The 115343-nt window shown below is 57.8% G+C and carries 95 protein-coding genes (2 of these 95 cut by a window edge); 39 read left to right on the forward strand and 56 right to left on the reverse strand.

Annotation, left to right across the window (positions count from 1 at the left end; translation table 11 throughout):
* The 5 genes from nadD to FMF02_RS12495 all read left to right on the forward strand — a co-directional run.
* Positions 1-255: the 3' portion of a nicotinate (nicotinamide) nucleotide adenylyltransferase gene (gene nadD, locus FMF02_RS12475; protein ID WP_141413372.1), read on the forward strand. 558 nt of this gene lie to the left of the window's left edge; only the last 255 of its 813 coding nucleotides appear in the window; the start codon falls outside the window, past its left edge; its stop codon occupies positions 253-255.
* A gap of 8 nt (positions 256-263) precedes the next feature.
* Positions 264-1256 carry a D-alanine--D-alanine ligase gene (locus FMF02_RS12480; protein ID WP_026074701.1) on the forward strand — a complete coding sequence of 331 codons (993 nt, stop codon included), beginning with the start codon at positions 264-266 and terminating at the stop codon, positions 1254-1256.
* Positions 1253-1831 (forward strand): DUF3109 family protein, encoded by a 579-nt coding sequence (locus FMF02_RS12485; protein WP_141413373.1) that lies wholly within the window; start codon positions 1253-1255, stop codon positions 1829-1831. Before FMF02_RS12480 ends, FMF02_RS12485 begins: the two co-directional genes overlap by 4 nt.
* A 38-nt stretch (positions 1832-1869) precedes the next feature.
* Positions 1870-2949: a LysM peptidoglycan-binding domain-containing M23 family metallopeptidase gene (locus FMF02_RS12490; protein ID WP_141413374.1), complete on the forward strand. Its 1080-nt coding sequence runs from the start codon at positions 1870-1872 to the stop codon at positions 2947-2949.
* A gap of 355 nt (positions 2950-3304) precedes the next feature.
* Entirely contained in the window at positions 3305-3823 is a 519-nt protein-coding gene (locus FMF02_RS12495; protein ID WP_141413375.1) for a hypothetical protein, read from the forward strand.
* A 151-nt stretch (positions 3824-3974) separates the two neighbouring features.
* Here the strand turns inward: FMF02_RS12495 and FMF02_RS12500 are convergent, their stop codons facing one another.
* From FMF02_RS12500 to FMF02_RS12520, 5 genes are all read right to left on the reverse strand, one after another.
* On the reverse strand, positions 3975-5009 hold the full coding sequence (locus FMF02_RS12500; protein ID WP_019129417.1) for a DUF4857 domain-containing protein: 1035 nt from the start codon (positions 5007-5009) through the stop codon (positions 3975-3977).
* Positions 5010-5028: 19 nt separating this feature from the next.
* Complete coding sequence (locus tag FMF02_RS12505) at positions 5029-5700, reverse strand: hypothetical protein (protein ID WP_141413376.1); 672 nt, start codon at positions 5698-5700, stop codon at positions 5029-5031.
* A 6-nt stretch (positions 5701-5706) separates the two neighbouring features.
* Positions 5707-6594 carry an ABC transporter ATP-binding protein gene (locus FMF02_RS12510; protein WP_141413377.1) on the reverse strand — a complete coding sequence of 296 codons (888 nt, stop codon included), beginning with the start codon at positions 6592-6594 and terminating at the stop codon, positions 5707-5709.
* 79 nt (positions 6595-6673) lie between these two features.
* The gene (locus FMF02_RS12515; RefSeq protein ID WP_162502313.1) at positions 6674-7243 is read right to left on the reverse strand and encodes a PepSY-associated TM helix domain-containing protein; all 570 of its coding nucleotides are present in this window, start codon (positions 7241-7243) and stop codon (positions 6674-6676) included.
* A complete protein-coding gene (locus tag FMF02_RS12520; RefSeq protein WP_141413378.1) occupies positions 7227-7820 on the reverse strand; it encodes a hypothetical protein in 594 nt (197 codons plus the stop codon). The genes FMF02_RS12515 and FMF02_RS12520 overlap by 17 nt, the downstream gene beginning before the upstream one ends.
* A 178-nt stretch (positions 7821-7998) precedes the next feature.
* Here FMF02_RS12520 and FMF02_RS12525 point away from each other — a divergent pair, with 178 nt between their 5' ends.
* From FMF02_RS12525 to FMF02_RS12540, 4 genes are read left to right on the forward strand one after another with little or no spacing between them, the layout of a single operon-like run.
* Positions 7999-10788, forward strand: a complete 2790-nt coding sequence (locus FMF02_RS12525) for a TonB-dependent receptor plug domain-containing protein (protein WP_244611580.1) — start codon at positions 7999-8001, stop codon at positions 10786-10788.
* 10 nt (positions 10789-10798) lie between these two features.
* Entirely contained in the window at positions 10799-11185 is a 387-nt protein-coding gene (locus FMF02_RS12530; protein WP_141413379.1) for a hypothetical protein, read from the forward strand.
* A 2-nt stretch (positions 11186-11187) separates the two neighbouring features.
* Positions 11188-12714 carry a DUF6850 family outer membrane beta-barrel protein gene (locus FMF02_RS12535; protein WP_141413380.1) on the forward strand — a complete coding sequence of 509 codons (1527 nt, stop codon included), beginning with the start codon at positions 11188-11190 and terminating at the stop codon, positions 12712-12714.
* Between the two features lie 37 nt (positions 12715-12751).
* A complete protein-coding gene (locus tag FMF02_RS12540; RefSeq protein WP_141413381.1) occupies positions 12752-13969 on the forward strand; it encodes a DUF4876 domain-containing protein in 1218 nt (405 codons plus the stop codon).
* A gap of 66 nt (positions 13970-14035) precedes the next feature.
* On the opposite strand, the gene FMF02_RS12545 is transcribed toward FMF02_RS12540, so the two are convergent.
* Both FMF02_RS12545 and truA read right to left on the reverse strand, forming a co-directional pair.
* Positions 14036-14221 carry a hypothetical protein gene (locus FMF02_RS12545; RefSeq protein ID WP_019129408.1) on the reverse strand — a complete coding sequence of 62 codons (186 nt, stop codon included), beginning with the start codon at positions 14219-14221 and terminating at the stop codon, positions 14036-14038.
* 14 nt (positions 14222-14235) lie between these two features.
* Complete coding sequence (gene truA, locus FMF02_RS12550; protein WP_141413382.1) at positions 14236-15018, reverse strand: tRNA pseudouridine(38-40) synthase TruA; 783 nt, start codon at positions 15016-15018, stop codon at positions 14236-14238.
* Positions 15019-15229: 211 nt separating this feature from the next.
* Between truA and dapB the strand changes: the two genes are divergently transcribed.
* The 8 genes from dapB to FMF02_RS12590 all read left to right on the forward strand — a co-directional run bounded on the left by dapB (position 15230) and on the right by FMF02_RS12590 (position 26606).
* Positions 15230-15943: a 4-hydroxy-tetrahydrodipicolinate reductase gene (gene dapB, locus FMF02_RS12555; RefSeq protein WP_141413383.1), complete on the forward strand. Its 714-nt coding sequence runs from the start codon at positions 15230-15232 to the stop codon at positions 15941-15943.
* 97 nt (positions 15944-16040) lie between these two features.
* Positions 16041-17402, forward strand: a complete 1362-nt coding sequence (gene lepB, locus FMF02_RS12560; RefSeq protein ID WP_141413384.1) for a signal peptidase I — start codon at positions 16041-16043, stop codon at positions 17400-17402.
* A complete protein-coding gene (locus FMF02_RS12565) occupies positions 17399-18007 on the forward strand; it encodes an IMPACT family protein (RefSeq protein WP_141413385.1) in 609 nt (202 codons plus the stop codon). The genes lepB and FMF02_RS12565 overlap by 4 nt, the downstream gene beginning before the upstream one ends.
* A complete protein-coding gene (gene uvrA, locus FMF02_RS12570; protein ID WP_141413386.1) occupies positions 18004-20793 on the forward strand; it encodes an excinuclease ABC subunit UvrA in 2790 nt (929 codons plus the stop codon). Before FMF02_RS12565 ends, uvrA begins: the two co-directional genes overlap by 4 nt.
* A 5-nt stretch (positions 20794-20798) precedes the next feature.
* Positions 20799-22016, forward strand: coding sequence for a M16 family metallopeptidase (locus FMF02_RS12575; RefSeq protein WP_019129401.1), 1218 nt, complete (start codon positions 20799-20801; stop codon positions 22014-22016).
* Complete coding sequence (locus tag FMF02_RS12580; RefSeq protein WP_141413662.1) at positions 22016-22663, forward strand: O-methyltransferase; 648 nt, start codon at positions 22016-22018, stop codon at positions 22661-22663. The genes FMF02_RS12575 and FMF02_RS12580 overlap by 1 nt, the downstream gene beginning before the upstream one ends.
* Positions 22664-22751: 88 nt before the next feature.
* A complete protein-coding gene (locus FMF02_RS12585) occupies positions 22752-24707 on the forward strand; it encodes a DUF3858 domain-containing protein (protein ID WP_141413387.1) in 1956 nt (651 codons plus the stop codon).
* Between the two features lie 3 nt (positions 24708-24710).
* Positions 24711-26606 carry a DUF3858 domain-containing protein gene (locus FMF02_RS12590; protein WP_141413388.1) on the forward strand — a complete coding sequence of 632 codons (1896 nt, stop codon included), beginning with the start codon at positions 24711-24713 and terminating at the stop codon, positions 26604-26606.
* A gap of 81 nt (positions 26607-26687) precedes the next feature.
* On the opposite strand, the gene FMF02_RS12595 is transcribed toward FMF02_RS12590, so the two are convergent.
* Together FMF02_RS12595 and FMF02_RS12600 are read right to left on the reverse strand one after the other, a co-directional pair.
* Positions 26688-27008 carry a nucleotide pyrophosphohydrolase gene (locus FMF02_RS12595; protein ID WP_141413389.1) on the reverse strand — a complete coding sequence of 107 codons (321 nt, stop codon included), beginning with the start codon at positions 27006-27008 and terminating at the stop codon, positions 26688-26690.
* 193 nt (positions 27009-27201) lie between these two features.
* On the reverse strand, positions 27202-28944 hold the full coding sequence (locus FMF02_RS12600) for a phospho-sugar mutase (protein ID WP_141413390.1): 1743 nt from the start codon (positions 28942-28944) through the stop codon (positions 27202-27204).
* Between the two features lie 275 nt (positions 28945-29219).
* Here FMF02_RS12600 and dnaA point away from each other — a divergent pair, with 275 nt between their 5' ends.
* The 11 genes from dnaA (at position 29220) to FMF02_RS12660 (ending at position 41459) form a co-directional block, all read left to right on the forward strand.
* On the forward strand, positions 29220-30623 hold the full coding sequence (gene dnaA / locus FMF02_RS12605) for a chromosomal replication initiator protein DnaA (RefSeq protein WP_019129395.1): 1404 nt from the start codon (positions 29220-29222) through the stop codon (positions 30621-30623).
* 74 nt (positions 30624-30697) lie between these two features.
* Complete coding sequence (locus FMF02_RS12610) at positions 30698-31606, forward strand: helix-turn-helix transcriptional regulator (RefSeq protein ID WP_019129394.1); 909 nt, start codon at positions 30698-30700, stop codon at positions 31604-31606.
* 142 nt (positions 31607-31748) lie between these two features.
* Positions 31749-31964: a hypothetical protein gene (locus FMF02_RS12615; protein ID WP_019129393.1), complete on the forward strand. Its 216-nt coding sequence runs from the start codon at positions 31749-31751 to the stop codon at positions 31962-31964.
* Positions 31965-32149: 185 nt separating this feature from the next.
* A complete protein-coding gene (gene bcp / locus FMF02_RS12620) occupies positions 32150-32620 on the forward strand; it encodes a thioredoxin-dependent thiol peroxidase (protein ID WP_019129392.1) in 471 nt (156 codons plus the stop codon).
* A gap of 11 nt (positions 32621-32631) precedes the next feature.
* Positions 32632-33648 carry a recombinase RecA gene (gene recA, locus FMF02_RS12625; protein WP_019129391.1) on the forward strand — a complete coding sequence of 339 codons (1017 nt, stop codon included), beginning with the start codon at positions 32632-32634 and terminating at the stop codon, positions 33646-33648.
* A gap of 78 nt (positions 33649-33726) precedes the next feature.
* A complete protein-coding gene (locus FMF02_RS12630; protein ID WP_141413391.1) occupies positions 33727-35934 on the forward strand; it encodes a RelA/SpoT family protein in 2208 nt (735 codons plus the stop codon).
* A 12-nt stretch (positions 35935-35946) separates the two neighbouring features.
* Positions 35947-36393: a hypothetical protein gene (locus tag FMF02_RS12635; RefSeq protein WP_141413392.1), complete on the forward strand. Its 447-nt coding sequence runs from the start codon at positions 35947-35949 to the stop codon at positions 36391-36393.
* Positions 36394-36406: 13 nt separating this feature from the next.
* Positions 36407-36793 (forward strand): HIT family protein, encoded by a 387-nt coding sequence (locus tag FMF02_RS12640; protein WP_019129388.1) that lies wholly within the window; start codon positions 36407-36409, stop codon positions 36791-36793.
* Positions 36794-38682: 1889 nt separating this feature from the next.
* A complete protein-coding gene (locus FMF02_RS12650) occupies positions 38683-39141 on the forward strand; it encodes a helix-turn-helix domain-containing protein (protein WP_141413394.1) in 459 nt (152 codons plus the stop codon).
* Between the two features lie 685 nt (positions 39142-39826).
* Positions 39827-40717: a metal ABC transporter solute-binding protein, Zn/Mn family gene (locus tag FMF02_RS12655; protein WP_019129386.1), complete on the forward strand. Its 891-nt coding sequence runs from the start codon at positions 39827-39829 to the stop codon at positions 40715-40717.
* Positions 40710-41459 (forward strand): metal ABC transporter ATP-binding protein, encoded by a 750-nt coding sequence (locus FMF02_RS12660; protein ID WP_141413395.1) that lies wholly within the window; start codon positions 40710-40712, stop codon positions 41457-41459. The genes FMF02_RS12655 and FMF02_RS12660 overlap by 8 nt, the downstream gene beginning before the upstream one ends.
* Here the strand turns inward: FMF02_RS12660 and FMF02_RS12665 are convergent.
* The 5 genes from FMF02_RS12665 to FMF02_RS12685 all read right to left on the reverse strand — a co-directional run bounded on the left by FMF02_RS12665 (position 41456) and on the right by FMF02_RS12685 (position 46586).
* Complete coding sequence (locus FMF02_RS12665) at positions 41456-42829, reverse strand: aldehyde dehydrogenase family protein (protein ID WP_141413396.1); 1374 nt, start codon at positions 42827-42829, stop codon at positions 41456-41458. The genes FMF02_RS12660 and FMF02_RS12665 overlap by 4 nt on opposite strands.
* A gap of 181 nt (positions 42830-43010) precedes the next feature.
* Positions 43011-43301 (reverse strand): hypothetical protein, encoded by a 291-nt coding sequence (locus tag FMF02_RS12670; protein WP_019129383.1) that lies wholly within the window; start codon positions 43299-43301, stop codon positions 43011-43013.
* A gap of 184 nt (positions 43302-43485) precedes the next feature.
* Entirely contained in the window at positions 43486-44289 is an 804-nt protein-coding gene (locus FMF02_RS12675) for an OmpA family protein (RefSeq protein ID WP_141413397.1), read from the reverse strand.
* Positions 44290-44436: 147 nt separating this feature from the next.
* Positions 44437-46215: an arginine--tRNA ligase gene (gene argS, locus FMF02_RS12680; protein ID WP_141413398.1), complete on the reverse strand. Its 1779-nt coding sequence runs from the start codon at positions 46213-46215 to the stop codon at positions 44437-44439.
* The gene (locus tag FMF02_RS12685) at positions 46212-46586 is read right to left on the reverse strand and encodes a hypothetical protein (protein ID WP_141413399.1); all 375 of its coding nucleotides are present in this window, start codon (positions 46584-46586) and stop codon (positions 46212-46214) included. Before FMF02_RS12685 ends, argS begins: the two co-directional genes overlap by 4 nt.
* 16 nt (positions 46587-46602) lie before the next feature.
* On the opposite strand from FMF02_RS12685, the gene FMF02_RS12690 reads away from it, so the two are divergent.
* Positions 46603-47889: a hemolysin family protein gene (locus FMF02_RS12690; RefSeq protein WP_141413400.1), complete on the forward strand. Its 1287-nt coding sequence runs from the start codon at positions 46603-46605 to the stop codon at positions 47887-47889.
* The gene (gene dusB, locus FMF02_RS12695) at positions 47876-48901 is read left to right on the forward strand and encodes a tRNA dihydrouridine synthase DusB (protein WP_141413401.1); all 1026 of its coding nucleotides are present in this window, start codon (positions 47876-47878) and stop codon (positions 48899-48901) included. The genes FMF02_RS12690 and dusB overlap by 14 nt, the downstream gene beginning before the upstream one ends.
* Before the next feature lie 5 nt (positions 48902-48906).
* On the opposite strand, the gene FMF02_RS12700 is transcribed toward dusB, so the two are convergent.
* From FMF02_RS12700 to FMF02_RS12725, 6 genes are all read right to left on the reverse strand, one after another.
* A complete protein-coding gene (locus FMF02_RS12700) occupies positions 48907-49965 on the reverse strand; it encodes a winged helix DNA-binding domain-containing protein (protein ID WP_141413402.1) in 1059 nt (352 codons plus the stop codon).
* A gap of 10 nt (positions 49966-49975) precedes the next feature.
* Positions 49976-51118, reverse strand: a complete 1143-nt coding sequence (locus FMF02_RS12705) for an aldose epimerase family protein (RefSeq protein ID WP_141413403.1) — start codon at positions 51116-51118, stop codon at positions 49976-49978.
* A gap of 336 nt (positions 51119-51454) precedes the next feature.
* The gene (locus FMF02_RS12710; RefSeq protein WP_026074695.1) at positions 51455-51925 is read right to left on the reverse strand and encodes a methylglyoxal synthase; all 471 of its coding nucleotides are present in this window, start codon (positions 51923-51925) and stop codon (positions 51455-51457) included.
* Between the two features lie 270 nt (positions 51926-52195).
* Positions 52196-52603: a DUF5606 family protein gene (locus tag FMF02_RS12715; protein WP_026074694.1), complete on the reverse strand. Its 408-nt coding sequence runs from the start codon at positions 52601-52603 to the stop codon at positions 52196-52198.
* Between the two features lie 84 nt (positions 52604-52687).
* Complete coding sequence (locus FMF02_RS12720; protein WP_141413404.1) at positions 52688-53170, reverse strand: hypothetical protein; 483 nt, start codon at positions 53168-53170, stop codon at positions 52688-52690.
* A 16-nt stretch (positions 53171-53186) separates the two neighbouring features.
* Entirely contained in the window at positions 53187-54101 is a 915-nt protein-coding gene (locus tag FMF02_RS12725; RefSeq protein ID WP_019129373.1) for a mechanosensitive ion channel family protein, read from the reverse strand.
* Positions 54102-54187: 86 nt separating this feature from the next.
* On the opposite strand from FMF02_RS12725, the gene serB reads away from it, so the two are divergent.
* From serB to FMF02_RS12740, 3 genes are read left to right on the forward strand one after another with little or no spacing between them, the layout of a single operon-like run.
* On the forward strand, positions 54188-55411 hold the full coding sequence (gene serB, locus FMF02_RS12730; RefSeq protein ID WP_019129372.1) for a phosphoserine phosphatase SerB: 1224 nt from the start codon (positions 54188-54190) through the stop codon (positions 55409-55411).
* A gap of 4 nt (positions 55412-55415) precedes the next feature.
* Positions 55416-56192, forward strand: a complete 777-nt coding sequence (locus tag FMF02_RS12735) for a DUF5689 domain-containing protein (protein ID WP_141413405.1) — start codon at positions 55416-55418, stop codon at positions 56190-56192.
* Positions 56170-56970, forward strand: a complete 801-nt coding sequence (locus tag FMF02_RS12740) for a DUF5689 domain-containing protein (protein ID WP_141413406.1) — start codon at positions 56170-56172, stop codon at positions 56968-56970. Before FMF02_RS12735 ends, FMF02_RS12740 begins: the two co-directional genes overlap by 23 nt.
* 53 nt (positions 56971-57023) lie before the next feature.
* On the opposite strand, the gene lpdA is transcribed toward FMF02_RS12740, so the two are convergent.
* A complete protein-coding gene (gene lpdA, locus FMF02_RS12745) occupies positions 57024-58391 on the reverse strand; it encodes a dihydrolipoyl dehydrogenase (RefSeq protein ID WP_141413407.1) in 1368 nt (455 codons plus the stop codon).
* Positions 58392-58443: 52 nt separating this feature from the next.
* Positions 58444-60126, reverse strand: a complete 1683-nt coding sequence (locus tag FMF02_RS12750; protein WP_244611581.1) for a C69 family dipeptidase — start codon at positions 60124-60126, stop codon at positions 58444-58446.
* 79 nt (positions 60127-60205) lie between these two features.
* On the opposite strand from FMF02_RS12750, the gene FMF02_RS12755 reads away from it, so the two are divergent.
* Positions 60206-60892 (forward strand): YggS family pyridoxal phosphate-dependent enzyme, encoded by a 687-nt coding sequence (locus FMF02_RS12755; RefSeq protein WP_019129367.1) that lies wholly within the window; start codon positions 60206-60208, stop codon positions 60890-60892.
* A 201-nt stretch (positions 60893-61093) separates the two neighbouring features.
* Here the strand turns inward: FMF02_RS12755 and FMF02_RS12760 are convergent, their stop codons facing one another.
* From FMF02_RS12760 to FMF02_RS12780, 5 genes are all read right to left on the reverse strand, one after another.
* Positions 61094-61396: an MGMT family protein gene (locus FMF02_RS12760; RefSeq protein ID WP_141413408.1), complete on the reverse strand. Its 303-nt coding sequence runs from the start codon at positions 61394-61396 to the stop codon at positions 61094-61096.
* The gene (obgE, locus tag FMF02_RS12765; RefSeq protein WP_019129365.1) at positions 61396-62409 is read right to left on the reverse strand and encodes a GTPase ObgE; all 1014 of its coding nucleotides are present in this window, start codon (positions 62407-62409) and stop codon (positions 61396-61398) included. Before obgE ends, FMF02_RS12760 begins: the two co-directional genes overlap by 1 nt.
* Before the next feature lie 186 nt (positions 62410-62595).
* On the reverse strand, positions 62596-63225 hold the full coding sequence (locus tag FMF02_RS12770) for an HAD family hydrolase (protein WP_019129364.1): 630 nt from the start codon (positions 63223-63225) through the stop codon (positions 62596-62598).
* Positions 63226-63408: 183 nt separating this feature from the next.
* Positions 63409-64515, reverse strand: a complete 1107-nt coding sequence (gene ald / locus FMF02_RS12775; protein WP_141413409.1) for an alanine dehydrogenase — start codon at positions 64513-64515, stop codon at positions 63409-63411.
* A 64-nt stretch (positions 64516-64579) separates the two neighbouring features.
* Entirely contained in the window at positions 64580-66991 is a 2412-nt protein-coding gene (locus tag FMF02_RS12780; protein ID WP_141413410.1) for a TonB-dependent receptor, read from the reverse strand.
* A gap of 210 nt (positions 66992-67201) precedes the next feature.
* Between FMF02_RS12780 and FMF02_RS12785 the strand changes: the two genes are divergently transcribed.
* Complete coding sequence (locus FMF02_RS12785) at positions 67202-69637, forward strand: TonB-dependent receptor (RefSeq protein WP_141413411.1); 2436 nt, start codon at positions 67202-67204, stop codon at positions 69635-69637.
* A 115-nt stretch (positions 69638-69752) separates the two neighbouring features.
* Here the strand turns inward: FMF02_RS12785 and FMF02_RS12790 are convergent, their stop codons facing one another.
* Positions 69753-71198 (reverse strand): aminoacyl-histidine dipeptidase, encoded by a 1446-nt coding sequence (locus tag FMF02_RS12790; protein WP_141413412.1) that lies wholly within the window; start codon positions 71196-71198, stop codon positions 69753-69755.
* A 90-nt stretch (positions 71199-71288) separates the two neighbouring features.
* On the opposite strand from FMF02_RS12790, the gene FMF02_RS12795 reads away from it, so the two are divergent.
* The 4 genes from FMF02_RS12795 (at position 71289) to FMF02_RS12805 (ending at position 74998) form a co-directional block, all read left to right on the forward strand.
* Positions 71289-72221, forward strand: a complete 933-nt coding sequence (locus FMF02_RS12795) for a restriction endonuclease (RefSeq protein ID WP_019129359.1) — start codon at positions 71289-71291, stop codon at positions 72219-72221.
* Positions 72222-72226: 5 nt separating this feature from the next.
* Positions 72227-72706, forward strand: a complete 480-nt coding sequence (ispF, locus tag FMF02_RS12800) for a 2-C-methyl-D-erythritol 2,4-cyclodiphosphate synthase (RefSeq protein WP_026074690.1) — start codon at positions 72227-72229, stop codon at positions 72704-72706.
* Between the two features lie 538 nt (positions 72707-73244).
* On the forward strand, positions 73245-73379 hold the full coding sequence (locus FMF02_RS13970) for a hypothetical protein (protein ID WP_257006519.1): 135 nt from the start codon (positions 73245-73247) through the stop codon (positions 73377-73379).
* Positions 73380-73735: 356 nt separating this feature from the next.
* Entirely contained in the window at positions 73736-74998 is a 1263-nt protein-coding gene (locus FMF02_RS12805) for a site-specific integrase (RefSeq protein ID WP_141413413.1), read from the forward strand.
* Between the two features lie 42 nt (positions 74999-75040).
* Here the strand turns inward: FMF02_RS12805 and FMF02_RS12810 are convergent, their stop codons facing one another.
* The 28 genes from FMF02_RS12810 to FMF02_RS12945 all read right to left on the reverse strand — a co-directional run.
* Positions 75041-75343 (reverse strand): helix-turn-helix domain-containing protein, encoded by a 303-nt coding sequence (locus tag FMF02_RS12810; RefSeq protein WP_141413414.1) that lies wholly within the window; start codon positions 75341-75343, stop codon positions 75041-75043.
* A 1-nt stretch (position 75344) separates the two neighbouring features.
* Positions 75345-75458, reverse strand: a complete 114-nt coding sequence (locus FMF02_RS13800) for a hypothetical protein (RefSeq protein ID WP_019150770.1) — start codon at positions 75456-75458, stop codon at positions 75345-75347.
* 194 nt (positions 75459-75652) lie between these two features.
* Entirely contained in the window at positions 75653-76012 is a 360-nt protein-coding gene (locus FMF02_RS12820; RefSeq protein WP_141413415.1) for a hypothetical protein, read from the reverse strand.
* Positions 76013-76134: 122 nt separating this feature from the next.
* A complete protein-coding gene (locus FMF02_RS12825) occupies positions 76135-77385 on the reverse strand; it encodes a DUF6047 family protein (RefSeq protein WP_244611582.1) in 1251 nt (416 codons plus the stop codon).
* 48 nt (positions 77386-77433) lie between these two features.
* Positions 77434-79374, reverse strand: coding sequence for a DUF4906 domain-containing protein (locus FMF02_RS12830; RefSeq protein WP_141413416.1), 1941 nt, complete (start codon positions 79372-79374; stop codon positions 77434-77436).
* An 11-nt stretch (positions 79375-79385) separates the two neighbouring features.
* Positions 79386-79583, reverse strand: a complete 198-nt coding sequence (locus FMF02_RS12835; protein WP_015547821.1) for a hypothetical protein — start codon at positions 79581-79583, stop codon at positions 79386-79388.
* 11 nt (positions 79584-79594) lie between these two features.
* Entirely contained in the window at positions 79595-80485 is an 891-nt protein-coding gene (locus FMF02_RS12840; protein WP_141413417.1) for a radical SAM protein, read from the reverse strand.
* Between the two features lie 2 nt (positions 80486-80487).
* Positions 80488-82146: an OmpA family protein gene (locus FMF02_RS12845; protein ID WP_141413418.1), complete on the reverse strand. Its 1659-nt coding sequence runs from the start codon at positions 82144-82146 to the stop codon at positions 80488-80490.
* 2 nt (positions 82147-82148) lie between these two features.
* Complete coding sequence (locus FMF02_RS12850) at positions 82149-82703, reverse strand: DUF3575 domain-containing protein (RefSeq protein WP_141413419.1); 555 nt, start codon at positions 82701-82703, stop codon at positions 82149-82151.
* Positions 82704-82717: 14 nt separating this feature from the next.
* Positions 82718-85189, reverse strand: coding sequence for a DUF4906 domain-containing protein (locus tag FMF02_RS12855; RefSeq protein ID WP_244611583.1), 2472 nt, complete (start codon positions 85187-85189; stop codon positions 82718-82720).
* A 149-nt stretch (positions 85190-85338) separates the two neighbouring features.
* Positions 85339-86169 (reverse strand): DUF4906 domain-containing protein, encoded by an 831-nt coding sequence (locus FMF02_RS12860; RefSeq protein WP_141413420.1) that lies wholly within the window; start codon positions 86167-86169, stop codon positions 85339-85341.
* 9 nt (positions 86170-86178) lie between these two features.
* A complete protein-coding gene (locus FMF02_RS12865) occupies positions 86179-86358 on the reverse strand; it encodes a hypothetical protein (protein ID WP_141413421.1) in 180 nt (59 codons plus the stop codon).
* A 224-nt stretch (positions 86359-86582) separates the two neighbouring features.
* Positions 86583-87182, reverse strand: coding sequence for an RteC domain-containing protein (locus tag FMF02_RS12870; protein ID WP_141413422.1), 600 nt, complete (start codon positions 87180-87182; stop codon positions 86583-86585).
* Positions 87183-87409: 227 nt separating this feature from the next.
* Positions 87410-90523: a glycoside hydrolase family 2 TIM barrel-domain containing protein gene (locus tag FMF02_RS12875; RefSeq protein WP_141413423.1), complete on the reverse strand. Its 3114-nt coding sequence runs from the start codon at positions 90521-90523 to the stop codon at positions 87410-87412.
* 111 nt (positions 90524-90634) lie between these two features.
* Positions 90635-92347, reverse strand: a complete 1713-nt coding sequence (locus tag FMF02_RS12880; RefSeq protein ID WP_141413424.1) for a glycoside hydrolase family 16 protein — start codon at positions 92345-92347, stop codon at positions 90635-90637.
* Positions 92348-92495: 148 nt separating this feature from the next.
* Complete coding sequence (locus FMF02_RS12885; protein WP_179952766.1) at positions 92496-94970, reverse strand: beta-glucosidase; 2475 nt, start codon at positions 94968-94970, stop codon at positions 92496-92498.
* Complete coding sequence (locus tag FMF02_RS12890; protein WP_141413425.1) at positions 94970-97015, reverse strand: hypothetical protein; 2046 nt, start codon at positions 97013-97015, stop codon at positions 94970-94972. Before FMF02_RS12890 ends, FMF02_RS12885 begins: the two co-directional genes overlap by 1 nt.
* 6 nt (positions 97016-97021) lie before the next feature.
* Positions 97022-98173, reverse strand: coding sequence for a metallophosphoesterase (locus FMF02_RS12895; protein ID WP_141413426.1), 1152 nt, complete (start codon positions 98171-98173; stop codon positions 97022-97024).
* An 18-nt stretch (positions 98174-98191) separates the two neighbouring features.
* Positions 98192-99160, reverse strand: a complete 969-nt coding sequence (locus FMF02_RS12900; protein ID WP_141413427.1) for a DUF6528 family protein — start codon at positions 99158-99160, stop codon at positions 98192-98194.
* Between the two features lie 29 nt (positions 99161-99189).
* The gene (locus FMF02_RS12905) at positions 99190-100809 is read right to left on the reverse strand and encodes a beta-N-acetylhexosaminidase (protein ID WP_244611584.1); all 1620 of its coding nucleotides are present in this window, start codon (positions 100807-100809) and stop codon (positions 99190-99192) included.
* A gap of 15 nt (positions 100810-100824) precedes the next feature.
* Positions 100825-101658 (reverse strand): glycoside hydrolase family 16 protein, encoded by an 834-nt coding sequence (locus FMF02_RS12910; protein ID WP_162502314.1) that lies wholly within the window; start codon positions 101656-101658, stop codon positions 100825-100827.
* Positions 101659-101663: 5 nt separating this feature from the next.
* Positions 101664-102743 carry a DUF4971 domain-containing protein gene (locus FMF02_RS12915; RefSeq protein ID WP_162502315.1) on the reverse strand — a complete coding sequence of 360 codons (1080 nt, stop codon included), beginning with the start codon at positions 102741-102743 and terminating at the stop codon, positions 101664-101666.
* A 17-nt stretch (positions 102744-102760) separates the two neighbouring features.
* On the reverse strand, positions 102761-104248 hold the full coding sequence (locus FMF02_RS12920) for a BACON domain-containing protein (RefSeq protein ID WP_141413430.1): 1488 nt from the start codon (positions 104246-104248) through the stop codon (positions 102761-102763).
* Positions 104249-104260: 12 nt separating this feature from the next.
* The gene (locus FMF02_RS12925; protein ID WP_162502316.1) at positions 104261-105781 is read right to left on the reverse strand and encodes a BACON domain-containing protein; all 1521 of its coding nucleotides are present in this window, start codon (positions 105779-105781) and stop codon (positions 104261-104263) included.
* 50 nt (positions 105782-105831) lie between these two features.
* Positions 105832-107520 (reverse strand): RagB/SusD family nutrient uptake outer membrane protein, encoded by a 1689-nt coding sequence (locus FMF02_RS12930; RefSeq protein WP_141413432.1) that lies wholly within the window; start codon positions 107518-107520, stop codon positions 105832-105834.
* Positions 107521-107532: 12 nt separating this feature from the next.
* Complete coding sequence (locus tag FMF02_RS12935) at positions 107533-110307, reverse strand: SusC/RagA family TonB-linked outer membrane protein (protein WP_162852322.1); 2775 nt, start codon at positions 110305-110307, stop codon at positions 107533-107535.
* A 29-nt stretch (positions 110308-110336) separates the two neighbouring features.
* On the reverse strand, positions 110337-112103 hold the full coding sequence (locus FMF02_RS12940; protein ID WP_141413433.1) for a RagB/SusD family nutrient uptake outer membrane protein: 1767 nt from the start codon (positions 112101-112103) through the stop codon (positions 110337-110339).
* Between the two features lie 12 nt (positions 112104-112115).
* Positions 112116-115343 carry the 3' portion of a TonB-dependent receptor gene (locus FMF02_RS12945; protein ID WP_244611585.1) on the reverse strand. 243 nt of this gene lie beyond the right edge of the window, so 3228 of the gene's 3471 nt are visible here — the last part of the coding sequence; the start codon falls outside the window, past its right edge; it ends in the stop codon at positions 112116-112118.

The following is a 115343-nucleotide window of genomic DNA, read 5'->3' on the forward strand; positions in this document are numbered from 1 at the left end:
ATCCGCGAGAAACGGCTCTGGGACCCCGTCCGCTACGCCGAACGGCTCACCGAACGCATCGGCGAGGAGCCGTGCAACGCCGCACTGCTCGTCGAACGCGGACGGTGGTACTACCGCCGCCAGGAGTGGGGCAAGGCGCTCAACGATTTCAACCGCGCGCTCGGAATCGATCCCGCACGCGACGAAGCGCGCCAATACGCCGAACAGATCGAGGAAATCCTCGCCTTCCGTTACAAAGACATCTACAACCCGTAACTTACGATATGAACAGATTGAAGATAGCGTTTCTGGCCGGAGGTGACTCTTCGGAACGGGAAATCGCATTGCAGAGCGCAGCCCAGATCGAAGCGGCGCTCGACCCTGGAAAATACGACGTGACGGTGATCGACGTCCGCGGCCGCGACTGGCACTACACGGCCCCCGACGGACGCCGGTGGCAGCTCGACCGCAACGACTTCTCGCTCACGGTAGACGGATGCCGCCGCGAATTCGACTACGCCCTGATTCTCATCCACGGCACGCCGGGCGAGGACGGCAAGTTGCAGGGCTACCTCGACATCATGGGCATTCCCTATTCGTCGTGCTCAATGACCTCGTCGGTCATCACCTTCGACAAGATCTCGACCAAGCGCGCCGTCGCCGCCACGGGCGTGGGGCTGGCGCGCGAACGGTTCATCCGCCGCGGCGACGCCGTCGATCCCGACGCACTCGCGGCCGAACTGGGACTGCCGCTCTTCGTCAAGCCCAACGCCTCGGGCAGCAGCTTCGGCGTGACGCGCGTCGAACGAGCCGGCGAAATTCCCGCCGCCGTCGAACGCGCCTTCGCCGAGAGCGACGAAGTGCTCGTCGAGGAGTGCATCCGCGGCCGCGAAATGGGCTGCGGCGTACTGATCGCCGGCGGCAGGGAATACCTGCTCCCGATCACGGAGATCCGGCCGAAAAAGGAGTTCTTCGATTTCCAGGCCAAATACGAGGCGGGCTATTCGGACGAGATCACGCCGGCCGAGATCGCACCGCAGACCGCGGCCGAACTCCACCGTCTCGCGCTGGCGGCCTACAAGGCCTGCCGCTGCCGGGGCATCGTGCGCGTGGATTTCATCGTCACGCCCGAAGGCCGTCCCTACCTGATCGAGATCAACACCATTCCCGGCATGAGCGCCGGCAGCATCGTACCCAAGCAGGTGCGCGCCGCCGGCATGACGCTGGGCGAACTCTACGACCTCATCATCGCCGACACGTGCGGCCGCAAGCCATGATCGAAATCGACGACAAGATCGTAAGCCTCGACCTGCTGCGCGAGTGCTTCGCCTGCGATCTGAGCCGCTGCAAGGGCATCTGCTGCGTCGAAGGCAACGCCGGCGCACCGCTCGAAATCGAGGAGGTCGCAACGCTCGAAGCCCAGTACGAGACCTACAAGCCCTACATGCCCCCCGAGGGCATCGCCGCCGTCGAGCGGCAGGGCTTCATGGTCGTGGACGACGAGGGCGACTACACCACGCCGCTGGTCGGCGACGCCGAGTGCGCCTACTCCTACACCGAAAACGGCGTGACGCTCTGCGCCGTCGAACGGGCCTTCCGCGAAGGACGGTGCTCGTTCCGCAAGCCGATCTCGTGCCACCTCTATCCGATCCGCGTCGTGCGCTTCTCGAACGGTACGCTGGGCCTCAACTATCACCGCTGGGAGGTTTGCCGGCCCGCGGTGGAGTGCGGCCGCCGGCTGGGCATCCCCGTCTACAAGGCCCTTCGGGAGCCGATCGTGCGGCGTTTCGGCGAAGAGTTCTACCGGGCGCTCGAAGCGGCCGAAGAGTTCCTGCACGAACAGGAGCGATGACCTTAATTTTGATTCAGCGAAACTAAAACACACACTCGATGAAATTGCGTTATCTTTTCACCGCCCTTCTTTTCACCGGCGCGGCCGCGCCCCTGCAAGCCCAGAGCATCGACCACATGCGCAAACTCCTGCAAGAGATCCAGCAGGAGATCGACTGCCTCGAAAAGGAGCAGGCCGAGACGCTCAAACCGCAGAAAGAGCCGCAGCCGGTCGAATCGACCGAATACGTCGACGGGGTGATCGCCGTCGACACGCTCCCTTCGGGCAACGACGCAGTGATGATCGTCCTGTTCAACGACAACACATGGAAATACCTCCGCAACCGCGACTACGTCAAGGACAGCGAAATCTACACCCGCTGCTGGGACACGACCAAACTCTTTCCCTACCGCGACGTGGTGAAGCTCGCCGACCTGCCGCGTTCGGTGGACATCGAGCTGGTCGACTCGCTCAAATGCTACCACTATCCCTACAAGGCCGCCATCCGTTCGAAGTTCGGTATGCGCCGCCGGCGCAAGCATCAGGGCGTAGACCTGCCGCTGAAAACGGGCGACCCGATCTACGCCACCTTCAACGGCAAGGTGCGCATCTCGATCCCGTCGTCCAAATCCGGCGGCTACGGCAACCTGATCGTCATCCGCCACGACAACGGACTGGAAACTTTCTACGGCCACCTCTCGGAGCGGATCGTCCACGCCGACGAATGGGTCGAGGCGGGGCAGATCATCGGCTACGGCGGCAGCACGGGACGCAGCACCGGCCCGCATCTCCACTTCGAGACGCGCTACTGCGGACAGTCGTTCGACCCCGAACGACTGATCGACTTCCAGAGCGGCAACCTGCGGCGCGAAACCTTCCTGCTCAAAAAGAGCTATCTGGATATCCATTCGAGCGCCTCGCAGGACTTCGAAGACGAGGAGGCCGAAGCCAACGACGAAAAGAGAGCCGAGGAGGCGCGCAAAGCGCTCGCTTCGGCGCAATACCACAGGATCCGTTCGGGCGACACGCTGGGCGGCATCGCGGTGCGTTACGGCACGACCGTTTCGCGGCTCTGCCAGCTCAACGGCATTTCGCGCACCACGACGCTGCGCATCGGCCGCTCGCTGCGCGTACGGTAGCCACGGTCCGACGATAAAAGGCGAACGCCTGCTTCCTTATCGGAAGCAGGCGTTCGTTCCTTGGCAATGATACCAAAAGGGAGAACGCTTCGGTTTTTCAAATACCGGAATATTTTTCTCTTGCACGCTGCAAACCAACGACGTATTACAGAATTGCGAACACATCCTTTCGACATCGCTACCTTTTCAGTCTGCATCATTTTTTTCGCAAAAATCATTGAATAGACGGCTGAATTCAATAACTTTGTATTGAAACGATGAAACGTTTTTAAACATTCCGGTTTTCTGTATCATAATTCACAAGATTCACGGAAAAACATCCGACGATTCATTTCAAACCTAAAACCATCACGACATGAAATCCAACGTTCTGATTCTGAAAGCAGTCCTGCTCCTGCTGGGCGGAAACCTCGTTGCGTGCGACGACTCGAAAGAACCCGAAGTCGTCGGCACGCCTCCCGTCGCCGCCTCCGAGGAGGTAACGGCTTTTTTCACGACGCATCTGCCGGAGAGTTCCTACAACTGCTCCGAAGTAAAATTTAACTTCTCCGAAATCGATTTCGGTGAAACGGAATGTTTCCTGATCAACAGCACGGAAGAGTTCGAGGCCGTTGCGCCGCCTTCGGTTGTCCTGCCGGTCATCGACTTCGAAAAATACACGCTCATCATCGGACAACATCTGTTGGGCGACCCCGGATACTCTTTCGAGAAGCAGGCTGTCGACACCGACACCGAATCCGGTAAAATGACCTTAAATCTGGTATACAGTAGAATGGGAGGAGCCTCTCCGACGGTCATAACTACGTTTTACATTTGGGGACTATACTCCAAACTTCCCGGAAGCGCGATCGACGTTAAGATAACCATCATTTAGATACCGAGAATCATGAAATGACCGCCATGCGACACGGCATCGCCTCTTCGCTCCAATCGGAATAAGAGACCAAAAATCGGCAGGATAATCGAATCGATTATCCTGCCGATGAATATAATTGGATCAGTCCTCTTTCACAAAGGGCGCCGCACTACTCGAAACGGGGTTTCACATAGCCGTCGTCATACGACGTGAAGACCAGCCCGGGCAGGGGAGTCCGCTCCGACCCGTAGACCATCGAATCGATCAGCCGGTACTCCCGCCGGGCGTCGACCGCATAGTAGCGGTCGGCTCCGGCACCCGTGACCCGCACCGTCCAGTCGAACATATTCCCGATGACGGTCAGCGACTCGCTCTCGGGGTTCCAGCCCGGAATCCCCACGCGGACGATCTCGTAGGAGGGTTTCGACAATACATGGAACCCGTTCTCCGTATCGGTCAGGAATCCCAGCGTACGACGCGACGGGAACTCCGTCACGAAGAGATGTTCGGGCTGCACCCCTTCGGGCAGATCGATCGCACGGACATAGGGACGCCCCTTGACCTGTTTGAGGTGGAACAACTGCCGCGAAGCGTCGAGCAGCAGATAGCCTTCGTCGTACTCCTTGCGCGTCGACGGATTGCCCGCCACCGCAAGCGCCGGAAAGCGGAAGCCCTTGCGGGTCATCGCCTCGGTGAAACGGTCGCTCTTTCCGCGGTCGATGCGATTGGTCGCCATGACGACGAACTCGATACCCGAGGACGTGATGCGGAAGACGTCGTCGGGCATCTCCAGATCGACGCGCCCCGACATCGATTCCAACAGCGGATAGAGCCCCGTACGGGGTTTGTTGATCTCCGCCGGCGTCGAGCGGAACATGAAGTTCTCGCTTTGCAGCAGGCGGGGCGTGACGGCCACGCCGCACAGCGAATCGGGAAACCGCTCGTCGTTGAGCAGCTGACGCGCATAGAAGGTCGGCAGGATGCTGTCGAACTCCCGGTCGGTGTAGGTGCGGCCGCCGCGGTCGCGGCGCACGATCCCGTCGCCCGCGAAATCGACCACGGCGAAATCGCCGACTACGCAGCTCCACAGCGTGAAGGGCGTCCGTTCGGGTTTGTAGAAGGCGAAATTATAGGCCCACGGCAGCAGCCACAGAAGCAGCACGAACACGGTGAAGCCGAAAAATAGTTTGCTGAAACGTATCATATATCCACACTGTTATTCGTTAATCCTGCCGTCCCTCCTTGAACCGAACGACCGACCACCACGACCAGGAGGCGGTGCACAGGGTGCAGAGCGTCAACCACGGCAGGAAGCCGTCGTAAGCTTCGGGAGCAGGCGCCAGAAAGAAGAGCCTCAGCACGCACGCCGCGACCGCACCGTAGAGCAGCCGGCGCCGCCACGTCGGTTCCAGACAGATCCACGCCGCGAGCAGATAGGCGGCGATCCCCGCCGCATACCACGGTGCGGCCGTCAGCAGGATATGCCGTACCAGTTCGGGCGCCAGCACCGCCCGAAAGGCGACGAACAGCACGCCGAGCGACACGGCGAACAGCACCCCCAGCAGCAGCCCGCCGTAGAGCAGCATCGCACCGATCATCCTTAATTCCGGACAGGGCAGGTGAAGCGTCAGTTTCAGGCACTTGCGCTGCATTTCGGGCACGAACTGCACCACGGCGAAAAGCAGCCCCACGACCAGCGGCACGAATTGCAGCAGGTCGACGAACACCGCGTCGCGCAACAGCATCACCTCCCACAGGTGGGCGATGCCCTTCAATCCCGCCGCACGGAAGAAATTCAACAGCACATAACCGACAAAACTGAGCGAGAGAAGCACGGCGACCAGATAGTACCAGCGCGTTTTCAGCCACTCCTTATAAAAAATAGCACGTAACATAATTCATCAATATTTTCCGGTCAGACCGATAAAGGCGTCTTCGAGCGACGTCACCTGTTCGGAGGTAAATTCGCCGTAAGGCACCTGCAACCGCCGCAGCGTCCGCTCGACCTCGGCGGGCGGCAGGAACGAAAAGAGTTCGGCCCGGTTGCGGATCACCGACGGGTGGTAAAACTCCTTCGCGTCGGGAATCTCGTAGCCCTCGGGCACGGTGAAGCCGTAACGCCGCACTTCGGCCAGCAGCTCCGCGACGGGGCGCTGCGTCAGGATGCTGCCGTAGTCCATGATGATACAGTCGTCGACCAGGCGCTCCATATCCTGAATGATATGCGAGGTCAGAAAGACGGTTTTCGACTCGGCGCGGGCATATTCGCGCAGGTAGTCGACGAAGAGCCGGCGATAGCCCGGATCGAGCCCCAGCGAGAAGTCGTCGAGCACGAGCAGTTCGGGATTCTGCGCCAGAATCAGCCCCAGCGCCACCTGCGAACGCTGGCCGCACGACATGCGCGAAATCCGCTGCCCGGGTGCGACTTTCAGCTTGCGCATCAACTCGTAGTAGGCGTCGCGGCACCAGGCGGGGTAGAAGACCGAGTAGAACTTCTCGATCTGTTCGATGGTCATGAACTGGTACTGCACGTGTCCCTCGATCAGCAGGCCGATATTGCGCCGCAGCACGGGATCGAGGTTCTGCACCTCCTGCCCGAAGATGCGGCATTCGCCGCTGCGGGGTTTCAGGTAGCCGCTCAGGATGTTGATGGTCGTGGTCTTGCCCGTACCGTTCTTCCCCAGCAGCCCCAGAATCCGCCCCTGCGGCACGTCGAAGCTCAGGTCGCGGTAGATCAGACGCCGCCCGTAATAATGTGTCAGATTGCGACACTCGATGATTGCACTCATACGTTGAATCTCATTCTTCGTTCTCTCGCCTCGGCATAGCTTGCACAAGCGCAGCCTGCACCCGGCTTATCGAAAACATTTAAAAGAAAATCAGGAACAACAATGGAACGGCGATACCGGCGGCCAGTTCCATGCCTCCGCGTCCCCGAAGCCCCTTCGGCCCCTTGAGCAGCAACAAGCCGCTTGCGACGATCGCCACGAGTCCCACGGCGAACAGATCCGAGAACCACGTCCACCATCGCCCGGGATTGTAATGCAGGCGCGTCATGGCCCCCAGCACGGGACGGCGCGTCAGCTTCTCGTAGAACGCCTCGCCGTCCGATAGCCGTACGGTGAGGCTCGAACCGCCTTTGAGGAAGACTTTGAGCACGTCCGATTCCGGAAAATAGTGTTTGGTGTAGTTGTCGGCCTCGTCCAGCGGCGCGAGCAGACGGACGACGTCGTCGCGCGTCAGCCGATCCCGTGCGGGAAGCGGCTCCCCGACGACGTAGCGCCGCTGCTCGACCGAATAGTTGGGATTGATCGTATCGCGGTGGTTCATCACCAGCCCCGAAACGGCGTAGATAAGCAGCATTCCCGAAAAGAAGAACGACAGCTCGCGGTGCACGTTCCGGCTCCAGCGACGCAGCCGGTTAGCGGTCGAATTCATACGACTGCGCCTCTACGAAATAGAACGACAGATAGGGTTTCCCCTCGGCCGCATTCCGTTCGGCAATCTTACGGCGGAAGTCGGCGATACGGCCCTCGACGGTCGCAGCCGTTTCGCCGCGGGCCTTCTTCTCCGAATCGCAGCCGGCCGCAGTCGTTCCGTGCTGTTCACCCGCCTGCGTGCGAACCTGCTCCTCCCAGCTGTGCAGATAGTCTTCATCCACACGCTGTTCGCGCAGGATTCCCTTCACGCGGACGATGCTGCCCACGCACTGCGGATCGAATTTTCCCAGCTTGCCGCTCTCGACGCGAATCGTCTGCGTATCGTCGCTGCCCATGAGGAAGATCTTGCGTGCGCCGTGCTTGCAGGCATGGGTGCATACCCCCTCGATCCACACCTCTTTTCCGGCCAGCGAATCGGCCCCGGCCAGCAGGTCGTCGATCTGCAACGCCTCGCCGACCGCGGCCTCTGCGGCAGCGGCGGTCGATTCCGCCTTCGTCGTACGATTGCCGCACCCGACACCTGCCAGAAGCAACAGGAAAGCGGTCGCCGACATCATCAATTTGTTCGTTTTCATCACTTTGCGAATTTTAGTCATTTGTACGGGCAAAGGTAGGGCAAATCCGCCGACACCCCCATACCGAAAATCAGGTATTTAAGCAACGGGGAAACCCCAATAAAACGGTATTGCCCGCCCGACGGATGCAGGTTACTTTTGTTGCGTAAATAAATCAAAGAGGACGTACGCGAAACGCATGAAACCATATACTCTTCTGTTGCTGGGACTCCTTCTCGCTTCCGCCGCCGAGGCACAGACTACGGACGAAGCGCGACTGGAAGTAACCGTGACCGACGCCGCTTCGGGCGAAGCGTTGGGATACGCCGTCTGTTCGCTCCGTCCGAAGGAAGGAACCGGGAAGGAACGGGCCGCGGCGGCCGACGCCCGGGGCGTATGTCTGCTGGAAGGGCTGAAACCGGGACGTTTCGAACTCCGTCTATTATACATGGGACACGTATTTCTGCAAGGCGAACTGCAACTTCCCGCCGGACTGACCCGCCGCCGAATCCGGCTCGACATCGATCCGGTGGCCATCGGCGAGGTGCTGGTGACGGCCGCCGAATCCAAAGGGCCCACGTCGTCGTCGAAGATCGGCCGCGAAGCCATCGCCCACATCCAGCCGTCGAGCATCGCCGACCTCATGGAGCTGATCCCCGGCGGCCGCGCCACCGACCCCTCGTTCGGAGCGCCGCAGGAGATCCGCCTGCGCGAAGCCGACCCTTCGAGCTCCGCCAATTACGCTACGTCGGCATTGGGTACCCAGATTCAGGTAGACGGCATCCCCATAAGTAATGATGCCAACCTGCAATATTCGACCTCCTACGGGTCGATCCAAGAGTACGCCAACGTCAATCGCGGCGTCGATACACGTGCGATCTCGACCGACGACATCGAATCGGTCGAAATCGTGCGGGGCATCCCTTCGGTCGAATACGGCGACCTGACGAGCGGACTGGTCAAGGTCAAGCGCCGCGAGGGCGGCCGCGACCTCACCGCCCGCTTCAAGGCCGACATGAGCAGCAAACTCTTCTCCGTCGGAAAGGGATTCGAACGGAAGGGGGGGGGTGACGCAGAACGCACGACGCTGAATATCAACGCCGACTACCTGACGGCCGCCTCCGATCCCCGCAATCCGCGTCAGAGCTACCAACGACTGACCGGTTCCGTCCGCTTCGGCCGCCACTGGCAGGGTAGCGCCTACCGCTACTCAGCGGGCGGCAGTCTCGACTATACGGGTTCGTTCGACAACAAGAAATCCGACCAGGACCTCGACAACGGTCTGGGAGGCCCCGTCGAGCGCTACAAGTCGAATTACAACCGCACGCAGTTCGCCGCGACGTTCGCCGTAGAGGCGCGGCATCGGCAATTTTTCCACAGTCTCGACCTCACGGCATCGTTCAGCGCCGAATTCGACCGTATCGACCGTTGGAGGTTCGTGGAGACCGGTTCCGATTTCGCCAAGACGTGGGGCACCGAGCCGGGGGAGTACGACGCCGTCATCATCCCCGCCTCCTACGACGCCACGCTGCTCGTCGACGGCAAACCGTTCTACGGCTATGCCAAGGCCGTAGCGACCTTCAACGCCGACACCGAACGTTCGCGCAACACGCTGCGCGTCGGGGCCGACTGGTCGATGGACAAGAACTACGGCCGCGGGCTGGTCTTCGACGTCGCCCGGCCGTTCAGCCCGCAGATGGATTCGCGGCCCCGCGCCTACGACGCGATCCCCGCCCTGCACAAACTCTCGTTTTTCCTCGAAGACGCCACGACGCTCGCTCTCGGAGACTTCCGCGTGGAGGCTACGGGAGGCGTGCGCGCCGCCTCGATGTTCAATCTGGGACGCCGCTATACGATTCAGGGGAAATTCTATTTCGATCCGCGCGCCAACGTCGTCGTCGCACTGCCGCGATTCCATGTCGCCGGCCGGAATCTCACCCTGCGATTGGGCGGAGGTGTCGGCTGGCACACCAAATTCCCGACGATGGACAGCCTCTATCCCGACACGGAGTATTTCGATTTCACCCAGCTCAACTACTGGCCTGCGAATCCCGCACTCCGACGGATCAACCTGCGACTCTACACGCTCGATCCGACGAATTACGACCTGCGTGCCGCACGCAATTTCAAATGGGAGGTTCGCCTCGACGCCGACTGGAACGACAACCAGCTGTCGGTGACCTATTTCCGCGAAGACATGACGTCGGGATTCCGCACGACGTCGGACTATCGGAGCTTCACCTTCCGGGATTACGACGAAACGGCGATCGACATGGAACAGTTGGACGGTCCCCCGTCGCTCGACGGCATCCCCTATACGGAAGAGACGCGGTTGGGCGGGTACTCCCGCTCGACCAACGGCAGCCGCACGGAAAAGTCGGGCATCGAATTCGCCTTCACCTCGCAGCGCATCCGCGCGATCGCCACGCGAGTTACCGTCACGGGCGCCTATTTCCGGACGAACTACTCCAACATGCACCCCGAGTACCTGCTGCCGACCTCCGCCCCCGGAGGACAGACCTATCCTTACGTCGGGTACTACTTTTCGACGGACGGTTACCTGCGCGAAATGTGCAATACCAATTTTCTGCTCGACACGCAGATTCCCCGCCTGAAACTCATTCTCTCCACATCGTTCCAGTGCATGTGGTTCCTCGGAAGCCGCAATACGCCGGTTTCGGCCTGGCCGATTTCGTATCTCGACGAGGATCTCGTCTCGCACCCGTTCACGGCCGAATCGGCTGCCGACGGTCTGCTGTCGGCACTCGTACGCGACAGCGACCCCACGCTGTGGCGCTATGTAACCACCCCGTTCAGCATGAATGTCAACCTCAAAATCACGAAAAAGCTCTATCGCGACAAGATGGCCGTGGCTCTGTTCGTCAACAAACTGCTCGATTACACCCCCGATTATCACACATCCGACGGCCGCCATATCCGCCGCGAAGTCACGCCTTACTTCGGCATGGAGCTGAATATTAAGCTATAACGACCCCGACATGCGACGTCTTCTACTCTTGTTTCCGCTCCTGAGCCTCTGCTCGACCGCCTGCGAATCGGACGGCCGGGAGTTGTTCACGCAACTTTCCGTCCGCTTCATCCTGCCCGACGACCGTCCGGTCGAACGAATCGAGCTCCTCTCCGACATCTCCTATTGCGAGAACATCAACACGAAGGAACGGGTCTTCTTCACCGTCCTCGACGGACGGTCGGCGACCCTCACGCTGCAAAAGGGGGTCTACACCCTCATCGTCGAGGCCAACCTGCACTACACCGACGGAACGGTGCAATACGTCCGCAACGCCGACCACAACACCCCGTCCGAAGCGCTCGCCTGGATGGACGACCGGAGTTCGATCGTATTGTTGTTAAAATACGTCAACTGACCATGAAACCGCTGCGCCTCCTGTTGTTCTGTCTGTTGCCGCTGCCTTTGTGGAGCGAAGCGCAAACCGCAGCCGCGTGCGACTCGCTCGGCATACTCCGCCGTGCGGAGTTCCACAACGCCCCGCTCGCGACGCTGGATGCTTCGGCCTACGAAAGTTCTCCCGCAGCGATGCTCTACCGCTATCCGGTCTCGTACTCCACGCTGAGATTGCAGGGCGACCTGCGCAGCGAGAGCCGGCCGATCCTGCAACCCGAGGGCGACGGCGTACTCGTCGGGACGTTCCGCGCCGACTCCTATCTGCGACTCGACGAGCAGTCGGTCGTCACGGCCGGCGCCTCCTACGAACGGGGACGCACGGACAACGTTCGCTGGAACTCCACAGCCGACTACCGTCTGCTGCGCCCCTTCGTCCTGGCCGATTCGGTGGGCGGCGACCTTTCGACCGAAGAGTACGCCTTTCGAGGCGCATACGTGCGCCGCGACGGACGGATCAATTACGGGATCGGCATCAATTACCGCGCCCGCCACGAATTCCGCCAGATCGATCCCCGTCCCCACAACATCGTCAACGATCTGACGGGCACGATCGGCGCCGGATTCTCGACGGATCGATCCCTCATCGCCCTGACTGCGCGCGGACGCATTTACAAACAGTCGCAGGAGGTCGGATTCTTCGACGAACGGGGCGCCAATACCGTCGAATTCCTCATGACGGGACTGGGCAACTATTTCGCACGTTACGTCGGAAGCGAAGACCAGTCCCTCTTCTACAAAGGCAAGGGATACGCGCTTTCGCTGACAGCAGTCCCGAGCCGCACCTGCGGCTGGTCGGCCCTCCTGCAATACGAGCGTTTCTCCAATCGCAACATTTTCAGCGAACTCAATTACGCTCCGGCAGGCCGACTCGTGACGCAAACCTTGTCGGGCAGCGTCGCACGCCGCTACGAGCGGGGAGGTTTCGCAGTGGAGGGCTCCTACGAATTGAGGCAGGGATTCGAAAACGTCGTCGACAACGGCGAGACGGCGGACTACCGGATATTGGGCGAGTTCGCAATGTACCGCAACCGCACGCTGCGACTCGCTGCCGGGGGAATGGTGACCTGGAATCGCCCGCAGACGGACTACACGCTCGCACCGTCGGTCGGGTACTTCCGCACGTCGGCCGATTATCCCTACCCGAAGCGGGAAATCGCCCTGTCGACGGCCGGCGCCGGCTGCGACCTGCATCTGACCCGTCACGGACAGCGCGGTACGCTGCGCGCGACGGTCGGCGGCCGCTACGCGGTCAACCTGACCCGCCACACGCTGTTGACCGACAGCCGTCTCGATCCCGATATCGGCGCCATGCTCTTCGACAGCGTCGACCGCATGACGGCCGACGTCGTCGAACTCACGGCAGCCTTGCGCGCCGAACGGGAGCTGCGCCGTTCGCTGGCGCTCTTCGTCGACGCCTCGTGGCGCCCGGGCATCTACATGGACGGCGTGCGTGTCCACTTGGCCACGATCGCCTGCGGAATCTGTTTTTGAAACGATATTTATGTTTAATTTCTAATACTGTAAAACGATGAGAAAACTCTTTGCAATGCTGACGGTCGTCGCGCTGGCGACCGGCATGACCGCCTGCTCCGACGACGACGGAACGGAGACACCGAAAGATCCCACCACGACGAACTTCAACCTCCGCGCACGCGGCGGCAACGTGATGGTCACGCTGACGACTTCGGACTACACGATCGACATTCCCGCCGCCGACGCGGACTGGATCGGCCTGAGCGAACAGAGCCAGGGCGAGGTAGTCGTCCTCTCGGTAAAACCCAACACGACGGGCGCCGAACGTTCGACGACCGTCACACTCGCGGAGAAAACGACCGGTACGACGCTGGCCTACATGAATATCAAGCAGTCCGAGAACAGCCTTTACAGCGGCGATTTCCTGATCGAAGAGTCGTTCTTCACCTCCTGTCCCCTCCCCGCCACGGGCAAGGTCGACAAGGCTCACGGCGACCAATACATCAAGATCCGCAACAACACCGACCAGGATCTCTACGCCGACGGGCTGCTGATTATCACGTCGTCGAAGATCACCTCCGTCCAGAACATCTCGTTCAACGAGGGCGAAGATCCCCGGCCGAATTACTGCATCGTCGACGAGATTCTCTGCATTCCGGGCGACGGCGACGACGTCCTGGTCAAGGCCGGCGAGTCGCTCCTGATCTGCAACAACGCCCAGAACCACAAGGCGACCAATCCCAACTCCTTCGATCTGACCTCGGCCGATTTCGAGTGGTACAACGAGTCGACAGTCGAATCCATGCTCGATATCGACAACCCCAAAGTGGACAATCTCGACATCTGGTACACCTACACCAAGAGCGTCATCATGCTCGACGCTGCGGGTAAACGCTCTTGCGCACTGGCTATCCCTCCCATCGGAATGACCCGAGACAGGTTCCTCGCCGATTACGCTTTCACGGGCAGCTATATCTTCCATTCGCCCAACGGAAAGGACTACGACATGACCTTCAAGAACTGCTTCAAGGTACCCAATTCGTGGATCGTCGACGCCGTCAATCTGGGCGTTTCGTCCGAGTATCTGACGAATCCGTGGGATACCGAGCTCGACGCCGGTTACACCTATGCCTGCGAGACGAGCTCCGACCAGACGAGCTACGGTCTGAGCGTACGCCGCAAGGTCGCAGCCGACGGCAAGCTGGTCGACACGAACAATTCGACCAACGACTTCACGCCCCGCGCCACACCGTCGCTCTCGGAAATCCAATAGGGTAGGCTTCCCGACGAAACGGGCCGGTGCGATGCACCGGCCCGTTTCCATTTTTCGTCGAACCGCCTACTTGAACCACTCTTCGAGATGATCCTTCGCGTAGAAATAGTAAACCAGCAGCCCCACCCAGCTCGTCAGCAATACGAGCACCGAGGCGATCACCTTGCCGACGGTCGAAATGTTTTTCTTGAAGATGTCGAGCACCGCCAGTACGGCGCAGACCAAACCCACCAGATAGAGAATCGTTCCCATAGTTCGGAATATTTTTAGTTAAACAACAGGTTTCGCGTCCGTTCCCCGCGCCGGAACACTCCGGCAGGGTAGGCGACGTCCCACAGATAAAGTCCTTCGGCCGGCGCGCCGCCGCTCGCGCGCGACAAGTCGCGGCTCTCGACGATCGAGCGGAACTCCTCCACATCGTAACGCCCGCGCCCCACGTCGACCAGCGTCCCCACCAGCGCCCGCACCATATTGCGCAGAAAACGGTCGGCACGGATCGTAAAGCGGTACACTCCTTCGGGCGACTCCTCCCAACCGGCCCGCACGATGCGGCAGATATTGGTCTTGTTGTTGGAGTTCAGTTTGGCAAAGGAGGTAAAATCATCGTACTCCAAAAGCGATGCCGCAGCGCGATCCATCCGCTCCACATCCAGCGGCCGGTAATAGTGCCACGCGGCCCTGCGGGTAAAGGGGTTCTTGCGCGACTCGATGAAATAGCGGTACTCGCGCTCCGCCGCACTGAAACGGGCGTGCGCATCGTCCGCGACCGGTGCCACGCCGAAGACGGCGACGTCGTCAGGCAGCAGGCAATTGAGTTTGTAGGCCGTATGCTCCGGATCGGTCAGCGGCGCCGCTACGTCGAAATGCGCCACGGCATAGGCGGCGTGCACGCCCGTGTCGGTACGGCCTGCGCCGGTCACCTCAACAGGCTCGCGCAGCAGCGTCGAAAGCGCCCGTTCGAGCGTCTCCTGCACCGAAGCGGCGTCACGCTGACGCTGCCAGCCGCAATAACGGCCTCCGTTGTAACTCAGTTCGACAAAATAACGCATCGCAACATACCAATCTAGCGCGTGTTTACGTTTTCAGACGGATACAAAAAGATAGCAAGACAAAGGTACGAAAAAATCCGGAACACCCTCCGCACTCATCGAGGATTTCGTATCTTTGGCTGACGCCTTAGATACTCCGCCTCGGCAATTGCAAATAAATTTGCATTGCTCTCGGCTTAATCGTATCTTTGTCCAAATATTTTTTCGCACTATGAACGCAGCTATCATCGGATACGGGAAAATGGGACGCGAGATCGAACGTCTCCTCGTCGAACGGGGGCACGGCGTGGGACTGATCGTCGACGCCGACAACCGCGGCGACCTCGACGCGGCGCATCTGCGCGGCATCGACGTGGCGCTCGAATTCACGACGCCCGCAACGGCCTACGACAACATCCGCGCCTGCATCGACGCCGGTACGCCGGTCGTAAGCGGCACGACGGGCTGGACGGATCGCCTCGACGAACTGAAAACCCGCTGCAAAGAGCGGGGCGGGGCCTTTTTCTACGCCTCGAACTACTCGCTGGGGGTCAACCTGCTGTTCCGGCTCAACCGGCAGCTGGCCGAAATGGTCGGCCGTGTCGGCGGTTACGACGTCCGCATCGAGGAGGTGCACCACACGCAGAAGAAGGATGCACCGAGCGGCACGGCCATCACGCTGGCCGAAGAGATCATCGACCGCATCGGCACGAAGGAGCGCTGGGTGAACCGCCCTGCGGCCGATCCCTCGGAGCTGGCGATCGCATCGATCCGCGAAGGGACGGTGCCGGGTATCCACACCGTCACCTATACCTCGGCGGACGACGTGCTGACGCTGCGGCACGAGATACTCAACCGCCGCACGCTGGCGCTGGGGGCCGTCATCGCGGCAGAATTCCTGAACGGCAAGCGGGGCGTCTACACGATGGACGACCTGTTGAAATAGGCGGCGAAGCGAGACGATTCCGATGAAAAAGTCTCCGACCATCGCCGCACTCCTGATAGAATAGCGTCGCTGCCGACACAAACCGAACAACTCCGACATGGAAAAAATCAAGGCAATCCTGCGTAACAAATGGTTCGGCTTCATCTTCTGGAGCCTCCTCTATATCCTGTGGTTCGTCATCTGGACGGGCAACCTGTGGCTGCTGCTGGGCGAACTGGTCATCGTCGACCTCTACTTCACGCATTTCCTCTCGCGGCTCATCGGCCGGCGCAACCGCGAATGGTGCCGCCGCAGTCCGACCTACAAATTCATCTACGAGTGGGTCAACGCAATCGTTTTCGCAACGGTCGTCGCCTCGCTCATCCACATCTTCGTCTTCCAGATGTACGTCATCCCGTCGTCGTCGATGGAGTCGTCGCTTCTCATCGGCGACTACCTCTACGTGAGCAAGGTGGCCTACGGCCCCCAGATGCCCAACACGCCGGTGTCGTTCCCCTTCGTACACCATACGATGCCCTTCTCACAGACGAAGAAATCCTTCTCGGAGTGCATCCGATGGCCGTACCACCGGCTCAAAGGATTGCGCAGCATCGAGCGCAACGACGTGGTGGTCTTCAACTTCCCCGCCGGCGACACGGTGCTGCTCCAGCGGCAGGACGCCACCTACTACGACGTGCTGCGCGAATACCAGCGCACGCTGGGCGCCAGGGCGGGCCGCGAGAAACTGTTCCGCGACTACACGGTCATCACCCGTCCGGTCGACAAGCGCGAGAACTACATCAAACGCTGCGTGGCCATCGCCGGCGACTCGCTCAAAATCGTGGGCGGCGAAGTCTACGTCAACGACGAGCCGCAGGCTCCCGTCGCGGGCAAGCAGTACATGTATACGGTGATGACCTCGTCGCCGCTGTCGAAATACGCGATCGACAAGCTCGGCATCACCGAGTGGAGCGGCGGCAACGGCTCGAACTACTACATGCTGCTCGACGACGAGCGGGCCGAGGAGTTGCGCCGCATGGGCAACGTGCTGGCCGTCGAACGTTTCATCTACGAGGAGCCCAACCGCGAAGTCTATCCCCACGACCTGACGCTGGGATGGAATCAGGACAATTACGGCCCGATCTGGATTCCGGCCCGCGGGGCGACGATCCCGCTCACACCCGAGAACATGCGGCTCTACCGCCGCTGCATCGAAGTCTACGAAGGCAACCGCGTGGAAGAGCTGCCCGACGGCAGGGTACTGCTCAACGGCCAGCCGGCCGCGGACTACACCTTCCGCATGAACTACTACTGGATGATGGGCGACAACCGCCACAACTCGGCCGACTCGCGTTTCTGGGGCTTCGTGCCCGAAGACCACATCGTGGGGCGCGCCTCGTTCATCTGGCTGTCGCTCGACGCACAGAAATCGTTCCCGTCGAACATCCGGTGGAACCGGCTCTTCACCAAAGTGAAATGACGACGCCTGCCGACGATACCTATCTGACCATCGAAGCGCCGGCCGAGGCGATCTACAAGGAAAAGAGCAGCAAATTTCTCGCTTTCGCCTATCCCGTCGCCGACGAAGAGGAGATCCGCAGCCGGCTCGAAGCGTTGCGCAAACGTTACTACGACGCCACGCACCATTGTTACGCCTGGCGGCTGGGGCCGCACGGCGAGGCGTTCCGCGCCAACGACGACGGCGAACCTTCGTCGACGGCCGGCCGGCCGATTCTGGGGCAGCTGCTCTCGCACGAAACGACCGACTGCCTGATCGTCGTCGTGCGTTATTTCGGCGGGACGAAACTGGGCGTGCCGGGCCTTATCGCCGCATACAAGGAGTCGGCGGCGGAGGTACTGGCGGCGGCACGCATCGTGCAGCGAACGGTCGACCGCCGCATCGCGGTGACCTTCTCCTACGCGGCGATGAACGACATCATGCGCATCGTCAAGGAGGAGCAGCCCGCCGTCGAGTCGCAGCGGTTCGACAATCTCTCGTCGATCGTGCTGCGTATCCGCGCCAGCCGCGCCGAACGATTAACCGAACGACTCCGCAAGGTCGAAGGAGCGACCATCGAAACATGAACGAACCGAAAAGCATCCATATCAAGGGAGCGCGGGTACACAACCTCCGAAACATCGAGGTGGAAATCCCGCACGACACGCTCACCGTCATCACGGGCCTCTCCGGCTCGGGCAAATCGACCCTGGCCTTCGACACGATCTTCGCCGAGGGGCAGCGCCGCTACGTGGAGAGCCTGTCGGCCTACGCCCGGCAGTTTCTGGGCAAGATCGACAAGCCCGACGTCGACCTCATCACGGGGATCGCGCCGGCCATCGCCATCGAACAGAAGGTCAACACGCGCAATCCGCGTTCGACGGTCGGCACCACCACCGAGATCTACGACTACCTCAAACTGCTCTTCGCCCGCATCGGCCGCACCTTCTCGCCCGTATCGGGCCGCGAGGTGAAGTGCTACGACGTCGACGACGTGGCCCAATACGTCCTCGCGCTCGGTCAGGGAGCGAAAGCGCTCGTCGCAGCGCCGCTGGTCGCCGCCGAGGGGCAGGGCGTCATCGAGAAGCTGACGCTGCTCATGGGCGACGGCATCCAGCGCGTGCAGTACGACGGCCGCACACGTTTCATCGAGGAGCTGCTGCCGGAACTCGATCCCGCCGTCCGGCCCGACGAGCTGTCGGTGATCGTCGACCGCCTGCGCGTCGCCTCCGACGAGGAGTTCGCCACGCGCCTGCGCGACTCCGTGGCCCGCGCGTTCGCCTACGGCGACGGCGTGTGCCGCATCCTGACCGACGAGAGAGCCGAGGAGTTTTCGTCGCGCTTCGAGGCCGACGGAATCGCCTTCGAACAGCCCACCGAACACCTGTTCAGCTTCAACAACCCGCTGGGTGCCTGTCCCCGCTGCGAGGGCTACGGCAAGATCATCGGCATCGACGAGGATCTGGTCATCCCCGACAAGAGCAAGACGATCTACGAAGGCGCCATCGCCTGCTGGCGCGGCGAGACGATGCGCCTGTGGAAGGAGAAGCTGGTGGAGAACGCCGGCAAGTTCGACTTCCCGATCCACACGCCCTACCACGAACTGACGCCCGAACAGAAGCGCCTGCTGTGGACGGGCAACGAATACTTCTACGGTCTGGACAGCTTCTTCGAATACATCGACAGCGAACGGCGCAAGATTCAGTTCCGCGTGATGAAGGCGCGCTACACGGGCAAGACGCGCTGCCCCGAATGCGGCGGCAGCCGCCTGCGCAAGGAAGCGCTCTACGTGCGCGTGGGCGACCGCACGATCGCCGATCTGGTGACGATGAACGTCGACGCGCTGCTGGTGTTCTTCAAGGAATTGCAGCTCGACGCACACGATACGACCACCGCACGGCGCATCCTCACCGAAATCGTCAACCGGTTGCAATACCTCGCCGACGTGGGACTGGGCTATCTGACGCTCGACCGCCTGAGCTCGACGCTTTCGGGCGGCGAGTCGCAGCGCATCAACCTGGCCACGTCGCTGGGCAGCAACCTCGTCGGTTCGCTCTACATTCTCGACGAACCCTCGATCGGCCTGCATCCGCGCGACACGAACCGGCTGGTGGGCGTGCTCAAACAATTGCGCGACATCGGCAACACCGTCATCGTGGTCGAACACGAGGAGGAGGTGATCCGTGCAGCCGACTGGATCGTCGACGTCGGCCCCGAAGCGGGCTACAACGGCGGAGAGATCGTTTTCTGCGGCCCCGCGAAAAAACTTTCCGCCTGCCGGAAAAGCCTCACGGCCGACTACCTGGCCGGACGGCGGCGGATCGAACCGCCCTCGACGCCGCGCGGGTGGAGCCATTCGATCGTCGTCAAAGGGGCGCGGGAGAACAACCTGCAAAACATCGACGTGCGCTTTCCGCTGGGAGCCATGACCTGCGTCACGGGCGTCAGCGGCTCGGGCAAGTCGTCGCTCGTCAAGGGAATCCTCTACCCGGCACTGCGGCGCACGCTCTTCGACACGGGAATCAAACCGGGCGACTTCGACGCGCTGGAAGGCGACGTACAACTGCTCAAATCGGTCGAAATGGTCGACCAGAACCCGATCGGAAAGTCGACGCGCTCGAATCCCGTCACCTACATCAAAGCTTACGATGAAATACGCAAACTCTTTGCCGACCAGCCCTATGCGCAGCACAACGGCATGACGCCGTCGCACTTCTCGTTCAACATCGCCGGCGGCCGCTGCGAGGAGTGCCAGGGCGAGGGCGTCATCAAGGTCTCGATGCAGTTCATGGCCGACATCGAACTCAAATGCGAGGCGTGCGGCGGCCGGCGCTTCAAGGAGGAGGTACTCGAAGTGAAATACCGCGGCCGTTCGATCTACGACGTACTGGAAATGACCGTCGACGATGCCGTGGCCTTCTTCGGCGAAGCCAAGGCCAACGCCGTATGCCGGCGCATCGTCGACCGGCTGCTGCCGTTGCAGGAGGTGGGACTGGGTTACATCAAGCTGGGACAATCCTCCTCGACGCTCTCGGGCGGCGAGTCGCAGCGCGTGAAACTCGCGTCGTTCCTCGCCAAGGACGCCGTGCAGGGCAACGTGCTGTTCCTCTTCGACGAACCCACCACGGGGCTGCATTTCCACGACATCAACAAACTGCTGGCGGCCTTCGACGCGCTGATCCGCAAGGGACACACCATCGTCGTCGTCGAACACAACATGGACGTCATCAAGTGCGCCGACTGGGTGATCGACCTCGGCCCCGAAGCGGGCGACCGGGGCGGCAGGGTAGTCTTCGAGGGGACGCCCGCCCAGCTCGAAACGTGTGCGGAGAGTTACACGGGACAATTCCTGAAACTCCGCACCAAACTGTAAAATCCATGAAGGAATTCCATACCTATACGCTTCCCAACGGTATCCGCGGCATCCACCGTCAGGTACGCGGCAACGTGGCCCACTGCGCGCTCGTCGTGGGCGCCGGCACGCGCGACGAGCTGAAATCGGAGTACGGGCTGGCGCACTTCGCCGAACACGCCTTCTTCAAGGGTACCCAGCGGCGACGCGCCTACCAGGTCAACTGCCGGCTGGAAAACCTCGGCGGCGAACTGAATGCCTACACCACCAAGGAGGACACGACGCTGCACGCCACCGTGCTGCGCGGCGACTTCGCCAAAGCCGTCGAACTGCTCGCCGACGTGGCGTTCCGTTCGACCTTTCCCGAACGGGAACTGGAACGCGAACGCGAGGTGATCTTCGACGAGATCAACACCTACAAGGATTCGCCCGCCGACCGCATCTACGACGATTTCGAAGACCTGCTCTTCGCCGGATCGGCACTGGGACACAACATTTTGGGCACGAAGGCGGCACTGGCCCGCTACCGCTCGGAGCACATCCACGCCTTCGTGCGGCGCACGCACACCACCGATCAGATGGTCTTCTCGTCGATCGGCAACATCGCGCCCCGGCGCATCGAGGCGATCGCCGCGCGGTACTTCGCCGACATGCCCGCCACCGTGCGGTCGTTCTGCCGGACGGCGCCCGCGCCCGTCGCCCCCTTCGAACGAAGCATCGCGCGGCACACGCACCAGTCGCACTGCATCGTCGGAGCACGGGCTTACGGCATCCTCGACCCGAAGCGGCTGCCGCTGGCGCTGCTCGTCAACATGCTGGGCGGCCCGAGCGCCAACTCGATGCTCAACGTCACCGTGCGCGAGAAACACGGACTGTCGTACAGCATCGAAGGCAGCTACACGCCCTACGGCGACGCCGGCATCGTGGCAATCTACTTCAGCTCCGACCACGACAACTGCGACCGCTGCCTGGAACTGGTGCGGGGGCAGATCGACTCCCTGCGCACCCGGCGGCTTTCGACACGGCGGCTGGCGCTGGCCAAGAAACAGTTCGTCGCACAGCTGGCGATCTCGATGGAGAGCAACGAGGGCTACATGCTCGGTGCCGGCAAGAGCTATCTGGTACACAGCGAGGTGGACACGATGGAGGAGGTCTACCGCAAAATCAGCGACTTGCAGGCCGGGGAGCTGTTGGAGGTCGCCAACGAAGTGCTCGCCTCGCCTTCGCTACTCGTTTACAGATGATGGACGCACTCGAAAAATACGTCGACAGCCTCTCCACACCCGAATCGGAACTGCTGCGGGCGCTCGATCACGAGACTCACATGCAGACGATCCAGCCGCGGATGCTCTCGGGACACATCCAGGGAAAACTGCTCGAAATGTTCGTGCGGATGCTCCGTCCGCACAGCATCCTCGAAATCGGCACCTTCACGGGTTACTCGGCGCTCTCGATGGCCGCCGGACTCGGCGAGGAGGCCACGCTCGACACGATCGAGGTGGACGACGAACTGGAAGAGCTGGCGCAGCGTTTCTTCGACCGCTCGCCCTGCGGCGGGAAGATCCGGCTCCACATCGGTTCGGCGCTCGACATCGCCCCGACGCTGGGCGGTCCGTTCGATCTGGTCTTCATCGACGGCGACAAACGCGAATATCCCGCCTACTACCGGATGCTCATGGGCGACGACACGGGGCGGCCGCTCGTGGAAAGCGGCGCTTTCCTGCTGGCGGACAACATCCTCTGGTCGGGCAAGGTGGTAGCGCCCGTCGCCCGCAACGACCTGCACACGCAGCGCATCCTCGAATTCAACCGCACGGTGGCCGATGACCCGCGCGTGGAGAACGTGATCGTGCCGCTGCGCGACGGCCTGAATCTGATACGAGTGAAATAAACATCCGAAGGAAACGATAAAAATCGGCCTTTTTGTTGCATTTTCGGGTTTTAGTTTCTAACTTTACTCGAACCTAAAACCCTCAACCATGAAAACCTACCCGTTTCTGGCAGTTTTCATCTGCCTCTGCGTGAACACCGCGGCGCAGGAGTACAGTTTCAAGTACGGAAAAATCACGCCCGACGAACTCCGCATGACCCTCTACGAACCCGAACCCGATGCCCCGGCCGTCTTCATCTACGACGATACGGACATCCACTACTCCTTCGGCAATTCGATCCAGCTGCTGTGTTATCGTACGGTCAAGATCAAGGTATTCAAGGACGAAGGCGTGAAGTGGGGCGACGTGGCGATCGACTTCGGCAACTACCAGCTGTCGAAAGAGGTCGTCTCCCGCATCGACGCCGCAGCCTACAATCTCGTGGACGGCAAAACGGTCAAGACGCAGCTCAAACGGCAGAATATCTTCGAGGAGGTGCTCGACGAACACACGAAACGGCTGAAATTCTCGATCCCCGAAGTCAGGGCCGGAACGGTAATCGAATACCGCTACCTGCTCACGTCGGACTTCATCGGGCAGATTCCGGACGTCGACGTCCAGCACGCAATACCGGTCGTACGCAGCACGGCGCAGATCTCGATCCCCGAATATTTCACCCACCATATCCACACGCGGGGGTATCTGACGCTGCCGGTCAAAAAGGAGCTGGAAAACGGCGGTGCGGCCGGCTTCTCCGGATTCAGCTATACCAATACCAAATACATCTGCAACATCGATCGGGTGCCCTCGCTCCGCAAAGAGCCGTACGTCTGGCATCTGGACGACTTCCGCGCAGGGCTCGAATTCGAGATCAACGGCCTCGAAATCCCCGGCAGCCTCTACAAGAGCTTCACCCGAACGTGGGCCGACGTCTACGAATCGCTCGACCGGTCGGAGTTCGGGCGTTACGCCGACATCCGCAATCCCTTCAAGGACGAAGTGGCGGCCATCGTGGCACGAAACGCCGACGACGAGCGCCGGCAGCTGCACGAAATCCTCAAATTCGTACAGTCCCGCATCGCATGGGACGGAACCTACCGGCTGACACCCGAGAGTTCGCCCCATGCGGCCGTCGACAAGGGACGCGGCGACAGCGGGTCGATCAACTTCATCCTCGCCGCCGCCCTGCGCGACGCCGGATTCAAACCGGAAATCATCCTGCTCAATCCCCGCTCCGCAGGACGGCTTCCGCTGACCCACGCCACCGACCGCATCCGCACCTTCGTATTGCGGACGAAGCTCAAAAGCGGGGAGACGGTCTACCTCGATGCCACCGACCTCCACTCGGACGTCAACGTCCTGCCCACGCAGCTGCTCGTCGACCACGCCAGACTTTACAGTCCGGAACATCCTTTCGAAAACTGGATCAACCTCTCCTCGCCGGCGCAGAGCGTCGTCCTGTCGCAGATCACGGCCCGTCTGACGGAAGAGGGGGAGTTGGAATGCACCGAAACGGACACCGAAACCAATCAGGCGGCCTACGACCTGAGCCGCCGTTACAGCCGCAGCGAAAATCACGACACGTTCGTACAGGAATACGAGCAGCGGGCCGGCATCACGATCTCGGAGCTGACGGTCGATGGGCTCAATTCGGCCAAAGCACGCATGAAGCTGAACTTCCGCAAGCCGGTCGATTCGGGCGGCGACTTCCTCTATATCTGTCCCACGATCGTCCCCTTCATCGAGAAGAACCCCTTCACCAGTCAGAAGCGCCAGCTGCCCGTGGAGTTCTCGTATCCATACCGCTACCGCATCATCGTTTCGCTGATGCTGCCCGAAGGCTACACCGTGGAGGAACTGCCCAAATCGCAACGCCTGTCCGCCTGCGACGAAGGCATCGCCTGCACGATGCAGTTGCAGCAACAGGGAGCGCTGATGCAATGCCTGTTCGAATTCGACCTGTCGCGCATCATCTTCCCCGCCACCGAATACACCGACCTGAGCGCATTCTACGGATTCGTCATGGACATGTGCAACAGCCGGATCGTCCTTAAAAAGTCATAGCCCATGCGCAGCCGTTTATTACCGTGTCTTCTGCTCACACTGGGCAGCACGGCCGCCGGCACGGCGCAGGAGTACTCCGTCGCAACGCTCGCCGACTCGCTGCGGCAAAACGCTCAGGCAGTCGTCCGGCTCTACGAAACCGATTTCCAATACAATTCGCCCTCCTCGGCGACGGCACGGCACGACATCGTCGTCACGCTGCTGGACCGCAGGGGAGCCAGACATGCCGACCTGGTCTGCTACGTGGACATGTTCAGTTCGCTGAAAAGCTTCTCCGCAGAGATCTGCGACGCCTCCGGCCGCGTGATCCGCAAACTCGGCAAAGGCGACCTGAACTATACCGAATATTCCCAGCATCTGGCCGACGATGCGGCTTACTACTGGCTCGAACCGCCGTTATCGGTCTTCCCATGTACCGTCCGCTACCGTTACGAGACGGCGCACAAGAACGGCATGTTCGGCACGCTGCGTTTCGTCCCGCTGTCGACCGACATCGGCGTAGCACTGGAAAAGGCGCGTTTCCGGCTGTCGACCCCTGCCGGCTATGCGTTCAACTGCCGATGCACGCCCTTCCCTGTCGAACCCGTGCGGCATACGGATCGCGGCCGCGACAACTACGAATGGACATTCCCGTCCCGCACGGCCGTGCTCGACGAACCGCTGATTCCGCCCGCCCGCGAACGGCTGCCGATCCTCTACTTCGCGCCGTCGGAGTTCACCTACGACAAAACGCAGGGGAATATGCAGGACTGGCCCCGTTTCGGCGTCTGGATGGACGGACTGCTCGCAGGCCGCGGGCAGTTGCCGCTCGCGTTGCAGACCGAGGTGCACGCCCTGACCGACACGATCCCCGACAAACGGGAAAAAATCGAGGCGCTCTACCACTATCTGGGACGTACGACCCGCTACGTGAGCATCCAGCTGGGTATCGGGGGCTGGCAGCCGATGGACGCCGCAACGGTCTATGCGAATAAATTCGGCGACTGCAAGGCGCTCTCCAACTACCTGCACGCGATGCTGGCCGCCTGCGACATCGAGTCGTTCTACACCATCATCCACACGCAGAACAAGCATATCCCGCGCGATTTCGCCACACCGGCCATCGCCAACCACGCCATTCTGGGCGTGCCGTGCCAGCGGGACACGCTGTGGCTGGAATGCACCAATACCGACGTTCCCTTCGGCTATGTACATCAGTCGATCGCCGGTCACGACGCCGTGATCTGCCACGACGGCAAGGCCGAAGTCGTCACGCTGCCCGCCTACGCCGACTCGCTCAACACCGAATGCCAGCGCATCGACGTCCGGCTCGACGAGGCGGGCAATGCCAGCCTCTCGCTGTCGAGCGTCAGTCGGGCGCGGCAATACGAGTGGACTCGGCCGATACTGGATCTGGCGCGCGACAAGCAAGCCGATTTCCTGCGCAGGTCGTTCCAACTGCCGCTGGCGCAGGTCGATTCGCTGCGCTGCGAGGAGGTGCTGGACATGCCGCTTCCCGAGATGCACATCCGCGCCTCGATCACCGCGCTGCGCTATGCCAACAAGACCGGCTCGCGCCTGTTCGTCCCCGTAGCACCGCTGCGTTCGGGGCCGGGCCGCTTTACGGCCGAACGCAGGCACGACCTGTGGATCGACAAGGGGTATTGCGATACCGATTCGCTTACGCTGCATCTGCCGGAGGGGTATGTCGTCGAAGCGCTTCCGAAATCCGTAACGATAGAAAACCGCTTCGGAAAGGTCGCATTCGAGGCCTTGTGCAGCGGCGACAGGTTGCACATCCGCATCCGCCTGCTGCGCCGTTCGGGCCGTTACCCGCAAAGCGAGTATGCAGCCTTCCGCGAATTCATGCAGGCCGTCGACCGCGTCTATTCGGCCAAAATCGTCCTGCGCAAGGTATAAACGATCGGTCGGCGACACCCGAAAGGGTAGTCGCCGACCGACTGAAAGGAGCGGCCGAAACCAGCCGCCGTATCCCGAAGCCTACAATTTCGGGTTGTTCCGATGACGCTCCGCGTCGCGGGCGCTCTTCTTGGCGAAATTCGCTTCGACGGCCCGGGTCAGATCGACCCCCGTCTGGTTGGCCAGACAAACCAGCACCCACAGGATGTCGGCCATTTCGTCGGCGAGATTCTCCTTCTCGCCGGCCTTGAACGACTGGTCGCCGTACTTGCGCGCCATGACGCGCGCCAACTCCCCGACCTCCTCCGTAAGAACCGCCATATTGGTCAGTTCGCTGAAATAACGCACGCCGTACTCCTTGATCCACGTATCGACGCGCTGCTGCAATTCACTCAACTCCATATCCGTACAGAAAAAAGGGTATTTCCGGCAGGCGCGGATTTCCGAACGTTTCCGTCAAACCGGCAGGGCAGAGCCGCACCGGCGCAGGAGATTCCCTGACGGGAAGACGAACGCCGGAATCAGACGGTTTCACCCCGCCGCACGGTGCGGCAAGGACGAAATCCGGCTCCGGAGACCCGTCGGTCCGCCCGTATCAAACGAGCTTCAATTCCTTTTTAATCGTCTCGATCTTGGCATCCAGCCCGGCCTCCACACGGTCGAAATCGGCCACCGATTCCAACTCGGCGCGCACGCCGAAGTAGAACTTGATCTTCGGCTCGGTTCCCGACGGACGCACCGAAACCACCGTCCCGTCAGCGGCGAACCACTGCAACACGTTGGACGCCTCCTCCTCGATCGGGGTTTTGGCCCCCGTCCTGACATCGGTCGATTCGAGCAGTTTGAAGTCGTTGATCTTCACCACGGGCGAACCTGCAATCTCCCTGGGGGGATCGGCGCGGTAGTCGACCATCATCTGCTGAATCTCGGCAGCGCCCTCCATGCCCTTGCGGACGACCGACACGAGCCCTTCGCGGAAGAAACCGAACTCCACGTAGAGCTTCTGCAACCACTCGTAGAGCGTCAATCCCATCGTATCCCTCGTCCACGCAGCGGCTTCGGCCACCAACGAGCAGGCCGATACAGCGTCCTTGTCGCGCACGAAATCGCCGGCCAGATAGCCGAACGACTCCTCGCCGCCGCCGATGTAGGTGGCCTTGCCTTCGTTGTTGCGGATAATGCGGGCGATGTATTTGAAGCCCGTGAGACAGTCGTAGCACTTCACGCCGAAATGCGCCGCCATGACGTTGGGCATCTGCGAGGTGACGATCGTCTTGACCACGAACTCCTTGCCGTCGAGGCGCCCCAGCTCCGACCAGCGCGTCAACTGATAGGCCATGATGAGCGACAAGGTCTGGTTGCCGTTCAGCAGAACGTATTCTCCCTTGGCATTGCGCAGCGCGACGCCGATACGATCCGAATCGGGATCGGTGGCCAGCACCAGATCGGCGCCCAGCCGCGAACCCAGCTCGATGGCCTTGGCCATCGTCTTGCGCTCTTCGGGATTGGGGGATTCGACGGTGGGGAAGTTGCCGTCGATGACCGCCTGCTCCTCGACCAGCGAGACGTTCGTGAAGCCCCACTTGCGCAGCGACGCCGGCACGAGCCGCACGCCGGCGCCGTGCAGCGGCGTATAGGCGATCTTCATGTCGTGGAACTTGCCGACGCTTTCGGGCGAGAGCGACAGCGTATGCACCTTATTTAAGTAGATCTCGTCGAACTCCTCGCCCAGCAGCGTGATGTTGCCCGGATTGGCACCCGTGAGGATCTGGTCGATCGAGGTGATCTTCTCCACCTCGGCGATGATGTTGCGGTCGTGCGGGGCCGTTACCTGCGAACCGTCCGTCCAATAGGCCTTGTAGCCGTTGTACTCCTTGGGATTGTGCGAAGCGGTGACCACGACCCCCGAATGGCATTTCAGTTCGCGGATGGCGAAACTCAACTCGGGAGTGGGGCGCAGCTTGTCGAACAGAAAGACCGTAAATCCGTTCGAAGCGAAGATGTCGGCCACACGCTCGGCGAACATCCGCGAATTGTTGCGCGAATCGTGGCCGATCGCCACGCGGATCCGCTCGCCCGCGAAATTCTTTTTCAAGTAGTTGGCGAGCCCCTGCGTGGCCATGCCCACCGTATAGACGTTCATGCGGTTGGTACCCACGCCCATGATGCCGCGCAGGCCGCCCGTACCGAATTCCAAATCCTTGTAAAAGCTCTCGGTCAACTCCTTCCTATCGTGATCCATCAGATAGCGCACCTGCTTTTTGGTCGCTTCGTCGTAGTCGCCGTCGAGCCATTTCTGCGCTTTCGACAGGACCAGCTGCTCTAATTCGTTTGCCATAAATTATTAGTTTTATTTATAAAAAAACAACGATTCATCATTTTAATACTATACGCAAATATACACAAAAAATTCCGAATATTCACTATCAACCAGTTAAAAAACGAGGCTCCGAAAACCCTTATTTTGCTATATATAAAAAATCCGAAAAAGCAACCGAAAACAGAAGATATTTTCACAAATTTATTCACACCTTTGTAAGGCCAAAAAGTACGGGTCTCCGATTCGTTCCTCAGGCAAAAATTCAATCAGACAAAAAAGACTCGCATTGGCGCATGTTCAATAACTCGCAGACATACAGCGATATATGGCAGCTTTGCCTGAACCGGATCAAGGAGCAGACCTCCGCCGAGGAGTTCGCCAAATGGTTCCAGCCCATCGTCCCGCTCGAATTCGACGGAACGACGCTGCGTCTGCGCGTGCCCAACGCCAGCTACGTCTACCAGATCGAGAAAAACTACATCCCGTTCCTGCGTCCGATCATCTCGCAGCTCTACGGCCAGCAGACGCGGCTCCACTACGCCGTGCCCAAAGCCGAGGCGCCGAAACTGGACACTGAAACCGATTCGACGGCCATCTCGCGCTTCGCTACGCAGAACGACACGGCAAATATAAAAAATCCTTTCATCATTCCCGGCCTCAAAAGGGTGCGAATCGACCCGCAGCTCAATCCGAACTACACCTTCTCGACCTTCATCGAGGGGGAGTGCAACCGGCTGGCGCGGTCGGCCGGCATGTCGGTGGCGGTGAATCCCGGCACGACGCCGTTCAACCCCTTGTATATATACGGCGATTCGGGATTGGGAAAGACCCACATCGCACAATCGATCGGCCACGAAGTGTTGCAGCGTCATCCCGAGCTGCAAGTGCTCTACGTGTCGATGAACAAATTCCAGGCCCAGTTCCAGACGGCGCACAAACGCGGCGAAATTCCCGATTTCATCCACTTCTATCAGATGATCGACGTGCTCATCATCGACGACATCCAGGAGCTGACCGGAAAGCCGGGTACGCAGAACGTCTTCTTCAACATCTTCAACCACCTGCACCTGTCGGGCAAGCAGCTGATCCTCACGTCGGATAAGCCGCCCGTCGAATTGAAGGACATCGAGGACCGTCTGCTGACGCGTTTCAAGTGGGGGCTTTCCACCCAGCTCAACCAGCCCGACCACGACACGAAGGTGAAGATCATCCGCGCCAAGGCGCAGAAGATGGGCGCGCAGATCTCGGAAGAGATCGTGCAGTTCCTCGCCGACAACATCTCGGCCAACGTGCGCGAGATCGAAGGCGCGCTGTCGTCGCTGGTGGCCAACGCGTCGTTCCTCGGACGGAAAATCACCACGTCGCTGGCCAAAGAGATTCTCAAAGCCTACGTGCAGCTCTATCAGAAGGAGATTACGATCGAACACATCATCGAGGTGGTATGCGGCTACCTGGCCCTCGATCCCGAACGGTTCAACTCTCCGGAGCGGACGCGCGAGATCGCGCAGGCGCGGCAGATCGCCATGTATCTGGCCAAGCAGCACACCAAGGCACCGCTGGCCACGATCGGCGCGGCCATCGGCGGCCGCAACCACGCCACCGTACTCCACTCGTGCAAGGCGGTGTCGAACCTGCTCGAAACCGACAAGGCGTTCCGCCGGCAGGTCGAGGAGATCGAAAAGCAGGTGTTGGCATAACGCCCGCCCGACATATTATGCTACGGAAAACGCGACCTCGGGTCACGTTTTCCCGTTTCAGTTCCCGAACAAGCATGGACCAACCCAAACTCGAACGGCTGCTGCGGCTGATGAAGATGCTCACGGCCAACACCGAATACACGATCGACGACCTGGCTGAGCGGCTCATGATGTCGCGCCGCACCGTCTACCGCTATATCGACACCTTCCGCGAAGCGGGTTTCGTCATCAAGAAGAGCGGCGAACACATCCGGCTGGACAAGGAGTCGCCGCACTTCAAGGACATTTCGCAACTGATCCATTTCACCGAGGAGGAGGCCGTGATCCTCAAAAGCGCCATCGAAAACATCGACGACGACAACCTACTGAAACAGAACCTCAAACGCAAACTCTACTCGGTCTACGACAACCGCACGCTGGCCGACACGATCGTCAAGGGCCGGTTGTCGGGCATCGTTCACAATCTGGTCGGAGCGATCGCCGAAAAACGGCAGGTAGTACTGCAAGCCTACCGTTCGGCACGCGGAGCCGCCGTACGCGACCGCAGGGTAGAGCCGTTCGCCTTCACCACCAACTACGTCAACATCTGGTGCTACGACACGGAAGACGGCCTCTGCAAGCTCTTCAAAACCTCGCGCATCGGCGCCGTACTGCCGCTCGGCGACGAATGGGCACACGAAGCGGAACACCGCGAAGGTTTCATGGACGTCTTCCGCATGAACGGCCACGACCGGCACCGCATCCGCCTGCGGCTGGGGATGCTGGCGCACAACCTGCTCGTCGAGGAGTATCCGCTCGCCGAACGCGACCTCGCGCCCGACGGCGAGAGCCACTGGCTGCTGGAGACCGAAGTGGCGGGATTCGCCGGCGTCGCCCGTTTCGTCGCGGGATTGCTCGACGACGTGGAGATCGTCGACTCGCCCGAGCTGAAACGCTACGTGGCCGATTATTTCCGGCGCAACGCGGCGGTGATCGCCGACTGAATCCCTCCCCGAACAGCCCCTCCCGACAACATCAAAACGGACAATTCCGTAAAATGATTCCGATATTTTTCTCTTGTGTCAAAACCTGACACGAAGGTTTCGTTCCTTTGCAGTATCGAAAAACCGAAAAACTCAGAAAAGCATGGGAACAGCCTACAAAATCAAGTGCAAGCACTGCGGAACGGAGTTCCAGCACAGTGCATCGGCCTGCTACGGCCTCTATCAGGAGTGCGTCGGATGCGGTTCGTCGGTCGTCGAAACCGACATTCCGATCCGCTGCCCTTCGTGCCTGCACGTGCTCAACCGCACCGAGCAGGAGTTCAACGAACAGGTGGAAGTCGTCATGATGTGGGACTGACCTTCCCGAAAACGTCCCGAAAAGGCCCGAATCCGGCGCCGAACGCGCATTTTCCGAAAAATTTCACTATCTTTGACTTCGTCTTAGATACTCCGTCCCGGCATAACCAAGCTGACGCTTGCTTCTGCGCTCGACTTTCCGTATCTTTGACATCGTCTTGAACAATTAATTCGCATTACGAAAAAATGACGACGCTCCGAGTGGGGGATACGGCCCCCGATTTCACCTCCGTGACGCAGGACGGCCAGCCCTTTACGAAGGCCGACCTCATGGGACAACGCACGATACTCTATTTCTATCCCAAGGACAACACTTCGGGATGCACGCTCGAAGCCAAGAGCCTGCGCGACGGCAAGGCCGAACTGGCGGCCATGGGGTTCCGGATCGTCGGCGTCAGCCCCGACAGCGAACGTTCGCACCGGAATTTCTGCGCCAAACACGAACTGAACTTCACGCTGCTGGCCGACACCGACCACAGCGTTTGCGAAGCGTTCGGCGTCTGGGCCGAAAAGTCGATGTACGGCCGCAAGTACATGGGCGTGCTGCGCACGACCTTCGTCATCGACGCCGAGGGGCGCATCGAAAAGATTTTCACCAAGGTGGACACCAAGAATCACTATCGGCAGATCGCCGATGCTTACAAACAAGCAGAATAACAACGAACGATATGGCAGAAAAACCACAGGCAAACGCGGACAAGCTCAAAGTGCTTAGCGCGGTCATGGACAAAATCGAAAAGGATTTCGGCAAAGGGTCGATCATGCGCATGAACAGCAGCGAGATCGTCGACGTGCCGGTCATTCCCACGGGGTCGATCACGCTCGACATGGCGCTCGGCGTGGGCGGCTATCCCAAAGGACGTGTCATCGAGATCTACGGTCCCGAATCGTCGGGCAAGACGACGCTGGCGATCCATGCGATCGCCGAGGCGCAGAAGGCGGGCGGCATCGCAGCCTTCATCGACGCCGAGCACGCATTCGACAGTTTCTACGCACAGAAACTCGGCGTGGACGTCGACAACCTGCTCATCTCGCAGCCCGACAACGGCGAGCAGGCACTCGAAATCGCCGACTCGCTGATCCGTTCGAGTGCGATCGACATCATCGTCATCGACTCGGTGGCGGCACTCACCCCCAAGGCCGAGATCGAAGGCGACATGGGCGACTCGAAAATGGGCCTGCAAGCGCGGCTCATGTCGCAGGCGCTGCGCAAGCTGACGGCCAGCATATCGAAGACCAAGACCGTCTGCATCTTCATCAACCAGCTGCGCGACAAGATCGGCGTGGTCTACGGCAATCCCGAAACCACGACCGGCGGCAACGCGCTGAAATTCTATGCCAGCGTGCGTATCGACATCCGCCGCATGTCGGTCATCAAGGACGGCGAGGAGCAGCTCGGAACCCGCACCAAAGTCAAGGTAGTGAAGAACAAGGTGGCACCCCCCTTCAAGAAGGCCGAGTTCGACATCATGTTCGGCGAGGGAATCTCCAAGATCGGCGAGATCATCGACCTCGGCGTGGATTACGGAGTCATCAAGAAGAGCGGTTCGTGGTTCTCCTACGGCGACCGCAAACTCGGACAGGGCCGCGACGCGGTCAAGGAGCTCTTCAAGACCGATACGGCGCTCGCCGACGAAATCGAGACGAAAGTGCGCGAGGCGATGAAAGCGCCGCAGCAGAAGTAGCCCACCCGCCCGTCCGAAGCACTCCGGCTGGCGGCCGGAGCGCTTCGACATACGGAGCGCAAACCGAAAACGAGGGATATGGATTACACGGCCGAAGACGAAAAAATCATCGAGGAGCGATGGGAAGACCTGCTCCGTTCCTGTACCAAAATTTGCAGGAAAGATGAGGATTGGGACTTCATCAAGCGCGCCTTTTTCCTTGCGAAAGAGGCGCACGCCGGTGTGCGCCGCCGTTCGGGAGAACCCTATCTGCTGCACCCGATCGCCGTGGCGAAAATCGTCATCGAGGAGATCGGACTGGGAGTCAAATCGGTCGTCGCATCGCTGCTGCACGACGTGGTGGAAGACACAGAATACACGGTCGAAGACATGGAGCGCATCTTCGGCCCGAAGATCGCCTCGATGGTCGACGGACTGACCAAGATGTCGGGCGTCTTCAACGCCGACACGTCGGAGCAGGCCGAATATTTCCGCAAGGTGCTGCTCACGCTCTCGGACGACGTGCGGGTAATCCTCATCAAGATCGCCGACCGGCTGCACAACATGCGCACGCTGGGCGCCATGCCCCTGAACAAGCAGATCAAGATCACCAGCGAGACGATCTACCTCTTCGCGCCGCTGGCGTACAGACTGGGGCTTTTCGCCATCAAAACCGAACTGGAAGACCTCTGCATGAAGTACCGTTTTCCGGAGCAGTACGAGGAGATCAGCCGCAAACTGGACGAGACGGAGGCGTCGCGCCAAGAGTTCATCGCACGCTTCAACGCTCCGATCGTCGAAGCGCTGCGGCACGACGGCATCAATTTCGAGATTTCGGCCCGTGTCAAGAGCATCTACTCGATCTGGATGAAGATGCAGCGCAAACAGATTCCTTTCGAAGAGGTCTACGATCTGTTCGCCATCCGCATCGTCTTCAAACCGCTGCCCTTCCCGTCGGAAAAGACGCAGTGTTACCAGATCTATGCCACGATCACGGACATCTACACGCCCAAGCCCGACCGCCTGCGCGACTGGATCAACACCCCGAAAGCCAACGGTTACGAGGCGCTGCACTCGACGGTGACGAGCCCCGACGGCGTATGGGTAGAGGTGCAGATCCGCACGCAGCGCATGGACGACATCGCCGAAAGGGGAGTGGCCGCCCACTGGAAGTACAAGCAGGAGACCATTTCGCAGAACGAGGACGAGCTGGACAAGTGGCTCAAAAAGATCCGCGATGCGCTCAACTCGCCGACGGAAAACGCCGTCGACTTTCTGGATAACTTCAAGCTGTCGCTCTACACCTCCGAAATCGTCGTCTTCACACCGAAAGGCGAGCCTCGCCGGCTGCCCTTCGGCGCCACGGCGCTCGATTTCGCCTACGACATCCACACCAACGTCGGCAACAAGGCGATCGGCGCGAAGATCAACCATAAGCTCGAACCCGTCACGACGCAGATTTCGAGCGGCGATCAGATCGAGATCATCACGGCCGACAACGCACGTCCCAAAGCCGAATGGCTCGACCTGGTGACGACGAGCAAGGCCAAGCAATCGATCAAGAACTTCCTCAAACGCGAACAGCAGAACAACATCGAACGGGGTATGGCGACGCTCACCGAGCGGCTCGCCAAACTCAATATCAACCTTTCGGGACGTGTACTGCGCAAGTTGGTTCCGGCATACGAATGTGCGACCAAGGAGGAGTTTTACAGCAAAATCGGTGCAGGCATCATCCGGCTGGACGATATAGAGAAGCATCTGAAAGTCAACTCGGCGAGCAAGATCCTGAAATTCTGGACGCTGTTCATCCCCAAAAAGGCGAGGCCGGAGAGCGAGGACGACGAAACGCCGGCGATCGACGAGGCGGCGGACGACACGTCGCCGGAATTCGTCGTCGCCGAGTGCTGCAAACCCATTCCGGGCGACAAGGTCGTGGGATTCCGCGATCCGCAGTCGGGCAAGATCATCGTCCACAAGGCCACCTGCGAGGAGCTGAACCGGCTCGCATCGCAGTTCGGACGCAACATCATCAAGGACGAGATCAAGTGGTCGCAGCACAAGGCCGTCTCCTACCTTTCGACCATCGAGTTGCGCGGCATCGACCGCACGGGCATTCTGCTGGATCTGGCCAATGTCATCAGCCGCGATTTCAGCATCAACATCCGCGAAATAGGCATCCAGAGCCACGACGGCATTTTCGAAGGAACCCTGAGCCTCTACGTCAAAAATGCGGAGAGCCTGAGTGTCGTCCTCGAAAATCTCCGCAAAATAAAGGGCATGGAGAGTGTGAAACGAAACTTATAAGGAGGGAAAATCATGGATATTACCGTTTTAATCTGGGTGGCCATTATCATTCTCTGGAGCGTGAAAACGGCTTCGGATCAGAAGAAGCGTACACAACGGCAGGAGCGGCAGGCCGACGATACGGCCGAAAGGGTAGCGCCCCCAGTCGAGATGGAGCCCCGTCCTGCACGACATGCGAGGCGTCCGGCCGAACAGGAGGCCCGGCGCGACGCGAGGGTAGAGGAAGCTGCCTCCGAACCGCTCGTCGTCGAGGCGGTATCGCTCGAAACGTTCGACGACGAAGCATCCGCCGCCGACACGATTCCCGCCCCAATCGCAACGCACGACGTCAGGCAGGAGACACCCGAAGAGAAGCGTCCGACATGCCCCGCGGCAACGGACGGCCCGCTCGGAGAGCCATTCGATCTGCGGCGTGCGGTCATCTATTCCGAAATACTGAAACCCAAATTCGAAGAATAAAAACATCTGCATCATGGCATCGATTTTTTCACGCATCATCGCCGGAGAGATTCCGTCGTACAAAGTCGCCGAAGATGCGAATTACTACGCATTTCTCGACATCAACCCCCTGACCGAAGGACATACGCTCGTCGTGCCCAAGAAAGAGGTCGATTACATTTTCGATCTGGACGATCAAACGCTCGCCGGCATGATGCTCTTCGCCAAGAAAATCGCCCGCAGGATCGAACGGCAGATCGACTGCAAACGGGTGGCGGTCGTCGTGCTGGGATTGGAGGTTCCCCATGCGCACATCCATCTGATCCCGATCAAAAGCGAAAGCGACGTCGACTTCCGGCGTGAGAAACTCTCCCTGACGCCCGAAGAGTTTCAGGCGATCGCCGCCAAATTGAACCGATAGGAAATCGCGGCATACTTCATAAAGGCGCCGGTCTTGACCGAAAAACTTCCTTTCCCAGGAACGTTTTCGTTAAGCCAATCGCCCCCTCCCCGGTCCTGATCGAATCGTTGGGAACTGTTCGGCTTTTCCCCGCGACGGCACACCGTCACCCGTACACCCCGGCGCAGGAGCCTCGCACAGAGCACCTTCGTCTTGAAATATCACGTAAACCGACGGTTTCCGCCATGCACGACCTGCATCGGACGACACGATACCGAAAAATTCCGAAGCGGATTTTCGTTTTTTCAGCAAAACAGGGATTTGCTCTTTTCCGAAGATAGGCGGCCCCAAGCTCCACGACATCGACTGAAACCGCTTGCGTGTCCACCGCACAAACAGCACGAAACCGAGCGCAGCGAACGCAAAGCCTCCCGGCACCTCCGACCGGAGAACAGCAAAGAATCCAACAGCGCGATCATCTCGATATTCCGCTTTTGCGACACAAACAAATGCGCCGGATCGGGCAGTCCGATAAAGCCAGTAAGCAGCATCCACACCCACACCCACACCCACACCCACACCCACACCCACACCCACACCCACACCCACACCCACACACCCGCACCCGCACCCGCACCCGCACCCGCACCCACGCACCCGCACTGCCTACGTTCGCACAATCGTTCCGGGCGTTTCATCCTCCCATGCCTGCTCTGTTTCCCTCTACGACAATACGGAGTTACCGTTGCCCGCAACCAATATTCGAAAATAAACGGATTCGGCCGGCCGGTCGGAAACATCCGGAGAATCGAACAGCAACGTAGCATTTACACGCTATCAAATATGTAAATTTTGACACTCCTGTTTTTCCTGTATCCGGCACATCCGAGCATCCCCGCAACGAACCGAATCCGGCGGCGTCAAACCAATAGGGTATTTTCCCAGAATCGAACTTCGCGCGAACAAACCTTCCCGAAGAAATCAACAGCGCACTTTACCTTCAATCGACACGCTTCGCATTCCGGAGATTCCCCAAAACCGTCGGTCGAACTACGTCAAAAAAGGGTAACTCCGAATATCGCTCCATTTTTTCGCATCCAGCGGGAATTCGATCGGAGCAGGCAGGATTTCGCTGCCGGAAACCGACTTTTCAAGAATCAAAATAGGAGCAAACCGCCTGTTCTCTCCGCCTCAAACACCCGAATCAACGCTGAACGATCGAAAAATCATACGAGCTGAAAAGGTCATGAATGCCTCGGATTACAAAAATATAGATACCTTATAAATAAATAGATAAGTGGATATGAAAGAATTATCAACAATCTGTTTTTAACATAATGTATATAATCGGAAAGGTATGGTAATTTTTAGAGAAGACAAGAGGCGAGAAATCATATTTTTCATTGAAAATAGTCACGAAAGGGTAGTGTATTTACTTTTGTAAATGATCCTGAGTAAATTCAACGCCTTCTTTGTTTACTTTTGTAAACATAAATCGGAAAACCAGGTGTTCATAATTCATAATCTGTAAAACACCACCAAAATGTATTCACGATTGACTAGCCCTCGGATTTCACTAGGTGCAAATATTGAATATACGAATTCATATTACAGAATATCAAATAATTATATGATTTATATACACTATAAGATTTTATATATCGGAGTAAAACCAGCGTACGATGAAGGATCCTCATTACAGAAGATTATATAAGTATAAAATTGCAGAAAATCATATATTTGCTATATTCTATCTAAACATAATTAGTAAGTGAAAAGAGAATCGTGTTTTTACAGTTTTAATTTGTTTACAATTGTAAATAAATTCTTCCGTTGTTAATTATTTACATTTTTGAATCTCGCTTGTTTTACAAAATAAAAATGTTTATATTTGTAAAAAATCAGGGAATATGGGAGAAAAATTGTTGAGACTGATGAAAAGCGAAGGATTGACTTCAAGCCGCCTTGCGGAAATTCTGGGGACAGGCGCTTCCAATATCTCCCATATCATCTCCGGACGCAGCAAACCGGGATACGATCTGCTGCGAAAAATTCTGCTCAGTTTCCCGCAGATCAACCCTGATTGGTTGCTGCTCGACGACGAAACAATGTACCGCTCGGATGAAACTCCGATCAGGGAACAACCCGTTTCGCCCGACCTTTTTACGGCAGAATCCGCAACTTCCGAACATCCTTCCGGTTCCCCTTACGAAACCGATATCGCCGGAAATACGGATACCGTCGACGCGGTCGATCCGCATCGGATCGCTTCCGGAGGTTTTAGAAATATGACATCTTCTACCGTGCAACGAATCATCATCGTTTATTCCGATCGGACCTTCGAAAGTTTTACGCCGAAACAGGAATAAGAAACCTGACCGCAGCTCCGTTCTCAAATTTGCCGGACACGGATAATCCGGACTTCAACCGGCGTTCCCATTCGATCATACGTCATCGGATCGGACGTCTATACCTATCGAAGCAACGAATCCCGTCCGACACTTCGGACGCAGCCCCATTTCCCTGCCAACGAGCCACGATTCGTTTTTGCCAACTATCTTTTCCTCCCGTAAAATACGGTAGACGGAACCTTACCGGAATTAACATAATATAGACTCCAAAAAACAGGTTCTTAGGAGTATTTTCGGTACCCCGGAATTTCTCCAAATTCCTTGGTCGCAATTATTTCTTAATAATGCATCGGCACGGCCAAAAAGAGTCGGCAAATCGCCAGACCTCCGACGACTTCAAAACAGACCTATAGTGGTCCAGAGAAATATTATAATCCCGCATTTTATAAAACAACAAATAATGGATTAATATTTATATTATGTTAAATTAAATATCGATCCGGCCAAAAGGACCATTCGAACGGTCGGATACAGCTACCCCGACGGCGTATCAATCACTGAAATATCCCACCTTGTAATCCGAAAATGCACGATTCCATCGATTTCCCCACAGGAAAATGCGCAGTGAACCGGATTTTTCGCTACATTTGTTCTTATTCACCGGAGCGGTTTTGCCGTCCGGAAACGACGATACATAACGACTATGAGAACCGCATATCTATATTTATTATTCCTGTCGCTTTTCGCAACAGGTTGTACGTCAAGCACCCGCCAGACAGACAAGGAGCGACTTTACGTCTCGATCCTGCCGCTGCGCTCGCTCGTCGAGCAGATCGTCGGAGACGACTTCAAAGTCGACGTATTGGTTCCGGCAGGCGCCAGTCCCGAAAGTTTCGAACCGACACCGCGCCAGTACGTTGCGCTGAACCGGTCGAAACTGGTCTTCAACGTCGGGCTTATCGACTTCGAACAAAATCTGTTACGCGATTTTCCCGATCGGGAGAAACTGGTCAACCTGAGCCGGGGCATTCGGCTGCTCGAAGGGAGTTGCGCACACGGACATACACACGAACCGACCGAAAAAGCACGCGCGTCCGAAGGGCACGCACACGGCATCGACCCTCACATCTGGACCTCGCCGCGCGCACTGAAACAGATGGCCGCCAACGCTTACGACGCGCTTCGCACATCGTTTCCCGACTCGGTTCGTTATACGGAAAATTACGAAAAACTGCTCGTCCGCCTCGACTCGCTCGATACGGCCTGTGCCGAAGCGCTGCGGCAGGCGGACGTACACACGATCGTGATCTACCACCCCGCCCTCACTTACTATGCGGCGGATTACGGACTGGAACAGCTCGCCGTCGAACACGACGGAAAGGAGCCGTCGGCCCGTCACCTGGCGCGGCTGATCGAGGAGGCACGCAGGAAAAAGGTACGGCGCGTCTTCTATCAGGCGCAATACCCCGCGTCGACGGTCAAAGTCATCGCCGAAGATATAGGCGCCCGCAGCGTGAAGATCGATCCGCTGCGTGAAGATGTCATCGAAAACATCGGGGAAATCACCCGACAACTTACCTCCGGCAATGAGTAACGTATTGATCTCGGTGAGAGACCTCTCGGTCGCATACGAGGGGACGACGGCGCTGGATGAGGTGTCACTGGATATTTTCGAGGACGATTTCCTGGGGGTCATCGGCCCCAACGGCGGCGGGAAGACATCGCTCGTACGTGCGATTCTGGGCAACATTCCCTACCGCGGAACGGTGAACTACGCTGCCGAACTTTTCCGCGGCAAAGAGCGTCTGATCGGGTATCTGCCCCAACAGAACGTTTTCGACAGGGCTTTCCCCATATCGGTTACGGAGACGGTCCTGTCGGGCTTGCAGGGACACAAGCGATTCCGGTCGCGCTACACCGCCGAAGACCGCCGACGGGCGCTGGAACTGCTCGAACGCACCGGCATCGCCGAAGTCGCCGGCCGAGCCATCGGCGAAATATCGGGAGGGCAGATGCAGCGGGCGCTTCTGTGCCGGGCGATCATCTCCGAGCCGCGGCTGCTGATCCTCGACGAACCGGCCAACTTCGTCGACAACCAGTTCGAAAATGAACTATACCGCATTCTCCAGGAGTTGAACCGCCGCATGGCCATCGTCATGGTGTCGCACGACGTGGGGACGATCTCCTCGGTGGTGAAGAGCATCGTCTGCGTCAACCGTCATGTTCACCGGCACGATTCGAACGTCATCGACGAGGAACAACTGCGCAACTACGGCTGCCCGATCCAGCTCATCTCGCACGGCGACGTACCGCACACCGTGTTGAGCCGCCACTAATCCATCAGCCGCCGCAGCCAGCCGAGCAGCCGCTTGGGATAAGGCGCATAACGCAGCGGCAGGTCGAAGCGTTTCGACCCCAGAAAATAGGAGCGGCAGTTGGAGAAGCACTCGAACGACGCCTCGCCGTGATAGCGTCCCATTCCGCTCGCACCGACCCCGCCGAAGGGCAGGCGACGACTCGACACCTGCATCACCACATCGTTGAACGCCACCCCGCCCGACGGCACCCGCTCGCACAGACGGCGGCCTTCGCGTTCGTCGCCGAAATAATAGAGTGCCAGCGGCCGGTCGGCGGCGAGCAGCGCATCGGCCGCCTCCGACAACTCCGCGAAGGTCAGCACGGGCAGCACCGGCGCAAAAATCTCTTCGCGCATAAGACGGCTCTGCGGGTCGGGATTCAGAACGATCGTCGGTGCGACATAGCGCTCCTCTTCGAGCACCTCGCCGCCGCAGACCGTCTCGCCTCCCGCCGTGGAGAGCAACTCCGCCACACGACGCGCATGGGCGCCGTCGACCATTCGGGGATAGTCGACCGCAAAGCGCGGATCGCTCCCCCATTGCCGCTCGACGGCCCGCTGCAACTCCACCAGCAGCCGGTCGCAAACCGATTCGTGCACCAGCAGGAAATCGGGGGCCACGCAGGTCTGACCGGCATTGAGGGTCTTCCCCCACACGATGCGCCGCGCAGCCAGCTTCAAATCGGCCTCCGCTCCCACGACGCAAGGACTTTTCCCGCCCAGTTCGAGCGTGACGGGCGTCAGGCGTTCGGCCGCACGCACCATGATCTCGCGGCCGAAAGTCCCTCCGCCCGTGTAGAAGATATGGTCGAACCGCTGCGTCAGCAACTCTTCCACAGCCTGCGGTGCGTGCGGCACCAGAGCGACCAGCTCCTCCGGAAAGCACTCGCCGACGATCTCCGACAGAACGGCCGCCGTGGCCGGAGCGCCCGGCGAAGGTTTCAGCACCACGCAGTTCCCTGCGGCCAACGCCCCGACGAGCGGCAGCAGCGTCAGTTGCAGCGGGTAATTCCACGGCGCGACGACGAGCACCACGCCCAGCGGTTCGTAGCGCACACGGCTTCGCGCCGGCCAGGCGAAGAGCGGCGTCGGGACGCGGCGAGGCCGCATCCAGCGTTTCAGGTTACGCAATGCGAAACGGATTTCGCCCGCGACGATACCGATTTCGGTCATGTAACTCTCGACAGCCGATTTGCCCAGATCGGCGCGCAACGCACTGCACAGCACCTCTTCGTGCCGCCGCACCGACGCCTGCAACGCTTGCAGCGCCCGACGCCGCACCGCGATGTCGTGCGTGGCGCCCGTCTCGAAATAGGCCCGCTGGGCGGCTATCAACTTCGGAATATCCATAACAGTGTGGGATTATCGATTTTCAACCGACTCGATGCCGAGGCCGGCGATACACGAAAATACGCCCCCTCGATTGCAAGCGGCACGCCCCGGCGCACCGCGGAGGGATCGGCAGGGATACGAACGGGAGGAGACAGTCGCCTGTCGCCTCCCGCAAAATTTACCGAAAAAGGGCACTCCCCTACTTCTTCGCCTCGTTGATCTTGCTCAGCTCCTCGAACAATGCCTCGAACGACCGGACGATATCGGCACGCAGCGCAGCATAGTATTTGCGGACCAGCGATTTGTTGTGCGGTTCGGTGGGATTGCTGACCTTTGCGATCAACTCGTTGCGAAGGGCGACGGCCTTCTGCATCAGCTCGAAAATTTCCTGCTCCTTCGACGGCTGGAAGGCAATGGCCATATCGCAGTCGAAAACCACCTCTTCCAGACGATAGTCGATCTCCTTCTTCAGCTCTCTTAAATTTGCCATAATAATCCTGATAGTTTGATATTTGGCGTAAAGATAATAAAAACCTCCGACAATCGCCACTTCGCCCGATGATTTTTCCGCACGAAACCGCCGGATCCGCCCGCAGGCGATCCGGCGACTCCGTCCGATCGGAGGCTCGGCGTCGACGAGCAAGGGCGGAAAACGCCCGCCTGAAACGGACGGACTACATCGTGCAGGTGCAATCGAACTCGTCCATATCGATAATCAGACCGTCGGGCTGATCGTCGACAAGGATGTAGGTCGCATGGATGACCGGCTCCACTTCGGGCAGCGGAATGGGCGTGCGCTCGGTGACGACGCTGCTCTTGTCGTAGGTGAAGGCCATCTCTACATGGCGCATCGGCGGCAGGATATGCTGGCGCATGTAATTCCACGCCGCAGGGAGCCGTTTGAGCCGCATCTCCTTGACCGTCGCCTTGTCGCTGCCGTTCAGGATTTGCAGCACCTCCTGCTTGGAGGGTATCGACGAAGCCTCCACGGCCGGAACCGCCGCCCGCCACTCGTCGACTACGGCCGATACGGTGACCGGATAGCTGGCCGAAAGGCGGTAGCGGGAATCGACGTAGTTCCGGAAATCGGTCGCGCGTTTGCGCGCCAGCCGCTCGTTGGGAGCATAGGGTCCGTCGGGCGAAGCGTAGCCGGTGATCGTCACGCCCGTCACCCGCAACGACTTATCCTGCGAAACCTTGTCGATAAAAGCCTGCAAATCGTCCAGCTGCCGCGCATTTCCGGCCAGCGTCGACGAGAGCTGCGCCACATCGACCTGATAACGCACCGCATAGTCGGAGTTGCGGTCGGCGTGCTGTTTCACCAGATACTTGCGCACCAGATAGGTACCGTCGACATCGGCCGACAGCAAAACGGTATCGGCCTGCGGACACGATGCCGGAGCCCCGCTTCGCTGCTGGGCATCGGCCGCAGCGCATACCGCAAAGGCACATACGAAAGTGGTAAAGATCCTTTTCACGTCATTAACGATTTATGAGTGGATAGTATGATTTCGCACCAATCCATTCAACAATCGCGCCGAAACGACGAAAAACGGCCCCTGAGCAGAGTCGAGGGCCGTCGATACGTTCTTTGCCGGCTGCACAGGCAGGCTGTCCGCCGCAAGCTACATCCGTTCGGGAACGTCGATCCCTAACAGGCGCATCGCCAGCCGGATCACGCGCGCCACCTGCTCCGACAAACGCAGCCGCATGGCACGCACCGCAGCGTCTTCCTCGCGCAGGATCGAGTGATCGTGGTAGTAGGCGTTGTATTGTTTGGCCAACTCATAGGCGTATGCCGCGACGATCGAAGGAGCGAAATTCTCGGCAGCGGCCTTCACCACGTTGGGATAGTCCGCCAACTGCTTGACGAGCGCCACCTCTTCGGGCAGATAGGCCGCGGCCGACGCTTCGCCGCAGGCGATCCCCGCCTCCTGCGCCTTGCGCAGCACCGAACGGATGCGGGCGTGCGTATACTGGATGAAGGGACCGGTATTGCCGTTGAAATCGATCGATTCGCGCGGATCGAAGAGCATCGTCTTTTTAGGATCGACTTTGAGAATGAAATATTTGAGTGCACCCAGACCGACCATCCGCGAAATCGCAGCCGCCTCGTCCTCCGTGCAGTCGTCCAGCTTGCCCAGTTCGTCCGACATTTCGCGTGCCGTGCGCACCATGTCGTCGATCAGGTCGTCGGCATCGACGACCGTCCCCTCGCGCGACTTCATCTTGCCGTTGGGCAACTCCACCATCCCGTAGGAGAGGTGGGTGATATGGTCGCTCCAATCGTATCCCAGCTTTTTGAGCACCAGTTTCAAAACCTGGAAATGGTAGTTCTGTTCGTTGCCCACCACGTAGATCATGTCGTCGAGATCGTTCTCCTCGAAACGGCGGTAGGCCGTCCCCAGATCCTGCGTCATGTAGACCGACGTTCCATCGCCGCGCAGCAACAATTTCTGATCCAGGCCGTCGGCCGTAAGATCGATCCAGACCGAACCGTCCTCGCGGCGGTAGAAAATCCCCATGTCCAGCCCCTTCTGCACGATGTCCTTGCCCAGCAGGTAGGTCTGCGACTCGTAGTAGACCTTGTCGAAATCGACGCCCAGCGCCTTGTAGGTAACGTCGAAACCGCCGTACACCCAGCCGTTCATCATCTCCCACAGTCCGTAGACCTCGGGATCCCTGGCCTCCCAGCGGCGCAGCATCTCCTGCGCTTCGAGCATCAGCGGCGCCCGCTTCTTCGCCTCCTCCTCCGACATGCCCGAGGCCGTCAGCTCCTTGACCTGGGCCTTGTAGTGCTTGTCGAACTCGACGTAGTATTTACCGACCAGATGGTCGCCCTTCATTCCCGACGAAGCGGGCGTTTCGCCTCCGCCGTAGCGCTTCCACGCCAGCATCGACTTGCAGATGTGGATGCCTCGGTCGTTGACCAGGTTGACCTTGATGACGTTATGGCCGACGGCACGCAATATCTGCGCGACCGAATAGCCCAGCAGGTTGTTGCGGATATGCCCCAGATGGAGCGGCTTGTTGGTATTGGGCGACGAATACTCGATCATCACGTTGCGGCCCGTCGCAGGAGCCTGCCCGAACGCTCCGTCGGCTGCGATTTCGGCGAAACGGTCGGCCCAGAAGCCGTCCGAAAGAGCGAGGTTCAGGAATCCCTTGATGACGTTGAACGACTTCACCTCCGGCATATGCGCCGTAAGGTGCTCCCCTATCTCGGCGGCCGTCGCTTCGGGCGACTTGCGGCTTCGTCGCAGCAGCGGGAAAACGACCAGCGTATAATCGCCGTCGAACTCCTTGCGTGTCTTCTGAATCTGCAACTGCTCCTCCCCCAGCGGCCCGTAGAGCGCCTCGACCGAGCGGCTCACCGCCTCCGAAATAAAGTGATCGATATTCATTTTCCTCCGATGATTTGTTGATTTAGCCCTGCAAATTTAGCTTTTTTCGGTGAATAATCAATCGCCGGCAACAGATTCCGTACAATTCTCCCCCGCAGCATTTCCCGCCATCCGAAATATTCATCTCCGGCCGACGTCTTCGATACTCCGTCCCGGCAGAATCGAACATGCGTTTGCTTCTGCGCTCGACTTTTCGTACTTTGGCTGCGCCTTAGATACTCCGTCTCGGCAGAATCAAACATGCGTTTGCTTCTGCGCTCGACTTTTCGTATCTTTGCAAAATGATACGCTTCCGCACCGGACGGCCGACGCACCGGCGCAGGCGCATGAACCCGCCCGCGCATCCGGACAACGGCCGACGTACGGAACATACCGCATACATTCAATATGGAAATCGTCATCATCATCCTGCTGATCCTGCTCAACGGCATCTTCGCCATGTCGGAAATCGCACTGATCTCGGCCCGCCGTTCCAACCTCGAACTGCGTGCCCGGCAGGGAAACGCCGGCGCGCGGCGCGCGCTCCGGATCATCGAAGACCCCGACAAGTTCCTCTCGACCATTCAGATCGGCATCACGCTCATCGGCATCCTCACGGGTATCTACTCCGGCGATGCGCTGGCTGCGAAATTCGGCCGCGAACTCGCTCTGCTGGGTATTCCCCTGCGCACGGCGACGATCGCGGCCCAAGTGACGATCGTCGTCATCGTCACCTACCTGACGCTCATCTTCGGCGAACTCGTTCCCAAGCGTATCGGCATGAACACGGCCGAGAAGATCGCCTGCGCCGTCGCGCGGCCGATGCGTGCACTCTCGGTGGCGGCCTCGCCGTTCGTATGGCTGCTTTCGCGCAGCACCGCGGCGATCACTCGACTGCTGGGCCTCAAAGAGTCGGACAACAAGGTGACCGAGGAGGAGATCCGTTCGATCATCCAGGAGAGCGTCGACGACGGCGAAGTGCGCGTGGTCGAACAGCAGATCGTCGGACGCGTCTTTTCGCTCGGCGACCGCGCGGTCGACTCGGTGATGACGCCCCGCAGTGAAATCGTCTGGATCGACATCGCCATGACGACCGACCAGATTCGCGAACGGGTCAACCGCAACCCGCACAGTCTTTACCCCGTCGCCGACGGGGAGCTCGACAAACTCGTCGGCGTGGTCTACCTCAAAGACCTCTTCCAGCACCTCGCAGAACCCGACTTCAACCTCTGCAAAACGCTCCGGCCGGTCAAGTTCTTCCATGAAAGCTGCGAAGTCTACAACGCCATGGACCAGCTGCGCAGCGAACAGCTGGGCTACGGCATCGTCTGCGACGAGTTCGGTGTCACGCGCGGCATCGTCACCCTCAAAGACATCTTCGAAGCCCTCGTCGGCGAAATTCCCGAAGACCTCGACGAACCCGACATCGTGCGGCGCGAAGACGGGAGCTGCCTGGTGGACGGGCAGTGCTCCTTCTACGATTTTCTGGCCTACTTCAACATGGAGGAGGTCATTCCGCACACCGCTTACAAAACGATCAGCGGGCTGATCCTCGACGAACTGGACCACATTCCCCAAACGGGAGAGAAGCTGCACTGGAACCGCTTCACGCTGGAAATCGTCGACATGGACGGCGCACGCATCGACAAAATACTCGTCACACCCGATACAATACCCGCCGATGAAAATAGCTGATCTGGAACTGGGCGACAAGCCGCTGTTTCTGGCGCCGATGGAGGATGTCACCGATCCATCGTTCCGCTCGATGTGCAAGGAGTTCGGCGCCGATGTGGTCTACACCGAATTCATCTCGTCGGACGGCCTGATCCGCGACGCGGCCAAGTCGCTCAAAAAACTCGAAATAACGGAGGCCGAACGCCCCGTCGGCATCCAGATCTACGGCCACCTGATCGAACCGATGGTCGAAGCAGCGCGCATGGCCGAGGCCGCCGGCCCCGACATCATCGACATCAACTTCGGATGCCCGATGAAGAAGATCGCCGGCCGCGGCGCCGGTTCGGGCATGATGCGCGACGTGCCGCTCATGGTCGAAATGACGCGCCGCATCGTCCAGGCGGTCGACCACACCCCCGTGACGGTCAAGACCCGTCTGGGCTGGGACGACGAAAACAAGAATATCGAAGAGATCGCCCTGCGGTTGCAGGACGTGGGGATCGCAGCACTCACGATCCACGGCCGCACCCGCGCCCAGATCTACCGGGGCGAAGCCGACTGGACGCTCATCGGTCGCGTGAAGAACAATCCCGCGATCCGTATCCCGATCATCGGCAACGGCGACGTGGATTCGGGCCCCCGAGCCGCCGCGATGTTCGACCGCTACGGAGTCGACGGCGTGATGATCGGCCGCGCCACCTACGGCCGGCCGTGGATCTTCCGCGAAGTCAGGCACTACCTGACTACCGGCGAGGTACTCCCCCAGCCTACGGTCGTCGAACGGGTAGAAATCGCCAAGCGTCATCTGCGCAAATCGGTGGAAATCAAAGGAGAATACGTCGGCATACTGGAAATGCGCCGCCACCTCTCGAACTACTTCAAGGGGCTGCCCGATTTCAAACAGACCCGTCTGCAACTCGTCACGCTGACCGACATTCCCGCGCTGATGGCCACGCTCGACTCGATCGCCGAGCGCTGGGGCGACTTCGACACCTCGCAGGTCGTGCCTGCGCCGCTGTCGCACGAACTGTAACGCCCTTACGAAAACGCCTGTCCCTCGCGGAACAGTTTCCAACGTCCCTCCGCCGACCGCAGGAGTCGCGCGGAGGGTTGTTTTTCACTGGCGAACAGCTCCACGCCGACCTGCGTTCCCTTGCGGCCCCACTGCCCCACGATCCGGCCGCCGTGCAGCAGCACCGGCCGGAAAACACCGAAGTCGTTGAATGCCCGCGCACGATGCTCCGGTGCCAGCACGTCCGAACGATCCTTGTAGGCGATCAGGTACTCGTCGAACGCCGGCAACAGGTGCGCGTGCGCCGGCGCCTTTCGGCAGGTCGCCCAACTCTCGTGCAGCAGATACTCCCGCCCGCCGAACGATTCGCGAAGCAACTCCCCGTCCAGCGCCCCGACACCGCGGCGGGCCTGCCCGACGGGCAACCCCGACCACCAGACGAAATCGTCGAACGTCGCCGGAGAATGGCTGCGGAAATAACGAAGCGCCAGCAGGGCCAACGCCTCCTCTTCCGGCAGATCGACCGCCTGCGGCACCCGTTCCGCCAACAGCGCATAGGTAGGTTTTCCCGCCCTGTCGGCACCGCTGCAAACTACGCCGTCCGTTTCGGCGTGCATCATCAGACGATTCAACCGCGGTGCGTCGACGGCCATTCCGGCTCGTTCCAGCTCCCCTGCGATCTGCTGCCGCGTGAGGTGGTTGCCCCCTCCGAGTATCCGTTCCAGCAACCGGCTGCAACGCAGGTAGTCCCCCTCGTCCAACCCGCAGCCGTTGCCTTTGGCGAACGACGCATTGGCGGCGCGGATCCGCCGTGCCGACAGGTGCAGCATCCACCGCACGTCCTCCGCCGCGATGAAATGCCACGTCGGCCGCATGATGTGCATACGCAGGATGCGACCTTCGCGCAACGCCTCCTCCACGGGCGCCGCTGCGAGCGTGCGCAGCCGCAACGCAACGGCCCATTTGGCCGAACCGTACTCCTGCGCCTGCACCATGCCCATCCAGCGGATCAGTTCGACCGGATCGTCGAACTGCGGCGCGACGAGTTGCTGCGCGTGCAGACGGATGTCGGTCAGGCGGTTCATCGGAACAACCCTACTTGTCGACCGAGAAACGATAGATGCAACGACTGTGGTAGGTCTCTCCCGGACGCAGCACCACCGACGGCCACTGCGGTTTGTTGGGTGAATCGGGATAGTGCTGCGTTTCGAGGCAGACGGCCGTACGGTGTGCATAGGGAATGCCGTGTTTCCCGCGGACAGTCCCGTCGAGGAAGTTGCCGACATAGACCTGGATGCCCGGTTCGTCGGTGAAGACCTCCAATGCGATACCCGACACGGGCGAGACGAGCCGTGCGGCCGGACGCGACAGATCGCCCGCCGTGGCCAGCACCCAGTTGTGGTCGTAACCGTGGCCGTTGCGCAGCTGCTCGTCGTCGGAGTCGATTTCGGCGCCGATGGCCTTCGGCCTCCGGAAATCGAAGGGCGTACCTCCGACCGAATCGATCCGTCCGAGTGTCAGGAAGGTCGAATCGACAGGCGTATAGCCGTCGGCGGCGATCGTCAGCAGGTTGTCGAGAATCGGATGCGTAGGATCGCCCGACAGGTTGAAATAGGAGTGGTTCGTCAGGTTGACGACCGTCGGCCGGTCGGCGGTCGCCTCATAGGTGATGTCGATGGCGTTGTCCTCCGTCAGGCGGTAGACTACCTTCGCAGTCACAGCGCCGGGGAATCCCGCATCGCCGTCGGGCGAATGCAATGTCAGGGCGAGCGACTGCGGGTCGGGCTGGTGTGCCTCGTAAACGCGATACTGCCACCCGTCGGGGCCGCCGTGCAGGCAGTGCCCGTAGTTATTCACGGGCAGGCGCACCGTATCGCCGTCGAGGACGAACCGCCCGTGACCGATGCGGTTGGCATACCGCCCGATCGACGCACCGAAATCCGACGGAATCCGCACGTAATCGGCGATATTGTCGAATCCGAGCACCACGTCGCGCAGCGTTCCCGTGCGGTCGGGCACCATGACCGATACGATCCGGCCGCCGAAATTGGTGATGCAAACCTCCATTCCCGCGGCGTTGGTCAGCGTGTAGAGGTCGGTCGGCCGGCCGTTCACCTCGGAGCGGAACCGTTCGCGGTCGAGCCCCGACAAACTTTTATCGCCCGCAGCGCCGCCGCAGGCCGGAATCACGGCCGCGGCACCGAGGGCCGCCAGCCAGCAAAGTAACGTTTTCTTCATGTTCAGGTTCTTAGATCGGATAAAGATACGAATAAGCAAGGGCAATGTCAAATTTATTTGAACATTGCCGAGGCGGAGTATCTAAGACACAGTCAAAGATAGTGAAAAAATACGGTTATACGCAAGCACCCCTTCTCCGAATTGCAGGCAGTTCGCCTCCGGTAGCACGACAGGCACAAGCGGATGCGATCCGCGCATGGAACGGCGGCGGACTGCCGACAGCACCCGCGCTGTCGAGCGAAGCGCTTCGGAAAACGAACTCGGTGGTTCGCCCCCTCGCTGCAAACGAAAAAGAGGGTCTGTCGACCCCCTTTTGCATCGGCGTTCCATGCACCGCTATTTCAACACCCGCTCGATGTAGGAGGTGTAGTCCTTCACCACGGGCCGGTAGTCGTCGTGCTCGAAGAGCGGCGACGAGATCAGGAAATCGGCCGACGAGCGGTTGATCGCCGTCGGGACGTTGTAGAGCGTCGCAATGCGCAGCAGGGCCTTCACGTCCACGTCGTGGGGCTGCGCCGACATCGGATCCCAAAAGAAGATCAGAGCGCTGATCTCCCCGTCGGCGATCATCGAACCGAGCTGCTGGTCGCCGCCCAGCGGGCCGGATTTGAGCAGCGTGATGTCGAAATGCGAGATCTCCTCGGCACCGCCCCGCTCCGTCAGCGTCCGCGTCACCATCTTACCCGTCGTTCCGGTACAAACCAGGTGGTGCCGGAGCAGAATCTCCCAATTCCAGTCGACCCACTCCGCCAGATCGCGTTTCATGTTGTCGTGGGCCACCAGTGCAACTTTCTTCTTCTCTTTCATCGTCATTTATTTTCAATCATCGCTTCCCGCGCTCGGAAGGATTCCCCGCTTGCGGGAAGCGTCGTTTCCGACAGACGTTCCGGTATCGCGGCTCCGCCCCCTCCCGCCCCGATAAAACAGGGGAATCGGGCATCGGCGCATCGCAACCGGAGACAAAAATAATACAAAAAACGAATCGGCAAAACGGCCGCCCCCGAATTTTACATTTTGATAACAAAAAGCCGCCCGCATCGCGGCGGACGGCAGGTACGGACTGCGAACAGGGAGGGCTTATTCCTCCTCCGTCTCGGGCAGTTTGAATTCGGTGAATCCCGCGCCGAGCAGGATGTTGTACCACATGAAGACCTTCTTCATGTCCGACACATGCACGCGATCGCGGTCGTAGTCGGGCAATACCTCCGCGAAAGCGGCCTTCAACTTCTCGGGAGCCTCCTTGTGGCTGATCGCCTCCTTGCCGCCCGTGTGGTTATAAATATTGGTGAACACGTCGGCCAACGGCAGGTCGTCGCCCTCGGTGAAGATCGAGATCTCCGTCAGGGCACTCACCTTCGACGACGCCGAAGCATTCATCCGCTTCCCGTCGAGCAGCGATTCGACGATCACGCCGTTCGTCGACTGCGCCACATACTTATACAACCCGGGCTGTCCCGATATTGCCAAAATCTCCTTCAATTCCATAAACCTTCAAGAATTAAGTTCGTACAAAATAATAAATTCTCATTAACCTTCCGCCGCGAACGGCGCACGAGCGTCTACACCCCGCTATTTTTCCGAACCGTCGCTCTCGCCGGAATCGCCCGGCTGGTCGGGATCGGGTTCGATCGGACCGGGCACGACATACTCCTCGAAATCAGAAGAGACATAGAGGCGATGCTGCGTCGTCACTTCGATCATAAAACGCACCTTGCGACCGGTCAGCTTCGTGGCGGGAATCTTGGCCATGAAGTCGTAGGTCTCGCCCGCCACGGTCGAATAGACGGGATCGGTCGAGCGATAGCTCTCCGTCGTATTGCCCCACGTACCCGTAATCGAATCCACCTGGTAGGTCACACAGGCCTGGAACGGACAATGTTCGTTGCGTATCCTGGCCGTCACGGTCACCTCTTCGCTCTTCGACGGATTTTTCGGCGAGTAGTTCACCTCCGAAATCACGGGCGTCGAACATCCCTCGCCCTCATCGTCTCCACACGACGGCAGCACCGCAACCGCAGCGGACAACACCGCCCATACAATCAGCTTCTTCATCGTTCGTTTTCCGTATTTATTTGTCGAGATGCACATCCAGCTGCGGGAAGGGGAAATGCAACCCCTGCTGCGGCAATTCGTTGTAGAACCGCTCGTTCATATCGAAAAAGAGATCCCAGTAATCGCCGTTGAGCGTCCACGTCCGCGCCACCACGACGATCGCGCTGTCGGCCAGTTCCGACAGGGCCACGAACGGATCGGCCGGCGCATCCGGCGTATGGAGCACCCGTTTGTCGGACTCCAGCATGGCGAGCATCGTGCGTTTGGCCACCGCCACGTCGTCGCCGTAGGCGAGCGAGACTTTCCATTCGACACGGCGCATCGTCTCCGACGAATAGTTGTTGACGATGGCGTTCGAAATCGAAGAGTTGGGAATGTAGATCCGTTTGTTGTCGGTCGTGGTGACCACCGTCGAGAAGAGACGTATCTCCTTGACCGTACCTGCCTGCCCCTGCGCCTCGATGTAGTCGCCGATGCGGTAGGGATGCATGAACATGACCATTATGCCTCCGGCGAAGTTCTGTAATGTTCCGCTCAACGCCATACCGATACCGAAACCCGACGCCGCGAGCAGCGCGACGAGCGACGTGGTATTGAAGCCCAACAGCTGAACGATAATCAGCAGCAGAATGGTATAGGCCGCACCTTTGACCAGGCTGCGCAGGAACGAGCGCAGCGACTTGTCCACCTGCCTGCGGTCGAACGACGCGTCCATCAGGTGCACCAGCCGGTTGATGATCCACCGCCCGGCGGCATAGATTGCGAAGGCCACGGCGATCTTCAACGCCACCCAGATCACCTGTCCCGTAAAGTCACGCAGGAAAGTCTCGGCGTCGAGCGAAGTGAACCGTTCGACGATCTGTTTCCACTGCGCCTTCTGCACGCTGTCGGGCAGAATCAGCGTCTCCGCTTCCAGAAAAAATCCCAGCATAAGCAAATTCTTATCGTTTAAGTTACAAAAGTACTATTTATATCCGAAAAAACCACTAATTTTGTCTGCACATTTAACATCCTATCATGGAATCTCAGGTAGAAATCATCCAGATCAACATAGCCGGAAAGGACCAGCCCGGCCTCACGTCGTCGCTCACGGACATCCTGGCGCGCTACGACGCCTTCATTCTCGACATCGGCCAGGCCAATATCCATCAGTCGCTTACGCTGGGAATCCTGATCAAGACGACCTCCGACAAATCGGGTGCCATCATGAAGGAGCTGCTCTTCAAATCTTCGGAGCTGGGCATCAACATCCGCTTTACGCCCATCAGCGAGGAGCGCTACACGGCATGGGTGGGTATGCAGGGCAAGAACCGCTACATCATCACGCTGCTGGGGCGTCAGCTCACGGCGCGCCACATCGCCGACGTGGCGGGCGTGATCTCGCGGCAGGGGCTCAACATCGACGCGATCAAGCGCATGACGGGCCGCGTTCCGCTGCACGAAGACGAACGGGCGCCCAAGTCGTGCATCGAATTCTCGGTGCGCGGATCGCTCACCGAGGAGGCCACGACGGCCATTCAGGAGCAGTTCATGTCCTTCTCGAACAACGGGGTGGACATCTCGTTCCAGCGCGACGACATCTTCCGCCGCAGCCGGAGGCTGATCTGTTTCGACATGGATTCGACGCTCATCGAGACCGAAGTGATCGACGAACTGGCCGAACGGGCGGGCGTCGGCGCGCAAGTGCGCGCCATCACCGAACGCGCGATGCGGGGCGAGATCGACTTCCGCGAGAGTTTCACCGAGCGCGTGGCGCTGCTCAAAGGGCTCGACGTCTCGGTCATGGAGGAGATCGCGCAACAGCTGCCCATTACCGAAGGACTCGAACGCATGATGACCATTCTCAAACGCGTGGGCTACAAGACGGCGATCCTTTCGGGCGGCTTCACCTATTTCGGCAACTACCTGCGGCAGCGGTTCGGCTTCGACTACGTCTATGCCAATGAATTGGAGATCGTCGACGGCCGTCTCACGGGACGCTACGCGGGCGAGATCGTCGACGGCCGCCGCAAGGCCGAACTGCTGCGGCTTCTGTGCCAGTTCGAGAACATCAATATCGCCCAGTCGATCGCCGTGGGCGACGGCGCCAACGACCTGCCGATGCTCTCGCTCGCGGGACTCGGCATCGCCTTCCACGCCAAACCGAAGGTGAAGGCCACCGCCGGCCAATCGATCTCCACGATCGGCCTCGACGGCATCCTCTATTTCCTGGGATTGAAAGATTCGTGGATCGAACGATGAGGGAATGAAACGGCCGGTCGTCATCGCGTTGCTCGCCCTGTGCGGCTTGTCGTGCGGATGCCGCGACCGTTTCGACGTGCCCGATACGCCGGCCGACGCTCCGGCGGCGAACATCACGATCGCCTCGCTGCACGCATTTCTCCATGCGGAAACCGTCGTCGTCCGCGAGGAATTGACCGTCGGCGGTACGGTCGTGTCGAGCGACGAAGCGGGTAACTTCTACCGCACGCTGGTGCTCGACGACGGCACGGGCGGAGCCGAACTGCGTATCGCCGAATACAATCTCTACACGATCTGTCCGCCGGGCTGCCGCCTGACCGTTTCGCTGCGGGGTTGTGCGCTCGGCGAGCGGAACGGCGTATTACAGATCGGACTGCCGCCCGATGCGTACAGCCCCTACCCGACCGGCTACATCTCCTCGCGCGTACTGCTCGAACGGCTGCTGCATCCTACGGGCGAACGGCAGGAACCCCTCGCTACACCGTGCGAAATCGCACGACTCGGCACGGCGTCGTGCGGCCGTCTGGTTCGTATCGACGCCCTGCGGTTCCGCCCCGACGCGGAACAGGCCGTCCCGCAAACGTGGGAGGGCTACCGGCTTTTCGAAGACGCCGCGGGGCGGACGATCGCCGTCTATACGAGTGCTTACGCCCGTTTCGCCGATCGGGAGATTCCGGCGGGAGAGTGCTCGCTGACGGGTGTGCTCGAATACGGCACGGCCGGCAGTTACGGCAAACAATTCATCCTCCAAATGCGCGATGAGAACGACTGCACGCATTAGCCTCTGCGCACTGGCACTCCTTGCCGCCGGCATCGCAGGATGCCGCGACGACGACCGGCTGTCGTACGAAAAGGATGCGCAGGAGGGTGACGTTCCGCCGATCGGTGTCCAGAGCATCAGCGTCCTCAAATCGCTCTACCACGACCGCACGACCCGCATCACGCAGGAAATATCGATTCAGGGACACATCGTGGCCAACGACACCGCGGGCGAATTCTACAAGGAGATCGTCGTGGAGGACGACACGGGCGGCATCGTCCTCTCGATCGACGACGAACGGCTCTACCGCACCTGCCGTCTGTTCGACTTCGTCACGATCAACTGTCAGGGATTGGCGCTCGGCAGCGAGGGCGGCACGCTGCTGCTGGGAACGTTCCCCACGGGCGACTATTGCGTCGACCGTATCCCCGCGGCCGACGTGGCGCGCTACCTCGCCGTGACACCGGCCGCTACGCGCCGGCAACCGCTGACGCTCGGTTTCGAGGAGGTCGCACCCCGCCACATCAGCCGCTACGTGCGCTTCGACCGGGTGCGTTTGGCCGAGGAGGCGACGACATGGTGCGACTTCGACCCCGAAACCGGCGACCCCGTCACGACCGACCGCACGCTTCTCGATACGGCCAGCCGGCAATTCGTCGTCCGCACCGACCGCCGCTGCGACTATGCCCGCAAACCGCTGCCCGCAGGCGAAGGAACGCTCTGCGGCATCGTCGAGTATTTCAACGGCCGCTACCGCCTTCGCATCACCAACCACGAAATCCTCTTCGACCGACAATAAATCGGGGTGCAACCGTCAAGATCGCACCCCGCCTTTTTCTCCCGCCGCGCCGATCAGCGCTCCGGCACCGCCGCCGCGGCTTCCATCACCCCTTCGTTCATCGTCGGGTGGGCATGGATCGTACGGGCGATCTGCCGCGCCGTGGCCCCCAGACGGCAGGCCAGCGCAGGCTCGGCGAGCATCTCGGTCACGCTGGCTCCTACCAGATGCGCCCCGATCAGCTTGCGGTCGGCGTCGAAAAGCAGTTTCACGAAGCCGTCGCGTTCGCCGGCGGCCGCAGCCTTGCCCGAGGCCATGAACGAATAGCGCCCCACCGTATAGGGAATCTCCCGGGCCAGCGCCTCGCGCTCGGTCAGGCCGACCGACGCCACCTCGGGCGAAGTGAAGACGCACGACGGGATGACCGAGTAATCCACCGGATCCGATTCGACGCCGCAGATATGTTCCACGCAGTGCAGCGCTTCGGCCGACGCGACGTGGGCCAATGCCGGTCCGGGCACGATGTCGCCCACGGCATAGACCCCCTCGACATTGGTGCGATAATGTTCGTCCACCGCGATCTTGTCGCGTTCGACACGCACGCCCAGCTCCTCCAGCCCGAGTCCTTCGATGTTGGATTTGATGCCGACGGCCGAAAGCACCTTGTCGGCCGTAAGCTCCTCCTCGCCCTTCTTGCCTTCGATGCGCACGCGGCACCGGCCCTCGCCGTCGACCGTCACGGACTTGACCGTCGTGGAGGTCATCACCGCGATACGCTGTTTGCGGAAAGCCCGCTCCATCGTCCGCGCCACCTCCTCGTCTTCGAGCGGCATCAACTGCGGCAGGTACTCGACCACGGTCACCCGCACGCCGAGCGCAGCGTAGAACGATGCGAACTCGCAGCCGATGGCACCCGATCCGACGACGACCATCGATTCGGGCAATTCGTCGAGCACCAACGCGTCGCGCGACGAGAGGACATGCTCGTGGTCGATCGGCATGAAGGGCATTTCGCGCGGCCGCGCCCCCGTCGCCAGAATGATATGGTCGGCCGAAACCGTTTCGTCGGCCACGATCACACGGCCTTCGCCCGCAAGACGGGCCTCGCCGCGCAACACATCGACCTTGTTCTTCTCCAGCAGGAACCCGACGCCCTTGCGCATCGTCTCCGAGACGCCGCGCGAACGGGCGACGATACGCGCCATATCGGGCTTCGCCTCGCCGCCGAGCGTCACGCCGAAAGCATCGGCCGTGCGGCAATAGTGGTAGACCTGCGCGCTTTTGAGCAGTGCCTTGGTGGGGATACACCCCCAGTTGAGGCAGACGCCTCCCAGCTCGGCGCGTTCGACGAGCGCCGTCTTGCGCCCCAGTTCCGCGGCTCGGAGCGCAGCACCCATACCGCCCGGGCCGCCGCCGATCACCAGAATATCGTAATGGTTCATAACGTATGTATTTTCAACGGGACGGATTGTCCTTTACACAACCCGTCACCCCTTAATTTTTAATTACTTTCAACGTCTCGCCGTTGTCGGCCGCCACGGCGCGCTGCCACTTCTCGTCGTAACCCGGGAAAAGTATTTCGCCCGGGATATCGCGGCCGTTGCCGTTATCCTTGAATTTGCCGGGTTCGGTCTCGCCCTTCACATTGCCGTCGATGTACTTCACCAGCAAATATTCGTCCATCTGCTTCCACAGATCGAACAAGGTCTGGGCCATCATCACCGAATAGTCGGTCACGTACTTCACGCGCGCCTCCCCTTCGAGCTTCCGCGCCTCGGCCGTGACCTCGCGCACCTCGCCGAGCACCCGATTCTCCCACCGATCGGCTACCGCCTGCAAATCCTTCGACATGCGGTCGTAGCGCAGGTAGGCGAAATTCGTGACGCGGTTGAAGAGCCAGAACATCGACGTGGGGGAATACTTCAACATCGACCCGTTGTTTTCGCTCAGACATTCGGGCACGCGATCGATCGAGCAATAGATCGGCGTAAGACACGACGTGGCGGCATCGTCGACGCCGAACCACAGAATCCCCAGATCGTCGCCCGCCGCACGGTTCGCCTGCGCCACCAGCCAGAAACCGGTCTGCTGCGTGGCCGTGGCGCGTTCGTTGACGTACTCCGTACCGTCGACTTCGAACGACATCGGCCGCCAGCGATACGGCAGCCCGCAGCCGCCGGCACCCAGATCCCTGGTCATGTCCATCGGCGTCCCCTCGTAGTGGTCACGCATGGCATCGAATACCTCCTTGGGAGAGACCTTTTTCGAAGGTTTCACCCACAGCGGCATCCGGTTGGCGGGATTGTGCCCCATCGCGTAGTCGGTATAGGTGTCCATTCCGTCGGCCACGCGACGGAAAAAACTCCACACGCGGGCTTCGCAGGCACGCAGCGCCGAGAAATCGGCCGGCGCATAAGCGTCGCAGAAACTGAACTCCGCATCCGGTCCCTCGTAGTACCCCATCTCGCGGGCGAACGAGATCACGTCGGGCGAATAGAGGCAGTTATCGGGATCGTCGAGCGGGAAGGTCGTGATGCGCGCCTGATTGGCATGGCCCGACACATAACCGTCGGGAATGCGGCGCGCCACCCACACGATTCCCTTGCGGGCGTTGCCGCCCTTGCCGTCCGGTTCGAAACCCTTGCCGATCACCTCCATGATCCACGCCTCGTCCGCATCGGCGATCGAAAACGACTCGCCTTCCGACGCATAGCCGTAGGTATCGGCCAAATCGGCCATCACGCGGATCGCCTCGCGCGCCGTGCGGGCGCGTTGCAGCGTGATGTAGATCATCGAACCGTAGTCCATGCGTCCCGTCGAATCGGCCAGTTCGCCGCGGCCGCCGTAGGTCGTTTCGGTGATGATGAGCGAATGTTCATTCATGTTCCCCACCGTGGAATAGGGATGTTCCACCTGCGGGATGTCGCCCAGATAACGCCCCGTGTCCCACTCGTAGACGGAGAGCATTTCGCCCGGACGGAACCCGCCCTTCGGTGCGTTGAACTTATAGAGGCAGCCGTACAGCGCATGCGAATCGGCGGAATAGCTCACCAGCGTCGTCGAATCGGTCGAAGCGCCGCGCGTGACGATGAAGTTGGTACACGCTCCGGCAGGAGTGCTTTCGAGCAAAAGGAACGGCGTCAAGACCGTCAGCAGACAAAATAAAGGCTTCTTCATAAACAAAATCGGGTTTGCGGTCAAAAATACGAAAAAATTATCTAATTTTACCCGAGCGTTAACCGAAAAAAGAGAGAGTATGTCGATCAGAAGTCAATTATCGGACGTGCGGGAGACACTGCCCGAAGGCGTCACGCTGGTGGCCGTATCCAAAACGCACGCCCCGGCCCTCATCGAAGAGGCTTACGCCGCAGGACAACGCATCTTCGGCGAGAGCCGGCCGCAGGAGCTGGCCGCAAAATACGAAGCGTTGCCCAAGGACATCGAATGGCACATGATCGGGCACCTGCAAACCAACAAGGTAAAGCTCATCGCCCCCTTCGTCGCGCTGATCCATTCGGCCGACAGCGAACGGCTCATCCGGGTAATCAACGACGAGGCGATCCGCAACGGCCGCGTAATCGACATTCTGCTCGAAATCCACGTCGCGGACGAGGAGACCAAGTCGGGATGGACCTACGACGCGCTGCTGAAATACGTCAAAAGCGGTGCACTGGCAGCCATGAAAGGCGTCCGCGTGCGCGGCGTCATGGGTATCGCCACCTACACCTCCAACGAATTCCGCGTACGGCTCGACTTCGAACTGCTGCAACAATATAAAAAGGAGCTGGAAGCGTATTTCGACTCCTCGTTCGACACGCTCTCGATGGGCATGTCGGACGACTATCCGCTGGCGCTGGACTACGGAACGACGATGGTACGCATCGGGTCGCTCATCTTCGGCAAACGCGACTACGCGGCCGCTGAAAAAGAGGCGACGGTCTGACCTCCGGCCGAATCCCGCCGCCGATACTGAAAATCCGCCCCTGCCGCAACGATCGCGACAGGGGCGGATTCGTTATGCTTATTTTCAACGAACATTCCGAATTTTCGTCCGCTGCCGGCACCGTTCGCGATGCCGAAATATAAGATACCGAACACGAATGGATTGTTACAAAGAAGCTTTTCCCTCTCCCTGCCGCACGGCTCATGCAATCGGTGCGATTTCCTCCCACAGGTGTTTCGAAAGATCGACACAGCCGTTGCGGCGAAACGTCACGCCCTCGCGCTCCAACAACTCCCGCTGAGCCGGCCATCCGGGCGCAAGCCTTCCGCTGCTGTTCACGACGCGGTGACAGGGCAATCCTTCGGGAGCATTCGCCAGCGCCCGTCCCGCCCGCCGCGCCCAACGGGGACGCTGCGCGAGCCGCGCCAACTGTCCGTAAGTCACGACCCTGCCCGGCGGTATCTGGCGGACGATATCGTAAATTTCGGCGTCGAACTCCCCCATTACTTATGCAGCGCCTCCCACAGCAGATCCTTCAACTGCGGAATGTTGTATCCCGTCACCGATGAGATGAAAAGCGCCGGAATCCCTTCGGGCAGGTGCGTCCGCATCTCGGCGATCAACTGCTCGTCGAGCATGTCGCTCTTCGTCACGGCCAGTAACCGCTGCTTGTCCAGCAACTCCGGATTGTACTGCGTCAACTCGCCCAGCAGGATTTCGTACTCGCGGCGAATATCGTCGGCATCGGCCGGCACCATGAACAACAGCACCGAATTACGCTCGATATGGCGCAGGAAGCGCAGCCCCAGTCCGCGCCCCTCGTGCGCCCCCTCGATGATGCCCGGGATGTCGGCCATGACGAACGACTTGCCGTCACGACACTCGACGATACCTAGATTGGGTTCGAGCGTCGTGAAGGCGTAGTTGGCGATCTTGGGCTTGGCTGCCGACACGACCGACAGCAGCGTCGACTTGCCGGCATTCGGGAATCCGACCAGCCCGACGTCGGCGAGCACCTTCAACTCCAATACGAAAGCCCCTTCGTCGCCCTCCTCGCCCGGCTGCGCATAACGCGGCGCCTGATTCGTCGCACTCTTGAAGTGCCAGTTGCCCAGTCCTCCGCGGCCGCCTTTGAGCAGTACCAGCCGCTCGCCGTCGGCCGTCACCTCGCCCACGGGCACCAACTCCGTCTCGCCCTGCTCGTTCTCCACGACACGCTTGGCCACCGTGCCCAGCGGCACGGGGATGACGATGTCGCGCGCATCTTTGCCCGACGAACGGGCACCCGACCCGCCCTCGCCGTCCTCGGCGAACTGGTGGCGCTGGTATTTGAGGTGGATGAGCGTCCAATACTGACTGTCGCCCTGCAAAACGATGCTGCCGCCCCGTCCGCCGTCGCCGCCATCGGGGCCGCCGAAGGCGACGAACTTCTCCCGACGGAAATGCGCCGAACCGGCACCGCCGTGCCCCGAACGGGCGAAAATCTTCACGTAGTCTACAAAGTTCGAACCAGCCATATTACGTCGATTTAAGGGGACAAAGATACGAATAAGCGAGGGCAATGTCAAATTTATTTGAACATTGCCGAGCGGGAGTATCTTCGGCGTCAGCCAAAGTACGATTAAGCGAGGGCAAAAGCAAACTCGTTTGCATTTTGCCGATCCTCTGCTGCGAAAAGCGGAAGCGGAAATCCCCGTCGCGGTTCAGACGCCGGCTCCGAGTATCCGCCGGACCTCCTCCCGCCAGTCGGAATTGCTGCGCGGGCAGAAGGTCCGATAACCCAACGCCGCGCCGGCGGCGGCATTGGCCGCGCTGTCGTCGATGAAGAGCGTCTCGGCAGGAACGAGCGGGGCCTCGGCCGCCATGCGGTCGAAAATCGCCCGATCGGGTTTCATGCACTTCATCTCGTAGGAGAGGAACAACTTGTCGAAATAGGCGTCGAGCGGCTTTCCGGCAGGCGAAAATTCGCTGCTGCGCGCCCAGTCCATCACGAAGGGATTGGTGTTGCTCAGCACATAGAGCCGGTAGTCGCGGCGCAACTCCTCCAAACAGGCCAGTCGTTCGAGCGAAACCGGCAGCAGGAAGAACCCCAGCCACGCCTCGCGCGCCTCGGCATAACTCACCTCCCGACCGGCGCACTCGCCCAGCCGCCGGACGAATTCGTCGGCCCCGATCCGGCCGCTTTCGAGTTCGCGGAAGAACCCGCGCTGGTGATAGCTGTCCAGATATTCCGCCGGATTTTTCAGTCCGACGCGTTCGAACGCCGCCAGCGCCCGCGAAAACTCGAAGTCGGCGATGATCCCCCCGAAGTCGAAAACAAGATTCTTGATCATAATCCGCTTTTTAGAGAGGCGAATATAGGCAAATTCGGGCAAATACGCAAACGCTCCCCCGCACGCCGGCGCATGTTCCGACGCCCGCACGATCGGGGCCGGCCGCCGAACCCGAAAAGCATCCGGTCTCCGCAAACGGATCCGGCCGCCTACGGGCGGCCGGATCGTCCGACACGGTGCGGATCAACTTTGCAGCGGCTCGTAGGGAAGCCCCCACGCTTCGGCCACCGAGCGGTAGACGACCTTCCCTTCGACGATGTTCAGACCGAGCCGCAGCTCTTCGTTCTCGGCGCAGGCGCGCCGCCACCCCTTGTCGGCCAGTTGCAAGGCATAGGGCAGCGTGGCATTGGTCAGCGCGAGCGTCGACGTATAGGGCACCGCACCGGGGATGTTGGCCACGCAGTAGTGCAGGATGCCGTCGACATAGTAGACCGGATCTTCGTGCGTCGTGGGCCGCGACGTCTCGAAGCAGCCGCCCTGATCGATCGCTACGTCGACCATGACCGTACCCGGCTCCATCAGTTTCAACATGTCGCGCGTCACCAGCTTCGGCGCCTTGGCACCCGGAATCAGCACCGACCCGACCACCAGATCGGCGTGTTTGAGCTCCTCGCGGATGTTGTACTCGGACGACATGAGCGTCTTGACATTCCGGGGCATCACGTCCGCCAGATAGGTAAGCCGCCGCAGCGAGACGTCGCAGATCGTGACGTCGGCACCCGTTCCGGCCGCCGTGCGCGCCGCTGCCGTACCGACCACGCCCGCGCCGATGACGAAGACCTTGGCCGGCTTCACGCCCGGCACGCCGCCCAGCAGGATTCCCTTGCCGCCGCGCGGCTTTTCGAGGAAGTAGCGTCCCTCCTGCGCGGCCATGCGGCCCGCGACCTCCGACATGGGGATCAGCAGCGGCAGCGAACGGTCGCTGCGTTCGACCGTCTCGTAGGCGCAGCACACGGCGCCCGACGCGATCATGGCCCGCGTGAGCGCCTCGCTGCTGGCGAAATGGAAATAGGTGAAAAGCAGCTGTCCCGGACGAACCAGCCCGTACTCCGGTGCGATCGGCTCCTTGACCTTGATAATCATCTCGGCCGTTGCGTAGACCTCCTCGATCGAGGGCAGCAGTTTCGCCCCCACGGCCTGATACTCCTTGTCCGCGAATCCGCTGTCGACGCCCGCTCCGCTCTGGATGTAGACCGTATGCCCCCGCCGAACGAGCTCCATGGCTCCGGCCGGCGTAAGCGATACGCGATACTCGTTGTTCTTAATTTCCTTTGGAATTCCGACGATCATAACGATATGTTTTAATTTTACGAGAGCAATTTAGCGAAATTAAAAACGAATTCCAACGATTTTATTAGAATTTATAACTCACGGTCAACGTCGCGCTGCGGCCGTAGGCATAGAGCAGGCTCGTAGCGAACGGACGGTAAAAGGACTCGGCACCGCTGCGCAGGCGCCGCACCCGATCGGACTCGTAGGCGGAGTAGACCGTGCGACGGTCGTCGAGCAGGTTGCGTACCGACAGCGTGACCGACAGTCTCGACGCGCCCAGCCGCCACATTCTCCCCGCCGAGACATCGGCCGTAAAGGAGTCGTCCAGCCGCTCCTGCTCCATGAAAAGAGCGAATGTTTCGGGCGAATCGGAGGCCTGGTTCGCCACACGCGAAGTCCGGTAATGGAACGACGGCGCGACCCATCGTCCGGCGACCAGCGACGCATCGGCAGAGAAATACCACCCCGAACGGCCGAAATAATGCACGCCTGCCGTCGCGGCCAGCGAGGCCGTGCCGCCGGGCCGAAGACCGCTCATGTAACTCGTGACGCCGTCGGCGCGGAGCTCGTTGCCCGCATCGGTGTAGAGCCATACCGAAGGATTCGTCGCATAGGTGTGGCTGCCCGCACCGACGGCGGCCGACAGGCTCCAATTCCACGTAAGGCGCAGTCGGGCCGCCGCCTCGGCGCCGTAATCGAGCCGGCCGATGCCGCGCACCGTCATATCGCAGTATTCGTAGGAGAGGTCGTCGAAAAAACGGGTAGTGCGGATTCCATCCCGCGTCGCCGCGAGGTAGCCCGTCACCCGCAGCTCGAAGGCCCCGCCCGTGCGGACGAAACCCAGTTCGGCACCGTAGCGGCGCGACAGGGACGGATCGTCCACCGTCCGGTTGTTGTAGAGCGGCTGCAAAAACAGATCCTCCACGTCGGGCACCGCGGCCGACGCCGACGCCGAGATTTCGAGATAGCTGCGCGATGAAAAGGCATAGCCGGCGCTGGCCCGCAACGCGTAGGGTGTGAACCGCAACCGCGAAGAACCGCCGTAGGAGCCGGCGCCCGGAAACAACTCCTTCTCATAGAATCCGCGCCGCCGGACGACGCAGCGCCCCACGCTTGCGCCGAACTCCGCCGTCCACCGGTCCGAACGGTAGCGCACCACACCGTCGGCCGCGACCTCGCAGCGGACGGTGCGGTAGTCGTAGCCGAAACGGTCGCCTTCGCCCACCGTCCGGTCGGGGTGGCGCAGGTCGTTCTGCAAACGGTTGGAGTAGGTCGCGTCGTCGAGCAGGAAATGATCGATGTCGGTCAGACGGCCGGCACCCAGCAGGTCGCGCAACTGTTTATACCGGCGCGGCGCATCGTAATCGACCCTGAGCGCGCAGGCGACGGTCAACTGTGGATCGACCTCGGACTCGATACGAATCGCCGTCTGCATCCGCAGCGGACGTTCCACCCGATCTTCGAGGGCATAGAGCGCCTCGCCGTCAGGCTGCATCCGGTTACGGCGGTAGAGCTCCGCCCAGTCGATCTGCGTATAGCGTTCGTCGCCGGCGCGCCACACGGCGTCGACGGCCTCGAACGCCTCGCCCGTGAAGTAACTGGGCAGGTAATGGTAGTTGTCGGGACGGGGCGTCGAAGCGTCGTACCAGGCCAGCGAACTCTGGCGCCGTATGCCCGTCTCGACTGCGGCGGATGCCCGCAACAGCGTCGACCCGCCGATCCGGCCGCAATAAGCGGCGATACCCAGCGGCAACCCCTCGCGCCGCACCCTGCTGTTACGCACATCGCCCGCCTGACGACCCCATGCGGGATTGTAGTAATTGGAACCCCGCAGCATAAACGCCTCCTCCACCGAAGAGGAACGCAAACCGCGCTCGGCAAACGGCACGACGAACACCGCCGTCCAGTATCCGTCGCCCCTCGTGCGGCGGCCGACGCGCAGGGCGGCCGTCGTCTGCCGCGTATAAACGCCGTCGACGAGCGCATCGCGCCCGAAACGCCCGTCGACAGTCACGGCCAGGTGCCACCTGCGGGGCAGTTCGAACGCCAGCGAGCCTTCGGCACCGGCGCGATAGTTGCGGGTCGCCGCACGCAGGGCCAGCGCCCCGCCCGGCACCGGATCGTATTCGGTGAGCGACACCGCCGTCGCTCCGGTACCGACCGAAAGCCTCCCGACCTGCGGACGTGCACCGGCGACATACCGCGTCTCGGCCTGCAACCGCCGAAGCGCGGTCAGATAACGCCACGACACCTCCGCACCTTCCAGCAAAACGGGCGACAAGGCATAGTCTTCGCCCCGCCGGCGATACGAAACAGCCGAAAAGCGGAATGCCGACACCTCTGCCCAAAGGTCGTCAGCCTGCTGCACGGCACGGTAAAAAAGCAGCGAATCGCTCTCCAATTCGGGCATCCGCTCCTCCTCGTAGGGTGCAAAGGGGTAATAGGGTTCGTCGTCGAACGCCTGCGCAAGCGCGCCCGAACAGCGCAACAACAAAACCGAAAAGAGTATTTCACGAACTATTCGCACGGTTTATAAGCCTGATTATACTACAAATATAGCGATTTTCCCGATTATCCGCACACTGCGGGGGGGGGTATTGCTTTTTCGGAAAAGAATCGATATATTTGTGGACAACAACCTGCAAAATACCTTGCACGACACTTCGCCGGCGCACCGTAACGCGTCGGTTCCAACACCTGACAAATGAAAAAACGAACGCTTCTCCTGCTGCTGTCTCTCCTGCCTCTGAGCATGACCGCACAGCAGAAATTCCTGCTGCGCGGCCAAGTCGTCGACGCAGCGAACGACTCCCCCGTGAGCTTCGCCACGACGGCCCTGCTGCGCGATTCGACGGCCGTCGCCGCCGTCGCCGCCGATGCGCAGGGGCGGTTCGAACTCTCGGCGGAGGCCGCGGGCGATTACCGCCTGCAAATCACCATGGTGGGCTACAATCCCGAAACGCAGCCCGTCACGCTCCGCACTGCCGCGACCGATGCCGGTACGATCCGCTTGCGGCAGGGCGTGGACATCGACCAGGTGACGGTCACCATCCAGAAACCGCTCGTCACGGCCGACGCCGAGAAAACGACCTACTCGGTCGAAGACGATCCGCAGGCCGCATCGTCGACGCTCGAAGAGATCCTGCGCAAAGTGCCGCAGCTGACCATCGACGCCGAGGGCAACGTGAAGCTCAACGGACAGAGCGATTTCAAGGTGCTGGTCAACGGACGGTCGTCGGCGATGTTCAAGAATTTCAAGGACGTGATCCGCAGTATGCCCGCCTCGCAGATCAAGAAGATCGAAGTCATCACCGAACCCTCGATGAAATACGACGCCGAAGGCGCGGGCGGCATCATCAACATCATCACCGCCCGCAAGGAGTTCGACGGCTACAACGGCAGCCTCAACTACAACACGGGACTCGACACCCGCCAGCAATACGGCGGAGCCTCCCTCTCCGTCCAGAAGGGCAAGTTCGCCGCTTCGGTCCAGGCGTTCTTCTTTCAGATGAACCGCAGGAACCGCCCCTACACATCGGAAAGCCGGCGCGAGAATTTCGCCTCCGAACAGCAGCGCTACCACACCTCCGAATCGACCGGCTACGGCAAGGGCCACAACGAATACGTCACGCTGAACCTGAGCTACCAACCCGATACGCTCAACCTCGTCACCCTCGAAGGATCGCTTTGGACAGGCGCATGGAAGAACAGCTCCGACACCCGGATCCGCATGTCCGACGCCGCCGAAACGCCGACCGTCGCCTACGACACGCACGACTACGACAACTACCCCTACACGGGATTTCAGGTCGGCGCCAACTACGAGCGGCGTTTCCGCAAGCCCGAACATACGCTCACTGTTTCGGACATGGTCGAGATCGACCCCGACAAGGGTTACAATCTCGTCACCTACGACGGCGTGCTGAACTACCCCTCTTCGCAACTCTACAAGCGCCATACGAGCCGGAGCTTCACGAACACCTTCCAGCTCGACTACTACAACCCGCTCGCGGAACACCACTACGTCGAAGCCGGCAGCAAATATATCTACCGGATCAACAAAGGCTACCAGAACGAGATCCCGTGGATCGATCCCGTCGGGTTCGATCCGACGAACACGACCAAGTACGACGACCTGCGGCAGCGGCAGCAGATCTTCTCGCTCTATTTCGGCTACGGGTTGAAATTCTCGAAGGTATCGGCGCGTGCCGGCGTGCGCATGGAGCGCACGTGGAACCATGCCGACGCCGACAACAGCCGGGAGGGAATCTACGATTACGGCAACCGCCTGCTGAACTTCATCCCCTACCTCAGCTTCACCTACAAACCGCGCGACGGGCACAACCTCTCGCTCTCGTATACCGAACGGCTGCGCCGTCCCTCGATCTCGATGCTGTCGACCTACCTCGACGACAGCGACCCTTACAATACCTCGCAGGGCAACCCCGATCTGGAAGCATCGACGACACATACGCTGTCGCTCAAATACAACTATTTCTCCCCCAAATGGAGCGGCACCTTCACCCTGTCGGGCCACCTGTCGAACGACGGCATTTCGAGCTGGACGAGCGTCGACGACCAGGGCGTCTCGCACACGACGTACAGCAACAACGTGCGCGAGCGCACGGCCAGCGCACGGCTTTCGGTCAACTACTCCCCCTCGGAGAAGTTCTCCTTCGCGCTGAACGGGCGGGGCGGTTACAGCCACTACCGGCTGCCCCAAGAGGAGATCTCCACCGAGGAGTTCACCTTCGACCAGAACCTCAACATGAACATCGCGCTCTGGAAAGCGGCCACCGTTTCGCTGGGCGAAGGATACAACAGCGGCAGCGCGAACCTGGGCCGCAAGTCGGGCGACTACTTCTACTCCTATGCCACCCTTTCGCAGAAGTTCTTCGACAAGAAGTTGCAGATTTCGGTCAGCTGCTACAACCCCTTCACCAAATACCAGACGTACAGCTCCACGGCGCAAACCCCGACCTATCGCTCGCAGAGCCGCAGCCGCAACCATTCGCGCCAGTTCTCGATCGGCGCCTACTGGCGCTTCGGAAAGCAGAACGTACAGGTCAGGAAAACCCGCAAGTCGATCTCCAACGACGACATGATGGACGGCGGCAACAAGCAGGGCGGCAAACAGTAGATCGCCGGGCAGCCCGTCCGGAACCGGCGAACAGCGGCCGGCACGGAACCGCACCGACCGAAAAAGAGAGGAGCGTCGTTATCCGACGCTCCTCTCTTTTTCAGGTCTCCGACGCTCAGAGACTCCCCACCACGGCGCAGAGCAGATCCCAGAACTTCTGCACGGTGGCGATTTCCAGCCGCTCGTCGGGCGAATGCACGCCGCGCAGCGTCGGGCCGAACGACACCATGTCCAACTCCGGATATTTCTCCAAGAACAGCCCGCACTCCAATCCGGCATGGATGGCCCGTACTTTGGGCTTCACGGCGAAAAGCCGCTCGTAACACTGCTCCGTGACGTGCAGCAGGTACGAATCGGGATCGGGCGACCAGCCGGGATAACCGTCCGAATGGGCGACTTCGGCGCCGGAGAGCCGCAGCACCGCCTCGACGGTCTGTGCGGCATAACGCTTGGCGCTCTCCACCGACGAACGCTGCGACGTAGTGACCACGATCCCCTCGGCACCGAACTTCACCGACGCCAGATTCGACGAGGTCTCGACCAGCCCTTCGACGGCGTGCGACATCGCCAGCACGCCGTTAGGCAGACCGACGAGCGCCCCGACGAGCGACTGCATCGTCACGGGATCGAGCACCCATTCGACCCCCTCGATCTTGTTCAGGGTCATCTGCAAATTGGGTTCGGTGTACTTGAACTCCTCGACGATCTCGACGGCGAACGCACGGCAGCGCTCGCACACGTCGCCGGCCGTCTCGGCGGGAACGCCGAAGACGGCGAACGCCTCGCGCGGAATGGCGTTGCGCAGGTTGCCGCCGTCGAAACGGTTCAGCACCGGCCCGTAGGGCAGCAGTTCGTAAAGCAGCCGCGCCACCAGCTTGTTGGAGTTGGCGCGCCCCTTCTCGATGTCGTCGCCCGAATGGCCGCCGGCCAGCCCCTTGACGTCGATACGGAAATATTCGAACCCGTCGGGCGCCGGCGTCACCATCGGGCTGAATTTGGCCACGGTATCCACGCCGCCGGCGCAGCCGATAAAGAGTTCGCCCTCGTCCTCCGAATCGAGGTTGATGAGGTACTTCCCCGTCAGCATCCCCTCGCCCAACCCGAACGCTCCCGTCAGGCCGGTCTCCTCGTCGACGGTGAAGAGCGCTTCGAGTGCCGGATGCGCGACGGTCGCGGAGGCCAGCATCGCCAGTGCGGCAGCCATGCCGATCCCGTCGTCGGCGCCGAGCGTCGTCCCCTCGGCACGCACCCAGCCGTCGTCGATGCGGGTGCGGATCGCGTCGTGCTCGAAGTCGAACGCCACGTCCGAATTTTTCTCGCAGACCATATCCATATGCGACTGGAGAATCACCGTCGGACGCCCTTCGTAACCGGTCGTCGCCGGTTTGCGAATCACGACGTTGCCCGTCGCGTCGCACCGGTACTCCAATCCGTGCTCCTTCGCCCAGCCTACCAGGTAGTCGCGTATCTTCTCCTCCTTCTTCGAGGGCCGCGGTACGCGCGTGATCGCCTCGAATTCCGTCCACACCTCGCAGGGTGCGAGTTTCGTCAAATCTGTCATCTCTGTTTCGGTTTGAATATGCACAAAATTACAAAAGAATATCCATTTTAAAGAGAAATTACTTAATTTTGTCTGATATAATCGAACACCATGATTCCGGACTACCAAACACTGATGCGGCCTCTGCTGGAATGTATTCAGGACGGACAGGAGCATCTCTTCAAAAACGTCATAGAGCAACTGGCCGACCGATTCGAACTCACACAGGAAGAACGGGAACAGTTAGCTCCCAGCGGCCATAGTGCACTTTTTTCAGGTCGCGTCGGCTGGGCAAAAACCTACTTAAAGAAGGCGGGACTGCTCGAACAGAGAAAAAGAGGGATACTCTCAATCACCTCTCTGGGAATAAAGGCTTTAAAATCCAAAAAGAAAATAGACGTAACCTACCTGACGGGATACCCGAATTTCGTCGATTTCTACGCCCCGTCGTCCCGCAACGACAAGACGCGGGAAAACGAGTGCGCGCCTGCTATCGATCCGGAATGCACGCCTCCCGTCACTCCGGAAGAGACGATCGCCCACGCCTACGAACAGATACACAATAAACTGTCGTCCGAACTGCTGGATGTCGTACTGATGCAGGATTTCGCATTTTTCGAACGGCTCGTCGTCGAGCTTCTGGTCAAGATGGGCTACGGCGGTTCGATTCAGGATGCGGGACAGGCGATCGGACGCACGGGAGACGAAGGAATCGACGGTATCATCAAGGAGGACAAGCTGGGTCTGGACGTCGTCCATATCCAGGCCAAGAAATGGAACAGGAACAATACGGTCGGACGTCCCGAATTGCAAAAATTCGTGGGTGCACTCGCCGGACAGGGAAGTACGAAAGGAATTTTTATCACCACTTCCTCTTTCACCAAAGAGGCGCAATCCTACAAACCCCAGGGAGTCAAACTGGTCAAAATCGACGGAGAGAAACTGACACAGCTCATGATCGAATACGGACTCGGGGTCACGACTGCGTTCTCTTATGAAATCAAACGGATCGACCGAGATTATTTCAACGACTTAGACGATTGATGCCCATGCTTTTCAGAATCGGACACGGATACGACGTACACGCATTGGCCGAAGGGCTGCCCCTCGTGCTGGGCGGCGTCGGGATCGAACACGACAAGGGGTGCGTCGCCCACTCGGACGGCGACGTGGTGATCCACGCCCTCTGCGACGCACTGCTGGGCGCCGCCGCGCTGGGCGACATCGGGCTGCATTTCCCCGACACATCGGACGACTACAAGGGTATCGACTCGAAACTGCTGCTGCACCGCGTCGCGGAGCTGCTCGCCCAAAAAGGCTACCGCATCGGCAACGTCGACTGCACGATCCGGATGCAGCGACCCAAACTGCGTCCCCACATCGACCGGATGCGCCGGACGCTGGCCGACGTCATGGGAATCGGTGTCGACTGCGTTTCAGTCAAGGCCACCACGACCGAGCGGCTCGGCTTCGAGGGCCGCGAAGAGGGCGTCTCGGTCTCGGCCGTAGCGCTCATCTACCGGGAATAACTTTCGGGACTATCCTTCTCTGAATCGCATCGCCGTCCATAGCCGGCGAAGGATGCATGCGAACTCTTGCGAACAGAGCATATCCCTGTGTCGGGTAGCTGCGGACTGCCGTTCTTCGGACAATCAGGGAAAACGTTTTCGCTAAGCCGTGTACAGAGCCGAACTTGTTCAGACTGTGCCGAGGCGAAAAAAATGGAGAAAGAAACGCCATACGCAATCGTCGCAACAACACGAAACGGGATCGGGATAATTCCATACGATTCTTCCGCTGCGGCCGCACCAAAGTGCCAAAATGCCGGTTCAACGTTCCGATGCTGCCAAACCGACACTCGTAAGCCCCCCAAAAAAGGGAATATCTTTCGAATCATGCAACAAACTGATTATCATATACAGTAATATATTTTATTAAATTTTCTGAAAAATTTATTAAAAATATTTACCAACTTACCTTTATTTGTATTATCTTTGCATCGGTTAAGGTTAGAAAACAGATCCGCCGCAGAGGCGACTCGAACGCGGATCGCAATTCAGGTTAAGTATGGTACGAATGATCAAAAACACCGTGGTTGCCTCGCGGACGCTGAAGAGCAACCTCACCAACAAACTGTTGGACATGATGACCTCCGACTGGTTCCTCAAAGTTCTAGAATCGAACAAGTCGAACATCGATTAAGGAAGAGATCACGAAAGAGCGGTCTCTTTCTTTTTTTCAGACAATCCGATCGCAGGCGCAGGCCCCGCTCACAATAAACCCCGGTTCGCAAGGGGATGAGTGTTTTTTAAGAACGGGGAGGTAAAAAGTGTAAAACGCAGATAATCAAGATATATAAAATCTGTCTTTTGCACGAATTTTAGGCAGAAAAGCCTGAAAAAGTAGAATTCGACGGGAGTTTCGTTACCAAATCGTAACCCCGTCGAATTGCTTTATAATAGCATATATGCGACTGAATTACAATTTCTTGCGCAAATATACGTAATTCTTGAGAACTCAACAACCGATACCTTTGTCACATTAAAAATTGTTGAGTTATGAAAAGTACGTTCAAAGTTCTGTTTTATCTAAAAAAGGATAAAATCTCGAAAGACGGGAAAGTTCCGGTCATGGGGCGCATCACGGTCAATGGCACGCAAGCCGGTTTCAGTTGCAAGTTGAATATCGACCCCGCACTATGGGATGAGAAAACCAATTATCTGAAATCGCAACGAAATACGCTTTCGCGCGAAATTCACCAGATGCTTGAAAACATCAAAGCTCAAATCGCCAAACACTATCAGTCGATCAGTGACCGTGATGCGTATGTTACGGCCAATAAGGTCAAGAATGCTTACCACGGTTTCGGCGACCGATATAAAACGCTCATAGCAGCTTTCGACTACCATTTGGACACCATCAAAGCACGAATCGGTCACGACAGAACGCTGCGTACCTACGATAAACTGATGGGAGAACGCCGTTGCCTGATGCGGTATCTGGTTCTGAAAAAACTGGAAGATGTGACTTTGAAGGAGTTGGATGTCACGTTCATAGAAAGATATTACGCATGGATGCTCTCAGACGGACATTGCGGCAAGACAACGGCTTTCAAACGCACCCAGACGTTGAAATGTGTTTTATATGTAGCCGTTGAGCAAGGCTGGATAGACCGTCATCCCTTTCTGGCATTCAAATGTGCTCCGGATTATAAGCCCCGCATGTTCCTGTCCGACGAAGAAATACAACGGCTTATGAATATAGAATTGCGTTATCATCGGCAGCGGGCCGTGCGGGATATGTTTATTTTCTGTTGTTTCACCGGACTGGCTTATATAGATCTGAAGAATCTGACTTACGATCATATCGTAACAACTCCGACGGGAGAACAATATATCTACAATCGCCGTCAGAAGACCGGTACGCCTTATCACATCATGTTGCTGCCCATTGCGCAAGAGCTTATCGAACGATATAGGGGGTATCCGGGTAAAATTGACGAAACGCGGGTCTTTCCCGTGAAAGATCGGAAAAGTATGTGTACAACGATAAAACGGATTGCCCAAAAATGCGGCATTACCAAAAACCTATCGACGCACATCGGTCGGCATACGTTCGGAACGACGGTCACGTTGGAGAAAGGAGTACCTATCGAAACCGTTTCGGAAATGCTCGGACATAAGCAGATTACGACGACTCAGATCTACGCCAAATTAACCGCCAACAAGATGAAGGAAGACGTACGTCTTCTTACGCAGCGCATCGGCAATCTGTATGAACTCACACAGCCTACGACCCGGCTGCTTTCCAAAGAGGCTTAACCCTAAACGAACGGCGACCAGATCAGTCTGGTCGCCGTTCGTTTACTTATTCCAGGGCCGGAAGTCGCGGTAGTTTTTCTTCAGCACCTCGAAGATACCGGATTCGGGATAGAGGATTTTCCCGCCGAGCGTCGTATAGGGAATCGCTTTCGTATCCCGCAAGGTCTGCAACGTCCGTTTGCACACATGGAAGCGTCTGCAAATCTCGTCTCCGGTCAGATAATGCTCCTGACCGATCGTCGGCCGCAAATGTTTCATGGCCGTTTCGATCTCGCGCGTGGTTTGCACCATCCAATCCGTCAGTTCCTTGAACTCTTCGGATCGCGTCGTAATAATGTCCGACATACTATCTGCGGATCAGAGCTTCGCGGATGACGCGTTCGATGTCGGTCTCCCGGTAATAGAATTTGGAACCTATCGTGGAATACGGAATGATTCCCCGGTCGCGGTAATTCTGCAAAGCCCGCTGCGAGATGTGCAGCGCCTCGCATACTTCCTGCGTGCTGAGTCATTTCTCCCGTGTGGGCGGGGCTACTTTACGATACAATTCCGTTACGGCGACCGACAGGCCGCACAGACGCTTTCTCAGTTCCAGATAGGCGTCGTTTTCCATCATGGTTACTTCCATAAGTCGAATGTTTTATGAATCGGTATTTAATAAAATTTGAGTGCTGGCCTCGGAGGTCGTTTCACCTCATTGCGTCGTTTCAAATCCGGTGCACACAGCCGGATTTGCCGCCGTGCCGAATAATAATCTGCTCTATGCATCAGCTTTTCGGCTTCCGGCGTAAAGAGCATTACGCCTTTCATCGCCGCATAATACGCCTCGTCATTCGCCACGATATGACGGGGCTGTAACTTCAGACGAATCAATTCCGGCAATAATTTCCGCATGTATAGTTCATCGGGCCGCTTCGCTTCTTCCGTCGTCGCATGGAAGGATGCTTCCGGAGGCAGATCGTATTGCAGATAGAACAGGTTTTCGAGCGCCCGTCCGGGTGTCGTCTTTTTCAATTCTTCGGAGATGTGATGCCTGAAACCCTCTTCGCCGTTCGTTCCGACAGCGAAACGTACGGCATGCAGCGTTCAGTCGAGCGTCAGGTAAATACTTCTGATTCGGTCTTCCCGCATATCCGTTACATTTTTATTGCGGCACGTTTGCCGCTGGCGGGACGGGAATGCCGCAGCCTGCGTTCCGTTTCCCGCCTTTCGGTTACGGTGCCCGTTCCGGGCAGGGAAACATGCTGTTTCGCATCCGGCGATGACTCTTTGTATTCCGTCAGGAATCTCCCGTTCTGAATGTTGTATTCCGTGCGAAGAATACCCGCTGCAATTTCACGGGCCTGCTGCTGCAAGGCACCGTACCCGAAGTCGTGCGTCGATTGCCGGTTTCCCATACGCGCCCGGTCGCAATCCCGGAGTTTCGACGCCACCTCGGAGAAGAACTCCCGATGTCTGAAACGATGCAACCCGTCGTCGGCTACAGATGCGGCGTACCCGTTTTCCGCGATATACAACAGCGTTGCGAGATCGTGATTGCCTGACGATACCTGTGTCCGGTTCCCGGCAACGAACCTCTCGAAGTCCTCGTAGCACGGTGATATGGAATATGCTGCCGAACATACGCCTTCCGAAAGTACCGATGTCGGAATCCACTTCTCCTCGGTAAAACTGTATCGGGATCTCTCCAGTCCCGGATACTCGCTTTTCAGATCGCTTTTCACGAATTTGTCGATACACTTGTCCGCCATCGCGGCGATTCGGGGCGGCAAATGTTTCAATTCATAGATTTTCAGCGTATCTGCATCAGTCCGCATTCCGAAGAAACGATCCGTCATGTATTGCATATAGCAGTACATGGCCCGCCGGCCCTTGAGCGTATCGCTGAAGAGATAAGTTCCCTGCGAAGAGGTTACAGCCCGATAGAGCGGTGCATCGTCGGGCGCCGTACGGGCACAATGCATCGTAAATCTCCGGTATTCGGGATCGCGCATCAGCTGTTCCCGCCGCCCTGCCGGAGAGAGGGGCGAAAGACCTTTCGAGAGTGCGAAAGCCGCATCCCGGAGCGAAACGGCCGGCTCGGGGTGTATATCCTGCCGGATAAAAGCCGGAGCCAGCTTCCCGTAAAAATATTCGTTCGTCGTACCCCGGCGGGACGGAATCATTCTGCTGTCGGAAAAGGTCAGATGCAGCAGCGTGTGGTCGGGAACGACCGATGAACGGGAGCAGGCGGCAACTTGTTCGCGTACATAATCTTCGAAAGACTGACGTCCGTTTTCTCGGACGGCGATACGCACGGCCTGCATCTGCGGATTCATCGTAACGAAAACACTCGCCGGAATCTTGCGCCTCATGAGGCTGTCTAAAAAATCTGCGATTCGGGACATGAACGGTAAATTTCAGAGGATTTTACAAGACAGAATCGGAAATAATATCTATTCCCTGACACAACGCACCAGCCCTTTGCCTTTTCCGCCTTCGAAATTCGTCCACCCGCTGTTGATCTCGAATTTGAAATAGACGCTCGGATACGGCGTAGCGGATGTCGGTTCGGACGCCGCTCCGGTCAGCGTGACGGCAACGCCGTCACGATCCAGCCAAAAATCGTCGTTCCCGACCGGTACGGGATAAAACGTCCCCTTCGTATCTCCCCTGAAGCGCTGGAACCAATAGCCGTTGTCGAACGCTCCGACCACATAAGGTTCTCCGGGAAAGACGTAATTCTCGAAAGCCGTCCATGTATAACGGCTCGGCAGCCGGTACCCTTCGGGGCAGGGGTCATGCACGCTTTTCGCACTCGCCCAACCGTAAGTGTCCACGGGTGCGGGATCGCCCCAAAGGGCATTGTCGTAATAGGTATAAAGTTTGGCGTACCACCCCGTATAGACATACGTCGTCGGGTGCCGGGTCATATAGGTCAGATCGTATGTTTTGGCTTCGGATTCGTTCGTGGTGTAGATTGTCGGCCAATGGTTTATGAACCGATCCTTACGTCCTGCGGCGTTGTAGACCTCGTTCGACGTAAAGGGATCCTTACGTCCCCATGTATAGACCAGACCGTAGCGGGTTTTCAAATCCGTACCGATGGCTCCCAGATTCCGATCTATGACAAGGAACTGTTCGCCCGCTCGGTTCGTATACCGGTCGTCCTGCGGCCGATCGTTGGGCAGGCACCATATATGCCAGCTCCAGAGAATCGTCCCGCCGGCATCGTACACCGCGACGAGCGCATTGCCCCGCTGACCGTTCGTGCGCACCGTAAGACGGTTGTCCGCAAGCGTGAATCCTGTAATGATCTTGTTGTCCTGCCACAGCAGCCCGGCGGATGCCGGAGCGTATTCATCGCCCGCCTCGATTCCCAGATAGGCGTAATTGCGGCTGCGGGACGTGCGATACGGGGTAACATCGAACGTAACCTGATCGCCGGTGCAGATATGGCAGTTCGCCGTTCCGTAATACAGGCCGTCGTAGACGAGAACCCGGTTGTCGATCTCATTTTCGCCCCTGATAACAAGCTCCAGATTATGCCACGTGTTTCGGCGGACATTGAAATCCGACGTGTTATTTTCACCCGGATAAACGATGTATTCGACAAGGGCTTTATCCGTGCTCCGTTCCGCGAGAATCCGCAGGTAGGTGGCACAGGCCGGAGCATTTTCAGGGCACTTGTCCTTCTGGTCGGTGATCGTGTCTACCGAGCCCTGCAAGTTCTCGAAAAGATACGCTGTACCCGCGGTTCTCCGTTCATTGCCGACAGGCATCGCCTCGCCGTCATAGTAGTTCGCCTCGACCGTCGAAGAAATACTGCCCGAATCGAAGGGACGTATCGTCCGCGGCAGATTGCAGAACTGCACCGAGCGAAGACTGAACGACGGTGCGACGGCGTCGGCGACCTCGATGGTATAGGCGATCTTCGCCGCACTGCGCGTTACGCGAAGCGATGAGGGGGTACACCGGCCAGCGCCATCGACGGCCAATGTTCCCCGATCCGTCATCGGGATAGCGTCCGAAGACTCCATCACGTCCACTGCCGTTTCGTAAAACTGGATTTCGAACGCATTTTTATCCCCCAGATCCTGCCCGGCGTTCGCAATCGCATAGCTCTGATAATTGCCGGGAAGGACGTTGAACACCAGCGGCGAGGAAACGGAGGGGAAATAAAAATGATATTCTGTATCTCCGTACAGGTATAAATTTACATCCCGAATGCAATTTTCGTCCATTGCGCGGGTGGCGGCCTGCTGCTCGGTCGTCAGATGCAGTTCGACCCTGACGGGCGATTGTTTTTCGGGCGCCCAAGCCGGTATCTCTACCGCTTCGGTGCAGGCTGCGAGCATCGAAAGCATGCCCGGGAGCCAAATCAACAGTTTTTTCATCGTGACAGCGGTTAAAATTCGGGGGTTGCGATTTCCTTATCCCAGCCGGGAATGTCGATCGTATCGGCTTCGATCACCGGGCAGCGGATAATTTCCACCTCTTCATGTTCATAGACATGGCAGCCTGCAAATAGAGATGCGATAAGCGCGACCGCCGTTGCTGCAAGAAAGCCGTACGCGACGGCATATTTGATTTTCAATCTGTTCATAAGTTCAATCGTTAAGTTCGTTTTTTTCGGTATTCCTCATAATCCACGGAGTAGAACAGCGGCTTGCGGTTGCACCAGTAGGCCAGCCGCCATTGCTCCCGCGAGGGTTTCCCCTCGTGTTCGAAATCCCGGTACGGCTGCACGAAAGGCTGACATCCCAACGCTTTCAGCTCCCGGATACGTCCGAGCGCATCTTCGGTGTCATCCCTTATCAGCACATAGAAAAATAGTCTCCGGGCCGGAACGCCGTGCTTACGGAGGAGTTCTATGGCTTTATGAACGTCATCCTGCATGGCACGGCTATCGTAGGCCATGCGTAGAAAACGTATCCATTTGACCCGTGCGAGCAGCGCGGCGATCTCCGGCGTGCGGGCGATACGCCGGGCATCGAGTCCCTGGTTGAAATCCACCCGAATACCCATGCGGACGATCTTCTCGATCTGCATAAGTCCCCACTCCGAAGCCAAGACATTGTTGTCGAGCAGTACAGCACGCTTATGCCCGTCGAGGAATTCTTCGATGTCAGCGTGTGCCCGGACTTCACCTTCCTTATGGGGCACGACGCACCACGAACAGCGGTTCACGCATCCGCGCGTCAGAAACCCATAGGCTTCCTTGACCCCATAAAGCGAGTAATCCGGGCATATATGTTCGATCTCTTCGGGAAGAATCGTCGCATAGTCCCTGTAACCCGTCCCGGCACGCACGACCTCGCAATCGTAACGGTCGGTGCAATCCCGAGAAAAGGTAAAGACCTTCGACATATAGACCTTGTCGTAACGGCCCGTTTCGGGATCGGCAAACTCCACCGTATCGCCCCGACGCTTGTGCCATGCCGAGAGCTTCATCAGCGCGAGATTCGGGAAATTGTGCCCGTCCACATCCACCAATCCGATTCGCATGGCTATTGTTTTAAGAGTTCTGTAATTTCCGGATCGAGATTGCCCCGATATTCCATGCGGCCATCCAAGCGGCAGGCTTCGAGGAAGTGACGGCGGCCCTCTTCCTTGCGCCCCAAACGCGAGCAGGCAATGGCCCGCAGGTATTCCGTCACGGCATCCTTCGGCAATGTCGCCAGCAGCTCCAATGCCCGCTCGTTGTGATCCATCGACAGATGGGCCACGACGGTATTACGGTCGTTGTAGTCGTTGAGAATGTACAAGGCTTTGGCGTATTTGCGCTTTTGTAACAGCTCCACGCCGCGGGCATAGACCGTATTGAGCTCCGTGGTATGGATCGTATCCTTTACCATTCCTTTTCGGCGCAGGTTGTAGCGGAAATTCACGGCCCGCAGCTGCGGGTAGATCATCGCATGGATGTAATCATAGTCCTTCGGGAACCGCTGCCGGATGGCCTGTTCCCGCCGGTCGGGATTCTTTTCCTCGGCGATCAGCTCCAGAATAGCGTCACGGTTTACGATCTCCCGGTCTGTTCGGATGCGCGTCATCAGCTCCGGCCAGTCTTCGGCCACCCACTGCACGGTCAGCATCGTGTCGATGCTTCTACCGTATCGGCGGACAAGGTAGCGTTTCAATGCCTCGGCCCGTCCTTGCGAAAGTCGTTCGTTGAAAGCGTAGGCTCCTTCCGGAGACGATGCTGCTGTCAGCGTGATGGTATCGACGTAAAATTCCTGCTGTTCGACGATCCGCCGCATCAGGGAGGTGATCTTGTCCAGCTGCCGTCGATTGTCGCCCAGCGTATCGACCACGCGGGTATCACCCACGAAGAACTGAATGTAGTTACGATCCTCTACGGTCACGAATTTGTCGATGACCTTGATACGGTAACGCGGCATAGTATCGACAAAGGAGATCATCGAGGATACGACATAGCTCAATGTATCCGACGGCGGCAGGCTGTAGGCGCTGTCGTCCACGGCCAAGACCTGCCCCTGAAGCGTTACCAGCATCTTCTTCGAGGTCTCATCGGTCTTAATCGCTTGGGAATAGTAATACGTGACGGTGCTCCGCCCTTCGACCAGCGAGTCGAGCCGGACGTCTTCGGGATAGGGAAACTTCACGAAGCGGTTGAAGGCCGCCTCGCGCCCCACGGTATCGGGGCGGAAGCGTTCGACATAGGTTTCGTACTGCCAGTAGTCGCGCTCTTGCAGCAGCGAGAAGCGTCCGCCGCGGATCACCAGATCTTCGAGCGCCACGGATTCGTCAGGCTTGTGCAACACAGGCGTGATTACGACGCTGCGGCTGCGGCCCAACAGCGCCTTCGGAAGCGTGACGATGAAATCCAGCGTAACGCGGCCGTTGCGTTCAGGAATGGTACGGGCCTTCGCCACGACCGTCACCTGCTCGATCTGAAGCGCCATCACGCGTTCTCCGTCGGCAAGCGTATCCACGGGTGCAAGAAAGAATGTGTTGCTGTCACGCTGGAGTTTTACGACCTGCGGGCGGGAGTCCTGCTGCCGCTCCTGCCGCTCGGCGCGGGTAAGCTGCGCCAAACCTGCCGTCGCCTGCTGCCGCTGAAGCCGTCTGGCTACCGAGCAGCCGAACAGGCTTCCGAGCGCTGCCGACAGCAGACCTATCTGCAATATCTTATTGCATATCTTCATGGCTAAAAGATATAAGAGAATGAGACTTCCAGTTTTGTCGGCGCCAGCGTCCAGCGTCGGTAACGGTAGATGTATTCATCCTCCCAGTCAGAGACGGTCGGGTCGCGGCGTGTGTCTTCGGTATGGAACAGCCCTATGCCGGCTTCGAGGGCGATATTCCAGCGTTTCGAGAGCATCCACGCATATCCGTAACTGACGCCGAGGCCATAGGCATTGCCCTTATATCGTTTTGTCCGGCTTCCGAGGTCGTAACCGACATAGGTAAGATGCTGTCCGAAAAAGTGTCCGACGAAGGATTCGTAGAACCAGTAGCGGCCGCCGAGCTGCACGGCGTGGAAGTTCATCGAGAGGGATGCGGTATTCACCGGATTCCAGTAGCCGGACAGCTCCAGCGACCAGTTGTCCGTCAGGGCCGCTTCGGCCCCGGCGTTCAGCGTTGCGCCGCATGCGGCAAGGGCGTTGGCCCTTACGGCGAAGATCTGCGCCGCAGCCCTGCGGGGCGCTCCCCACAAAGCCGCGGTCAGCAGCATGAACAGAATGATTCCTTGTTTTTTCATTGGAAGACGATTCGTTATTCTTTGATACATCGCACGGGATTGGCCTGACAGCGCAGTTCGCTCGTCGTGCGGCGTGTTCCTGCCAGATAGATCGAGGTGCAGGATACGCCGTCAAAGAACGACGCTCCGTAGTCGAAGTTCCAGAAGTAAGGCGTATTGGTATAGACCTGTCCGTATGTCCCGGCACCGGAGTAGCTGTCGCCGTCGAACGTCCCGCCCGCGGGATAGCGCACTGTTTTCGTCCCGCTGTATACGATATTCACGCAGTACGGAAGCTGTGTTTGCGACATGGCGATCCCTTCGAAGTCGCAGGCGTCGGGAACCCGCCATCCGGGAGGACAGGGATCGTAGATGGTCTTACGGCAGACCTTGCTCACGTCGTATCCCTGTTCGGTGGTGTTTCCCCAAAGGTTGTGATGACTCCGGAAGAGCCAGTCCAAAACATCCTCTTCGGGCTCGTCGACTTCATAGTCGGCCTTATGGATAAAGGTCGTGGGATGCTGTGTCGCCCATTCCACGCTCATAACCTCCCGTGCGTCATAATCTTCGGGACGGATCGTTCCGTATGCGTGGCCGTCATGATAGATGAATGAGGCGGGTCTGGCATTGTTCGTAAACGAGGCCGGATACGGGAACGGGTCCTTGCGGCCCCACTGGTAGTAGAGTCCGCAGGCCGTGACTTTCGTATAGTCGGTTCCGACGGCTCCCAGGTTCCGGTCCATGAAGATGTCTCCGGAGCTGTATTTCTGCGATGACGACTCGGGATTGTAGTCCGTAACCCAGATGTGCCATGACCAAACGCATTCACCCCAGGTGTCGAACAGTCCGATCAGCGCGTTTCCCTGCTGCGTCCCGGTACGGAAACGGATGCGGCTGCCGTCATAGCCCAGCGAGGAGATCACGCTGTTGGCCTGCGTCCCGGTCTCCCAGATCAACCGTGCATAGGCTCCCGAAAGCCGTTGCGGCGCAATGTTGAGCGTCGCGCAGCCGTTGCCCTGCACCGTAGCATCGAACGAATAGTCGCGCAAAAGTTCCGGCGCGATGTAACAGTTGGCGGTATTGAGCACGTCGAGTTGTATTTCGGCGGGCATAAATACGGCGTAGATATGTCGAAGCGGCCCGAGTGGAACGTACTCATAGATCTGCTCGGTCGAAAGCAGATGACCGTACTCCTGCGGACCGTCGTACCAGCCGTCGAACGTATAGCCTGCGTCGGGAACGGCCGTGAGCGTGCAGTTTTCCATGCAGAGCGCCACGATCTGTTCTTCCGGACTTTCGGACTCCGTTTCGACATGGAGCGCCCCCTTGACCCGGACGCTTCCTCCGCCGTCGGTATGAAAGATGGCGGCATTGGCCATGCGGTGCGTAAAGTCGTAGCTTTGCGTGAATCCCAGGGCATCGGTCAGCGTGATGCGGTAAGACAGAAGCGAATTTTCCGGTGTGTAAACCGGCGTGTAATACTCCATTTCGTAGGCGTTCTCGCCGGAGGAATCGAACAGATCGAAATCATGGACGGCACCCTTATCGCCGTAATTGAAAGCAAACCAGTTCAGATCGCCTGAAAGAACCTCCAGCCGTCCTCGGGTCGGGGCCGTGTCATCGGGACTATCCACGTCGATGTAGAGATAGCGCGTGCCGTCCAAAAGACAGTAACCGCCGTAATTGTAATCGTCGAAATCATCCCGGACACGCAGGGTATAGGAAGAGACGCGGGTGTCCACCTCCTTATCGCCTAAAATCGAGATGTTGAGCCGGTAATGAACGTTCGCCCGGACATTGAAATCCGAAGTGTTGTTACCGCCCAAGTAGACGTAATAGGCCAGTACTTTCGCCCCGCGCACGGCGCGGATCAGTAGATACGAAGCATTCGCCGGAGCATTTTCGGGGTTCTTTTGTCGCTGGTCGGTAATCGACGATACCGTACCCTGCATGTTGGGCAGCAGATAACAGTCGCCCTCGGCCTGCCGTCCCGCAAGTTCCACCTCGAGACAATCTTTATAGTCATCAGGATTCTCCGAGGGCGCGGCCGCATCGAACAGGAATGTGGACCGGGGAACCGAGAGCAGTTGTACGGACCGCAGTTCGATATCTGCGGGCTCGACGGCAATCGCATAAGAGACTTTCGCGACGCAGCGCCGGACTTCGACAGTCGGCAGGGTCAGCACACCACCGGGCGAAGGACTTATCGTAACGTCGCTTTCATAGGACATCGGAAGCACATCATACTCGTCGGCATGCGTGACGATGAAATCCTCCGATGCCGGACTATCGCCCAGATCGCGGCCCAGGTTGGCGGCGATACGCATCCGGTAGTCGCCGGGCAGACACTCGAAGCGCAGCGTCGCAGAGGTCTGGTAACGGTGCAGGACGATCTGGCCGTTATCGTCGCAGAGGTAGAAGTTCAGGTCCCGAATCGTTGCTTCGTCCGCACGGGACACGGTAATCATCCGGTCGGGACGAACCGATATTTCGACCCGAATTTTCATCGGGCGGCAGCAATCCGGTTCATCCTCATAGATGCAGCTGCACAGAATGCTCAGCGGGAGCAATAAGCTATAAAGAAATCGCTTCATCTTGTGTCAAGAAAAAGGGTCCCGCCCGAAAGACAGAGCGGAACCCGGTGCAACAATTCGGATTATGCTCCGAGATCGACATTCTGCGTTACGGGAGTCTCCCAGTCGGCGACGGTGATTGTCACGGTGCAATCCTGACCTACGAGACCCGTGATATTGGCCGCGACACGGTAGTAGCCGTTTCGGAGAATCTCGCCCGCGGCCTTGCCCGTCAACTCGACCGAATAGGTCACCTCCGAGCGGTCATCCGTAGTCGAGGTGCTGCCGTCCGAATCGTATGTGGCGTTAATTTCCAGCAGGATGCGGTTGCCGGAGGTCAATGTGCCGTTTTCGAAGATGTAGAACAGGCTGTTCATCTTTCCCGAAGCCGTGGCGGGAGTCTGCGTGTGGCTGAAGGTCATGGCCCCGGGTGTCGGCGTTCCGGCCACGACGAGCGACTGCGAGGCGGCACGCGACAGCTTCACGGAGTTGATCGTAAGCGACCCGGCATACTTGTCGGCAAACGACGGGTCGATGGTCGTCTGAAGAGCTACTTTAGCGACAGTGCGTTTGAGCGTGATGCCGACATTGGTCGTGGAGTTCACGGCGCCGACGGTCTGCGATTTCATGCCCGACATCACGAAGCCGCCCGAACGTTTGGCTGAGGTGGATACCTCGGCGAAGGTGCCGTTATAGTCGGCAGTCGACTTCTCCACGAGGGACGTAAGGGCCGCCCGGGTCTTGGCCGACGAGGCATCGTAGTTCGCTACGGCGTAGAATGAACAGGGGGTGCTGGCAAGAGATTTGGGCAGGGAGAATGTCGCAGATTTCGCGGCCAGCTCGCTGGATGTTAACTCCCGGCGGATAATGAAGTTGTCGGCATTATCGAAGACGAAGATCGACAGTGACGACAACGAAGACTCTCATGCCTCGGCCGAGGCTGTCGAATCGAAGAAGGAGCGGGTGTCGGCATCATTGGTAAGAGTAAGTGCGATACGTGCCCCATCGGTGAAAGAGCTGGGTGAAGATACGACTTCGGTCTCCTTGTTGCAGGAAACGAATGTGGCAGCGAAGACTGCAACAGCAAAAAGGATGTTTTTCATGTTATTTGGATTTTGAATGCAGTGATGCACTATGCATCGCTTTCTGCTGCAAATGTATAATACAAAATCACTGAAAAATACACTTTTCCGGATGCCTCTCGGGAAAAATCAAAAAGTTTTTTATAAAGTATGAAAATATAATCAACTGAAAAATAACCTGTTAAAATTTCGCAAACGGAGAAAAACTTTCTGATTCTCTCGTCCTTGACAGGCCTCCGCACTCTCTATCCCAAGTGTCTTTCAACGACCTGCTCGTAGGCTTTCTTCAATTTATCCAAAAAGGGAGTCACTGCCGTACAGCGGTCGAGCAGCTTGGTTTTCTTTACGTAGACATCGTTGATCGTTATATGGAATATATCGGCCAACGCACGAACAATTTCGATAAAGCGAGCCTTTCGGTCACCGAGCATGATAACCCCGCTTTTATGAATGGCAACAGCAAGTTCCAGCAATTCCTGCTGCGTTCCAATCCATAGCAATTCACCATCCTGGCAGGATAACGGAGACGAGTAGTCATGTCCCGAGGCATATTTCATACTATTACTGACAATATTAATTTCGCAGTCGAGAATATACATAACTTTATAAATAAAGGTCGTCCTTAAGACATTATCTGCATACTGATTGAACATAGGATGAGATAATACGTCAAATTCAATCCGGCCGTAATGCAGTATTCTCAATATTTCATCCCGGTCGTTGCAATTAGCGATCATTTCAGTCATCATCTCTATAAATTCTTTGTAAGCTTGAGTTAATTCTAATAGATTCGATTCATTATGGGATAGCAACGCATATATACGGGTGTCGATAAGCGTTTTCATAATTGAAAAAGTTACAGACTGATTTATAATCGTTGACACTAATTATGAAAATGCCATCGAAATAATATTAAACATGGACTCAAGCCTATAAAGCTACTTTGACAACCAATATAAAAAAGCCCGCATCATAAATGCGGGCTATTAATAACAGAAAAATTATCTCATTTTTGGTTGTTCACAATAGTCCGGAGGAGTATTATTGCAATGAACGCAGATAATATCTTCTTTTATAACGGTCTTATTTTGAATTCGAATTCGTAATTTCCGTAGGGCAGGCGGTATTTCCGGAGTGGGAGTCGTCCCCAGGAATCGACGCACCCCAGACCGTACTGCGCCTTGTCGATGCAGAGCCATACGGCGTCGTCGGGCTCGATCTCCTGCGAGTGTCCCTGCTGCTTGGTCAGCCCTTCGTCCAGCGCCTCCTGCGCATAGTGCAGGGCCGAGGCCGAGAAGGGCTCCGAGGCCGTGATCTCCACGCCGCGGCCTGCGATGTCGTGCTGCCGCCAGCGGCGCACGTCGCTCTTGGTTCCGGTCTCCTGCGGACGGATGTAGGGGTAGAACTGCTCGTCCACGGTCTGCCGGTAGCGGCCCACGAGTGCTCCGTCCTTGCGGTCGGCGTAGTTCTCCCACGGCCCGCGGCCGTAGTAGTCGATGCGGTCGTAGGCGGCGGGCATGCGCATCCGCATGCCGAAGCGCAGCAGGTCGGGTTCGCCCTTGTCCGCAGCGGCGTGCAGCATCTGACGGATCAGGATCTCCCCGGCGTTGTCGATGCGGTATTCGATCTCCAGCCGTCCGGTCACACGTTGGAGGTCGTAGCGGGCCGTGACGACGGCCACGCCGTCCGAGAGCGTGTGGTCGAGCGACACCAGCGTCAGCCCCGGATCGGCCCATGCGCGGTTCTTCTCGTTGAGCTTCGCCCCGAAGTCGTTGTCCGTCGGCGCGCGCCAGAAATTCGGCTCCACGACGGCCCCTGCGTCGAGCAGGCGCATGCCGTTGGCTTCGTAGCGGGTGATGAGCCCGTCGGCGCGGCGGAAGTCGATGCGTGCGGCGGGGCTTTCGACGATCAGGTAGTTGCGGTCGTCGTCGCGGACCGTGAGCGTGCCGATCGGATTGTGGCGGTCGGCCATGCGTTCGGCGACGGCGAGCGGCTCGGGTGCGGCCGCACGCAGCGTGAACTGCTGGTAGGCCATGCGGTGATCGGGTGCGAGCAGCGGTTCGGCGTCTTTGAGCCGGTATTCGACGTTGAGCAGCAGTTCTCCGTCGGCGGGGAGCGTTTCGGGGTCGAGCGGCAGCACGACGGCGGCGGTTTGCTGCGGGGCGACGCGCAGGTCGGTGACGATGCCGCTGCGCACGGGGTCCCCGTCGCGGAGCACCGTCCAGCGCAGGTAGCAGTTGTCGAGCGGTCGGAAGAAGTTTTCATTGAAAACCGTCAGCGTGCGCCGGTCTGCGCCGAGCGTGGTCCACACGGGCTGCTGCCAGTAGCGGGCCTCGTGCATGTGGGGATTCGGAACGCGGTCGGGCGAGATCAGCCCGTTGTCGCAGAAATTCCAATCCGAGGCGTCGTAGGGATTCCAGTCGCCGCCGTAGCCGTAGATCATGGCGCCGTTTTTACCCGTTTTGCGCAGCGACTGGTCCACGAAGTCCCAGATGAATCCGCCCTGATAGTGCGGATATTGGCGGATCAGCGCCCAGTATTCGCCGAATCCGCCCAGCGAATTGCCCATCGCATGCGCGTATTCGCACTGGATCAGCGGCTTCCGGGGATTGTTCCGGAGGTATTTTTCGCACTGGTCGTAGTCCCAGTACATCGGACATACGATGTCCGTGTTGCGGCCGCCGTTGTTGTAGACCGCACGTTCGTAATGGACCGGCCGCGAGGGGTCGTAAGCCTTCACCCAGTCGTAGCAGGCGTCGAAATTGGGGCCGTCGCCCGCTTCGTTGCCCAGCGACCAGATGATGACCGACGGGTGGTTGATGTTGCGCCGCACGTTGCGGATGTTGCGTTCCAGATGCGCCTGGGCGTAGGCGGGATTCTTGGCCAGCGTCTTTTCGTCGTAGCCCATGCCGTGCGATTCGAGGTTGGCCTCGGCCACCAGATAGAGTCCGTAGCGGTCGCAGAGCGCGTACCAGCGGGCGTCGTCCGGGTAGTGGCACGTGCGCACAGCGTTGAAATTGTTCTCCTTGAGGATGCGGATGTCCTCGATCATCCGCTCTTCCGAGACGACATACCCGCCGTCGGGGTCCATTTCGTGGCGGTTGGCGCCTTTGATAAGCACGGGCTGTCCGTTCACCAGCAGCTGTCCGCCCTCGATCTTCACCTCACGGAAACCCGTGTGCAGGGGGATGGCTTCGATCTTCCGGCCGCCCGGCTCGCTGAGCGTCACCAGCACGTCGTAAAGCGCGGGAATCTCCGCCGACCACGGCTGGACCGTCCCGGCGTCGAGCGTCAGACGGGCTGTCGTGTCGGCGATCTTCACCGTTTCGGAAGCTACGGCTTTGCCGTCGGGAGCCGTGAGCGTCACCTCCGCCGTACAGCCTTTGGCCGCCGCAGGCAGTGTCAGTTCCACACCGAGCGTTCCGCGGGTGTAACTCTCCGAGAGGGCCGCATCGAGCCGCACATCGGCGATATGGCGCTTTTCACGGGCATAGAGGTAGCAGTCGCGGCCCACACCCGAGAGGCGGAAGAAATCCTGATCCTCGAGGTAGGTGCCGTCGCACCAGCGGAAGACCTGAAAGGCGAAGAGGTTCTTGCCGGGCTTTACGAAACGTGTGATGTCGAATTCGGCCTCGAGTTTCGAATCCTCGCTGTAACCGACGAACCGTCCGTTGACCCACAGGTAGATGTTCGAGGTGACGGACCCGAAATGGGCGATGACCTGTTTGTCCGACCACGAGGCCGGAATTTCGATCTCGCGGCGGTAGGAGCCGACGTGGTTTTCGGCCGTGGGCACCTCGGGCGGATTGTTTTCAAATTGCTCGCGCCACGGGTAGCCGATATTGAGGTATTGCGGATCGCCGTAGCCGTTCAGCTCCCAGAGCCCCGGAACGGGCATCTCGCCCCATGCGCCGTCGTTGAAGCCGGGACGGAAGAAGTCCGTGGGACGCTCCTCGGCGTTGCGCACCCACGAGAATTTCCACGTCCCGTCGAGGTCGAGGAAGCGTTCGGAGGCGTGCGGGTCGCCCCTCCGGGCGGCGTCTGCGGATTCGTAGGCGAAGAAGGTGGCGTGCATCTGCTGCCGGTTGATCTCGTTGACCGCGGCGTCGTGCCATTCCGTAAAAGTCTGGGCTGAAAGATTTGCGGCAGCTGCAAAAAGTAGAATAAAAAAGATAGCTTTTTTCATTATTTATATAATTAATAAGAAAACAATCAAAGCAGAAAATTACCTTACCTAAAAGAAGGTGACCCTAAAAACACACCTATCCTCGAAGAAACAGTTGAGTTTTCATCCGCATCAGTTGCCGAGTCTGGTCACACGAACCCAATCGACCTCCATAAACGACGGGATATCTGCATCCTGAACCTCACTACGCCCTGCCGCACCTATCGAGAGTATCAGATAATACTGCCCTCGGAAAGGCCACTGCATCAACTCCGACTCGTTCGGAAAATGCTGATTCGCATAACGCATCGTCTCCTTGTCATTCGTGTAGAACACGATCTCTTCATCGGTCAAATCCGCCGAATATACATTGAACGTTCTCTTGTTGTAACCCGCATAAGCAGCTTTCCCGGACGGTGTTTCCTGATGAATATCAATATAATGGGAATGAAGCGTCTGCTGAACATAATCGTTCAGATAACTGTGTTCCATAATATCGATCTCTCCGCCATGAGGCCATCCCGGGTAGATCTGGTACGCAGGCTCCGGCATTAGCCAGATTGCCTGACCTATGCTGCCTGCATCTTCGACAAAACGAGCACAAACCTCGATCCGACAGTTGTTAAACCATTTCTTGCCCTGAGTCTTGATACCGCCCGAAACGACCTGGCCCTCTTTCTTCTCGATGGTAAGAATCAGCTTGCCATCCTTGACATAAGCCTGATCCGGACTGCCCGACATATAAATCTGCCAGGCTGCCGTACCATACGGAACATGTGACCAACTATCGTAATCCAACCCGTCTGCCTGATCGAAATCATCGTAGAAAATAATTTCGTTTTCGGTCTCCGAGGGTATGGAATAATTCCAATAATTAGGATCGGCGACAAACGTATTGCAAGTTATCATGCCAGTACCGGAATCAATACCAAAATCGTATGGTAACCCATCATGAGTCCCTTGCCAAATATCACCTCCATTCCAATCATCAATTACCAATACATCATTGATCCAAATACGCCGTCTAATGCCTTTAGCATAGTTTCCACCCTTTCCATCGTATGGCGTAATCATTAACCGGATTTTTTTAAGATTATTGATAGTCGGATACCCTGCTTGGAAGATCGCTGTATAGAGCGGAAGCCAACCGTTATCATTCCCAAAATAAATTTTTGTCGGGTTGTTGACCATACCATAGGCTGTGTATGCATTTTTGTTGCCGTATGAGAACATAAGATAAGGCTCATTATTAGTATTTATCTTACCGCCGACAATAGACAAATCCCCTTGAGAAATATTCACGTTCGAAAATGTCCATTCGAAATAACCGTATTTATATTTATCAATAGAAAAAAGACGACCAGCCGCATTATTTATCGTGAGTGTTGCCGAACCCGTTTCGCTGTCAAGGCTCCAACCATCACCCCCACTCCAAACGGGAGATCCCCACACGGTGCTGAAAGTTTTCGGGCTCACCTCTGAAATCTCTGTTGAAGGAGAAAGTGTAACCGTAAGTGTCCTTGGCGCACAAGCAATTGATTTGGGCAATTTTACTTTAAATGTCTCATTATCGACGATTGTAATTACGGCTTCCCGGCGATTAGTCGAAACTTTCCACGGAATATTGGCATGGACTTTATATGTTTTTTCCGCTCCACCATAATAGAAACCCTCGGTAAAAGGGGCACCACCATCAGCAAACTCCAGATAATGCATTCCCACGGTTGTCGGATCACCAGTCAAGTCATAACATTGACTTGCAACAAAGTCATCGGACATGACAGTCGGATCCGAACTACAACTTACAATCAATAAAAAAAGCGGAATACCAAAACGTGTTTTCATAATCAATCAACCATTCGGTTAGTACTCGACAAAAAATATCTGCTCAGGACCATCTTCCAAACCCGCAGTAAATCAGATTATGTAAAACTTATTTAATGATAACATTACAAATTCCTGCTGGAGATACAGAAAAGGGTAAGGCTGTCAATCAGTCGATCCGAATCTTTTCGCTCAATCGAATATCCCGCGATGAAGCGCCGACCGAAATCGTGAAATCACCCGGTTCGACCACGAAATCATGGCGGTTCATATCGTAAAAAGCAAAGGCGTCCGGTGACAGACGAATCTCCACACTTTTCGTTTCACCGGGTTCGAGCCGCACCTTTTCATATCCCTTCAACTCTTTTTCAGGGCGAGGAACACTGGCCACCTCATCACCAACATAAAGTTGCGCCACCTCGGAACCAGCGAAACGACCAGTATTCGTCACCTCGAATGATACCACGACATTCCCGTCATCCAGTCGTTCCATCTTCAGATTCGCATAATCGAAAGTCGTATAGGAGAGTCCGTAGCCGAACGGGTACATCGGTTCGGTGCCCGCCCGATCGTATCCTCTGTATCCAACGAAAACGCCTTCGTCATAACTGACTCGCAGCGGGCTGTTGTAAACCTGAGCAACGTTCGCACGATAGCTGTCAAACGTCGGATTATCCTCCGCCCGACGCTCTACCGTAATCGGAAGACGCCCGCTGGGATTGATCCGACCGGTCAGGATCTCGGCAATCGCACGACCGCCTTCTTGTCCCGGATACCAGGCCATAAGCACGGCACGCGCCTTATCGACTATTGGTGTGAAATCAACCCCGCCGCCGGCATTGACCACCACAATCAGATTAGGATTGAGCATCGCCGCTTCGGCAATCTCCTTCAACTGCTGTTGCGGCAGCGAGAACGGACGATCGCAATTCTCGCCTTCGGTCGAAGAGTCGAAGCCGGCACAGTAGATGACGGCATCAGCCGATTCGATCTCCTGCTGCGGTAAAATAGGCGAATGACAAGCGCTGCACATCCGGAGAGTCCCGGAATCCCAGGCATTGTAATATTCCAAACGCACCTTGTAGCTTTTGCCCGCCTCGACATCCACCGATGCGCGCTTCATTGTGATAAAATGGTCGTACCAATCGGCAATAATCTCCCGATCGTCGATATAAAGTCGGTAACCGTCATCACCGCTGATCTGAAAGACTGCCTGCCCCGTAACCGACGGAATGAACGTTCCCGTCCAACGTGCCGAGAACTGCGTAGCAGGCACACCCTCCATCGGAGCATTCTGCCAGAAAAAGTCGATTGCAGTGGCATCGACCGTTCCGACGGCGTTCCCTTCAAGTTTCGGATTGGCGAAAAATTCCCCTCGCAATCCGGGTTTGCCATCCGGCGTAAAGAAACACCCCCGAGCCGTTAAATCCACAGACAGTTCAGGTGCCAATACCTTCATGCGGATGCGCTTATCTGCATTGCGAATCCCCTCTGCCACAGATACGGTTTCAAAGGGCATAACAAATCCGCTGCCTCCGCCCGTAGGGATATTGGTCGCATTGGGCCCCATCACAACCACATTCCGTATCTTTCGAGAGAAAGGCAGCATATCGCCATCGTTTTTAAGCAATACTACGGCTTCGCGCGCCACGGCGAGCGCCGTTTCCGAAGAGACGGGATTTTTTTCGGGGATCGACCAATCCCGCTGCTCCCGATCGAAGAACCCGAAAGCTATGAGCGTCTGCACGATATGACGGCATTTTTCATCGATCGTCTCCTCCGTCACAGTTCCCGTCGCCAAGGCCACACGCAATTTATCCGGATTCATGAACTGGCCCCACGACATCTCAAGGTCCAAACCGTTATTGGCTGCTCCGACAGTTGAATAGGTCGCAGTCCAGTCGGACATGTAGATACCCTTAAAATTCCACTTTTCCCGCAGTACGCCGATAATCAGTTCGCGGCTTTCGGTGGTATGTATGCTGTTAACCGGATTATAGCTCGACATCACAGCGCCGACTCGGGCTTTCTGTACAGCTTTGCGAAACGCCGGCAGGTAGATTTCGTGAAGCGTCCGCTCATCAATATCGGAAGAAACGTTATGACGGTTCCACTCCTGATTATTGCCGCAAAAATGCTTGATCGTCGCCATTACACCGGCCGCCTGCATACCTTCGATATACGCCACGGCCGTTTCGGACGTCAGAAAGGGATCCTCGCCATAATATTCGTAATTGCGTCCACAAAGCGGCGAGCGATAGATATTCACCCCGGGGCCAAGCATGATATGGACACCCCGTGCCCGGGCGTCCTGACCGAGCGAATGGCCGTAAGTCCGGGCCAATTCCCGGTTCCATGTCGCGGCAGCCGCGATACCGCATGGATACATCGTACTGTGAGTGTCGTTGCGAACCCCCTGGGGGCCATCGGCCATGCGTATCTCCGGAATCCCCAACCGGGGAATGGGCCGAATAAAAAAACCGTTGTAGCCACCGATATAGGCAAGTTTTTCTTCGAGTGTCATTTGCGCAACCAACTCAACGGCACGCTTTTCTATTTCGGGTGTAATCGTCTGCCCCATCGCTGCGCATGAGAGGACGAGGGACAATAAACTGAAAATTTTCCTTACAATCATATGAAACATTATTTAAGCGAAATACGAAGTGTCATGCCGGACTTCAGGATATGGATTTGCGGGTTCTTATCCTGCCGGCGAAGCGTGACGCGGAGCCTGTCGGACGCGACACGCTCGATTTCGAGGGCGAAATCGCTCCCGAAAGCCCGTATATGGCGCAAGGCCGCACGATCCCAAGCGGCCGGCAACGAAGGAGTCATCTCAAAAGATCTGAATCCCGTCGGACGAATGCCGAACAATCCTTCGGTAAAAATACGGCAGTAGAGGCCGCTCTCGGCAGAAAGCTGCCGCATCGAACCGGAGCCTTCGGGCCATGCTTCGATAAAATAGGGGACATGATCGCCCGTAAGGCGCCGAGCTGTAAAACGATGCAAAAAATCGCCCGCCTTATCGGCATAGCCTGCCCGGAAAATACCCCGCAGGGCATGGAGCGTCGAGCGATCCCAGAAAACCGAGTCGCCCTGCTCCGTCAGCAGGCCGTCCTCCGTACGGAGTTCGGGACCGAGCAGCGCGGCAACCGTCCCCTCGCGGCGTTCGGAAAGACCGACGACGAGGGGCATGCAGATCCAGGCTCGCAGTTTATCGTTGATTTCCGAATAGCGGTAGGCATGATAACCGGCCACGTCACGGCCGAAAAACCGTTCGATGGCCGCGGCCAGCTCCCGGGCCTGACGCAAATAGGCGTTCGTCTGCGACGGTTTCACTCCGATTTCCCGGCCCAGTGCAGCAGCCGACAACAACGCGTCGTAATAGAGCGAGGAGGTGGCCAGATTGGTCCGGCCGACAGGGAAACGCCCTTCCAGTTCGTCGGAATCCGACGCCACGACCCCGTCGGCGGTCCGGTTGCGACGACAATACTCCAGACACCATTCGACGAACGGCCATAACTCTTCAGCTTCGGTGCGGTCGGCACGCGCAAGGGCGTAACGGGCCGCCCCGTTCGCACACATCGCCGCATCGCCGCGGTCTCCCGCCCCGTTCCAGATGTCCGTACCCTCGGCGATGATCGAACTGGGCAGAGGCCGATAGCCGGCATTCATGAAACGGGCGTAGTGGCGGAATGTGTTGATGGCCGATTTATTGGCCGTCGCATAACCCAGAAAAGGGAAGAACGGAATCACGTATTCGCACTGGTCGTTGGTCCAGACCGCCGCATAGAAAACCTCGCCGCCGGGAGCGTGCATATATCCGCCCCGCGTTCGGATGATGCTTTCGGCGGCCCGGAGCTTGGAAAAGTGGAACGCCGTATTCAGCACCGAATCGGGCGTTTCGAGCACAAGGCTGTGCCCGATGTCCTCCCGTATGAACGCACGGCGCGCAGCCAGCTCCGCGGCGACGTCCGGACGTCGGGGATTTTCACCTTTGCGGTATGCCTGAAACACCGCATCGAAAACCACCGAATCGCCGGGCGCGACCTCGAAACGTCCGCTGCCCGAAATATCGGTCCGCAGGACGTAACTGCCCTCCACGCCTTTCGCAGGATCGGTTTCGAACGTCTGCATATATTCCGGGATATAGATCGTACGCGTGCGGTTCGGGCTGCCGTTGCGCAGCACATAACGCTCGCACGTCAACGGCAGGGTCCGGGAAGGAAAAATAGTCCGGGTCATCGTCACGGCAGGTTCGGAAGCATAGTCCGACACCAATCCCAGTTTCGACCGCCCTGTTCGCCACGCGCTGCGCACCTCCATCACCCCGTCGAACCGCACCTGTTCCACCGTTTCCGACTGCAGGGCGAAGCCGTCCACGCTCAGCAATGACGGTATGTCGGTCGCCATACGGAACACGAGGCTGGCATGCGTATCGTTCGGAACGGTACGCAGCAAGGGAAAGACCAGGGAGCGCTCTTCGCAGAATGCGCCCCGCTCGTCGACACCCCACCGCAAAACGAGGGAAGTCGTCTCGCCGGTCATCTCCACACAGTCCTCATGCGGAAGATCGGCTCCGGGCCGCCAAACGATATGACGCTGATCGGTTCCGATCTGCCAGCGCTGTCCGTATGCCGGTACGACGGCCAGAACGAGCAGACAACATGCTAAAAGTCTACTATTCATCATTTTTTACTTTTTCAAATCGTCGATCCGTATATCGAACCGGTCGTAATCGGCCGTCCGCCAGGCATTCCGCGCCGTGATGCGCGACAGGGCGAACAACGGCGAAAAGGTCCGCACGCCAATCGTCCGTCCGTCGGGCCTGAACTCTAAAATCCGCAGCCAGCAGTCGCCGCCGTTGCCGAACCAGCCGCCGTCGCCGGCCTGCGAGTTGAACATCATCTGGGGAATCCGGCGCCCGTCGGCCGCCCGGTCCACGCGATAGGCCGAAGTCGTCCGGTAATCGATCCCGGCAACTCCGTCGGCACCGCTCTCCATGTCGATCTTCGGAGGAGTCCCCGTATGGCCGCAGAGCACCAGACAAATGTTCTTCGAAGGATAGACCAGTTTCTCCCAAACGGCCTGCGGCCAGTTTCGGGGCGTAAGTTTGTAGCCCTCGCCTTTTTTGCGACTGCCGTCCGTATCGAGAAACGAATGGGTCAGGACGATTACCCGGTGGTTGCGGTATTTTTCCGACTCGATCAGACCGCGCGCCCAGTCGAGCGCCTCGTCGCGGGGCGCGAATTCGAAAGCGATCACCAGCAGATCGCCCCACGCCGCATCATGGAATTCATAGGCGGCATTCTCCAGCGTATGAACATTTTCGTGATTGAGGCCGACAGCGGCCAGATGCGCGACGATCTCGGTATTGCGTTCGGGATAGATGTACTGCGGCATCATCGAAAGGCGATTTTCCGCCGCAACGTAGCCCACGTCGTGATTCCCTTGACAAACGATATAGGGAATCCGGCCGTCCAGCCGTTCCAAGGCCCGTGAAACGGCACTCCATTGCTGCCGCGACGTCTGGTCGCCGTTGTGGAAGTGCGCGGGATCGCCGCCCGTAAGCTGATCGTTCTGTTCCACCATGTCACCGGTGAACAGCGCGGCCCGAATTCGCAGACGATCGATATTTTGAGCGACCCACGCCGTCATCAGTTCGAACAGCGGCTGGTTGGCGGCGAATTTGATCTGGCTCTGCGGGTCGGGTATCAGAATCATGGAGAACGACCCCTCCTCTTCGAGCGTCGGCCGTACGGGAATCTGCGGCTCGCTGTGCCGCACTTGCGCAAAAAGGGTCAGCACCGCCCATCCTGCGATCAGCGACATCATCAATTTTTTCATTCGATGCGGATATTTCGGTTATCGTTTTGCCGGAAGCCGATGATTTTTCGGATAACTGAACGTATTGTCCAACAGCCACCGGCCTTTGTAAATCTTGAAATATTCGGGGCCCGTGTATACGGGAGCTCCGTCAATGGCGACCAGTGCATTGGACCACCACTGTTCGGTCGGCCGCAGCACGATGGTCGGATAGCCGGAAGGGCCCGACGAGGCGCTCTTCAGGTGTCGAAGCTCATCGGCTACGGCGACCTCGTCGAAGCGTTTGCGTTTCGGATCGAACTTATAGAGCCGTTCGGAAGTCGTCAGCCACAATTTACGCTCGCCGTAAGCCGGGAACAGATCGTGCGGATCCGCGCCGCCGTCGGGCAGCGGAAGCGATTCGCGAAGCGTCAGGGCGGGAACTCCCTCCTTCAGTCCGTAGGCATAGGCATTGAGCGTCGTGTAGGCCGTTGCCCACAACACCTTGTTCTTCCGGTCCCAGACGACGTTATGGCCCGACTTGAGCGGATAGACTGCGACGGCCTCGGTTGCCGGGAAACGGTCGTAGTCCACCCGGTAGATCTTGAGTTTGTCGCCCGCCGGCGTGTTGCTGGTGCTGCATGCCACAGCGACGTTGCCGTCGGGCAATACTTCGGCCGAATGCGGAAATCCGCCGCCGCTGGCGGCATACCAGATCATCCGGTGGTCAGCGATGCGGATCAGTCCGATACCGCCGTTCGAGACGACGAGAATACACAACCCGCCGTAGACGGGCTTGATCTCCGTCGGGCAGTTGAACCAGTTCCGGTGTTCGGCAGGGAGTCCGGATTTCGAAACATCCCACGTCCATACGATCCGCTGCGTCGCAGCATCGGCGATCGCCACATAATGCCGGGCCTGCTCGGCCAGAACGATGTACCGCGTCTTTTTATCGGGTGCCGGCCGCCCGACTGCGGTTCCGACCGCAAACAGCAGGCTGACTGCAATTATAAAAATCGATTTATTCATTTTTTCAGTTTGGCTATTAATGATTCATGTCACTGCGGAACGGTATCGGTTCCGTTGAAAAAATAAGGGGCATAACGGTATCCTTCCTGATCGTACAACTCCTTCAGGCGAAACAGCCGACGGGAAAAATCGGGAAAATCACGTCGATCGCAACTCCACGCCACTTCGGCAAGCGCAGCCAAACGGGGCAACAGCATATGCTCGACCTGTCGGAAATCGACCATATATTCCCGCCATATATTTCCCTGCACGCCCAGTATGCACTGTCGCTGACCGCCGTCGAGACCTTCGTAAGGCGAAAATTCGTATGCCCGGCGTACGGTTACGTGCGGAACGTCGTCGGGTCGTCCCGTGGCGACCGTTTCCCGTTCGACCCGTGCCGGATCATGCGTCTGATAGTAATCGAAATAGAAGTAATCGCAGGGAACCATGACGACCCGATTGCCGTGTCGCGCCGCCTCGATGCCGCCACGGGTCCCGCGCCACGACATGACGGTAGCGTCCTGCGATACGCCGCCTTCGAGAATCTCGTCCCAGCCGATCAGACGGCGGCCGCGGTCACGGAGCCATTCCTCGATCCGGCGGACCAGATAACTTTGCAGTTCGGCCTCGTTCCGCAGCCCCTCCCGACGGATACGTTCCTGACAGAACGGACACGATTTCCAGCGTTTGCGCGGCGATTCATCCCCGCCGATGTGAATATATTCCGACGGAAAGAGTTCGAGAACTTCGGTCAGCACATCCTTCAGGAATCCGAGCGTCGACTCTTTGCCGATGCACAGAACGTCCTCGCTCACGCCCCACGTCCGCATCACTTCATAAGGACCTCCGGTGCACCCGAGCCAGGGATAAGCCGCCAATGCCGCCACGGCATGACCGGGCATCTCGATTTCGGGAATCACCATAATACCCCGTTCGGCCGCATAGGCCACGACTTCGCGGATCTCGTCCTGCGTATAGTAGCCGCCGTACGGTTCGTCCGTATACTCGGAAGAGGTCCGATGGTCGCCGACAACCGTCCCGCGGCGTACGGAACCGGTTTGGGTCAGAGCCGGGTAACGGCGAATCTCGATCCGCCAACCCTGATCGTCGGTCAAATGCCAATGAAAGACATTGAGTTTGTGCAAGGCAAGGATGTCGATAAACCGCTTGACCTCGCCAATGGGTGAAAAATGGCGGCAGACGTCGAGCATGGCTCCGCGATAGGCGAAAAACGGTTTGTCGTGAATCCGTACAACGGGAATCGTTCCTCGGTTTTCGAACGCCAGTTGCCGCAAACTTTGCAGTCCGTACAGGACAGCGCTTACGGAACCGCCCCGCAGTTCGATACCCCGACGGGTAACATCAAGCACGTATTCCTCCCTGGCCAGCGAAGAATCGCCCGCAAGCGACAACGCAGGGGCCGCAGCATGGGATTCGAGAGCGAGTTTTCCTCCGAGAATCGGAGCTGCCATTTCCGAAAAAAGCCGGGCGGCCCCGAGCAAAGAGTCGGGGGCCGATACAACGGCTCCGGCTTTCAGCCGAAATACGCCGACACCCCGTTCGACGGAGAGCGGACATGGAACAATGTCGAATGTTCCCGGCCGACCGACGACCGGATACAGACAACAAATGCCAATAAGTGTAATAAATCTTTTTATCAGAGTCATTCGTTCGATATTTGATTATTCCTCGGAAAGTTTAGTCACCCGCACATAGTCCACTTCCATTTCGACCGGCAATTTGGCATCCTCGATTTCTCCGGCCCAACCGCCGAGTGCAAGATTGAGAATCAAATAATAACGAGTCTTAAACGGCCACTGCATTCTTTGCCGTTCATCCAGGAGATGCAGGTTCATATGGCGAAACGTTTCTACGTCGTCGATATAAAACACCAGAGCGTCGTCGGAAATCTCGACCGCATAGCGATGAAACGCCTTGATGTCGATCTTGGGAGTCCGCTGATCGCCGGACGGTCCCGCAGCAGTATGATGATGGATAAAGTGGCTGTGCACGGTCTGATAAACGAAATCATCGCAATTCAGATGTTCCATAATATCAATCTCCCCACAGGCGGGCCACCCCGGATATATCGGTTTTTCCGGCATCAGCCAAATGGCGGGCCAGGCTCCTGGCGCCAGTCGGCCGAACCGTGCTCCGACTTCGATCCGATGTCCCGGACCAAAAGCGATCTTCCCCAAACTCCATATACCGCCGCATCTGTAAATCCCGTTTTTCTTCCGTGCCCGCAGGATCAGTTTTCCCTTCTTGACACTGGCCTCCCTGACACTCTCTGACATATGTTTCTGCCAGGCAGGCGCACCGGCGGGAATAAAACTCCAGTATTCAGAATCAGGGATGCGCGACTTTTGATCGAAATCTTCCGAAAAGACAACGACTTCATCCCGTTCCGCAGACCTCTCTTTCAACGAAGTACAAGCCGGCGTTCCGGCCTGTACTTCCGTCGAAAGTAAAGAAAGCGAATATGCAAGCGCCCCGAAAAACAGTTGAGTTTTCATCCGCATCAGTTGCCGAGTCTGGTCACACGAACCCAATCGATCTCCATAAACGACGGGATATCTGCATCCTGAACCTCACTACGCCCGGCCGCACCTATCGAGAGTATCAGATAATACTGCCCTCGGAAAGGCCACTGCATCAACTCCGACTCGTTCGGAAAATGCTGATTCGCATAACGCATCGTCTCCTTGTCATTCGTGTAGAACACGATCTCTTCATCGGTCAAATCCGCCGAATATACATTGAACGTTCCCTTGTTGTAACCCGCATAAGCAGCTTTCCCGGACGGTGTTTCCTGATGAATATCAATATAATGGGAATGAAGCGTCTGCTGAACATAATCGTTCAGATAACTGTGTTCCATAATATCGATCTCTCCGCCATGAGGCCATCCCGGGTAGATCTGGTACGCAGGCTCCGGCATTAGCCAGATTGCCTGACCTATGCTGCCTGCATCTTCGACAAAACGAGCACAAACCTCGATCCGACAGTTGTTAAACCATTTCTTGCCCTGAGTCTTGATACCGCCCGAAACGACCTTGCCGTCTTTCTTCTCGATGGTAAGAATTAGCTTGCCATCCTTGACATAAGCCTGATCCGGACTGCCCGACATATAAATCTGCCAGGCTGCCGTACCATACGGAACATGTGACCAACTATCGTAATCCAACCCGTCTGCCTGATCGAAATCATCGTAGAAAATAATTTCATTCTCAGCTTCGGGCCATTTGGCGACATAAGCCGAAAGATATACGGTGTAATTCTCGGAACGCCCCTCTTTGGAGACAGCGAACTCCTGACTTTCGGGCCATTCGCCCACAAGCGACTTGGGATCGGGTGCGATAGTGGCCCCTTCGGCCAGCCGGTAATCCACTCCGCTTATCTGTCCGCCGTACTGAATCTCCCCGATACGAGCCGTATGGTCGTCCGGATCGATGTCGGCATGATAATTCAACTCACCGATCGTCAGAACAAACGATTTCAGCAGTGCATCATCCGCCGGCTCTCCGGGACTGTCCGAAGAGCAAGCTGCCGTCAGAACAGACAATGCACCGAGCAATAAAGCATTTATTTTCATATTCATTCTAATTCTTAGGTTCATCAATCATCCCAATCGAAATACTCATAGGGAATCGCATACTCCCACCAATCATAGGTCACCGTTCCGGACGAGCATCCGAGGAATACGGAATATTTACTGCCGAACTTAATCTTGCTCGATCCTCCGTCCGACCCGTCGGCGGCATAGGAATTGAACGCCACTCCGTCGAGCAGCCATTCGTAACGCGTGTATCCGTCAACAGTTTCCGACATCCGCAATCCGATTTCATGAGGCGTGGAAGGGTCGAATGCAATATTTTTATGCACGGCTGTACTATTGGCGTTACGCACCGATATATCCGTTGTTTTCTTTCCGGCATTCAGATGCCAGCGGATTTCAAAATCGCCGTTGCAGAAATAAAGCGTCGACACTGCCGTCGCATCCCATTTCTTGATACGAATCTTGTAATTTCCCGTACAGAACTCATAGCGCAGCAATCGACCCGGCGAGAAAGTAACGTCGCCGTCGGCAAATGAAGCAGTTCCCTGATTCACCGACCATTTGGTCTGTTCCCCGCTGTTGAACTCGTAATGTTCCGGAACGGGATCGTTCGCCTGGCGGAGAACAATGCGCTTTTCGACCTGCGTTACGCCTTCCGCCTTGATTGTCCGGAGGATAATCGTCGCATTGCGGATCGAGGTGTTCGGATTTTCACCGATCGTAATAACCAGTTTATCCGAGCCTTCGAACGAGGTTTTCTCAAACGAGAACCACTCCTGCTGTTCGTCTTCACGTGAAACAGTCCATGAAGCATTGGAAACAACATCAAGACTATATGTTTTCGCCGTATAATCGGTTTTAATTAATGTTTCCGCCGGATCAAGTTGTACGCCGACTTGTGCTACGGTTACTACATGTACCGTTTCGCCGTGGCGGTCGCAAATCACAAGATCAGCATACCTCCGTTCGCCTTTATTTTCACCGGCAGAAAAGGCGATCTCACCATCGCCTGAACCAGCCAAATCCGACGAAACATTCAGCCACGAGGCATTCTCGCCAAGACGCACGCTCCAATCCTGATTCGAACGGATCTTAAAACTACCCGAACTGCCGGTCTGAAGCAATTCGACGTTATCTGCATCTTCCAGATCGAGATAAGCGATTCCTTTCTGTCGGACCTGAATCCATTTACCGATCCAATAATCGCTTCGGATAATCAGCGTATCGATCCGGTCGTCGAGGGCCGAATTGTCCGAATAGCGGACTTCGACATCGAAAATTTCACCGGATGTTCCTTCAGCGGGAGTAATCGTACACCAATCGTCGTGCAGTCCATAGACTCTCCACGGATCGGTCGATTTCACCTGCAATCGGATCGGACTGGGTGCGGTCGCTTCAAGGATGTAGGCATCCTCCGCCTTATAGCGCAAATCGACCCATTTCTGTGATTCGTCGTCCTGACATGCCACTGCGAACAGCATTGTCAGCAAGGCCGGAAGCGCCGCGAAGACGCTCCGACCGTAAGATTTTCGAAATAGGAGTTTCATGCCAGATACATTTTAGAGAGGCTTATACTCGAACGATTCGATCGTCATCGTACCGGTGCCGGACTCGATGCCGAAAAGATAATTGAATCCGGCTTGCGTGCTGCCTTCCTGCCATACATCGCCGACATTAGTACTGTTGTCGAGTACCAGCACGTCATTGATCCAGACCTTTCTCGAAAGAGTCTTGTTCTGCTGGGTGCCGCTTCTTTCGGTCGGTTCGATCCGCAAACGGAGCGACCGGAGCTCCGCGACATCCGTGGGATACGAGCCGTCGGTAAACTGCTTGGTGTCATTCCAAAGTCCGCCCCAACCGTTGTCAAAACCGAAGCAAACCTTTTGTCCGTTAACCGTAAGCTCACCTCCTGCCGACAGCTGATGATCGTTGTTGCCGAAACGCAGCATCAGATACACACTACCGGCCCAATTGTTGATCGAGAAATAACCCGATTCGAGATTTACTTCGGAGAATTTCCAGATAAACTCACCGTACTTGTACTCGCCTTTGCTCTTGACACGCGCATTGCCAGCGGTTGCGGTCAGCGTATTGCCGTCCAATTGCCCGCTTTCAGGGGTAACGGCCGTCTCCTGCGTAACGGTCATGGTCTGTGTCTCAATCGGCGAATTTTCAGCCGCCGCCTTCAGCACAATCGCGATTTCCTCATCCGCAAAAGCCCGGGCAAAAGGAAGTTTCACCGAGAACGACTCCTCGTCGATTTTTTCAACCACGGCATATGCATTCTCCGAAGATACGGTCCACTCGACATTGGCGTCTACATAGTAGGTTTTCGTGTCACCCGCATATCCGAAAAACAGCTCCGTTTCGGGGTTTTCCAATGGGCGGAACTCCATTCTCCATCCCTCTTGTACGACTTCGATAGTTTCGGTTTCGAGATCGGTTCTCACCGTCACCACCGCAGTACGACGCAAACCGTCGCTGACAGAAGCCGTTACAGTTACCGTTATGGGGTCGTCCGACGCAGTACCGGATGACTTGTCCAGCGTCAGCCATTTCTGGTCCGACTCGGCTGTCCAGTCGCGGTTGGAAACCACGGTAAAGGATGCAGAACCGCCATCTTTTGAAATTTCCTCCCGGGGTTGCAGCTCCGAAAGCGTCAGATTGCCCTGACCGGTCTGTCTGACCGTAATAACCGTCGGCTCGGCAATTCCGTCTGCCTCGATCGTAATAGCGGCCGTTCGGCTCTCATAAGTCGGATTGTCTTTCATTTTGATCGTAACCACCTCGACCAGCGAACTTACAGCACTCAACGAAGGCGAAACCGAACACCACGGACGCTCGGCGAAACCCTCGCCGCAATCAACCGTAATTCGCCATGGAGTATTGGAACTGACATTGAAAGTAATGTTCTCGGGCAATGTCGGATCAGCGACATACGTATTTTGGGCGTCCGTAGCGAGTTTCGGCAGGATTTCGCCCTGCGTATCCACCGTATTTTCCTGGCAGGCGACGAACCCTGCCGCAGCTGCGATAACGGTCATTAACCGGAATGACTGCATGAATTTTCGAATTTTCATAATCGTAATAGGTTGTTTGATTTTTTTCGTACTGTTTTGCTTGGGGTCCGTTACCAGCCCGTATTTTGCGGAGCGAGATTCGGATTTTTGTAGAGTTCCGACTGGGGGATCGGATAGAGATACATCCGGTCGGCCCATGTCCGCTGTTCGCAGACTTTCCGACGGAACGTATACTCGCTCCCCGTGCGGGTAATCTCCACGCCGTGGATGCGGCGCTGGGTCGCGTCGCCGATCTTCCAACGGCGAACGTCCCAGAACCGGTGATCCTCGAAAGCGAACTCCACGCGCCACTCGTTGCGGAGCGCGGCAATGAAGTCGGTCTTGCCGGTGACGGTAATATCGGGCATTCCGACATTGGCACGCACCTGATTGATCGCCCACCGGGCCGAATACGGATAGGTTTCATCCGTGTAATCCGGGTCGCCAAACGCCTCGACCATCGACTCGGCATAGGTCAGCAGCGTCTCGGCATAACGGTAAACGATCCAATGGTGTTTGTTGGAAACCGGCGTGTTGGGATTGAGATCCGTGGATTCCTGAATATATTTGCGCAGAAAATACCCCGTGGGCGAACCACCCTCGGCAATCGACGCATAATCACTGCCGCCGACATAAGTTTCGATCATCGAGCCCTTGAACTGACTGCCGTTTGCGAGAATGGTCCGGGCGAAACGAAGATCCCGATTTGCATACGGAGTTTGAGCATTGAACTGCGGGTCGTCGCACTGCCAGCCGTTCACGCCCAAAGTCACCGGATAGCCGTTCTTCGTCTGGAAGGCATCGACCAATTCCTGCGTCGGGAAAGTCCCCGTGGCGGCAGTCGTTCGGCGGCCTTCGGTAAAGCGGATCGGGAAGTTGCGAAGTTCGAACGTGTTGTCATCGCTGTTCATACGCAGCAGGACGACCTCCGGCGAAGTGATGTTATTGCTTTTATCCGCCGGATCGAGTGAATAGAGACCCGTCTCGATCAGATCCAGCGCTGCCTTCGCCGAACGTTTCCAACGCTCGACATCCATCGAAGGATTGTGCAGCTCGCTCGCCGCATAGAGCAGTGCCTTGGATTTGAGTGCGAGTGCGAAGCCCCGGGTGATACGTCCCGTCTCGTTACCCGGCTCGCCGACATACGTATTGGGCAGGTTGCCGTCGGCGGCACATGCATCGCATTCGGCGACAATGAACCCGATCACTTCGTCGAACGACGTCTTGCCGATCGTATTGGCCTCCTCGATGGTCAGCATCCGGGTCGGCATGGCGATGTCGCCATAACGCCGGGCCAGTTCGAAGAAATAGAACGCCCGCAGCATCCGAGCCTCATAGGGGAAATAGCGGAGCTGCCGTTCCCAGTTCGGATAACTCGGTCCGTACTCGAAACGGGAAAAGTCCACATCGGCGATCGAAGCGATGAATTCGTTCGCCGCACGGATGCCGTTATAGAGCGACCAAGCGGTATCGTGCGTTTTGAGCGCCGACCAGTTGCCATTGTTGAAATCCTGCACTCCGCCTCCGGTATTGCCGAATTCGGCATCGTCCGAGGCGCAGTCGCGCATCGCCTCTTCGACCGCCCCGAAATCCTGAGGGATGTACGAATAGACGTTGGTGAGCATTTGCTTAGTATTGTCGAAATACTTATAGATATTGTCGTGCGTATTGAGTCCGTTCGTTTCGTCGAAGTCGAGGTAATTGCACGAAACGAAAACGGCAGCACTCAACAAGGTCGTTATGATTCGATATGTTTTCATCCTGTATACCGGTTAAAAATTGAACTTCACGCCTGCCCAGTACGACCGCACCGAAGGATACGCAGCCCCCAACTGTTCGGGATCAACGGTTTTCAGATTGTCCAGACTGAAGAGGTTCGTACCTTGCAGATAAATCTTCATATCCGCGAAGCGAAGAATCCGTTTGGGCAGCGTATAGGCAACGGTCAGGTTACGCAGTTTGATGAAGGAACCGTCCCGATACCAATACGAATTGTTCCGGTAGTTGTTCGCATTCGACAGGGTTGTCAGTCGCGGCATGGTCGCCTCCGAAGCGCGTTCGGCTGACCACGGGATCTCGTGATCGAGCAGCGTTTGCGAAATGTTGCCGTTGCCGATCAGCGGTTTGTAGAGCGGGCAGTTGAGCAGATTGACCGTGCGCCCCGTCATGCCCTGAAAATCGGCAGACAGTTCGATCCCTTTGTAACCGACATGGAACCCGAAGCCGAAATAGAAACGGGGAACACTCGATCCGTGCATCCGGACCATATCCAGATCGTCGATCCGGTTGTCGCCGTTCTGGTCGCGGTATTTGAAATCGCCGGGACGCACCGTCGAGAACGTCTGTACGGGACTTTCGTTGATCTCCATCTGGCTCTGGAAAATGCCGACGACCTCCAGTCCGTAACTTTGTCCCACCCGGTTGCCCCGGTGGTAGAGATAATCATAGGGCTGATACTCCTGACCGTCAGCGATCACCTCGCTGTCCAGATAGGAGGCGTTGGCGTAAACTCCGTAGGAGAAATCCTTGCGGCGGTCGTTCCAGGCAATCGAGGCGTCGAATCCCCGGTACTCATGCTCGCCGGCCGGTTGCAGCCCAACGCCGATGCCGATGATACCCGACACGGTGGCCCCGGAAGAGATCAGGATATGGCTGCGCCGCTCGAAAAATCCCTCGACGGAAGCCGTGAAACGATTACCGAACGAACGCAGATCGAGCCCCACGGTTACCCGGCGGGACTCCTCGGGGACAAGCCCTTCAGCCGCGAGATTCCCTTCAGCCAAACCGGAATAGGCCGCGACGTTGTTGGAAAAATAGTAACCGTGCGCATTCGTATTCCCGAACGACTGACGCCACAGTTCGTGCGACAGATTCCCGTCCCACCCCGAAATGCCGTAAGAAGCGGATAATTTGAGCAGATCGAGCTGCTTCGCGTTTCGCAGGAAGGGTTCTTCGGAAAGGACCCAGGCGGCGTTTACCGCTGGATAAAAGTGGAATGCATCGCCCTCGGGCAGATAGGCCGAACCCGAATAATTGCCGACGATATTCACCGTATAGCGATTGTCGAACGTGTAGCCGACTGTGGCGAGAGCCGATTGCCGACGAACCGAGTTATTCCGACCGTTGGCCGTGTAGGCCTGCTGGTCGTAAATCAAGGCCGCCTGCACATGATGTCGGCTCCAACAACGGTCATAACCGATTTTAGCCTGCAAATCGGACCGCATGTATAACGAGTAGAAACTCTGACTGTGGCCGACAACTTCCGAATCCTTGCCGTAAACGGCCGGATGGGTGATCAGCGTTCCGTCCGTAGAAACGGAGGCCTGCGCATCCTTATAACGATAAGTCTTCGTCGCCTGATCGAACATGGAGCCGACATTGTCGAAAGCCACCGACACCTCTGCCGAGAGGCCGGGAGTCAGCGCATCAAGATTCTGTCGTAACGACAAATCCCCCAAAAGCATTCCGATGGTCTGCCGGTAATTGCCGCTGTCCATCAACAAAGCTACCGGATTATTGGCCCCGTAAATACTCGTACCGCCGTAAAGGCCGTCGTCATCGTATCGTATGGGAAAAGCAGCCGAAGGCGTGTTATAAAGGATGTTGTAAATATCTCCGTAATTGGCACGGTTTGTCTCAGCGATCTTGCCCATCACGTTCAGCCGCATCCGCGTCGAACGGGTTATGTCCACATCGATGTTGGCCCGAATGTTCAAGCGAACATCCGTCGGATCGGTTTTGTACCGGGATTCGTTTTCATTGCTGCGAAAAAAGCCCCGGTCGTGCATATAATCCACGGCCGTATAATAACGAAACTTGCGCGACCCTCCATCGAATGTAAGATTGAGGCGATGATTCGACGCTGTGGTGTTGTAGACTTCATTCCACCAATCAACATTCGGATAATACGACGGATATTTTCCGCTGCGGAACGCATTCAGTTCGTGGGCATTGTAACGAAGCGAAAGGCCGTCATTCGTAAGCGCCTCGTTGAGCGAACGGGCATAGGTAAAGGCATCGGCAAATTCCGGTGCGCGAAATTGCGTGCTGACGCCGTACTGATAGCCGACACCCACTTTCAGCTTGCCGGGCGTTCCCCGCCGCGTGGAGACCATCACGACCCCGTTCGCACCGCGCACACCGTAGAGTGCAACCGCTGCGGCGTCCTTCAGCACGACGACCGATTCGATCTCCTGTACCGTAAGATTCTTAAGATCCCGCGGGAAACCATCGACAAGTACCAGCGGAGCCTGTCCGTGAATCGACAGCGAAGCGATGTTATCGGCCGTCGTGCCGACTCCCTGATAAACATTCAGTCCGGCGATTCGTCCGTAAAGGGCTTTGGCCGCATCAATCTGCGGCGCATTGTCCAGCACTTCGCGGCCCACTCCCGCCTGTGTCCAGGCGCTCCGATCCCGGTCGACACCGATCCCGTAGCCGAGACTTATGGTATCGGGAGCACCTGCGACCGGAAAACCTTCGTTCTGCCGGGCGGAGGCAGATAACAGACACCCCGCAAACAGCAATATTATAATGGTATTTTTCATATTCTGTAATTATTTAGAGACCCCACATGCTACCAGCCCGGATTCTGGGTCATGCCATATCCCTTGTTTATCTCCGTAAGAGGGACAGGTGCCAGATACCATTTGGTATCCCAGGTGTTTCTCCATGTCCGGTCATCCAACACAAAGGGTTTGAAAGAGAAAGCCGTAGGGTTTTGAGAATTGTTTCCGGTCGATGTCAGCCCATAGAGCTGTTTACGGAAATCCGCTTCGCGGCCCCAGCGGATGAGATCGAACCAGCGAACCTCCTCGAACCCGAATTCGAGCGCCCGTTCGCGCAGCACGGCCTCCCGGAACTCGTCCTTCCCCATTTTCTCATGGAGCGCAGACAATCCGACACGTTCTCGAACTTCATTGACACAATCATAGGCCATCGTATTGGGCATGCCGACATACTCGTTGATCGCTTCGGCATAGCTCAACAATACTTCCGACAGACGCAAATAAGGCCAATGTGCCGGTTGACCGTTGCGGTCATTGAAATCTCTCAAAATGAATTTCATCTGAAAGAATCCGCTGCTGGGGCTGACATAATTCAAATGGTTGGTATACAAAGGAGCCAATGTCCCGTCGTAATAGGTGTCACCCGGCACGACGCAGGTTTCATAAAGACGCGGGTCTCTCGTAGGTGTGCCGTCCAATGCGAAAAACGGTTGTTTCGAAGGACGCTCCCAGTCGAAATCTTCCGGGAACTCCGCGCCGTCGGCCCAAGGGAACATATTGACGTAATTGAGCGTCGGGCCGGAGCGTACGCGCTCTTTATAAAAATCCGCATGAATCGAATTGTCATATCCCCGACGGGTCGAAATAAGAATTTCCGGACTGCTGCGTTCGAAATATCCGGATCGGTATGCTTGTCGACGATCTTCAGGCTTCTCCGTTACGGGTCGGACCAATTCATATTGCCTGTTTTTATCCAACTCGTCGAAAAAAGCCTTGCCCGCTTCAACCGCCTTGCCCCAACGTTCCCGATCGTAATTCCCGTAACAGGAATATGCATCGGCTTTGGCATGGTACGGCGTCGCCGAATTGAAAGTCGGGGACGCGGCGAACAACAATACCCTTAACTTGAGAGCCATAGCCCCGGCCTTCGTCATACGGCCTGCATCCGTATCAGATGCTTTCCACTCCAAAGCTGGAGCCGCCTCATCGAGCAGCTGCACGATATAATCAACCGTTTCTGCGAAAGTATTGCGCGGATAATGCATCTCTTCATTGGCCGCAACCGAATGTTTTAACAATGGCACGCCGCCCATATAACGCAACATTTCGGCATAAGCAAGCGCAATGATCATCTTCGCCTCGGCCACGCGTTCCCTGCGGGCCGAGGAGGTAATATCCGGAATCCGGTCCGCATTCTCGATATAGATCCATGCATAACGGATCGCGTTGTATTCCGGTTCCGAACCGAAGCGATAGGCTTCGCGTCCTTGAAGATCGCTCGTGCCGATATTGGAACTCAACGCACCGTTATAATAAAGGTTGACCGGACCATCACTCATATTGTTGCGAAAACTGTAATGAAGATCCGTAATAGCTTCAAGAATATTCACCCCTAATTTGTCATAAGGACGATCTCCTGTCGGCAAACCATAAGGCAAATAAGTATACGCTTTGGTCAGGACTCGGTCTGCATTGACCGCCGAACTGAACATTTCGTCGAGTGTAGCTCCCGAACTTTCGGGATGGTCGCCGAGAAAATCATCTCCGAAACGGATATCCGAACACGACGCTAACAACAGGCAGACTATCGCTGCCCATATGTGGATTTGTTTCATAATCAGAAAGATTTAAAAGGTGACATTCAGACCGACACTATACACTTTGACCAGTGGATAAGCTCCATTATTGTTAGTCAGGGATTCCGGATCGATGAAATCAAGTGGAGTGAATGTCAACAGGTTGTATCCAGTCAACGAAATGCCCAGTTTTTTGATTCCTACCGAAGCGAGGCGTTTGCTGTTCGAGAACGTATAACCGACCGACAATGTTTTCAGACGCAGATAGCGGGCATTGCGTAGCCAAAGCGTAGAAGCGGAAGAATTCCAAACCTCCGATTTTTCAGCAGCACGCGGTAACGTTCCGGTCTGATGCTCGGGTGTCCAGCAATCATCATAAAAATATTGGAGTAACCCGCGGCCTCCCGCATTCGTATAGGGAATACGGTACTCGATTTCCATCATCTTGTTGACGTGCGTCGCTCCCGTCCACTGCATTGAGAAGTTAAGCCCTTTCCAATTGAATCCGGCATTCAGACCGAAAACGTATTCGGGTCGGGTCGAGTAGCCGGTCACCATCGTATCGTCACTGTCCACAATCCCGTCGCCATTCAGATCGGCATACATGGCATCGCCGGGTGCAACAGCGACATAAGGCTGTGGCAAGGAAGAATCGAGAACCATGTTTCCTTTGGAATCAACCGTAAAGTCGCTATTCTGATACAGCCTTTCGAATTTGTAAAGTCCCGTATAGCGTCCGGTCGGACCGCCGGTCTGATGCTGATAAGCGAACTGGCTCTTCACCTCGTCCATGTACAGAATCTTGTTCCGGGCGAACGACACGTTGGCATTGACGTAATAGTTGAATCCGCGCCGTGTCGTTTCCTTCCACCCCAAGGCGATTTCGTAACCGTGATTGTCCACTTCGCCGATATTCAGCGCGGGCAGACCTGCCGCAATAATGCCAGGGGTCGAGTTAGGCGACAGGAGAATGCCCGTACGGTGTTCAAAGAAATAATCGAAATTCAGGGAAAACCGATCTGAAAAAAAGTTGACATCAAGACCATAGTTTTGTTTGTCGGCTGTTTCCCATGTTACATCGGTATTGCCCAACGTACCTTCCCCGTAAGCTTCCAAACTATTCGGGTTGTTAATACCAAAGCTATAAGAGCCGTTTTGTGACCAAACGCTCGGCATATACATAAAACGCGACCCACTCTGATCGTTACCTACACGTCCCCAGGATGCACGGAATTTGAGATAGCTGATCGCATTTTGATGACGCATAAATCCCTCTTCGCTCAAAACCCAGCCTACTGATGCCGACGGAAAAGCTCCGTAACGTGTTTTCCCGGGCGCGAAATTCTCCGATCCGTTGTACCCGATATTCACATCGACGAGGTATTTGTTCCGATAGCCGTAGGTCACCCGGCCGACATACCCCACATAACTGCGCGGGATATACTGAAACGTACCGCCGCCCGCCACAGGATAGTAGTCACGCGACTGATTGTAGAGAAACATGGCCGACACCTTGTGGTCGCCGCTCACACCGAACGAACGCGAATAATTGATTTTGGCTTCGATATACCAGTTCCGATCACGCCCATAATCGTTTTCCGAATAATTCAGCGGTTGATCTTTGCTATAATCGGGTGCAGCCTCCGAGGCCGGAATGTAAACGATGGTCTTATCGTAATCCGGATCAGTCTGTGGTTTGGTCGGATCTTCAAGATACGATTTATAATAAGCCCTCTGATATTCCTGCCGCCATCCATTGGCAGTACGGCTTTTCGTTAGATTAAAACGATTGTCGTAAGCGCCTTTGATCGAAACCGACAGGCCTTTTGTCAGAAAATCAAAATTTTGTACGATCTCTGCATCACAATTAAGCGTAGTACGGTAGATCTGCTCATACCCGTAGCCGAAAAAAGTGCTGTATCCGTCGCGCAGTTCGATCGTAGACGGAATGAACCCGTTCGGGATCAACGTTCTTTTACCGTTGACAAAGCCCGGACTGGACATCGGCACGGCCCAAATCGTTGCATAGACCCATTCGTTGCCATCAGCGACCGTCAGCGGATTCTGACTCTTGCCCACATTGCCGCCGATGCCGATTTTCAGGGCAGTCGTCCGCGTCAGATCGAAATCCACGTTCGCCCGATAATTATAGCGGTTGTAGCTGTAATTATTGTCGTAATCGAGGTATTTCGTCTGTTTCAACACGCCGTTCTGATAGAGATAACCGAGCGAAACGAAATAACGCACGTTCTGACCGCCACCCGAAATGTTGATATTATTTTTCGTTTGCAAAAAAACACTGTTGAACATCTTATCCTTCCACCGGACGTTCGGATACATAATCGGATCGGAACCAGTACGATAAGCCTCGATGGCCTCCCGGCTGAAATACTGTGTTTTGTCAGTCACGCCGTCGTTCTGTTGTTTGATATTCCAGAAGCGGGCATACTCATAGCTGCCAGTCTGCTGGACATAGGAAAGCGGCTGCTGCACACCTGTAATCGAACTGACGGAGATTGAGGGGCGACCTTCCTGTCCGCGTTTGGTCGTGATGAGAATAACGCCGTTGGCACCACGAACACCGAAAACCGCTGTCGAGGCAGCGTCTTTCAGAATCGAGAAATTCTCTATTTCATTCGGGTCGATCTGCGAAAATTCGCGTTCCACGCCGTCGACCAGCACCAGAGGAGCCGCATAATTGCTGTTCAACGAACCAACACCGCGGATATAGATCGTTGCGGCGTCGTTACCCGGCTGTCCGGAGGTCTGTACGGTCGCCACGCCGGGAACCGAACCGGCCAATACATTGGTAATGCTTGCAACGGGTGCCTTGACCAGTTCCTTGGTATCGACGGTCGCTAAAGCTCCGGTAATCGACGCCTTGGTCTGCGTGCCGTAGCCGATGATAACCACATCGTCGAGCCGCGCGGCATCCTCTTCCAGCGTAACATCGAGCTGCGTACGGGTCGAAACGGCAGACTCAACTGTCTTATAAGACAGATAAGAGAAGGTCAGAATAGCTTCGGCGCTTTTTACGTCGATGGAGTAGAGACCGTTGGCATCGGTGGCAGTTCCGTTCGTCGTTCCCTTCTCGACGACGGAGACACCGATCAATACATTGCCGCCGGCATCCCTGACCGTTCCCCGAACGGTAATCTTACGGGAAGGTGTATCGGCCGGTGACGTCTTCGCAGCCTCTTTCCGCGTATACAGGACGACCTGCCGTTCGGAAATCCCGAATTCGGTCTTCTCATCCAGGATTCGGCGAAGTATTGTTTC

Source organism: Alistipes communis (assembly GCF_006542665.1).
Lineage (GTDB): Bacteria > Bacteroidota > Bacteroidia > Bacteroidales > Rikenellaceae > Alistipes > Alistipes communis.

What these genes read in the sequence shown, in the direction of transcription:
- FMF02_RS12480 (WP_026074701.1), top strand. Translation starts at nt 264, where the DNA reads ATGAACAGATTGAAGATAGCGTTTCTGGCCGGAGGTGACTCTTCGGAA.
- FMF02_RS12485 (WP_141413373.1), top strand. Translation starts at nt 1,253, where the DNA reads ATGATCGAAATCGACGACAAGATCGTAAGCCTCGACCTGCTGCGCGAG.
- FMF02_RS12490 (WP_141413374.1), top strand. Translation starts at nt 1,870, where the DNA reads ATGAAATTGCGTTATCTTTTCACCGCCCTTCTTTTCACCGGCGCGGCC.
- FMF02_RS12495 (WP_141413375.1), top strand. Translation starts at nt 3,305, where the DNA reads ATGAAATCCAACGTTCTGATTCTGAAAGCAGTCCTGCTCCTGCTGGGC.
- FMF02_RS12500 (WP_019129417.1), bottom strand. Translation starts at nt 5,009, where the DNA reads ATGATACGTTTCAGCAAACTATTTTTCGGCTTCACCGTGTTCGTGCTG.
- FMF02_RS12505 (WP_141413376.1), bottom strand. Translation starts at nt 5,700, where the DNA reads ATGTTACGTGCTATTTTTTATAAGGAGTGGCTGAAAACGCGCTGGTAC.
- FMF02_RS12510 (WP_141413377.1), bottom strand. Translation starts at nt 6,594, where the DNA reads ATGAGTGCAATCATCGAGTGTCGCAATCTGACACATTATTACGGGCGG.
- FMF02_RS12515 (WP_162502313.1), bottom strand. Translation starts at nt 7,243, where the DNA reads ATGAATTCGACCGCTAACCGGCTGCGTCGCTGGAGCCGGAACGTGCAC.
- FMF02_RS12520 (WP_141413378.1), bottom strand. Translation starts at nt 7,820, where the DNA reads ATGAAAACGAACAAATTGATGATGTCGGCGACCGCTTTCCTGTTGCTT.
- FMF02_RS12525 (WP_244611580.1), top strand. Translation starts at nt 7,999, where the DNA reads ATGAAACCATATACTCTTCTGTTGCTGGGACTCCTTCTCGCTTCCGCC.
- FMF02_RS12530 (WP_141413379.1), top strand. Translation starts at nt 10,799, where the DNA reads ATGCGACGTCTTCTACTCTTGTTTCCGCTCCTGAGCCTCTGCTCGACC.
- FMF02_RS12535 (WP_141413380.1), top strand. Translation starts at nt 11,188, where the DNA reads ATGAAACCGCTGCGCCTCCTGTTGTTCTGTCTGTTGCCGCTGCCTTTG.
- FMF02_RS12540 (WP_141413381.1), top strand. Translation starts at nt 12,752, where the DNA reads ATGAGAAAACTCTTTGCAATGCTGACGGTCGTCGCGCTGGCGACCGGC.
- FMF02_RS12545 (WP_019129408.1), bottom strand. Translation starts at nt 14,221, where the DNA reads ATGGGAACGATTCTCTATCTGGTGGGTTTGGTCTGCGCCGTACTGGCG.
- truA (WP_141413382.1), bottom strand. Translation starts at nt 15,018, where the DNA reads ATGCGTTATTTTGTCGAACTGAGTTACAACGGAGGCCGTTATTGCGGC.
- dapB (WP_141413383.1), top strand. Translation starts at nt 15,230, where the DNA reads ATGAACGCAGCTATCATCGGATACGGGAAAATGGGACGCGAGATCGAA.
- lepB (WP_141413384.1), top strand. Translation starts at nt 16,041, where the DNA reads ATGGAAAAAATCAAGGCAATCCTGCGTAACAAATGGTTCGGCTTCATC.
- FMF02_RS12565 (WP_141413385.1), top strand. Translation starts at nt 17,399, where the DNA reads ATGACGACGCCTGCCGACGATACCTATCTGACCATCGAAGCGCCGGCC.
- uvrA (WP_141413386.1), top strand. Translation starts at nt 18,004, where the DNA reads ATGAACGAACCGAAAAGCATCCATATCAAGGGAGCGCGGGTACACAAC.
- FMF02_RS12575 (WP_019129401.1), top strand. Translation starts at nt 20,799, where the DNA reads ATGAAGGAATTCCATACCTATACGCTTCCCAACGGTATCCGCGGCATC.
- FMF02_RS12580 (WP_141413662.1), top strand. Translation starts at nt 22,016, where the DNA reads ATGGACGCACTCGAAAAATACGTCGACAGCCTCTCCACACCCGAATCG.
- FMF02_RS12585 (WP_141413387.1), top strand. Translation starts at nt 22,752, where the DNA reads ATGAAAACCTACCCGTTTCTGGCAGTTTTCATCTGCCTCTGCGTGAAC.
- FMF02_RS12590 (WP_141413388.1), top strand. Translation starts at nt 24,711, where the DNA reads ATGCGCAGCCGTTTATTACCGTGTCTTCTGCTCACACTGGGCAGCACG.
- FMF02_RS12595 (WP_141413389.1), bottom strand. Translation starts at nt 27,008, where the DNA reads ATGGAGTTGAGTGAATTGCAGCAGCGCGTCGATACGTGGATCAAGGAG.
- FMF02_RS12600 (WP_141413390.1), bottom strand. Translation starts at nt 28,944, where the DNA reads ATGGCAAACGAATTAGAGCAGCTGGTCCTGTCGAAAGCGCAGAAATGG.
- dnaA (WP_019129395.1), top strand. Translation starts at nt 29,220, where the DNA reads ATGTTCAATAACTCGCAGACATACAGCGATATATGGCAGCTTTGCCTG.
- FMF02_RS12610 (WP_019129394.1), top strand. Translation starts at nt 30,698, where the DNA reads ATGGACCAACCCAAACTCGAACGGCTGCTGCGGCTGATGAAGATGCTC.
- FMF02_RS12615 (WP_019129393.1), top strand. Translation starts at nt 31,749, where the DNA reads ATGGGAACAGCCTACAAAATCAAGTGCAAGCACTGCGGAACGGAGTTC.
- bcp (WP_019129392.1), top strand. Translation starts at nt 32,150, where the DNA reads ATGACGACGCTCCGAGTGGGGGATACGGCCCCCGATTTCACCTCCGTG.
- recA (WP_019129391.1), top strand. Translation starts at nt 32,632, where the DNA reads ATGGCAGAAAAACCACAGGCAAACGCGGACAAGCTCAAAGTGCTTAGC.
- FMF02_RS12630 (WP_141413391.1), top strand. Translation starts at nt 33,727, where the DNA reads ATGGATTACACGGCCGAAGACGAAAAAATCATCGAGGAGCGATGGGAA.
- FMF02_RS12635 (WP_141413392.1), top strand. Translation starts at nt 35,947, where the DNA reads ATGGATATTACCGTTTTAATCTGGGTGGCCATTATCATTCTCTGGAGC.
- FMF02_RS12640 (WP_019129388.1), top strand. Translation starts at nt 36,407, where the DNA reads ATGGCATCGATTTTTTCACGCATCATCGCCGGAGAGATTCCGTCGTAC.
- FMF02_RS12650 (WP_141413394.1), top strand. Translation starts at nt 38,683, where the DNA reads ATGGGAGAAAAATTGTTGAGACTGATGAAAAGCGAAGGATTGACTTCA.
- FMF02_RS12655 (WP_019129386.1), top strand. Translation starts at nt 39,827, where the DNA reads ATGAGAACCGCATATCTATATTTATTATTCCTGTCGCTTTTCGCAACA.
- FMF02_RS12660 (WP_141413395.1), top strand. Translation starts at nt 40,710, where the DNA reads ATGAGTAACGTATTGATCTCGGTGAGAGACCTCTCGGTCGCATACGAG.
- FMF02_RS12665 (WP_141413396.1), bottom strand. Translation starts at nt 42,829, where the DNA reads ATGGATATTCCGAAGTTGATAGCCGCCCAGCGGGCCTATTTCGAGACG.
- FMF02_RS12670 (WP_019129383.1), bottom strand. Translation starts at nt 43,301, where the DNA reads ATGGCAAATTTAAGAGAGCTGAAGAAGGAGATCGACTATCGTCTGGAA.
- argS (WP_141413398.1), bottom strand. Translation starts at nt 46,215, where the DNA reads ATGAATATCGATCACTTTATTTCGGAGGCGGTGAGCCGCTCGGTCGAG.
- FMF02_RS12685 (WP_141413399.1), bottom strand. Translation starts at nt 46,586, where the DNA reads ATGTTCCGTACGTCGGCCGTTGTCCGGATGCGCGGGCGGGTTCATGCG.
- FMF02_RS12690 (WP_141413400.1), top strand. Translation starts at nt 46,603, where the DNA reads ATGGAAATCGTCATCATCATCCTGCTGATCCTGCTCAACGGCATCTTC.
- dusB (WP_141413401.1), top strand. Translation starts at nt 47,876, where the DNA reads ATGAAAATAGCTGATCTGGAACTGGGCGACAAGCCGCTGTTTCTGGCG.
- FMF02_RS12700 (WP_141413402.1), bottom strand. Translation starts at nt 49,965, where the DNA reads ATGAACCGCCTGACCGACATCCGTCTGCACGCGCAGCAACTCGTCGCG.
- FMF02_RS12705 (WP_141413403.1), bottom strand. Translation starts at nt 51,118, where the DNA reads ATGAAGAAAACGTTACTTTGCTGGCTGGCGGCCCTCGGTGCCGCGGCC.
- FMF02_RS12710 (WP_026074695.1), bottom strand. Translation starts at nt 51,925, where the DNA reads ATGAAAGAGAAGAAGAAAGTTGCACTGGTGGCCCACGACAACATGAAA.
- FMF02_RS12715 (WP_026074694.1), bottom strand. Translation starts at nt 52,603, where the DNA reads ATGGAATTGAAGGAGATTTTGGCAATATCGGGACAGCCCGGGTTGTAT.
- FMF02_RS12720 (WP_141413404.1), bottom strand. Translation starts at nt 53,170, where the DNA reads ATGAAGAAGCTGATTGTATGGGCGGTGTTGTCCGCTGCGGTTGCGGTG.
- FMF02_RS12725 (WP_019129373.1), bottom strand. Translation starts at nt 54,101, where the DNA reads ATGCTGGGATTTTTTCTGGAAGCGGAGACGCTGATTCTGCCCGACAGC.
- serB (WP_019129372.1), top strand. Translation starts at nt 54,188, where the DNA reads ATGGAATCTCAGGTAGAAATCATCCAGATCAACATAGCCGGAAAGGAC.
- FMF02_RS12735 (WP_141413405.1), top strand. Translation starts at nt 55,416, where the DNA reads ATGAAACGGCCGGTCGTCATCGCGTTGCTCGCCCTGTGCGGCTTGTCG.
- FMF02_RS12740 (WP_141413406.1), top strand. Translation starts at nt 56,170, where the DNA reads ATGAGAACGACTGCACGCATTAGCCTCTGCGCACTGGCACTCCTTGCC.
- lpdA (WP_141413407.1), bottom strand. Translation starts at nt 58,391, where the DNA reads ATGAACCATTACGATATTCTGGTGATCGGCGGCGGCCCGGGCGGTATG.
- FMF02_RS12750 (WP_244611581.1), bottom strand. Translation starts at nt 60,126, where the DNA reads ATGAAGAAGCCTTTATTTTGTCTGCTGACGGTCTTGACGCCGTTCCTT.
- FMF02_RS12755 (WP_019129367.1), top strand. Translation starts at nt 60,206, where the DNA reads ATGTCGATCAGAAGTCAATTATCGGACGTGCGGGAGACACTGCCCGAA.
- FMF02_RS12760 (WP_141413408.1), bottom strand. Translation starts at nt 61,396, where the DNA reads ATGGGGGAGTTCGACGCCGAAATTTACGATATCGTCCGCCAGATACCG.
- obgE (WP_019129365.1), bottom strand. Translation starts at nt 62,409, where the DNA reads ATGGCTGGTTCGAACTTTGTAGACTACGTGAAGATTTTCGCCCGTTCG.
- FMF02_RS12770 (WP_019129364.1), bottom strand. Translation starts at nt 63,225, where the DNA reads ATGATCAAGAATCTTGTTTTCGACTTCGGGGGGATCATCGCCGACTTC.
- ald (WP_141413409.1), bottom strand. Translation starts at nt 64,515, where the DNA reads ATGATCGTCGGAATTCCAAAGGAAATTAAGAACAACGAGTATCGCGTA.
- FMF02_RS12785 (WP_141413411.1), top strand. Translation starts at nt 67,202, where the DNA reads ATGAAAAAACGAACGCTTCTCCTGCTGCTGTCTCTCCTGCCTCTGAGC.
- FMF02_RS12790 (WP_141413412.1), bottom strand. Translation starts at nt 71,198, where the DNA reads ATGACAGATTTGACGAAACTCGCACCCTGCGAGGTGTGGACGGAATTC.
- FMF02_RS12795 (WP_019129359.1), top strand. Translation starts at nt 71,289, where the DNA reads ATGATTCCGGACTACCAAACACTGATGCGGCCTCTGCTGGAATGTATT.
- ispF (WP_026074690.1), top strand. Translation starts at nt 72,227, where the DNA reads ATGCTTTTCAGAATCGGACACGGATACGACGTACACGCATTGGCCGAA.
- FMF02_RS13970 (WP_257006519.1), top strand. Translation starts at nt 73,245, where the DNA reads ATGGTACGAATGATCAAAAACACCGTGGTTGCCTCGCGGACGCTGAAG.
- FMF02_RS12805 (WP_141413413.1), top strand. Translation starts at nt 73,736, where the DNA reads ATGAAAAGTACGTTCAAAGTTCTGTTTTATCTAAAAAAGGATAAAATC.
- FMF02_RS12810 (WP_141413414.1), bottom strand. Translation starts at nt 75,343, where the DNA reads ATGTCGGACATTATTACGACGCGATCCGAAGAGTTCAAGGAACTGACG.
- FMF02_RS12825 (WP_244611582.1), bottom strand. Translation starts at nt 77,385, where the DNA reads ATGTCCCGAATCGCAGATTTTTTAGACAGCCTCATGAGGCGCAAGATT.
- FMF02_RS12830 (WP_141413416.1), bottom strand. Translation starts at nt 79,374, where the DNA reads ATGAAAAAACTGTTGATTTGGCTCCCGGGCATGCTTTCGATGCTCGCA.
- FMF02_RS12835 (WP_015547821.1), bottom strand. Translation starts at nt 79,583, where the DNA reads ATGAACAGATTGAAAATCAAATATGCCGTCGCGTACGGCTTTCTTGCA.
- FMF02_RS12840 (WP_141413417.1), bottom strand. Translation starts at nt 80,485, where the DNA reads ATGCGAATCGGATTGGTGGATGTGGACGGGCACAATTTCCCGAATCTC.
- FMF02_RS12845 (WP_141413418.1), bottom strand. Translation starts at nt 82,146, where the DNA reads ATGAAGATATGCAATAAGATATTGCAGATAGGTCTGCTGTCGGCAGCG.
- FMF02_RS12850 (WP_141413419.1), bottom strand. Translation starts at nt 82,703, where the DNA reads ATGAAAAAACAAGGAATCATTCTGTTCATGCTGCTGACCGCGGCTTTG.
- FMF02_RS12855 (WP_244611583.1), bottom strand. Translation starts at nt 85,189, where the DNA reads ATGAAAATTCGGGTCGAAATATCGGTTCGTCCCGACCGGATGATTACC.
- FMF02_RS12865 (WP_141413421.1), bottom strand. Translation starts at nt 86,358, where the DNA reads ATGAAAAACATCCTTTTTGCTGTTGCAGTCTTCGCTGCCACATTCGTT.
- FMF02_RS12870 (WP_141413422.1), bottom strand. Translation starts at nt 87,182, where the DNA reads ATGAAAACGCTTATCGACACCCGTATATATGCGTTGCTATCCCATAAT.
- FMF02_RS12875 (WP_141413423.1), bottom strand. Translation starts at nt 90,523, where the DNA reads ATGAAAAAAGCTATCTTTTTTATTCTACTTTTTGCAGCTGCCGCAAAT.
- FMF02_RS12880 (WP_141413424.1), bottom strand. Translation starts at nt 92,347, where the DNA reads ATGAAAACACGTTTTGGTATTCCGCTTTTTTTATTGATTGTAAGTTGT.
- FMF02_RS12885 (WP_179952766.1), bottom strand. Translation starts at nt 94,970, where the DNA reads ATGTTTCATATGATTGTAAGGAAAATTTTCAGTTTATTGTCCCTCGTC.
- FMF02_RS12890 (WP_141413425.1), bottom strand. Translation starts at nt 97,015, where the DNA reads ATGAATAGTAGACTTTTAGCATGTTGTCTGCTCGTTCTGGCCGTCGTA.
- FMF02_RS12895 (WP_141413426.1), bottom strand. Translation starts at nt 98,173, where the DNA reads ATGAAAAAATTGATGATGTCGCTGATCGCAGGATGGGCGGTGCTGACC.
- FMF02_RS12900 (WP_141413427.1), bottom strand. Translation starts at nt 99,160, where the DNA reads ATGAATAAATCGATTTTTATAATTGCAGTCAGCCTGCTGTTTGCGGTC.
- FMF02_RS12905 (WP_244611584.1), bottom strand. Translation starts at nt 100,809, where the DNA reads ATGACTCTGATAAAAAGATTTATTACACTTATTGGCATTTGTTGTCTG.
- FMF02_RS12910 (WP_162502314.1), bottom strand. Translation starts at nt 101,658, where the DNA reads ATGAAAACTCAACTGTTTTTCGGGGCGCTTGCATATTCGCTTTCTTTA.
- FMF02_RS12915 (WP_162502315.1), bottom strand. Translation starts at nt 102,743, where the DNA reads ATGAATATGAAAATAAATGCTTTATTGCTCGGTGCATTGTCTGTTCTG.
- FMF02_RS12920 (WP_141413430.1), bottom strand. Translation starts at nt 104,248, where the DNA reads ATGAAACTCCTATTTCGAAAATCTTACGGTCGGAGCGTCTTCGCGGCG.
- FMF02_RS12925 (WP_162502316.1), bottom strand. Translation starts at nt 105,781, where the DNA reads ATGAAAATTCGAAAATTCATGCAGTCATTCCGGTTAATGACCGTTATC.
- FMF02_RS12930 (WP_141413432.1), bottom strand. Translation starts at nt 107,520, where the DNA reads ATGAAAACATATCGAATCATAACGACCTTGTTGAGTGCTGCCGTTTTC.
- FMF02_RS12935 (WP_162852322.1), bottom strand. Translation starts at nt 110,307, where the DNA reads ATGAAAAATACCATTATAATATTGCTGTTTGCGGGGTGTCTGTTATCT.
- FMF02_RS12940 (WP_141413433.1), bottom strand. Translation starts at nt 112,103, where the DNA reads ATGAAACAAATCCACATATGGGCAGCGATAGTCTGCCTGTTGTTAGCG.